This is a genomic window from Pediococcus sp. M21F004 (assembly GCF_051122535.1).
In the GTDB taxonomy this organism is placed as follows: domain Bacteria; phylum Bacillota; class Bacilli; order Lactobacillales; family Lactobacillaceae; genus Pediococcus; species Pediococcus inopinatus.
In genome coordinates, this window is the sequence record NZ_CP177314.1 from 1,957,171 (window position 1) to 2,072,513 (window position 115,343).

Genomic DNA, 115,343 nt, shown 5'->3' on the forward strand with positions numbered 1-115,343 from the left:
AGGCACATGGTGGTGAAATTGTAGTTGATAGTACATTTGGAAAGGGAACAACCTTTACGGTGACTTTACCGCCGCAAAAAACTGAATAATAAAAAAAACCATCATTCAAATTTGAATGATGGCTTTTAATTATATTAATAATTATTTAGCAGATGGAGTACCGAACCAGTCAATACGACTTGTAACGATATCTTCAATTGCTTTTGTACCAGGTGCAAGCATCTTACGAGGGTCATAACCTTTAATATCATTTTGGTCATGTCCTTCTTCAATGTACTTACGGGTTGCTTTAGCAAAAGCAATCTGGCATTCTGTGTTAACGTTAACCTTTGAAACACCCATTGAAATAGCTTTTTGGATTTGTTCCTTAGGAATTCCTGAACCACCATGTAAAACAAGTGGTGTAGAAATTACGTCAGCTAATTCTTGGAGACGTTCGAACTTCAAACCAGTCCAGTTGTCAGGGTATTCACCATGAATGTTACCAATTCCACAAGCAAGGTAATCAACGCCAGTTGCAGCGATTTGTTTAGCTTCATCAACATCAGCTAATTCACCTTCACCAATGACACCATCTTCTTCTCCACCAATTGAACCAACTTCGGCTTCAACAGAGATGCCCTTAGCATGAGCCAACTTAACGATTTCCTTAGTTTTTTCTAAGTTTTCTGCGAATGGTAAATCATGACCATCAAACATAACAGAGTTGTAACCAACTTCGATACATTCTTTAGCAGCTTCGTAGTTACCATGGTCTAAATGCATGATAACTGGAACTGTGATGTTCATTGACTTGATGGTTTGTTGAACTAAGTTTAAACAAAGTTCGTAACCGCCCATGTACTTAGCAGCTCCCATAGAAGTTTGGATCAAAACAGGTGTACCTTTTTCTTGAGCAGCGCCAAGAATAGCACGAGTCCATTCCAAGTTGTTAGTGTTAAAAGCACCAACTGCATAATGACCTTTGCGAGCTTCAGCAAAGATTTCGTTACCGTTAACTAATGACATAAATAAAATCCTCCCAAAATATATTACAACGATGTGTAAAAGGTTGCGTTAAACGAACATTTCTATTTTAACACATTTGATTATGAAAATGCAGACTCATTTTTATATGACTAATCTATGGAAGGAAAGTCTAGATGATAAGCCAAAGAAGTGAAACAAAAAATGGAATTTAATTTTTAAACACGAATAATGTGACTATTTTTGGACTAGTCCAATATTTTTATGAACGAAAAATAAGGACGCTGAATCCCTGAAATATCAAGCATTGCAGTATAATGAAATTGGTATATCAATTAAATTTAATAATTTACCACTTGTAAAAACGGTTACTTTACTGTTAAAATGTTTCTTTGTCTTGGTATGGACATTAATTTTAGAGAGAATAAGGAGAATTTTAAAATGGGTATTATAATTGCACTGATTCCAGCGATTGCTTGGGGTAGTATTGGGCTTGTGTCTGGACGTCTAGGTGGAACAGCCCCACAACAAACATTAGGGATGACCATGGGAGCCATTGTATTTGCTGTATTTACTTGGTTCCTATATCAACCAACACTAACATCTAAAGTATGGATCGCAGGAGTTGTGTCTGGTTTATTCTGGGCCGTTGGTCAAGGAATGCAGTTTACATCAATGAAAAAAATCGGTGTTTCAAAAACAGTCCCATTATCAACTGGCTTACAACTTGCCGGAAACGCTTTGGCTGGGGTTTTAATTTGGCATGAATGGGCAACTGGAAAAACCATTACAATGGGGACCATTGCCGTTATCGCATTGATCGTTGGTGCTACTTTCACATCCTTACGAGATAAGAATGACAAAGAACACAATAAAGATGAAGATATGGGAGCTGGAATTCGTGCGCTAATTATTTCTACAATTGGGTACATCGGCTATACAGTTATTGTGCGTTTTGCCAACGTGAATGCTAAAGCTGTTATTTTGCCGCAAGCGATTGGGATGTTTGCCGGTGCTGTTATTTTTGTTTTTATTTCTAAAGCGGCCGTGACAGCATTTAAGAATCGTCATACTTGGGCTAATATGATTACTGGAATTATCTGGGGAGTCGGAAATATCTTCATGTTCTTGGCAATTCCAAGTGTTGGCCTTGCGATCAGCTACTCACTTGCTCAAGCCGGAATTGTAATTTCGACATTCGGTAGCATTTGGCTATTGGGCGAACATAAAACTCATCGTGAAATGCAATATGTTATTTTTGGATCGATTTTAATTATTGTGGGTTCAACTTTATTAGGAATGATGCAATAATTTTTAAAATTTCACTAGAAGAAACCGATGGCATCTAGCTTTCGGTTTTTTGTTTACTTTCTATTCATTAAATGAACTTTTGGTCACGCTTCAAATTTTAGTAATCGGGTGTATAATAAGTTAGTGAAATAATAAAAATATTAAGTGAGGTAATTAAATAATGGCACATATTTCGTTTGATAGCTCAGCAGTTTCTGAGTTTGTTCATGATAATGAGCTTGCTGAAATGCAACCACTTGTTACTGCTGCAGACAAAGAATTACGTGAAGGAACCGGTGCTGGTAAAGATTTCCGTGGATTCATTGACTTGCCAGTTGACTACGACAAGAAAGAATTTGCACGTATCAAGGAATCAGCTAAGAAGATTCAGAATAACTCTGAAGTTTTCGTAGCAATCGGTATTGGTGGCTCATACTTGGGCGCTCGTGCAGCAATTGATTTTCTTGGCAATACTTTCTACAATTTGCTTCCTAAAGAACAACGTGGTGGTATCCCTCAAGTATTTTTTGCCGGAAATTCAATTAGCTCAACTTACTTGACTGACTTAGTAAACTTGATTGGCGATCGTGACTTTTCTATTAATGTCATTTCAAAATCAGGAACAACTACAGAACCTTCAATTGCATTCCGTGTTTTGAAGGAAAAATTAATTGCTAAATATGGTAAAGATGGTGCTAAAGAACGTATCTTCGCTACAACTGACAAAGCAAAGGGTGCCTTGAAGGTAGAATCTGATGCTGAAGGTTACGAAGAATTCGTTGTGCCTGATGACATTGGTGGCCGCTTCTCAGTTCTTTCTGCTGTTGGTTTGTTACCAATCGCTGTTGCTGGCGGTGACATTGACCAATTAATGAAGGGTGCTGCAGATGGCCGTGATGCATATGCAAATCCTGATGTAACAAAGAACGATGCTTATAAATATGCTGCTTTACGTAACATTTTATATCGTAAAGGTTACACAACTGAATTGTTAGAAAACTTCGAACCAACGTTACAATACTTTGGCGAATGGTGGAAACAATTGATGGGTGAATCAGAAGGAAAAGATCAGAAGGGTATCTATCCTTCATCAGCTAACTTCTCAACTGATTTACATTCACTTGGCCAATACATTCAAGAAGGTCGTCGTAACCTCATGGAAACAGTTGTCAATGTTGACAAACCTAACCATGATTTGAATGTACCAAAGGAAGAGAAAAACTTGGATGGTCTTAAGTACTTGGAAGGCCGGACAATGGATGAAGTTAACAAGAAGGCTCATCAAGGGGTTACCTTGGCTCATAACGATGGTGGTGTGCCAGTTATGAATGTTAACATTCCTCAACAGGATGCTTATACATTGGGTTACATGATTTACTTCTTTGAAGCTGCTGTTGGTATTTCTGGCTACTTGAACGGAATCAACCCATTCAACCAACCAGGTGTTGAAGCTTACAAAAATAATATGTTTGCCTTGCTTGGCCGTCCTGGCTATGAAGCACAAACAAAAGAACTCAACGAACGTCTTGGCAAATAAGACTTGTTAGGGTTTTAGTGAATAAAGAATAAGTCTAGTGAGAAGCGGTAAATGAAAATTTTCTGTTTTAAAACTAGGCTTATTTTTTTGTTTAAAATTATGTACTTGTAATCGGTTCATTTTTTTAGTAACGTGAAAGCACGAGTTATTTAAAAGTCGAAAGGAAAATTCAAATGGCAGATAGTGAAATGTTCGAGAAAAAACGCGCTGATTATTTAAAGTTTAACGGAAATTATGCAGCAGGGACTTTTTTAGACAATAATATTCAGAAATCAAATTATACGAAAATTGCTTTAGTACCAACGATCGATACAATTCAGAATTGGTCAGATTTATATCAAAAATTCAATCTTGGTGAGAACTACTCAAACAAGCAATTTTGGCAAGATGAATCAAAGTATTTAGTAGATGTGACTCAGGCCAAAGAATGGCTGGAACAATTATTTAAGCAGGAATTTAATATCACAGCAGTTGGTGCAGAATTCTTGGAAGGGGTCGGAAATCGTTCTTCAGAAAACTCTGTTCAATTGACGGAAGCTGTTGACGCAGAAAATAATTGTTATTATATTTTGCAAAGCGGTTTTACAGCACTTGAAGCTAAAAGTAACGCGCTCAAAAAATCAGCCAAGTATGCTTACGATAAAGATGTGTTTACTGTTGATCAGGAAAATTATGTGACCTATGATGAACGCAATTTAGATAGTTTAATTGTTACCATGGTTAAAGAATATTTTGATCGAGAGATAGCGGCCGGGGAGCTTAAACAGAATTTACCAGCATTTAGAGTGTGTGGGACATTTAATGATTATGGAAAACCTGCGGAAGATGGCAATCGGCTTTGTACGATCATTAAAACAAGTCACAAAAATGAACTTGAACAACTCTCTGATACTGAACTGCTAAAAATGCTTGAAAATGGCAAACCGTTGTCGCAAGGGGTAACACGCAGTCGTTCGTGGAAAGCCAACGAACAACAGCGCCTTGAATGGTTACAAGCAGGTAAAAAAATGGCTCAATTCGAAAACTAATAAAATTAGGATGGCCTGTTTCAGATTTTTATTTGGAATAGGCTTTTTTATATTGACTCTGGTACGTAAATCGCTTACAATGGGTTTGATATCAGAATGATATTGAGAAGAGGCGATCAGTTCATGGCGAATGATAAAAAGGACAAGCGGTTTTTATTGCGTTTGGACCAGGAGCTTTACGATCGATTGGCCGAGGAAGCCAATCGAGCAAATCAGAGTGTCAATATGTACATTGTGAGTTTGCTATCAGATAATCATGGGACAAAAAGTTTTGAGAATCGGCAAATTATTGGCCAGACCGTTTTAGGAAAGGACTTAAACGTTGACCATGGACTTGCCTTTGTTTCAGGGATTTATTACCGTTATTTAATTAATGATAACGGGGATGTCGATACAACTGCAAAGTATGCGGTTATTGAGGCAAATGGAAACATATTAACGTTACAAAAAATTTAGCCATTTTGGGGGAGATAAGGATGGCAAATCAGCAAAAACATCAAGCGGGATTTTGGGGCCAAATGCAGGCGGCAATGAATGGTGAGTACGCGAATCAGTATCAAAAAGCGCAATTAAAAGCTATTCAGAGTAGGCAGCATGCGATATCCAAACCAGATAAGCGAGATCGACGAGCTAATCATGATAAACCAGAAAGAACAGTTCATGCACGAGTACCAGAAAAACGGAGGGGTTTAAATATGCCATTTGGATTAAGAATTGTGCCACAAAATAATCGTGGTCTAGTAGAAACATTAGGAAAATACAAACGGAGCGTTGATCCTGGATTTCATTTTTATTTTCCATTTTTTCAAAAAATTAAAAATGTGAGTTTAGCGATGGAACCTTTAGCACTACCAAACTATTCAATTATTACAAAGGATAATGCGGACGTTTCAGCTAGTTTAACGTTGAACTTCCATATTACCGATCCAGTGAAGTATCAATATGAAAATACAGATTCCGTTGAATCGATGGCCCAACTTGTTCGTGGGCATTTACGAGATATCATCGGACGGATGGACTTGAATGAGGCCTTAGGGTCGACTGCCAAAATTAACCAGGAATTGACATTGGCAATTGGCGATTTGACGAACACATACGGAATTAATGTGGATCGAATTAATATTGATGAATTAACACCTTCTCGTGCCATTCAAGAAGCAATGGATAAACAATTGACGGCTGATCGTGAACGAGTGGCAACCATCGCTAAAGCAGAAGGGGAAGCCAAATCTATTGAATTGACTACTAAAGCTAAGAATGATGCGCTAATGGCGACTGCCAAAGCAGAAGCGGATGCAACTAAAACACGTGCCAATGCTGAGCGTTACCGGATTGATACCGTTCAAGCTGGATTAGCAGAAGCTACCGAAAAATATTTCCAAAATCAATCTATCAATGCTTTTTCTGATTTAGCAAAGTCTGATACAAATTTGGTGGTTGTGCCTTCAGATAGTGCGGAAGAATTTGGTAAACTGCCAGTGGTCGGAAAATTACTTGGTACGAAAGACGATAAAAATACGACGTTATAAAATTTCATAAGAATAGAGTTACTCTGAGGTGTATAAGGAGTAACTTTTTTTATTTACGGAATATTATTAAAAATAGTTAGAAAGCGGTATTATAGTACCGATGTATGAATAGGTTTGTCAAAATGGTAGGAGATCATTGTGCGCAAACAGGCTGTAGTTAATTTTATCGAAAGAGCCGTAGGGGTTATTTTGTTGATCCTGCTTTACATGAGAATTACCAATTACTATCAGCTTACACGAAGACGGGTAACTACGTATTCGATGGGGTTACATTTTTATATTGGTTCCTTGTGGATTTTATCTGTTTTAGTAGTTGTAATTATGGTTCTGTTTTTCTTTTATGGGGATCGTTCTTATTCTGCTAAACATATTGGGTTAGCAGGAGCCTTATTGATTGTGGGATTGGGCGTCGTTTTTCAATTTATCAATCAACCGGATTATACAAAGAATCATGTAACACCAATTCCGATCTCTGCAACCAAAGCCGTTCAAGAAATTCAGAAAAAAAGATATAGCTCTTATGACACGGAAATATATTTTTATAATTCGGACAGCAAACATTATCCCAAGGTACGTAAGGAAATTCGGCGTTATTCATTGAGTGCACAAGAGGACTTCTATAGCATTGATTTGAAAAATATTCGTACCAAATTAGGCTCAAAAAAATATCTTGCATTCATCAAGAAGACTGGAATTAAAAGTCAAAACGTCATGGTGATCACCTATCGGGAAGATGGACATAACAAGATTAAAACCTTCAATAAATTAGAAAATCGGCATGCTTTACTCCAGTTTGTAAACTATATTAGTGACAATGTCGAAATGACGTATTTTTAAAAAGAAAAATAAGCCTCAAAACACTGATTTAACAATGCTTTGAGGCTTATTTTTTGCTTAATTATAGCCCGCACGGGGATCGAACCCGTAGCTCCGCCTTGAGAGGGCGACGTCTTAAACCAATTTGACCAGCGGGCAATTAGTCAATTAGTACTTTTCTAATTTATCGTATTTGGGACTTAAAGTCAATACCTTAGCTGTTAATTCACTTTTTTCGTGCCAGAAAAGTCAGATAAATTAAGCTGATAAATAAGTACATCCAATAAACGAATATTGCGATAAGAATGTATGGAATGAACGAATAGGGCAATAAACTTTCGCTGACCAAGCAAAGAATCGCGATTACTGCCCAGATGACCAGTTTTTGTTTGGTGTCGGCGAGGGCTGCTTTAAGTTCCTTCTTACTCATAAGTCAACTCAAGCATATAGGCTTTTTGTTTTAGGATATGAGCAGTCGTTACCCAAACTTCGTGATAAGTTTTTGTTGGCCTAGTAGTATAGGTATTAAAATGATCAAGCAAAGTACGGTATTTAGCAACAAAATCATCAGATAGACGGTCGACAAGTAACGTTTCATCTGGAAAATAGATTTCTGGATTTGCTACATGCATTGTGTCGTTTATATTTAATTGCACCACATTTGTATATCCCAGCGTATTGACAGCGGCACGGTCTGGATGATTATAAACTTGTGATAAAACATTATAAATTGAATCAGAATTTGTAGCCATATTTTCACCTCGTAACATTACCTTTATTGTAGCAAAAACCAAGGTAGTTGTCAGATGTTCACAACTTTCAATGAAAATCGGCAAAATAAAAGAAGACTTATTGACAGTTTGGCGGAAAGACGGTAATATTATAGAGGTAATTTAGTGGGCATTCGCCAAATGGTAAGGCCTCGGACTCTGAATCCGTAATTTACTGGTTCGATCCCAGTATGCCCAATAATTTTAAATATTGAAGCTGTTATATGACGTTAAAATGTTGTATAGCAGCTTTTTTTGATTCATTAAATAAAAGTGCAACTTTTTCCAGTGTTTATACCACTAATAGGTGAAAGGGGGTAAGCCACGTGAACAAAGTCAAAATTAGAATTGTCAAACGAGCTATGCATGGAAATCAACAAGCATTTACTGAAATTATGATGGAGCAGGCAGATTAAAGGAGCAGTTCCTAAAAGAACGATTAATTTTCCGATTGTATTTACGAGCTTCAAGAGAAACTTTGGTCGCTGGGCATTTAACCTACATCTTTCCCCTAGCAAAGTTACTTCACGCAAATTGAACGGTAGGTTAACTTTGGCAAACGGTGATGTTAAATTAAGAGTTCTTGGGATTGATGAATACGTCGGTGGAACCGGTTTAATAAAGTTTCGGTTAGCACAAAGATACAGCAAAGATCAATTAGCAATATTTAAAATCTTGGTTAACAAAAGTAAAAAGGATTATCTACTGGATGCGAATGCAGTCTCTATTAGCGGGAACGGAAAAAATCAAATTGTTGGATATAAAATAAAAAAAATGCCTAAACAAATTAAGGATTTAACAATTGAGTCAAGCTTGGATAAGCCTGAGGTTACCTCAAGAACATCTCTTAAAAAGATTCCGATGACTGTTAAGGCAAAACGAAGTAATTCTGTATATAAATTTAAAAAAGCAGTTTTACAAAATGGTAAATTAACCGTCCGCTATGAGTTTACTGGTATGGATGGATCTGTTCATGATTTTTTGAAGAATAATAATGTTGTTTCAGGATTTGCAATTATGGCAAAGACTTACCAGGATAACGGTAATGACAGTGTTTTCGGTAAGGATTATCTTGATAAAAGTAAACACTGATTAATTAGTGCCAAAAATCATGAGTATGAAGCAACATTTAATTTAAATAAAAAATCAGGATTAAAAAAATTAAATCTAAGTCAACTTCAATTACAGGTCGATTTTGAATACTTGCACGCAACAACAGATTTAGGTAAAAAGACAATTCAAATTTACAAGTAAGTTTATTTACGGCACACCTGAACGATCTTAATAAAAGGTCATTCAGGTGGCTTTTTGATTTAGATAACAAAATTTAATCTTAGAAATTTAAACAGGAATGTTCATAAATTTCGTGTTGCAAAAGCATGGATTAAGCGTATAATCATCAATTATGACAGTGTGTCATTTTGAGGAGGAAGAGATGCCAAAAGCAACGTATTTCAATCTGAACAAAGAGAAAAAAGCACGATTGATGCAAGCTGCACAGCATGAATTTTCTCGTGCATCACTTGAAGAAGTATCAGTTAGTGCAATTGTTGAAGATGCGCAAATTCCGCGAGGCAGTTTTTATCAGTATTTTGAAAATAAAGAGGATCTTTATTTTTATTTTCTAGGAAACTTGATGACGGATATGGAGCAACATTTTTTCGATATGTTGGAAAAAACGCATGGCGACATATTTAAATCAATGAAGTATTTCTTTGATTTTGCGGTAGGAGAAATTACTGAAGGACCAAATGCGGATATTTTTAAGAATGTTGGATCAAACGATTTTCAGCGCGATCATCATTCGAAGCATTTTGGAAAGGATCATCATAAACATCCATTTTTCCAAAGTATGCAGGCAGTTGAGGACAAGATTAGCAAAATGGTTGATCGGTCTAAACTTCGCATTAATAACGATGCAGAGTTAAAGGCATTGCAACGATTAATCTTCACTGTTTTTGTTCACGCGATTGGTCATTATTTTCGTTCTCAAAAAGAAGAGTCACCCGAAACAATTGCCGATGCCAAAGCCGAATTTGCAACGACATTGGATTGGATTGCAAATGGCGCACTAAAATCAAAAAAGGAGCTTGGTTAAATGCTTAAATTATCACGAAAATACTTGGCCTGGTGGGCAGTAGTCATTGGGACCGTATTTTTAATTGTTCAGGTCATATGTGATTTGTGGTTACCGAATATCACTTCAGATATTATTAATAACGGAGTTGCCAAAAGTGATATCTCATATATTTGGAACTCAGGTTATAAAATGTTAGCAATCTCATTTTTAGGGGTATTAGCAGCGGCAGTAAACGTCTATTTTGCAGCAACGCAATCCCAGAAAATGGGTAGTAAAATTCGTGACGCTCTTTTTAAGAAAGTTTCATTTTTATCAAATCATGAATTTGAAAAATTTGGGGACGCATCTTTAATTACACGGACAACCAATGATGTTATTCAAATTCAAAATGTGATGGTTATGATCTTACGAATGATGCTTCAGTCACCAATAATGTTGGTTGGTGCCGGGATTATGGCGTACAACAAACAACCAGCATTAACTGCTGTTTTCTTGGTAGCTATCCCAGTGCTTGTCTTTTTTGTTGGAATTATTATGTATTTTGCAGTACCGCTTTTTCAAGGGATGCAAAAGAAGATTGACCGAATTAACCTGGTCTTCCGGGAAGGGTTAACAGGGGTTCGGGTTATTCGAGCCTTTAATCGGGACAAGTTCGAACAAGATCGTTTTGGGGATGCCAACAAAGATTATACGCATACCGCAATCAAAGTCTTTACGATTGTTTCCTTTATGTTCCCAATCATGACTTTAATTATGAGCGGAACTAATATGGGAATTATCTGGTATGGAGCCAAGTTAATCTCTAATCAAACTATGCAAGTGGGAAATTTGGTTGCATTCATGACTTACGCAGCTCAGATTTTAATGAGTTTTATGATGCTTTCCATGGTCTTTGTTTTGGTTCCTCGTGCTTCAGCATCCGCAAAACGAATTAATGAAGTTTTGGAAATGAAAAATAGTGTCAAGGATCCGGAGCAACCTGTTTCAACTAAAGACGAAACAAAGGCGGCTTCGTTAGAATTTCAGAATGTTGATTTTCGATATAAAGGTGCAGAAGATTTAGCAATTGATGGGGCAAACTTTAAAGCTACAGCTGGGCAAACAGTTGCTATTATCGGAGGTACTGGTTCTGGTAAATCAACCCTTGTGAGTTTAATTCCTCGTTTCTTTGATCCCGAAAAAGGGGAAATCTTAATTAACGGAACTGACGTTAAAACATTGAGTCAAAAAGATGTGCATGCTCAGGTTTCATTAGCACAGCAAAAATCCGTCCTTTTCCGAGGAACAATTAGAGAAAACATGCAATTTGGTAATCCTGATGCAACGGATGACGAAATTTGGCATGCAATGGAAATTGCTCAAGCAACTGAATTTATTCATAAAGATGAGGATGGTTTGGATGCTTGGGTAGAACAAGATGGAGATAACTTCTCTGGTGGTCAAAAACAACGGTTGACGATTGCTAGGACATTAGTTAAACAAGCTCCAGTATACGTCTTTGACGATTCATTCTCAGCGCTTGATTTCAAAACCGATGCTGAATTACGGCATTCTTTGCGTGAGGATAGTCAAATCCAAAAGAGTGTGGTTGTAATTGTTGCTCAACGAATCGCGACAGTGGCTGATGCTGATCTAATCTTGGTTATCGACAAGGGTAAGATTGTAGGCCAAGGGACGCATCAAGAACTAAAAGCCAATAATGATACTTATCGAGAGATTATTGACTCACAAATCAAGAAGGGAGATCAGGTAAATGGCTAAAAATAATGAACGAGCGCCACAACGTACTGGTGGTCACGGTGGCCATGGTCCAGGAATGGGTATGGCAGTTGAAAAGCCACAACATTTTTGGAAAACGACTGGTCGCTTACTTCGCTATCTCTCTCCTTGGATGGTAATGGTTGTGCTAGTTTTGATTATGGCTGGTGTTTCTGTTGTGCTTCAGATTAATGCCCCTAAGGTTTTAGGAAAAGCGACAACTGAGATATTTGCAGGTGTTATGAAGGGCCAGGCCCAAATGAAGGCCGGCATTGCGCTTCATACACTGCCAATCAACTTCACAAAAATTATCCATATTTTGGCCACAGTTGGTATTTTATATGGTTTATCAGCCCTGTTTAGTTTTGCACAACAGGCCATTATGACCCAAGTGTCACAACGAGCAGTTTATCAAATGCGGAAAGATTTCAAAGCTAAGTTACAACGTGTACCTGTTTCATATTATGATACCCATTCTAATGGGGATGTCATGAGTCGAATGTCTAATGATATGGATAACATCTCTGGAACTTTGCAGCAAAGTTTGACGCAGTTAGTTACGAGTGTTTTCCAATTTGTTGGTGTGCTCTACATGATGTTGACGATTAGTTGGAAACTAACGCTGATTGCCGTTTTGACGGTACCCCTAAGTTTAATTGTGGTCGCAGTTGTGGCACCGAAGTCACAAAAATTCTTTAGTGGTCAGCAAAAGCATCTTGGCTTGTTAAATGATCAAATTGAAGAAACTTATGCCGGACATACTGTGGTAAAGAGTTTTAATCATGAAGACAAGGCAATCCAAGATTTCAAAAAAGAAAATGATCAGTATTTAAACTATGCTTGGAAGGCACAATTTGTTTCTGGTTTAATTATGCCGTTAATGAACTTTATTAAAAACTTAGGGTATGTTTTCGTTGCGGTTGTTGGTGGTGTTGAGGTTGCTAATGGTCAGATCACATTAGGTAATGTACAGGCATTCTTACAGTACACACAACAGTTTTCACAACCAATAACCCAGATTGCCAACTTAACAAATACGATTCAGTTGACAATTGCTTCTGCGGAACGAATTTTTGCCGTGATTGATGAACCTGAAATGGAAGAAACCCACGTCGACATTGCCGATGTTAAGAATCCAAAGGCAGAAGTTGTCTTTGATCATGTTGATTTTCAATATGTTGAAGATACACCTTTAATTCAGGACTTTAATCTGGATGTCAATTCTGGAGAAATGGTGGCCATTGTTGGACCAACTGGAGCCGGAAAAACAACGATCATTAATTTACTTGAACGTTTTTATGATATTAAAGACGGTTCCATTAAATTAGACAGTGTGGATACTCGAAATTTGAGTCGTGCTCAGTTACGTTCTGAATTTGCAATGGTTCTTCAGGATACCTGGTTGTTCACAGGTACCATTCGTGAAAACATCAAGTATGGTCGCGAAGATGCAACTGATGACGATATGGTTGAGTCTGCGAAGGCAGCACATGCCGATTCCTTTATTCGTCAGTTACCAGATGGTTATGATACTGTGCTTAACGAATCTGCAACAAATATTTCCCAAGGACAGCGGCAATTATTAACAATTGCACGAGCATTCTTGGCAGACCCTAAAGTTCTTATCTTAGATGAAGCGACTAGTTCGGTTGATACCCGTACAGAAGTCTTGATTCAAAAAGCGATGAATAAATTGCTTAAGAACCGGACAAGTTTCGTGGTTGCCCATCGACTATCAACAATTCGGAATGCCCAAAATATCGTGGTTGTGAACCATGGTCAAATTGTGGAAACCGGAAATCATGATAGCTTAATGGAACAAAATGGTTTTTATGCGGATCTATATAACAGTCAGTTTTCTGGTAATGAAGTTATTTAAACCTTAATTTTAAAAATAAAAAATCCATTATTCAAAAGTTGTTTCATCCTTAAATATGAGACAATAATTGGGTAGTGGATTTTTTGTGCTTTTAAGTCAAGGAGAAAACAAATGGTAACTTATAAAAATACGGAAAAACAAATCGCAAAAATGGTTAAAGAGAGGATTGTTCCCGGAGTCTCTTATGCCATTATTGATCATGAGCAAATTATTCAACATGTTTTAGGACAGGCCGAATTGGTGCCGAAACAGCAAAAGTTACGGGTCGGGATGGTTTATGATATTGCTTCTTTAACGAAAGTTGTTGGAACAGAAATTGTAATTGCCCAATTAGTGGACGAAGGGTTGCTTTCATATGATGAGCCAGTTTGCACATATTTACCCAATTTCTTTGATTCTCGGGTTACCTTACGTCATTTGTTAACTCACACTTCCGGAATCACAGGCTATATTCCTCATCGCAACGAACTAAGCGAAGCAGCTCTTTTGAAGGCCTTATTCACATTAAAAATTGGATCTGGTTTTAATCGAGAAGTCGTTTATTCAGATCTAAATTATATTTTTCTAGGGCTAATTGTAGAAAAAATTTGTCATCGACCAATTCAAAATGCCATCACAGAGCGCATACTAAAACCGCTTGGGTTAAGCCAAACGACTTTTCAACCCGATCCTTTGGATTGTGTCCCAACGGAATGGACCGCACAGATGGGGCTGATTCGAGGAGTTGTGCATGATCCGAAAGCCAGAATTCTAGGAGCACATTGCGGCTCTGCGGGGCTTTTTTCGACGTTAACAGATCTAACTAAATTTGTTGGCTGGTTACTGGAACCAAAAAGAAATCCTGATGTCTTAAACTCGCAGACAATTGATCAATTGTTTGAAAATCAGACTGCAAACTCTCAGTTAGTTCGTTCTTTTGGTTGGGGACTGATCGCAAAAGAAGATGAATCACAAAAGCATTGGGTCTTAAAACACAGTGGGTTTACTGGCACAATGCTATTGGTAGATAGGGCAAGAAAGCGGGGATTAGTGTTTCTTTCTAATCGCGTGCATCCGACTTCAGATAACCAAATATATTTTAAATATCGCCAACTTGTAATTGAAGCTTTTTTGAAAGAAGGCCAAAAATAATCAAACGCTTACTGAAAGCGGTTTTGTTTTATGGTAAACTGTTAATGTAATAGCGAAAATAGCTTAAGAATAGTCGTTAAAGACAAAGGAGAGATCGTTTTGAGTGAACCATTATTTTTGAAACCTGTATTTCATGAAAAAATTTGGGGTGGCAAGAAATTAGCTACTGAGTTTGGATATAAAATCCCAAGTGACACAACCGGTGAGTGCTGGGCAATTTCGGCTCATCCTCATGGTCCAGCTATGGTCACTAATGGACCTTACAAAGGTTTAACATTGGATCAAGTTTGGGATCAGCATCGCGAGGCATTTGGAAATGCAAAGGGGGATGTTTTCCCATTGCTAACCAAAATTTTAGATGCCAATGATGATTTATCTGTGCAGGTTCATCCGGATGATGCATACGCTGCAGAGCATGAACATGAACTAGGAAAAACGGAATGCTGGTATATTATTTCGGCCGAGCCAGGGGCAGAACTTTATTATGGCCACAACGCTAAAACGCACGAAGAGTTAGCTGATTGGATTAACAACGGTAAGTGGGATAAATTGTTCCGCCGAGTTCCTGTTAAACCAGGTGAATTCTATTATGTCCCTAGTGGCACAATTCATGCGTTGGGTAAAGGAATTATGGTCTTAGAGACTCAACAGAGTAGTGATACAACATACCGTTTATACGATTTTGACCGGGTAGATAAAACAACTGGTGAGAAACGTGAACTTCATTTGCAACAATCAATCGATGTGACCACAGTGCCTCATGTTGATCCGCAATTAAATATTGAAAAGACAACGGTTGGTGATGCAGAAGTGACAACTTATGTTAAGCCACCAGTTTCACCACATTTCTCTGTTTATCAATGGTTGTTAAAGAATGGTACCGCAACTTTTAAACGTCAAGCTGCGCCTTATACCTTAGTTTCTGTATTGAAAGGTGAGGGTGAAATTACAGTTGACGGCCAAAGTTATGAAATTAAAAAAGGTGTGCATTTTGTTTTACCTTATCAAGTCAAAGAGTGGACGTTGACTGGTGATTTACAGATTATTGCCAGTGAGCCAGGAGAAGAATAAGGTCTACAATTAAAATAACGGTTAGCTATGAATTTAGAATTCGTAACTAACCGTTATTTTTATATATTTAGAATGTTGCCGGTATTTTCAAAGCTTTTTGCTGGCTAAAGTCGCTATCTGGATATTTGCGTTCTAAAGCTGTAATTAATAAATGCTTTGCTAAGCTTCCATTGCGGGTCAAAATTGGTCCATGAAAGTAAGAACCATAAACGTTTTTATAAATTACGCCTTCAGTTTTATCTTTACCATTATTACCATGGCCATTTTCAACCACTCCGAGAGGTTCTTCACCTTTACCTAAAAAGGTCATACCATTATGATTTTCAAAGCCGTGATATTCTTCTTGAGTTTGTTTATTTTTAATTAAAATGTTACCAATAAAACGATTATTATCTTGGCTAAGTGTGTAGTGGTCTAAGGCACCAATTCCCGGGATCTTTTCACCATTTGCACCAATATAATAGTGGCCTAAAAGTTGATAACCGCCACAAATGGCCAACAAAGGGCCACCATCATCAATATATTTAGTAAGTTCTTCTTTTTTGGAAGGAATATCTTTAGAAACAATTAATTGTTCATAATCTTGGCCGCCACCAAAGAAAACTAAATCAAAATTAGCAGCCTTAAAATCGTCATCTAGACTAATCACTTTGATGTTAAGATCTGTATCCATTTGTTTGGCGTAGTACTTAAGCGCCAGTAAGTTACCATTATCACCATAGGTATTCAAGAGGTTGCCATACAAATGGGCAACGTTTAAGGAATAATTCAATTAAATTCCCTCCTTAATGTAGCCGTCATCGGCCAGTTGTTTGCGTAATTGTAACATGGCTGTATAAGTTGCAAAAACGTAAACTCGTTTTGTAGGTAATTCTTTAAACTTATCAACCGCTGCGTGCAAATCAGGCTCAATCCATAATTTTTCATCGGGAACACCAGCCACTTTCAAACGGAAGGTGATATCTTTGTAGCGTTCGCCACCGGTCATGAATTGCTGAATGTTCATCTTGGGTAATTTTTCAAACTCGCCGTCCCAAATCCAACTTGTATCGATTCCGTCGGCATAGTTGGCATTTAATAGGCCAACTAACGAAAATGGCTGAGGTTCGGTCCCGACCATGTCAATAACTTGGTTTAAACCAACTGGATTTTTGACTAAAACAATGGTAATTTCTTTATCGCCAACTTGAATTTGTTCCTGCCGACCAAAAACACGTTCGTCAGGATCGTTTAAAGCTTTTGCGATGTCCTCATCAGAAACTCCCATGAATTTTCCGACTGAATAGGCTGCCAGAGCGTTGTAAACATTATAAAGGCCACCAATATGCAGATTGAACTGAGTGCCATCAATTTGAAAAGCTGAAGTCGCAGGCGTTAATTTGTCGACACTTGTTAGTTGATAATTAAGTTCAGGACGTTCAAATCCACAGTGAGGGCAATAATATTTACCAAGGTTACTGTAAATAATAAATTTATAGTGGAGGATATTTTGACAGACTGGACATAAAATTCCATCCGTATTAACATCGGCAAGCTTTTCGCCGTCCGTTTGATTATTAAATCCATAATATTGAATAGGATTGGGTAGCTCTTTTGAATGAAAAATAGAAGCATCACCATTAGCAATAATGGTTGCCTCCGGAGCCAGAGCCACACCATCTAAGATTTTTTGATAAGTGGTGTAAATTTCGCCATAGCGATCCATCTGATCCCGAAAAATATTTGTAAATACAAATGCAAGGGGCTTAATATACTTAGTCACTTTAATGACATTGGCTTCGTCAACTTCCAAAACAGCAATTTGACGGCCATTTTTTGATTTTTTCGCGGTTAAAAAGGTTGTCACGATTCCTTGTTCCATATTGGAACCACTTGGATTCGTTAAAACCTGATCGAATTTTTGGTTAAGGACTTTTACAGTCAGGGCCGTTGTTAAAGTTTTTCCGTTTGTACCGGTAATAACAATCACATCGTAATTTTTACCCAAAACTTTCAAAATATCAGGATCGATTTTTGTGGTTAGTTTTCCGGGGAGCGAACTTCCACCGTTACGAAATTTATGCAAGAACCAGTAAGCGGATTTTCCAGTGGCCATTGCAAATGAACTTTTGAGTGACATATGACTCCTCCATAAAATTGATAAAAGGGCGTGATACCCTCAATACTAAAAGTTAATTTTAAGCCCAATGGCGAAAAAAAGAAAGTTATCTAGAAAAAGAAAACTAAGAATTAAATCAGAGATGAATTTTTGGCTCTGATTGGAGATGAAATTTTCTTGGTTATCAGCTATACTGAATAGGAAGTCAATACAAAGGGAGAGACTGCTTTGGCACAGTTATTTTTTCACTACGGCGCAATGAATAGTGGTAAGTCGATCGAAATTTTGAAAGTTGCTCATAACTACGAAGAGCAGCATAAGTCAGTTGTTTTAATGACTAGTGGCATTGATACGCGAGAAAAAGTGGGTGAGATTGCAAGCCGGATTGGGTTGCATCGAACTGCGGAGCCTATCTTTGATGAGACCAATGTTTATCAACGAGTTTTAGAGTTAAATCCTGATGCAGCTTGTGTCTTAATTGATGAAGCGCAATTTTTAAAAAAACACCACATTGAGGAACTGGCCAAGGTTGTGGATGATCTAAATATTCCAGTCATGACATTTGGATTAAAAAATGATTTTCGAAATGAACTTTTTGAAGGCTCTAAATATTTATTAATCTATGCGGACAAAATTGAAGAAATGAAGACGATTTGCTGGTTTTGTAAACATAAGGCAATTATGAATTTACGTTTTGCAGATGGTAAACCAGTGTATGAAGGTGAACAGGTTTTGATTGGCGGCAATGAGGCATATTATCCAGTTTGTCGTCGTCATTACTTTAATCCACCTTTGGATGAAACGAGGGAAAGTAAGTAATGAATGATTTTATTGATAAGTTGCAGTCAGTTGAGGACCGATATGATGAGTTAAATGAACTTTTAGCTGATCCTGATGTGATTTCTGACTCACAAAAATTTACAGAATTATCTAAAGAAGAAGCAAGTATCCGCGAAACGGTGGCTAAGTTTCGGGAATACAAAAAAGTAATTAAACAGATTTCTGAAAATGAAGAGATGCAACGTGAAAAATTAGATCCTGAAATGGATGAACTTGTGAAATCTGAACTGAGTACCCAACGCGCTCAGAAAACCGATTTGGAAGACCAAATCAAAGTTTTGATGTTACCAACGGATCCAAATGATGATAAGAATATCATTATGGAAATTCACGGTGCTGCTGGTGGGGATGAAGCTAGTCTATTTGCGGCGGACCTTTTTAATATGTATTCTCGTTATGCAGAAAATCAAAATTGGAAAGTTCAAGTTGTGGATGAAAATGCCACCGAAGTTGGTGGCTTTAAGGAAATTGTTTTGATGATTTCTGGTGAGAGTGTTTATTCGAAACTTAAATACGAAAATGGCGCGCACCGAGTACAACGAATTCCTTCAACTGAATCAGCTGGACGAGTTCATACGTCAACGGCTACTGTTGGGGTGATGCCTGAAGCAGAGGATGTCAATATCGAGATTGATCCGAAAGATATTCGGACGGATGTTTATCGTTCTTCTGGTGCTGGTGGTCAGCATATCAATAAGACGTCTTCTGCTGTGCGAATGACTCATTTACCAACTGGAATTGTCGTTGCAATGCAAGATGAGCGTTCGCAGCAACAAAACCGAGTTAAGGCGATGACGATTTTAAAGGCTCGTGTTTATGACTATTACCAAACTCGTGAACAGGATGCTTACGATGCTGAGCGAAAGAGCGCGGTCGGGACTGGTGATCGTTCTGAACGAATCCGAACTTATAATTATCCCCAAAACCGAGTAACGGATCATCGCATTGGGTTAAGCTTAAACAAATTAGACCGAATTATGAACGGCGAATTAGATGAAATCATTGATGCCTTGATCTTGGATGATCAAGCAAAGAAAATGGAGAATCTTCGCAATGAATAATCCTACTTACCTAGAGGCCCTTAACTGGGCTTTTTTGTATTTAAAACCCCACAAACAAAATGGGATTGATAATGAGGGTGCTAGGTTATTATTGGCTAATATGATGCACTGGGATAATACTCAATTAATTTTGCATCATCGCGATCAATTAACGGAGAGCGTCTGGCAAGATTATCAAGAAAATATTCGCCAATATGCTGATGGCATTCCTGTGCAATATATTACTAAGCAGGCTACTTTTTATGGCAGCAAGTTGTTTGTCGATTCACGCGTCCTAATCCCACGTTTTGAAACCGAAGAATTGGTGGAGTGGGTTTTGAATGAGAATGATGAGGCGGCCCGCACAGTTCTAGATCTTGGAACAGGCTCGGGGGCCATTGCGATTGCGCTAAAAAAGCAACGACCAAATTGGCAAGTGATGGGATCAGATATTTCTGAAGAGGCCCTGCAAGTGGCTAAACAAAATGTGGATTCACAGAAAGCTGCAATTTCGCTGGTCAAAAGCGATTTGTTTCAAAACTTAAAAACGCATAAATTTGATATTATTGTATCCAACCCGCCATACATTGCAGAGTCTGAAAGAGCTGTTATGGATCCAAACGTGGTCGATCACGAACCAGGACAAGCCCTGTTTGCAAAACAGCAAGGGTTGGCCATTTATGATCAACTGAGCCAGCAAGTTGGAGTGCACCTAAATGGTGGAGGTAAACTGTACTGTGAATTCGGCTACCATCAAAAAAAGGCGCTTGAAGAATTATTTAAAACGGCTAAAACAAGCTATCAAGTAAAATTCAAAAAAGATATCACGAATCATGATCGGATGATGCGTGTGACGATCGCTAGTGAAGGGAAGTCACAAGATGAAAACTGAAATATATCATGCAGATACTATAAATGAGGCTGCAAAGCAAATTCAAGCCGGCCAGTTAATTGCGTTTCCAACTGAAACGGTTTACGGATTAGGTGCTGATGCCACCAACGAAGTGGCAGTTAAACAAGTTTATGTTGCAAAAGGGCGCCCAAGCGACAATCCGTTAATTGTTCATGTTGCAGATGTTGAGACGGTGGAGAAATATGCTCAGCCACTTTCTGAAAAGACACGTTTATTGATGAAGACATTTTGGCCTGGACCGTTAACCATTATCTTACAATTGAAACCAGATGCCTTGTCTAAAAGCGTCACTGGTGGATTAGCAACAGCGGCGTTTCGAAATCCGCGTAACCAAGCAACTCTTGATTTGATTCGGAAAGCGGGAGTACCAATTGTGGGACCTTCGGCGAATACATCCGGAAAACCTAGTCCAACAGAAGCAAAACATGTTTACCATGATTTACAAGGCAAAATTGCAGGAATTTTAGATGATGGCCCTACGCAAATTGGGGTGGAATCGACGGTCTTAGACATGTCTGGTGATGTACCAACGGTTTTACGGCCAGGTGGTGTAAGTGAGGAAAAGCTAGAAGCAGTCATTGGGACAGTCAGATCTGATCACCACAAAGTTGGCAAAGATGAAGTCCCTAAGGCGCCGGGAATGAAATATAAGCACTATGCACCAAATGCGCAAGTTTTGATTGTTTCTGATAAACTATGGCCAGAGGCGTTGCAATGGGCTGCTACACAAGCAACTCAAGTTGGCATTATGACCACTCAGCAAGTCAAAGCTGAAAATCAAATTCCTGAGAATGGAGAGTGGTTTTCTTTAGGAGACAATGTCCAATCAGCGAGTCACAACTTATTTGCAGGATTACGTCACTTTGATACAGAGAGTTCGGTTTCATACATTTTGGCTCAAGAATTCGATGAATTAGGGCTAGGCGAGGCTTATATGAATCGTCTAAAAAAATCAGCAGGACAGCAATACTTTCAAACACCTAAATAATAGGAGGCGTTTTAAATGAACTATCAAAAAGAAGATCCTGAATTATGGAATGCAATCGCTGGTGAACAAAATCGGCAGCAACACAACATTGAGTTGATCGCTTCGGAAAATATCGTTTCTCAGGCAGTTAGGGCGGCTCAAGGTTCCGTTTTAACAAATAAATATGCGGAAGGCTATCCAGGTAAGCGGTACTACGGTGGCTGTCAGTATATTGATCAAGTTGAACAATTAGCGATTGATCGGGCCAAAGAGTTATTCGGAGCTGAATATGCCAACGTACAACCACATTCTGGTTCGCAAGCCAACGAAGCTGCCTATGCGGCATTTATCAAACCCGGAGACAAGATTTTAGGAATGGATCTCAATGCGGGTGGACACCTTACGCATGGCGCTAAAGTAAGTTTTAGTGGAAAATTCTATCAATCAGCAAGCTATGGGATTGGTTTAGAAACGGAACGCTTAGATTATGAAGCAATTCGTAAGATAGCTCACAAAGAAAAGCCTCAGATTATTGTGGCCGGGGCATCTGCATACAGCCGGATTATTGACTGGCAGGCTTTTAGAGAGATTGCTGATGAAGTAGGTGCTTATTTAATGGTTGATATGGCCCACATCGCTGGATTAGTAGCGACAGGCTTGCATCCATCACCAGTTGGGATTGCCGATGTGGTTACGACCACAACGCATAAAACATTGCGAGGCCCTCGTGGAGGAATGATTCTTTCCCAAGAAAAATATGCAAAGAAAATTAATTCGGCTGTTTTTCCCACAACGCAAGGTGGTCCATTAGAACACGTAATTGCTGCTAAGGCAGTAGCGTTTGGGGAAGCTTTGAAACCAGAGTTTAAAACGTATATGCAACACGTTAAAAATAATGCGGCGAAAATGGCTACTACATTTAACGATTCACAGCTTGTTCGAGTCGTTTCCGGTGGTACAGATAATCATTTAATGACACTTGACTTAACGAAGACCGATATGAATGGTCAAGAAGTTCAAGATCTTCTGGATTCTATTTTTATCACAACTAATAAGGAAGCAATTCCAAATGAAAAGTTGAGTCCATTTAAAACTAGTGGTTTACGGATCGGGACACCCGCAATTACGACACGTGGATTTAATGAAGATGATTGTCAAACTGTCGCAGAAATTATTCTAGCGGCTCTGAAGAATCATAATTCTCCCGAAAAATTAGCTGAACTTAAAGCTCAAGTGTTTGGATTGACAGCAAAACATCCAATTGAGGTAAATTAATCAAATTACCCCTAGTTTTTTTGTGCTAAGTTAGCTACAATTGATAAAGATATTGAAGGGAGAGTGTAATTTATGGGTAAGTTCCAAGTTCTTGACCATCCATTGATTCAGCACAAGTTAACAATTATTAGAGATAAGAATTGTGGTACAAAAGTATTTAGAGAAGTTGTTAATGAAATCTCTGAGCTCATGGCTTATGAAGTTTCACGAGATATGCCATTAGAGGATGTTAAAGTCGAGACGCCAATTGGTTGGACAACCAAAAAGACACTTTCGGGTAAAAAAGTAGCTATTGTGCCAATTCTTCGAGCAGGACTAGGAATGGTTGACGGAATGTTGGAATTAATTCCAGCAGCTAAAGTTGGTCATATAGGTATGTACCGGGATGAAGAGACACTTAAGCCAGTTGAGTATTTTGTTAAATTACCAAGTGATATTAGTGAGCGACAAATTTTTGTTGTGGATCCAATGTTAGCCACTGGTGGTTCAGCAATTATGGCGATGGATGCTTTGAAAAAACGTGGTGCAAAAGATTTACGTTTAGTTTGTTTAGTTGCAGCTCCACAAGGGGTTAAGGCTTTACAAGAAGCACATCCAGATGTTGATATTTATACAGCAGCATTAGATGATGAACTAAATGAAGATGGATACATTGTTCCTGGCTTGGGCGATGCAGGTGATCGGTTGTTTGGAACTAAGTAGTTTAGTGCGCAACGACCGAGTTTTGAACAGATAAAAAGCAAAAAATAGGCATGCTATTTTCAAAAGAAAATTGATGTCGATTTTTTGCTTTTTTGGGTTTAAAATTCCATTTATTTGAAACAAATGAGAATTGGTATGATAATGCATTAAAATGGAAAGCGCTTTAACGAGATCCTTGATTTACCAAGGGATGAGGGAAGGTTTTTTAAAATAAAATAATTACCCGTTTTTTTGTGTTTTTCTTGAATTGGTGGTATTATTTCATTTGTATTTCGAATAGACATTACTGTCTGTTTATATATAATTGTTGATGTTTTAGGGCAGTTTACCTGGGAATTCTCAATAATTCATTAAGGCTATGAAAAGAGGTGATCTTCTGTGAGTGGAGACTCTGTTTCTACTTTCCAATTTTTGGGGTTAACTTTTAATACAACCAATATTATTTCTGGGTTGCTGGCGGCGATAGTCGTTTTTGTCGTAGTTTATGTACTTTCTAGAAAGCTGCAATTGAAGCCTACTGGAAAACAAAATGTTTTAGAGTGGATGATAGATTTCACAAATAATATTGTGCGTGGATCGGTTACAAATGGTGATGCGCCAAAATTTGGGTTGTATGCATTTACTTTGTTTCTGTTTATTTTCGTCTCTAACCAACTGGGAATGTTCTTACAGATTGGTTGGAACGGTGTAACCTATGTACGGAGTCCAACTTCAGATCCAGTTATAACTTTAACGCTGTCATTGATGACGTTGATGTTTGCACACTATTCTGGAGTTCAAAAGTTTGGATTTAAAGGGTACTTTAAGCATGTTTACTTAACTCCCTTTGTGTTCTGGTTACCGATTAGTGTTTTTACTGAATTAATTGACTTTCTTACGTTAGGTTTACGTATTTATGGAGTTATCTTTTCAGGAGAAATGTTATTGAAAATTATCGGAGGCATGGCGTTCTCTGGTGGACCTTTAATGGCTATTGCAGCCGTACCAATTTCATTAATTTGGCAAGGCTTCTCAGTATTCTTAGGCAGTATTCAAGCATATGTGTTCGTCACATTAACGTCGGTTTATATTTCTCAACAGGTACAGATTGAGGAATAACTAATATTTTAGGAGGATTTAAAATTATGGGAGCTATTGCAGCAGGAATCATTATGTTCGGAGCCGCTATTGGTGGTGGTATCGGTGATGCCATTGTTATTTCAAAAACACTTGAAGGAATGGCACGCCAACCAGAATTATCTGGTCAATTAAGAACGACTATGTTTATCGGTGTTGGTCTTGTTGAAGCTATGCCTATTATTGCTTTCGTTGTGGCATTGTTAGTAATGAACAAGTAGCCCAATGGAACGTAAGAACATAATTAATAGGGTAGAAGGAGGTGTCAATAGATGCTCTCACATTTAGTGTTGGGTTCTTCAAACTCGTTGTATCTTGGTGATATGTTATTTTATGCAATTGTATTCATCATTCTTATGTGGCTTATTAAGATCGTCGCATGGGGACCAGTTACTAAAATGATGAAAGAACGTGCAGATCGAATTGCTAATGATATTGATTCTGCAGAAAAATCACGTCAAGATGCAGCAAAACTAGCTGAACAACGAGAAGCAGCGTTGAAAAATTCTCATGCTGAAGCCTCTACGATTGTAAGTGACGCAAAGGATAATGGGAATAAACAACGTGAGCAGATCGTTTCAGGCGCTCAACAAGAGGTACAGACACTTAAGCAAAATGCTCAAAAGAGTATTGAACAAGAGCGAAAAGATGCACTTAAGGGTGCTCAAGATGATGTGGCTAGTCTATCTATTGAAATTGCTTCTAAGATCATTCAAAAAGAATTAAACGCGCAGGATCAAAAGCAGTTGATTGATTCTTATATTGAAGGGTTGGGGAAGCAAAATGAGTCTAGATAAGATGACAATTGCCAAACGATATTCAAAAGCCCTGTTTGATTTAGCTGTTGAAAAAGATCAGCTTGAGGCAATTCATGAAGAATTGCAACAGATTGATCAAGTTTTTACTGACATTCCAGATCTAAATCAGATCTTAGATGATGTTCGTTTAAATGGTGAACAGAAATCAGCCATCGTTAACAATTTAAAGAAGGATGCCTCTGTTTACGTCAAAAACTTGGTTCAAATGCTTTACGATTACGGACGCATCAGCAATATTGCTGATATTATTGAACAGTTTAACGGGCTTTACGCTGAATATAATCGGATTGTTTATGCAGATTTGTCTACTGCTGTTGAAATTGATGCAGATCAAAAGAAACGTTTAGCAGATAAGTTTGCCGAAAAAATAGGTGCCAAGCAAGTAATCATTAACAGTGAACTTGATCCAAGCATTATTGGCGGGGCTGTACTAAAATCAAACGGTTTAGTATATGATGGCAGTATCAGTTCGAAAATGGCGAAGATTAAAAAAATGCTACTTAAATAAGATTTTGTAAAGAGGTGAAACTTTTATGAGCATTAAATCTGAGGAAATCAGTGCTCTAATTAAACAACAATTAGAAGGCTATCAAGACGAGCTTAATGTCGAAGAAACAGGTACTGTTACATATGTTGGTGATGGTATTGCCCGTGCTCACGGCCTGGATAATGCATTGGCTGGTGAACTTCTAGAGTTTTCTAATGGTGTCTACGGAATGGTTCAGAACCTTGAATCAAATGACGTCGGAATTGTTATTCTTGGCGGTTACGATGATATTCGTGAAGGCGATACTGTTAAGAGAACTGGACGGATCATGGAAGTTCCAGTTGGTGACGCCTTAGTTGGTCGAGTTGTGAATACACTTGGACAACCGATTGATGGTAAAGGCGAAATTAAAACGGACCACACACGGCCAGTTGAACGAAAAGCACCTGGCGTCATGGAACGTCAATCAGTTAGCGAACCTTTACAAACTGGGATCAAGGCCATTGATGCCTTAGTTCCAATTGGTCGTGGTCAGCGTGAGTTGATCATTGGGGACCGTAAAACTGGTAAAACATCTTTAGCAATCGATACAATTTTGAATCAAAAAGATCAAAATATAATTTGTATCTATGTGGCGATCGGCCAAAAGGAATCAACTGTGCGTACGCAGGTTGATACCCTCGAAAAGTATGGTGCTATGGACTACACAATCGTTTTAAGTGCTGGCCCATCTGAACCAGCTCCAATGTTGTACTTGGCACCATATGCTGGTGCAGCAATGGGTGAGGAGTTCATGTTTAACGGCAAGCATGTTTTGATTGTGTATGATGATCTTTCAAAACAAGCAGATGCTTATCGTGAACTTTCCTTGATTTTGAGACGTCCGCCTGGTCGTGAAGCTTATCCTGGTGATATCTTCTATACTCATTCACGTTTACTAGAACGTGCAGCTAAATTAAATGACGAACTTGGGGCTGGTTCAATGACAGCTTTACCATTCGTTGAAACAAAGGCTGGAGATATTGCCGCTTATATTCCAACAAACGTAATTTCTATTACTGATGGACAGATTTTCTTGGATAGTGATCTATTCTATTCAGGAACACGTCCAGCGATTGATGCCGGATCTTCTGTATCCCGAGTTGGTGGGGATGCTCAGATCAAGGCTATGAAGCGTGTAGCTGGTACATTACGTTTGGATCTTGCTTCTTATCGTGAATTGGAATCATTTGCACAATTTGGTTCTGATTTGGATGATGCCACAAAAGCTAAATTAGCCCGTGGTAGTCGGACCGTAGAAGTTTTGAAACAACCATTACACAAACCACTTGCTGTTGAACATCAAGTTTTAGTTTTGTATGCGTTGACTCATGGATTCTTGGATAAGGTTGCTATTGATGATGTTTTGCGTTTCCAGGATGAATTATTTGATTACATCGATGGTTCACATGATGATTTGCTAGATGTTATTCGTAAAACTGGCGACTTACCAGATACTGACAAATTTGATGCTGCAATTCAAGAATTTGCAGATCAATTTCAACCTACAAAAGTAGAAGACGAAAGTGCTTCTAAATAAAACATATGCTTTAATTGACAGAAAGTGGTGAGTATAAATGGCAGCTTCAGAACAAGACGTTCTCAGACGAATTGATTCCACTAAGAAGACCAGTCAAATTACCACTGCGATGCAAATGGTTTCGACTGCAAAGTTGAATCAGATTCAAAAGCATACTTTCGGGTATCAGGTTTATGCAGAAAAGGTTGAGAGCATTGTTGCTCATCTTGCTAAGTCACACTTGATTAGTGCTAATGCAGCTGCTGGAGAGAAAAGTTCTGATTCTTCAGACAGTATATCGGCCACTGATTTGTTACAACAAAGACCAGTAAAAAAAGTTGGTTTTTTAGTAATTACATCAGATCGTGGTTTAGTTGGTAGTTATAATAGTTCAGTCCTTAAACAGACTGAAGATTTTATTAAAGCTACTGGTCATTCTGCTGAAGATAGTGTGATTTTAGCTGTGGGTGGTACTGGTGCTGATTTTTATAAAGGACGCGATATGAACGTTGTTTATGAATTCAGAGGTGTGAGCGATGTGCCGACTTTTAACGAAGTTCGTGAAATTGTTCAAACCGCTACTTCAATGTATTCAAACCAGGTTTTTGATGAGCTTTATGTTTGTTATAATCATTTTGTAAATCGCATAACAAATAGATTTCATTCAATTAAAATGTTGCCAATTAGTGATGCTTTGGTAAAAAGTCAGGACGAAAAAGAAGAGCAGGGTAAAAAAGAATTAATGCCAGAATACGAAACAGAACCTTCAGAGGCTGTTTTGTTGCAGGATATTTTACCTCAATATGCTGAAAGCTTAGTTTATGGTGCTATTCTTGATGCCAAAACTGCTGAACATGCTTCAAGTTCAACAGCGATGCAGACCGCTTCTGATAATGCTAAAGATTTAATATCTTCACTACAATTGCAATATAATCGTGCACGACAAAGTGCGATCACCACCGAAATTACTGAAATTACTGGTGGCCAAGCTGCACAAGAATAAATTTAGATGGGAGGAATTAACTAATAATGAGTACTGGTAAAGTTGTCCAAGTTATCGGACCTGTTATTGACGTTGAATTTCCTCTGGATGGTAATTTACCTGATATTAATAATGCTTTGAACATCAAAAAACTTGATGGTAGTATCCTAGTTGCCGAAGTTGCGCTTGAACTTGGTGATGGCGTTGTTCGGACAATTGCTATGGATGGTACTGATGGTTTACAGCGTGGGATGGAAGTTGAAGACACAGGTTCTTCAATTACAGTTCCCGTTGGTGATAAAACATTAGGTCGGGTTTTCAACGTCCTTGGAGAAACAATTGATAATGGTGAAAAATTTGGACCAGAAATAAAACGTAATCCTATTCATCGGGATCCACCTAGTTATGATGATTTGAACCCCAGCATGGAAATTTTGGAAACAGGAATCAAAGTTATTGATTTGCTTGCTCCTTATATCCGTGGTGGTAAAGTCGGATTGTTTGGTGGTGCCGGTGTTGGAAAAACTGTTCTAATTCAGGAACTAATTCATAATATTGCACAAGAACACAATGGTATTTCTGTATTTACGGGTGTCGGTGAACGAACTCGTGAAGGAAATGATTTGTACTTCGAAATGAAGGCATCGGGTGTTCTTGAAAAAACTGCCATGGTGTATGGTCAGATGAACGAGCCGCCTGGTGCTCGTATGCGGGTTGCTTTAACTGGTTTAACCATTGCGGAATACTTCCGCGATGTTGAGGGTCAAGATGTGTTGTTATTCATTGATAACATTTTCCGATTCACCCAAGCTGGTTCTGAAGTATCCGCGTTACTTGGCCGAATTCCATCAGCCGTTGGTTATCAACCAACTTTAGCTACTGAAATGGGTCAACTTCAGGAACGAATCACTTCAACGAAGAAGGGGTCAATTACCTCTATCCAAGCTGTATATGTTCCTGCCGATGATTATACTGATCCTGCTCCTGCAACAACATTCGCCCATTTGGATGCAACAACCAACTTGGAACGAAGCTTAACTCAACAAGGAATTTATCCTGCCGTTGATCCTTTAGCTTCAACTTCAAGTGCCTTGGATCCATCAGTTGTAGGCGAGGAACATTATAAAGTCGCTACTGATGTTCAGCATGTTTTACAACGCTATCGTGAGTTGCAAGATATCATTTCTATTTTAGGAATGGACGAATTGTCTGATGAAGAGAAGACAATTGTTGCTCGTGCACGTAGAATTCAATTCTTCTTATCACAGAACTTCTCTGTTGCTGAACAGTTTACTGGTCAACCTGGATCTTATGTTTCAGTTGAAGACACAGTAAAAGGTTTCAAAGAAATTCTTGAAGGAAAATATGATGATCTTCCAGAGGATGCCTTCCGTCAGGTTGGTAAAATCGAGGAAGTTGTTGAGAAGGCTAAGAAATTAACTAGTGCCGCTAGTAAATAAGGGGGAATTCTAATTGGCTGATAAAGCAGAATTAACCGTTAGTATCGTGACTCCTGATGGTCAAGTATATGATGGAACTTCCACCATGTTGGTTGTCAAAACTAAAGATGGTCAGCTAGGAATCATGCCTAACCATGTTCCCATTATTGCGTCGCTAGCAATTGATGAAGTCCGGATTCAACATGAGGATTCTACTAAAGAAGATGCAGTAGCTGTTAATGGTGGTTTTGTTGAGTTCTCGAACAATACTGCTACGATTGTGGCTGATACTGCTGAAAATGAGTCTGATATTGATGTTGCTCGAGCAGAAAGTGCGCGTCAAAGAGCTCAAGAAACCATTCGAAAAGCTCAAGATGCCCATGATAATTCACAGTTGCGGCGTGCGCAGATTTCCTTGCGACGGGCTGTTAACCGAATTAATGTTTCGAAACATTAACATTAGAAATTTAGAAGTCATACAACGATATGTTGTATGGCTTTTTTTATTGTTTATTAATTTATTAAAGTGAGAGTCTGACGCGAATTTTAAGCCTAGATATGATACTATTGTAATAAATCATAAGTTAAAGAGGCAATTATGAATTTATTTGGAATTCAATCATTACTAACGTTGATCTGCTATTTTTTCTTTACCTTTATTTCTTTTTGGGCAATTCAGGGAATTCACTTGGAAAGAATTTTACATGTTTCTAATCCAAGTCAGTATAAGGTTCTGATTGTCTTGTTTTCGATTGGACTAGGGTATTTAAGCAGTTCGTTTTTCTTAGAGTTAATTAATAACATCAGAAATTTAGGATACTTATTAAAATAGTGGAGGTTTCAGTCGTGGATAAAATTATTGTTAAGGGCGGCAATCGTCTTAAAGGTGTCGTTAAAATTGAGGGAGCTAAAAATGCTGTCCTCCCAATTTTGGCAGCCAGTATTTTGGCTAGTGAGGGACAACTAGAGCTAAGCAATGTGCCGATTCTTTCAGACGTTTATACAATGAACAATGTTTTACGTTTTCTAAATATTGATGTGGAATTTTTAGAGGACCAACATGAAATCAAAATGGATGCCACTAAAAAAATCTCTACAGAAGCTCCATTTGAATACGTTTCTAAGATGCGGGCGTCTGTAGTTGTTATGGGACCACTACTGGCAAGAACAGGTCATGCAAAAGTAGCGATGCCTGGAGGCTGTGCAATTGGTACGAGACCAATTGACCTTCATTTAAAGGGTCTCACTGCTTTAGGAGCGCATATCACTCAAAACGATGGATACATAGAAGCGAGTGCGTATAAATTAGTTGGTACTAACATCTATTTGGATTTTCCAAGTGTCGGCGCCACTCAAAATATAATGATGGCCGCAACCTTGGCAGAAGGCACAACAACAATTGAAAATGCTGCTTGTGAGCCTGAGATTGTTGATTTAGCGATGGTTCTAAACAAGATGGGGGCACATGTTACGGGTGCCGGAACAGAAACGATTCGAATTGTTGGTGTCGAACACCTTCATGGAACGACTCATGCTGTTGTTCAAGACCGAATTGAAGCCGGTACTTTCATGGTGGCCACTGCTGCAACACAAGGGGACGTGCTAATTCAGGATGCAATTTCTGAGCACAATAAACCATTGATTTCTAAAATGCGTGAGATGGGCGTGAAGGTGATTGATGGCGACGATGGAATTCGAGTTATCGGACCTAAAAAACTTAATCCTGTTTCAATAAAAACATTGCCACATCCTGGTTTTCCAACGGACATGCAACCACAAGTTTCTGTTCTTCAGTTGCTGGCACAGGGGACGAGTACACTGACAGAAACGGTTTTTGAAAATCGATTTATGCACTTAGAAGAACTTCGTCGAATGAATGCTCAATATAAGATTGAAGGATCGTCTGTGATTATGCATGGACCAACGAACTTTAGTGGTGCGGAAGTTGCAGCGACTGATTTACGGGCCGGTGCTGCTCTTGTGATTGCCGGTCTTGTGGCTAAGGGTTATACACAGGTTACAAATTTGAAGTACTTAGATCGTGGATATTATAATTTCCATGGTAAGTTGAGTGCATTAGGAGCCGAAGTTAAACGCGTTTCGGACACTAGTACAACTTTGACAGTTAAAAATTAAATTTGCGGTCGATTAAAAATGCGAAATTTGCATGGTTAATTGACCGTTAATTTTAGACAAAATAACGCTAATTGTGTTTTTGAGTGTGGCGGTAATATGCTATAATAGGCTTTTGGATTGGTCAAGGGGGACAGCAGAATGAAACATGTCTTTTTAATGGTAGTTCGATTATATCAAAAATTAATATCACCTTTGTTTCCACCGAGCTGTCGGTATTATCCAACTTGTTCTAATTACATGATTGTAGCTCTTCAAAAACAGGGAGCTATAAAAGGTAGCTTGATGGGGACAGCCAGAATTTTGCGTTGCAATCCTTTTGTAAAGGGTGGCTATGATCCGGTGCCGGATTATTTCACCTTAAAACGAAATCCGCATCCAGATGAGAAAATATTAAATTAATTATTGTGGAGGAAAACATGTCAAAAAAACAACAAAGTGTAAAAGTACAATTAGAAGAAAAAGAAGTTCAGGGACAAACTATCCAACAGGTTTTTATTGCTAAAAATTTGGTTGGGGAGATTACACCACAGCAAAATGAATTTGCCACCCATCTGATTGGTGGCGGAGATTTCGTGGCTAAGTCACTTGATGATGCAGTTGAATGGGTGTTACAGGAATATAATTTACATCAATAAATGGAAATTGGCCTAAGGAAGGATCTTTGTTTTGGAAAACGATTCACGAATTCGAAGACGGGAAGGCGATTCCCGAATTGATTACGGTATTATTTTTTCTGTTTTAATGCTAGCTTTAATTGGGTTAGCTTCTATCTACGTGGCGGCCACGCATGATACTAGTGGGGTAAGTGTCAGAAGCCAGGTAGTGTCCCAGTTGATTTGGTACGTTTTGGGGGTAACCCTGGTTGTTGTTATTATGCAGTTTGATTCAAAACAACTGTGGCGATTGGCACCTTATGCCTACTGGTTTGGAATTTTTCTCCTTGTGGCAGTGCTGTTTTTGTATAGTAGATCTTATGCGGCAAGTACCGGTGCCAAAAGTTGGTTTGCCATTGGATCATTTACATTTCAGCCTTCTGAGGTTATGAAGCCCGCATACATTTTAATGATGTCAAAGGTCATTACTGATTTTAATGCTGAACACAAAAAACATACGATGCGTTCAGATTGGCGTTTAATTGGTCAAATGATTTTATGGACTTTACCAGTGCCAATTTTGCTAATTTTGCAACATGATTTTGGAACGATGCTCGTGTTTATTGCAATTTTTGCCGGATTAGTAATTGTATCTGGCGTAACTTGGAGAATTCTTGTGCCAACGTTTGTGACGGCGACAATTGTGGCTAGCGGGACCTTAATGTTGGTGGTGAGTGACTGGGGCCGGAGTCTTCTGTCTCATGTCGGGTTTGAAAGTTATCAGTTTGACCGAATTGATACTTGGTTACATCCAGCAACAGATACAACTAATTCAGGATATCAATTATGGCAGAGCATTAAGGCCATTGGTTCTGGGCAATTTTTCGGTAAAGGATTTAATGTGTCTAATGTTTATGTTCCCGTTCGAGAATCAGATATGATTTTTTCCGTTATTGGTGAAAATTTTGGCTTCATTGGTAGTGTGGTTTTAATTCTGCTGTATATGCTTTTAATTTATCAAATGATTCGGGTAACCTTTGATACAAAAAATGCATTCTATGCCTATATTGCGTCTGGTACAATCATGATGATTCTTTTCCATGTTTTTGAAAACATTGGGATGAACATCGGTTTATTGCCACTAACTGGGATTCCACTTCCGTTTGTTAGCCAAGGGGGATCAGCATTGATCGGGAATATGATTGGAATTGGACTAATCATGTCCATGCGGTTCCACCATGATTCCTACAGCAGATTACAACGGACCGATTTTTAGTTTAAAAATTAAAATTAACAGTTGACAGATTAAAAATGAGTGAGTATACTTCATTTAACAGCAAAACATTAGAACAAGATGAGTAGATTGAATCCTTACTTTAAGAGAGTTCCTAAGGGTGAAACGGAACAGTAAGTTCAATTGAAGATGGTCTTGGTAAAACAGGTATTTACGAGCATTTTGTGAGTAAGTGCTGGGTGCGCCCCTTATAGCGTCAGAGTTGTTTGACTCGTTAAGGCTAGCTTTGTGAGAAGTTAGTAAATTTGGGTGGTAACACGGAAGAGAAGTCTTTCGTCCTGGTTGATTTATTTCAGCAGGGCGGAAGACTTTTTTGTTTTGTTAAAAGAAAGAGGAGGTTGATTTTTTGATAGAGTTTAAAGATGTTTCTAAAACCTTCACCACAGATAAAGGTACTGTTCCAGCAATTAAAGATGTGAATATGAAAATTGAAGATGGTGAAATTTTTGGGATCGTGGGTTATTCTGGTGCTGGTAAAACCACGTTAATCCGCATGCTCAATGGTTTGGAAACTCCGACAACTGGGGTAGTTACCGTAAATGGGACAGAAATTTCGAATCTTAAGCGAGGCGATTTACGTAAGAAACGTCATAAGATTGGTATGATTTTTCAGCATTTTAATTTACTTTGGTCACGCACAGTCCAGAAGAATATTGAGTTTCCATTGGAAATTGCAAAAATTTCAAAAGCTGAACGTCACAAAAAAGCTGAGGAACTCATTAAGCTAGTTGGTTTGGAGGGTAAGGAAGATGCATATCCTTCTGAGTTGTCAGGTGGCCAGAAGCAACGGGTTGGCGTCGCTCGCGCTTTAGCCAATGATCCAGAGATTTTGTTATCTGATGAAGCAACTAGTGCTTTGGATCCACAAACAACAGATGAAGTTTTGGACCTTTTACGAGATATTAATAAACGATTAGGAATCACCATCGTCTTAATCACTCACGAAATGCACGTAATTCGTAAAATTTGTGACCATGTAGCTGTTTTAGACGGTGGCGGTATTATTGAATCAGGTCAGGTTTTGGAAGTGTTTAAGCATCCACAACAAGCTATTACAAAACGATTTGTTTATTCTGAAGCAGCACCTTCACCAGAAGATACCAATGTGGTTGTGGAACAATCACTTAAAGAATATCCAAACGGTAAGATAATCCAATTAACCTTCCATGGTAATCAGGCCAATTTGCCGATTGTTTCCGAAATTATTCATAAGTTTCCTAAGTTACGAATCAGTATTATTGAAGGAAATATCCATCAAACCCAAGAAGGGGCGATTGGATCACTCTTCCTACAATTGATTGGAGATCAGCCTGATATCGAAGGGGCATTGGATTATCTGAAAACCATGCGTGTTGAAACCGAGGTGATTGAAAATGGACGGTAATACAGGATATTTCGACTTTAAAAACGTGGATTGGAACCAGATGGGTAGTGCTACTTGGGAAACCATTTGGATGACCGTGGTCTCCATCGTGGCGGTTGCCATTTTAGGTTACTTTATTGGATTGTTACTCTTTGAAACGAGTGGGAGTCAAAGTTTCATTGTCCGTGCAATCAATTGGTTGGTGGCTCTTTTTGTCAATGTCTTCCGATCAATTCCTTTCATCATTTTGATTGTTTTGTTGCTGCCTTTCACAAAACAAGTGGTGGGAACAATTATTGGACCGGTTGCCGCGTTACCTTCATTAATTATTTCTGCGGCGCCATTCTATGGCCGAATGGTAGAGCTTGCATTTCACGAAATCGATCGTGGAGTTTTAGAAGCCTCCGATGCGATGGGTGCAAGCCAGTGGCAAATCATTACAAAAGTTTTGTTACCAGAAAGCTTGCCGGCCCTAATTTCGGGAATTACAGTAACAGCTATTTCACTGATTGGTTATACCGCAATGGCCGGAGCAATTGGTGCTGGAGGCCTTGGAAACTTGGCTTATCAAGAAGGTTTCGAAAGTAGTAACAATACGGTCACACTGGTTTCCACAGTTATTATTGTTTTAATTGTTTTTGCATTCCAGTTTGTCGGCGATTTTGCAACAAAGAAAGTTGACAAACGGGTGCTTTAAACAAATTTGTATGGCAGGTAGATTTTACGAATGTAAAATAACCATTAATTTATAGGAGGAGTTTGATTATGAAAAAAGGAAAGATTTTTAGTTTGCTAGCAGTCGTCGCAACTGCGTTCTTATTGGTTTCTTGTGGTAAGAAATCAAGTACAGGTTCAAAAACAACCACAATTACTGTTGGGGCTTCTGCGGTGCCACATGCTCAGATTTTGAAGCATGTTCAACCTGAGTTGAAAAAAGAGGGCGTTAATTTAAAGATCAAAGTATTCCAAGATTACGTACTCCCTAACAAAGCGTTAGCAGGTGGCGATATTGATGCCAATTATTTCCAACACATTCCTTTCTTAAAACAATGGAATGCCAAGAATAAAGGTAACTTGATTAATGCTGGTGCTGTTCATTTGGAACCAATTTCAGTTTTTTCAAAGAAATATAAGAGTTTGAAAGATTTACCAAAGAACGCAACTGTCCTTGTAAGTAGTAACACACCTGACTACGGTCGAGTTTTGACAATCTTTAAGGATGCAGGCTTAATTACAATTAAGAAGGGCGTTGATATTACAAGTGCAACATTTAGTGATATTGCCTCTAACCCAAAGAATCTGCAGTTCAAGCATAGCTACGAACCAAAGTTGATGCCTCAATTGTACAAAAATGATCAAGGCGATGCCGTTGTGATTAACGCAAACTACGCTGTTCAAAGTGGCTTGAACCCAATCACAAAATCAATTGCGATTGAAAAATCATCATCACCATACAAGAATATTATTGCTATTCGTCCAAACGAAAAAAACAATAAGGCTATCAAGAAATTAGTTAAAGCTTTACAATCAAAGAGTACACAAGATTGGATTAAGAAACATTACAAGGGTGCTGTTTTACCAGCCAAATAAAACAGTATACAAGTGTTTAAAGGGACCAGCGAAGTTAATTATTTCGCGGTCCTTTTTTCATGTTGACCAAAAGCTGTAAAATGGTACGATAAACTTAATAAAGAGAAAAGGGTGTTAGTATGCGTAAATTTGGAATTATTGGCTTAGGAAACGTTGGACGAACGGTAGCATATACTTTGGTGACCAAAGGGATTGCTGATTCATTGGTTTTGATTGATAAAGATCAAAAAAAGGCTCGTGCGGAACAATTGGACTTACAAGATGCACAAGCAAGATTATCTACAACCACGCAAGTTTCAATTCAAAACTATGATGATTTGAAAGATGTTGAAATTTTGTATATTTCAGCGGGAGACATTTCAATTTCAACAAATGGTGGCGATCGTTTTGATGAGTTTAAATTTACAGCAGCAGTTGTGAAAGAAATTGCACCAAAGATTGTGGCTTCTGGGTTTAAGGGGATCATTATCGATATAATGAATCCATGTGATGCCGTGACAAGTTATTTACAAAAACTCACTGGTTTCTCCAAGCAACGTGTTTTTGGAACAGGAACCTTCCTCGATACCGCTCGGATGCAGCGGGTGGTTGGCGAAAAGTTAAATATTAATCCACGCAGCGTGGAAGGGTATGTGCTTGGCGAACATGGGAATACGCAGTTCGTTGCCTGGTCAAGTGTACGGGTTCAAGGAAAAGCTATTAAAGATTTACCTGAAGCCAAAGATTTTGATTTTGATGCCTTGGCTGATGCTGCTAAACAAGGTGCCTGGGAAGTTGCCTCTGGAAAAGGATTTACTTCCGATGCAATTGCCACTTGCGCTGTAAGCCTTGGACAGGCTGTGTTATCAGATGCGCGGATCGTTTGCCCTGTTTCTGGTTATAGTAGCTTATACGATACGTATGTGGGCATTCCTGCCATTGTGGGCAAGAATGGAATTGAATCAACAGTCACATTGCCTTTAAATACAGATGAACAGGCCAAGTTTGCTAATTCTGCTCAAATGATTCATAATAGTGTCGCAAAATTGAACTAAATTCTTGATAATTACTTTCTACTAGCCTTTAAACTGAAACCAAATCCCGATGGGACACGGTTCACGTTTAAAGGCTATTTTGATGCTTGACATAAAAGAGGCCTTCATATATAGTTAGTTACGTAAGTAATTAACCGATGGGGGAAACTAAATGAATCAGAAAACGGTAATTGATGTTCAGCATATCACTAAGGTGTATGGGGAAAAGAACGAAAAACAGTATAGGGCCTTAAAGGACGTTAATTTTAAAGTGCGACAAGGAGAATTTGTGGGGATTATGGGAGCCTCAGGTTCTGGGAAAACAACGTTACTTAATATTTTGGCAACGATGGATAAACCAACAGAAGGTCAAGTCTTGGTGAGTGGTCAAGATGTTACAAAATTAGATAGGAACCAGATTTCTGATTTTCGCGTCAAACAAATTGGTTTTATTTTTCAGGATTTCAATCTTCTAGAAAGTTTATCGAATGCGGAAAATATTGGGTTACCACTAACATTGCAAGGCGTGAAGAAGCGAAAGGCTAACGAACTGGTTCATCAAGTTGCCAGTCAATTAGGAATTAATGATCTTTTAGATAAATACCCGGTTGAAATTTCAGGTGGACAAAAACAGCGGGTAGCCGCAGCTCGTGGACTCATTTCACGGCCTCAAATTTTATTTGCTGATGAACCTACGGGAGCATTAGATTCAAAAAATGCCCGTGAATTATTGGAGACTCTAAAACAAGTAAATGATGAAGAACAAGTTTCGGTCTTAATGGTGACACATGATCCATTTTCAGCAAGTTATTGTGAACGAATTTTATTTATCAAAGATGGCAAAATCGGTGAAGAGATCGAAGTAGGAGATCAGAAACGAAGCGAATTTTATCAAACAATTTTGAATAAATTAGGTACCTTTGATGATCAAGAGGAGGGTACCGATGTTATTTAAGTTAGCATTTGTAAATGTACGTGATCGTTGGCGAGATTATCTCGTTTTATTTTCTGGTTTAATTATTTCAGCAGCTATCTTTTACATGTTTGAAGCAATCGCGACGAACAAAGCTTTAATCCAAGCAAATATTTCATTTAAACTAGCTGCGATTGTTTTTCAATTTGGTTCTGTCCTTTTAGGTATAATTACTCTGGTATATATTGTGTATGCTAACTCATTTCTAATGACAATGCGTGAGCATGATTACGGTTTATTCATGATGTTAGGTGGTAAAAAATCTCGCTTAGGGTTTTTGATTTTTACTGAGACTTTACTGATTGGACTGGTTTCAACAGGGATCGGAGTTTTGGTGGGAATTGGTTTGACACAAGGATTATCCAAACTGCTTATGTCACAACTTGGCGTTCAGATTACAAAATTTTCGGCAGTAAACATTACAGCCTGCCTAAGTACTATCCTATTTTTTGCCATCTTATTTTTAATGGCATCGTTGATTAATCAATATAAATTACTTCATCGGCCGGTTTTAAAACTATTAAGAGGAGATTCTAAAGCAGACAAGCCAATTAAAGTCACAGTGTGGCGTTATGCTGAGGGAGTAGTTGGAATTGGATTTTTAGCTGTTGGTTATTGGGCAATGGCAAAGCTCGAAGTATTACAAATCATGACCATTCCGATTGCACTGGTGACAATTGTTCTGGGAACTTATTTTTTGTTTAATGCGTTTTTTCAATTGTTAATTCAAGGGCTCAAGAAGATAAATATGGCATTCAAAGGGCTCAATGGCTTTACCCTTGGACAACTTAATTTCAGAATTCGAGATTACACTAAAATGCTATCTGTCGTGAGTATCTTGTTTGCACTAGCTTTGGGAGCAATCACGGTTGGTATGGGATATCATCGGATTATTCCAATGATGGCCAAAAGTAACACGGCCTATGATTTGGCTGTGTATAAACAAACGCCTCAAGCGACCAAACTGGTCAACCGGCTTGACCTGCAAAAAAAGCAGGCGTATCGGCAAAAAATTAAGGGATCGACAATTTATTTTGTAGCCGACGATTTTCAAAGACAGCCATTTGAAGTGGCAACATTGCATAAAGAAAAAGTTTCTAACCGAACATTAAGCCTAAATCAGTTGAAGCATAGTGAGCGTGGGCAACAGCAGTTGTTAACTTTGCAAATGAACTATTTTTCATTGCGGCAAGTGAAATTTGTTTCACCACAGGTGTTTCAAGCTGTTCAAGCTAAGTCTTCAAAGTTAGTACTAGTCCAAACGACTAGCCTTGCAAAAAATGCTGAAAATTTGAATCGAATCGCTGAAAATCAAGTTCAAGCAATAAAAGATCCGCAAATAACGGTTCAATCCTTAGGTGGTGCATATCCAATTTACCAAGCAGCAAACGTGTTGTTTGGGGGACTTGAATTTGTTGGATTCTTCCTTGGAATGGCATTTCTGACTATGTTAGCAAGTTGCTTGATGTTTAAGATTTTGTCTGGGGCTCAGCTAGATAAACGACGGTACCACATGTTAAATCGGTTAGGAACTAGACAAAGTCTCATTCGGAAATCTATTCGTCGAGAAATCGGAGCTTTATTTCTATTACCAGGGATTTTAGGAGTTGTGCATGTTTTATTTGGACTTCAAATGTTTGTCCCATTGATGGGGGATCCGTACATCAATTTAGCAACACCATTTACGATTTTTATCGGTTTATATTTGATATACTATTTGGTAACAGTTTTTATCTATGAAAAATTAGTGGTTCCAACTGTCAGAATGCAGTTTTGAGGTGGTGAATAATATGCAATTTGATTTTAGTGGGCAAGAACCCATCTATCTACAGGTAGCCAATCAAATTGAAGAAGGGATCTTTACGGGGGCCTTTAAAGAAGAAACCCAGGTGCCTTCAACAACCGAGATGTCACGAGAGTTTCACATTAATCCCGCGACGGTTTTAAAAGGAATAAATATTTTAGTGAATGAGAAACTAGTTGAAAAACGCCGAGGCCTTGGCATGTTTGTTTGTAAGGGTGCCTATGATTTAATTTTGGAAAAACGAAAAGGGGCTTTTTTTGAAGATTACGTCAGAAAAATTGTGTCGGAGGCAAAAAATTTAAAATTAACTGAAGTTGATCTTGTTCAACTGATTAAAAGGGGGTTTCAGGCAAATGAAGATTAAAGTTGATGGGATTTCAAAGCAATTTGGTAACAAACAAATTTTAAAGAGTATCAATTTAGAAATAGAGCCAAATCGAATTTATGGTTTGTTAGGAAGAAACGGTGCAGGGAAAAGTACGCTACTAAATATTTTGACTGATCGAATTTTTCCAAATGGGGGATCAGTGACTGTCGATGGGGAGACCATCCATGAAAGCGATGAATTACTCGGAAAAATGTATTTGATGAGTGAAGTTAACTTATATCAAAAGCGCTCACGCCTGCAAGATCTTTTTAAAGCTACGCGATTAATGTACGGCGGCTTTGACGATGTTTATGCAAAACATCTATGTGACGCTTTTGGGTTAAATCCTAAATTAAGGTTTGGCCAATTATCAACTGGTTATCGGACGATTTTTAAGTTGATTATTGCGCTTAGTTTACCTGTAGATTTCGTGTTTTTAGACGAACCTATTTTAGGCCTCGATGCTAACCACCGAGAGTTATTTTATAAAGAATTATTAGATAGTTATAGCCAGCATCCACGAACCTTCGTGATCTCGACTCACATGATTGAAGAAATTGCCAACATGATTGAGCATGTCTTTGTCCTTGAAAAGGGTGAAATTCTGGTAGATGATGACGTGGATCATATGTTGTCGCAGGCATATGTAATTACGGGTCCTGGAGAAACGGTGGATAGCTATACAGAAGGTTTGAATATCATTGGGTCTGAATCTTTAGGAAATCTCAAAGGTAATTATGTTTTTGGCAGTTTAAATGATGATCGTGAAATTCCTGATACGATTCAGATTTCTCGCATGGATTTACAAAAGTTGTTTATTCATTTAACAAGTGAGGGGAGCACAGTCGAATGAAAACTAAATCAATTTTTAAAAACAAATTTAAGTATTATTTGAAGGGAGTAGGTTATACCTATCTTCTGACCCTCGCGGTTATGTTTGTTTTGCCAGTTGTCTTTGCCTTATTATTTACAGGAAGTCTTAGGGGAGTTTCGATACATAATTTGTTGAAAAATAATTTATTACCCTTTATTTCCATTTTATTTTTACTTATTTCTTCTTACCGTGTGTATAAGCCTTTTAAATTTTATATTCAAAACGGTATTTCACGACGCACAGTCTGGAAGGCTACGATTGGCGTGGTTGGATTGTGTAGCCTTCTAATGAGTTTGATCAATTACGGTTATTATTATGCCATTGTCGTGCCCGTTACAGGAATCGTTAATAACACATTTTATAGCCAACTCTTTGGACAATTCTTAGGGTTCCACAATTTTTGGAATGGCCCAGCTCAAATTGTCTATGAATGGCTGTTATTATGGTCCTTTGCGGTTATTGCCATGTTCTTTGGCAGTTTGTCAGCTCTTTTTAAAAAGAGAACCCGTCTAATCATTTGGCTCACAATTTTTATTGGTGTTGTTGTGATCATCCGTTTCTTAATGCAATTTCATACCGGAATGAACTTAGATTGGATGGAAAGTGTTGTTAAATTTGTGGCTGGCTACACAAAAACAGATGGAGAAGGAATGTGGAATCCCTTTCACCCGATTGGCACAATGGCAGTCGGAATAATTATTGGTACTGGCATTAATTACTGGATTCAACAGAAAATAGTTTTAAAAAATCAGTAGAAAATAAAAAAGTGTGGCTCGAATTGCTTTATGAATATCAGGCAATTCAAGCTACACTTTTTTTAATTTCATATTAGGCTTCAACCAAATGTTTGTAAAAGGCACTGTAAACACCTTGAGAGTAAGGAACGTACCAGATAAAGCCAATTCCAAAACTGACCCAGCATAAGAGATACCAACCAATTAGGCTTAGTTTTAGAGTGAAAAGCTCAAATTTATGACCCATCATCAATTTTCGGCTCATTGTAATACAATCGATGTATTCAATGCGATCACCATTTCCAGAAGCTAACTGGTCCTTATAAATTAAATAGGATTGAGAGTAGGCAAAGTATTTAACGATTCCTGGAATGATAAATAATAAGGTCCACAGGAACTGAAAAATAAATTGTAAAATAAAAATGGCTAATGTTGGAATGAAATAACGCTTGGTAAATACTTGAAAGGCTCCTTTAATAGGGGAAAACTGTAGTTCAGGTTTCCTTAGCCAATCAAGAAACGTGTAGTTAATTCCAACGCCAATAAAGGTCAGCAATGCACCACGTAGAAAATTCCAAACTTCACTGTGGGTACCAGAGGAAGTCATTTCATCGTAGAATTTGGAACCAGCAGAATTATTGCCCCATGAACTCGGATTGAAAATATCAGGATGTTTACTTACTAAGTAGAGAAAAGTTAAAATAAAAATGGAAACGATAAATCCGGCAAGGGCTTGAAGAATTATAGGGACAAGGGCAGTCAAAGAGGCCTGACCCCAATGTCCTTTAAAAGTTTGTTTCACTTCGCGTTTTAATTGACGGCGAATTTGATGGTTTGACATGTTGTTTGCTCCTTCTCTTTTTATCTATTCTAACATTAATGGTTAGTTTGACAATAATTGTAAGATAGCTTTGTTAGGGATTCCATCTTAAGGCGTGGTAAAATGAGTTATTACTTACGAGGAGAATGGTGCTATGAAAGAAGTTGAATCAGTTCGTACGCAGCTTCAAGGGCTACGCGCAAAATTGCAAAGTGGTGAGATCTATCAGTCATTGATTTCTGAAGTGGATAATGTCATTAAATCCATTAAACCTACGGAACCGACTGAGGTCATTTTACCGGACGATCAAGATGGTATTCAAGATCTCATTGAATCACTAAGAGAGCAATTAAGTTCACACAAATTAGAAGAAATTAGTGATTCTGATTTAACCCAACTGTTTCAACATATTGGGTCACCAAATTTGTTTATTAGAGATAAGGGCATTTATTTTTTATTCAGTGATATTATCCAGCAACAAATTACATCTAAAAAACAACTTAAAATGATTTTTAAATACTTAATCAGGGATGAAAGTTTGTTTCCACACATTACAGAACCGCAAAATGATGCTGTTTTTCAGCGCTCATTTAGTGTGATGTTTTTGTCGACTTTACTTTATATCGATCGTGCGGGTTCTGATTTTATTGATGATGAGAGTAAAAATTCACTGGTTGATCAGTTGCTTACCTACATTGCAATGGAAACAGACACACGTGGTTATGTAGGTGAAAACGGCTGGGCACACGCCTACACGCACATTGGCAATGTTTTAGATGAATTAGCTGTCGATAAAAGCTTAGTCCGGGCAGATAAACTTTTAATGCTGACAGTCTTAATTGGCCGGTATAAACAACTGGGTACTCCTTTAATTTTTGGTGAGCCAGAACGCTTGGCGGGATATATTGCTGATTTAACAAAGCAAAATAAATTGTATAGTGATTTTCTTTTATTGATTTTAAAAAATTGGCGTCATGAACTAGTTTCGATTCAAACTAAAGAAGATGAACAAATGTGGACACGTTTATATAATCGCCAGCATTTGTTGCAATCATTGGTTTTGAATCCCGAAATGCCAAAAGAAATAACTACTTATTTAAACGAAGAAAATGATTTTCGATTCTAAAGGAGCAAAGAAACAATGAATGAACAGAGACAAGCAATTGGTTTTTACAAAGGATTACCGATTGAAGATTCAAATAGCTTAATTGATTTAAAAGTACCTCAACAGAAAGCAACTGGCCGTGATATATTGGTAAAAGTTGAAGCGGTCTCTGTTAATCCCGTTGATACAAAAACCCGCCAACATCATCCAGAAACAAAGGAACCCACAATCATTGGTTTTGATGCATATGGAACAATTGAAGAAGTTGGTGATCAAGTCACTGGATTTTCAGTTGGAGATTCCGTTTATTATGCCGGAACCAATCAACGTCCAGGAAGTAATCAAGCTTATCAGTTAGTGGATTCCCGTTTGGTTGCACATGCACCACAGAAAATTAGTGGAGAAGAAGCAGCGGCAATGCCGTTAACTAGTCTAACGGCATGGGAAGCCTTGTTTGAACGAATGCCGCTTATTGCCAAAAAGGATGCCAATCGTGGGCAAACGGTTTTGATTATTAATGGCGCTGGTGGAGTCGGATCGATTGCAATTCAGCTAGCAAAATGGGCTGGATTGACTGTTGTCACAACAGCATCTCGACCTGAAACAGTGGAATGGGTCAAGAAGATGGGCGCAGATATTGTGCTGGATTATCATCAATCACTTGAAGAGCAATTAAAAGCGCAAAACGTGCATACGATCAAATTTGGATTAATTTTGCAATCACCTGACGTGTATTTGCCCCAGCTTGCTAACTTAATTGCACCTGAGGGCTATATTACAGCGATTGTAGAAAATGAGAAGCCTTTACCAATGGGCGGATTATTGAAGGCAAAGAGCATTACATTTGTTTGGGAGTTTATGTTTACCAAAAGTATTTACCAAACTGATGATATGGATTCACAAGGTAAAATTTTACATCAAGTTGCGAAACTCCTGGATCAAAAAGAAGTGCGGTCAACACTCACCCTGACCTTAAAAGGAATCAATGCACAAACCTTAAGAAGAGCGCATGAGTTAGTAGAAAGTAACAAGATGATCGGAAAAATTGTGGTGACAGGCGGTTTTAATACGAAATAAATTGGGTATCAAAGTTTTTTTCTGTAGAAATCCATGGTACAATTTAGATTCAAGACAAAATCTATATGATAGGATGAGATTTTATGAGGACGGAAAAAAAGATTCACGTTGGCTTGCTATTTGGTGGTAATTCATCTGAACATGATGTTTCGAAACGATCTGCACATAACATTTATGATGCAATGGATAAAGATCGTTACGAGATCAGTTTGTTCATGTTTACCAAGGATGGCTATTTATTAAGTGATGCTTCATCAAGAAGAATTTTTGATGGCGAATCAGAAGAAAAGGTTGTCAAAGAGGCTATTCAAACGGTCGATGAAGGCAATCCGTTGTCACCTATTTTAAACTTAGGTGAACAACGCGATATTGACGTATATTTTCCAATTATTCATGGTAATTTGGGGGAAGACGGAACTATTCAAGGTCTTTTACGTTTGTTGAAGAAGCCTTACGTAGGAAGTGGTATTTTAGGGTCAGCAATCTCGTTTGATAAGGATACAACGAAACAGATTTTGACACATAATGGTATCCGGAACACAAAGTATGTGGTCATTACACCTGAAAACCGGACAGAATATTCCTATGAGGTGTGTCGTGACTTATTGGGCGAGCTTATGTTTCTAAAGCCTGCTAACCAAGGATCTTCAGTCGGAATTCACAAGGCTACTAATGCACAGGAATTTGAAGATGGCTTAGATGATGCTTTCCGATATGATTTTAAGGTTTTGGTCGAGCAATCTATTGAGCAACCAGAAGAAGTTGAGGTTTCAATTTTAGGAAATCGTGCGCCTAAGGCTTCTAAAGTGGGTCGAATTGTGGTTCCTAAGTCAGATACGTTCTATGATTATAACAATAAATTTGTGGATGCTAGTGGGGTTCATTTTGAATTACCAGCTAGCATTTCGCCAGAGCTTGCTCAAGAAGTTCAACAAATGGCGCTTGATGCCTTTCGAGTTCTTGGGTGTTGTGGATTGGCTCGAATTGATTTCCTAGTTGATCATGATCAAGTACCTTACTTGAGCGAAATTAATACGTTGCCAGGATTTACCAACATTAGTTTATATCCTCAGTTATGGGAAGTTTCAGGGATTAGTTATGAGAAACTAATTGATCAACTGATTGATTTAGCGTTCGAAGAATTTCAACGGCGTTCAAAGATTCATTATGATTTCACGCCACTTGATGCAGAATAATAAAAACCGCCTTTTTGGCGGCTTTTTATTTGGTAAAATTTTATTTGGACGTTTAGTTCACGTAACGGCGGTGGTAAAATTGAAATCGTAGGGGAGGGGCAAAAATGAAAAAGTTCTTTTTTCAAGATTATCGACGCATCAAACAATTAGTTACATACATAATTAACTCAGATGAAAATTTATATTACACAACTTTGACCGTGTTGGTCGGGGTAGTTGCTGGCATCTTACTTGAACATGCACTTTTTTTGTCAGAGAATTTTCTGTTGATTCCTTTAAAAATTCTTTTAGCGATTGCGATTATTTGGGGATTCTTCTCGGGACTATTGGCAGTTTTACTAATGATTATTGGTTTTCAATTAAATCGACCGGTTAGTTTTGAACATTTACGTCATTTATTAAAGCGGTTGTTTGAAAAAAATTGGTTTATGATGGTGGCCTATTTTTTGTTTTATGCAGTGATCACCATACCTTTGGGCGGATTTGGTTTTTCAACAGTGATTCTTGCGCATCTTCCAACAACGATGACTCTTCAAAACTTTATTTTTGCCAATCGATGGATAATGGGATCAATATTTGGGTTGCTTTATATAGGATTGTGTTGGGTAGCGTTACGTTTAATTTTGGCCTTGCCAGCCATGGTGAGTCGCAGATGTTCCTTAACACAAGGAATTCGCCTTAGTTGGCAGTTAACCAAACGAAAAGCAGTTAAAATGTTAGGCAAAATTCTGTTAATTGCCATTCGTGTTTCGATACCAATTGCTATTTTTGGTGGCATTGGATTGTGGGGATTATCTCAATTAAATCAACGGATACAATCGATTCCAATCGGGATAATGTTAATGGTTTTGGCAATTTCGTTTGCAGAACTTTTATTTGTCTGGTGGTTTTTGGTATTTTCAACCGGATTTTTGTCTGAGTTGAATAAGTGGGTGACAGATGCAAATTTGCCGCTTTCGAAAGTGCCTGTTTTTCAAAAAAAAGCCCATGTTTATCGAAAATGGGAGCTGAAACAAATCCAACAAATTGGATTATCGTTATTAGGGCTTTTATTACTAATCACGCCAACCTATGCTTACTTTTCAATTCATATAAATGATAGTCATCCTTTAAAGGTGCTTACGATTTCTCATCGGGGAGTAAGCGATCGAAATGGTGTGCAAAATACTGTGATGGCTTTGAGAAAAACCCATCGGTTGCATCCGGATTATGTTGAAATGGATATACGTGAAACAAAAGACAATCAGTTTGTGGCGATGCATGATTCGAATTTAAAACATTTAGCTGGCAGAAATGTGGCCGTAAGTGACCTTACTTTAAAAGAATTAACGCACACCACATTGCGCGAAAATGGGTATCAAACTAAGGTTAGTAGCTTTTCCGAGTATCTTAAAGTAGCTCATCGGATTCATCAACCACTAATTGTGGAAATTAAGCCAAGTCATGGAGATTCCGCGGATTTAGTGGAAAGATTTAACAAGGTTTATGGGAAAAGTTTGCAACAACACGGTGACAAGGTTCATTCGCTTGATGCCGATTTTATGATGCAGCTTAAAGATAAAAGTCCAAAATTAAAGACAGGAATTATTACACCATTCAACATTGCAAGGATTCCTAAGAATTCAGCTAATTTTTACTCATTGGAGTTTCACACGCTAAATCGACAGTTTGTTCAGCAGGCTTGGGCCAAACACAAACAAGTATTTGTTTGGCCAGCGGATGGGACGTCTTCAATAAAACGAATGCTGGCCCTTCGAGTAGATGGAATCATTACTAATCACCTAAGCCGGTTACAATATATTCTTAAAACTAAAAATTGGCAGCAACTCATGCAGTATGAAGTTCTAAATAATTTAATCGAGTTGTGGTAAAAAGGCGAATCTTATTTATACCAAGAAAGGGGACCAAATATGATTCGCTGTTTATGGAGTACCAAGAATGCCCAGTTAATGCAATATCACGATCTTGAGTGGGGCATTCCCGTTTTGGAGTCAAAGAAGTTATTTGAATGTTTTGCTTTAGAAATCTTTCAAGCTGGTTTAAATTGGTCGACTGTTCTAAAACGGCGAGAAGGTTTGCGGAATACTTTATCGAGTTTTGATCCATTTTGTCTTTGTGAGTATTCGGATACCGAAATTCAGCAGGTAATAGCGGATCCTGCGGTAATTCGTAATCCACGGAAGATTCATGCCGTTTTTCATAATGCGAATGTGGTAGCGCAATTGCCTACGACTTTTTCGGATTACATGTGGCATTTTGTGGATTTCGAGCCAATCCGTTGTCCAAGTACTTTTATGAATAGTGAAGAGGCTCAGATGTTGTTAGCCAAACGAGTTGTTCGCCAAATGAAACAGGACGGATTTGTTTTCGTAGGGCCTAAGAATATATATGCTTTTTTTGCAAGCAGCGGGGTTGATAAATGATCACGAAGTTTCTTGTTTTCGTTATCATGATCTGGCAATTTTATAAGTAAATAAAGAGTGATCAACCATTTTAGTGGCTGATCACTCTTTATTTACTTATAAAATTTTACTTGGTGAGCTTAACGGGTTGGTTTTCTAAATCGGATCGCACAACCAAGACGTCACAAATTGCAGTTCGGGTGACATACTCGGTTACTGAGCCAATTAGGAGACGTTCCACGGCATTCAGACCGGTTGCACCAATCATAATAAGATCGGTGTGCAACTGTTTAGGCATGTCGTTTGCGATCACAACTTTTGGTGCGCCGTATTCAATCGAATAGTCAACGTTTTGCAAACCCTTATCTTTTGCTTCTGAAATATATTTATCAAGGGTTGTCTTTGCTGTTTCTGTGACTTGTTCTACCATGGCTGTATCAAAGCTCGAAATGTTTTGAAAAGCACGGGTATCGACAACGTGCACCAAATGTAATTCGGCACCGTCGTTTCGTCTGGCCACAGCCACGGCTTTTTCAAAAGCCAATTCAGCTTCTTGTGATCCATCTACTGGAACCAAAATATGTTTATATTGTTGTGTCATATAAATCACCTCTCCAACTTTATAACTTCATTTTACGTTAAATTCACTAAAATAAAAAGAAAAAAGAGCGTTTTCTTTTTTGCTAAGGCATAAAATGGGTTAAACCCAGCAAAATACCAGTGGATGTAAAACAGCCAAGGAGTAAGATAATGCAGATTAAGATAATTACATGCGTCCAGGCTACGACAAAAGCAACAATTGCCATTAAGCAAAGAGCAATGCCGCCAATGCGTAAAAGCTCTTGAAGGGCAGGCTGGTTTGTTGGATCGAAGAGTAAAAACGGTCGTTGCTGATGCCGATAAAGGTAAACACCAATTGTGCCTAATAGGATTGCAAAAAGGACCATAAGGATTGAAATTATCATGAGCATTCCTCCTCTCAATAGAATGATTTTTATGGATTTATTTAAACTAAACAAAAAGGGATTAGCACGTAATGTCCTAATCCCGAAACCCTTTGTGGTGCCGTTAATCGTTTCTCAGTGAAAGCCCGCAAGTATATTAGCGGTGGGACCGATTGATCTGACTTTAAGTTTCCTAATTAAAGGCCTACATGCCATCAAATACCCTCAGTTCCTATACAAATTATTTGAACGGCAGTACATAAATGAAACAACGCGTACACCAAAGAAATTTCACTCTTATTCTAGCATGAGTGATTAAAGAATTCAATTTTTAAGTAATCAAATTAATCCCGTTGGGCATGAAGCAAACGCTCATACTGAGCGCCTAAAGCCTGTTCAAATTTACCATTTTGCTTAGGTTCATAGTAATTTGCAGATTTTATATTGTCTGGTAAATACTGTTGTTTGACCCAATCATTTGGGTAGGCATGCGCATATTTATAATTATTTCCATGTCCAAGCTTAGCAGCACCTTTGTAGTGCGCGTCTTTTAAATCAGCCGGAATGTCACCATAATTGCCAGTTTTTACCTCTTCCAAAGCGGCATCCATCGCGGAAATTCCGGAATTAGATTTTGGCGACAAACAAAGTTCGATAACGGCGTCAGCCAAAGGAATTCTGGCCTCTGGAAAGCCTAACTTTTCCGCAGCCTGCACAGCAGTAACGGTGCGCGCACAAGCAGAGGGATTGTCTAGTCCAATGTCTTCATAAGCGATAACCATTAGTCGGCGCGTGATACTTGGAAGATCACCAGCCTCGACCAGACGGGCCATGTAATGGAGAGCTGCATTAACATCACTACCTCGAATAGATTTTTGGAAGGCAGAAATGACATCATAATGAGCATCGCCGTTTTTATCTTGAGTAAGAGCCTTTTTTTGCAAACATTCTTCAATGATGGCAAGGGAGATTTTGATACTCCCATTTTTGTCGGCCGTTGTTGACTTAACAGCGAGTTCTAAACCATTTAGAGCGCTTCTCAAGTCACCATTAGTTGAATGAATCAAAAAATTCATTGCAGGTTTTGTAACCGTAACTTTTAATTTTCCAAGGCTATTTTCTGAATCAGTTAACGCACGATCAATGGCTTGTTTAATGTCATCAGCTGCTAAAGGATGGACTTCAAAGATTTGAGTTCGACTTCTAATGGCTGGATTAATTGAAATGTAAGGATTCTCAGTGGTTGCTCCAATTAAAATGATGCGACCACTTTCTAGATGAGGTAACAGGAAATCTTGCTTAGTTTTATCGAGACGGTGTATTTCATCAAGCAGTAAAATTACTGTACCGCTCATTTTTGCTTCTTCAGCCACAATTTGCAGGTCCTTTTTTGAATCTGTAGCCGCATTAAGTTTACGAAAAGCATACTGTGTAGAGCCAGCAATTGCGCTGGCAATACTAGTTTTCCCAGTGCCTGGTGGTCCATATAAGATCATCGAAGAAAGTAATTTTGCTTTGACCATTCGTGAGATTATTTTGCCCGAGCCAACTAATTGTTGTTGGCCCACGACATCTTCAATTTTTTTAGGACGCATTCGGTACGCTAAAGGTTGTTGCATGATAAACTCCTATTTAAGAAAACTATTTTTCAATTTATCTAACAAAGATTCTGATTTTTCTGGTTTGTCGTCTGCTGCTTTTGATGGTTGGAAACTAGCAACGTCTACATCCTGAATATTTATTGATTCTTTTGCGGCTAGAACCAAAGCTAATCCTTCGTCGGTAGTTGTGTATATATCATCAGTTTTTATCGTAAACTTTAAAGAAATCTGACTGGCCACCTTCATATAAGGGCCTATCAATTCCTGCGAGACATTACCGTTAATTAATAATTGGTAATCAGGATGTTTTTTAAGCTCCTGGATAAATGTATCTTGGTATTGGGTTGATTTAATTTGCCCAACTGACATGGTTATGGCGACACGCTCTCTAAAAGTTCCCAGATATTTGCGTTGCTCATCCGGATTGAGCTTGGGGGTGCCATGAGTAGCATCTTGTAGACGTGTATTAACGTCATTGGAATTATTAGTCATTGCGCTCACAATCCTTTCTAGATAGTATAATAAGTATAGCATTTTGGGGAGATTCAATCTTGTATTAAGTTTAAAGGAACACAAGGAAAGTGGGAGACTAGAAATGTTTAGTGATCAGTTATTTTCTGTTTTTGATGAGTCAGATGTAGAAAAACGCCTTGCATTAATTCGTGAACAGGTTGATCCGTATTTTGAAGAAATTGGGCAGCAAGTTATGCCTATTTTAAATCAAGATGGACATGAATATCGTGCCTTTATAGCCAAACACGCGCGGCGTCATATTAATCCGCCAATGAATACTTGGGTAGCGTTTGCCGAACGAAAGCGGGGTTATAAAATGATTCCGCATTATGAAGTGGGAGTTTGGGATGACCGGTTATTTGTGTGGCTGGCCTTTGAAACCAACATTAAAGAGCGTAAAGAGATAATTGGAAAGTTAAAACAAACGCAAAGTAGTTTTCTTCAATTAGGGCAAGTGTTTGTGTTATCAAATAATCACATGACCAAAAACCAGATGCAGTTAACCAGTACGAATTACAAGAATCTACTGTCTAGCTATGAGAATAAAAAACAATCTGAATTTTTGATTGGTCGGTGGATTTCAAAAGAAGAGTTACGTTTAATGAATAAGCAAGAAATTACAGATTTTATCAACAAAACTATTCAGTCTCTGACAGAAATCTGGGACAAATAAAAAAGCGTTCGGAAAAATTCCGAATGCTTTTTTTAAACAAACCATAATTGAAAAATTAAAGTTTGTTGTAGTATTCAACGATTAATGATTCGTCGATATCAGCTTCTAATTCGTCACGTTCTGGGAGACGAGTTAATGAACCTTCCAACTTATCAGCATCAAATTGAACGAATTGAGGACGACCAACAACAGCTTCAACAGCTTCGCCAATAATCTTCAAATCTTTTGATTTTTCACGAACACTAACAACTTGTCCAACTTCAACTTCATAAGAAGGGATGTCAACACGTTTGCCATCAACCGTGATATGACCATGGTTAACTAACTGACGTGCTTGACGACGAGTTGTAGCCAAACCTAAACGATAAACAACGTTATCAAGACGACGTTCGAGCATAATCATGAAGTTAACACCATGTTTACCTTCATTGATCTTACCAGCACGTTTGAATAAGTTTGAGAATTGACGTTCAGTTAAACCGTACATCATACGCAACTTTTGTTTTTCGTGAAGTTGTTGACCATACTCTGAAATGTTACGACGATTGTTTTGGCCGTGATCACCAGGTGCATATGGGCGACGAGCTAATTCTTTACCAGTACCACTTAAAGAAATACCTAAGCGGCGAGAAATTTTCCAACTTGGACCTGTATAACGAGACATAAAGTATATCCTCCAATATTTTTGTTGGAGTAAAATAATCCGATTGCGAGTTTAGTATTCGTGCAGACTGTTTTGCAATTCTCACCTTTGCAGCCGCAGGTTACTAATTGAACCAAATAAATGGCACCAGTCTGTTGACGAGCTTACCACTCGCCGCTGCATTATTTTACACAATGAACAGTTTACAACAAGTTAAGCAGGCATGTCAACGTGAGACAAGAAGACAGCAGCAAAACTTTCTAATTCTTCTTGATTATCAGCCGAAAAACGGTCCAAAGATTGGGAGTCAATATCTAAAACGCCAATTTTCTTACCATCTTTGATCAATGGAATGACAATTTCAGAGTTGCTAGCGCTGTCGCAGGCAATGTGACCAGCGAATTCATGGACGTTAGCTACGCGTTGAACTTCTTCAGTTGAGATGGCTGTCCCACATACACCACTACCATTGGCAATGTGCATGCAGGCTACGTTTCCTTGGAAGGGTCCGAGGACTAACTCATCAGCTGATTTATCATATTGATAAAATCCGGCCCAATTAATATCTGAGTAACTAGATTTTAAGAGGGCGGTCGCGTTGGACATGTTAGCGATTAAATTAGTTTCACCATATAAAAGAGCGTCTAACTGTTGATTCATTAACGAAAGTGTTTTTTGTGTCATGAGAAATTCCTCCATATTGAACTAGAAATATAAAAATCACATAGTGAAACAGCGAAATCCTATGCTATAATTTAACTTGGGTCTTATTTTATATTGAAAAAAACAAGAAAGCAACAAAATTCATTTTTAAATGAAAAATGACGTAAAAGGATGGGGTTCTCATGTTGGGTGTATTAATTGGTATAATCGTGGTCGCAATTCTTATATATGTAGGAATTGTTCTCTATCAGCGATATTTATTAAAACAAATCACGGATCTTTTAAATAAGAAAAATGATTTAATGGATTTACCCGTTGCAAGTGATCTTGATGAAGTTGGCAACTTAAATTTGGCGGGTTCTTCCTTAGAAGAATACCAAAATCTGCAAGATGATTATCGTAACGTCAAGAATAACAAGTTTCCTGAAATTGATGAGTTAGCTGAAACTGGACAACAAAATGTGAATGACATGAAGATCTTTGATGCGCGCTCTGATGTTGCGGGAGTTAAAGATGCTATTCAAGTTATTCAATCTGAATCAGATCGAATTCAGGCTGCTTTGGATCAAATCAAGCAGGAGAGTGAAGACCAACAAAATGAAGTGAAAGTCTTACGTCACAAGTATCAAGAATTAAGAAAGACACTTTTAGCCAAAAATATGACCTATGGACCAAGCATTGATATGTTAAATGATAACTTGCAACGTTTGGAAAGTGCTTTTGAAAATTTTGCGCAAACTGTTGAAAGTGGCGATCATAAAAAAGCTGAAGGACAGTTACAACAATTACAAAGTAATACAAAGAATTTAGAGAGTGAATTAACCGCAATTCCAGATCTATACATTCAATTAAATGAGAACTTTCCTGGTCAGTTGGACGAAATCAAAAATGCGTATACCCAGCTAATTAACCATAATTATGCGTTCTCTGATGAAAAAATCCCTGATGATATAGATGACATTTCTCAAAAGATTGCTGAAAACCTGGACACACTTGGCAATTTACGTTTGGATGCCGTAAAAGGCAATAACGAAACTATTTCCAATCGAATTGATAATCTTTATGATGTTATGCAGACTGAAATCGATGCACGTACCGATGTTGACAGTGGCTTTCAAAAAATTGCTGAATATATTGAACATGCTGAAAAGCAAAGTCATACCTTACTAATTGAAATCGATCGTCTAAGCCAAAGCTACGTTTTAAATGGTAGCGAAGATGATCAAGCACATGATCTCGAAACGCAGTTACAAGATATTCGTAACGAACATGATCAGGATGCGGAAGCAATTACGAATCAGCCTGTTATTTATTCAGAAATTCTTCAAAGAATGCATGAAGAAAATGATCAGTTAGATGATATTGAATCCAAACAAACAGCGATTAATGACAGTATTCAAAAATTAATCGAAGAAGAAAAAGATGCTAGAAGAACATTACGTCAGTTTGACCTAGAGATCCATGAAATAAAGCGACATATTGAAAACCTTAATTTGCCTGGAATTTCACCAAGCTACATGGATTACTTTTTTGTTGTTAGTGATGAAATTGAAAAGCTTTCGTCAAGTATGAATCAAGTTAAGATTGATATGAAACAAATTGATCAGCAACTAGGTATGATTGATAAGGATATGCAGTCATTAGCAAAGAAGACGACAGAACTTACAGACAATGCGGCCTTGAGCGAACAGATTATTCAGTACACGAATCGTTATCGTCACAGTAATGAAGCCGTTGATAATGCCAGTACGCGGGCCCAAAAGTTATTTGATGAGGATCATGATTATGCCCAGAGCTTGAGTGTGATTAGTCGGGCATTAGAAGCTGTTGAACCTGGCATGGTAGAAAAATTAACTGAGAGTTATCAAAATCAAAAGAGTACCCAGTTTTAGGAATAAATAAAAATAAAAACGGTAATGAGAATCAGATTTAATTCTCATTACCGTTTTTTTTGTTTTAAGTTGGTTATATACGAATTTTTTGTGTTTAAGCCAGTTATTGAGTATCATAGATAAGGTCGTTGTAATGATCTTGTTCAACACTGAATGGATTGTTATAATTAGAAATGGTTTTGACGGGCATCAAGCTCAATAATAGTGGGAGAAATAGAATGATTTATTTTGATAATAGTGCAACAACTAAAGTTGCTCCTGAAGTTTTACAGACTTACCAAACTGTGAGTGAAAAAATATGGGGGAACCCTTCAAGTTTACACAATATGGGTGAACTTGCATTTAATTTGCTAGAACAGTCACGAAAACAAATTGCTGATCTCTTAAATGTTAAACCGCACGAGATATTTTTTACAAGTGGCGGCACAGAAGGAGACAACTGGGTAGTGAAGGGAACTGCTATTGAAAAACGTGCTTTTGGTAAGCACCTGATTACGACGGCAGTTGAACATCCTGCAATTACTAACAGTATGGAACAGCTTAAACAGTTAGGCTACGAGATTACTTATTTACCCGTGGACAAAGAGGGCCGTATTTCTATTCAAGATTTAAAGGATGCCATTAGACCGGATACAATCCTGGTTTCAATCATGGCTGTGAATAACGAAATAGGAACTTTGCAACCAATTCAAGAAGCGGCGGAAGTCTTAAAAAAATATCCAAAGATTCATTTTCATATTGATGCTGTGCAAGGTATCGGAAAAGGGCTTCAATCTCAGATTTTTAATGATCGGGTTGATTTTATTACCTTTTCAGGACATAAATTTCATGCGCCACGGGGAATTGGTTTTATTTACGCACGTGAAGGCCGTCGCATAGCGCCATTAATGACCGGTGGTGGTCAGGAAAAGAATCAACGGAGTGGCACAGAAAACTTGCCTGCTATTGCTGGAATGGCAAAAGCATTGCGCCTCCTTCTCCAAGATGAGAAGAAAAATGTTCAACAGCAACAAACGGTTAAAGAAGCAATTTATGATCATGTGAGCAAATTTGAAAACGTCACAATGTTTAGTCATCGAAATGACGGTTTTGCACCTCATATTCTTTGTTTTGCAATTAAAGGAGTTCGGGGCGAAACAGTTGTGCATGCGTTCGAAAAAAACAATATTTTCATTTCAACAACGAGTGCTTGTTCTTCCAAAAAACAGGTTGAATCTAGCACACTCGCTGCAATGAAAACACCTGAAGATATTGCCACAAGTGCAATTCGAGTAAGTTTGGATGCTGATAATACGGTGGTAGAGGCTCAGGAATTTAATCGAGTATTTGATAAATTGTATGCAGAGTTTTCGAAGCTGAATAAGGGTTAATAGGAATGAAAAGGGCCAGTCCGACAAGCCATGGTAATGGCGTAGATCGGATGGACATCCGTGTTGAAAATAGGATTTTGCGAGAGCAAAATAGCCGTTGAAATTGAAAAGGAGCCAGTCCGACAAGCCATGATAATGGCGTAGATCGGATGGACATCCGTGTTGAAGATAGGATTTTGCGAGAGCAAAATAACCATTGATGAAATTGAAAAGGAGCTACTCACAATATGCAGTATTCAGAAATCATGGTTCGTTACGGCGAACTGTCCACAAAGGGGAAAAATCAAAAAGATTTTGTTAGCCGCTTGGGTGGAAATATCCGCAAGAGCCTTCATAACTTTCCGAATCTTGAAATTTATCCTAAGCGTGATCGTACGCACGTTACCTTAAATGGTGAAGATTCAGCAGCCGTTATTGAACGTTTAAAACAAGTTTTTGGAATTCAAAATTTTTCTCCAGCCCTCAAAGTAGAGCGAAACCTTGAGGCCATTCATAATGGCGTGTTGGAAATGATGAATGAACAGTTAAAACCTGGGATGACGTTTAAAATTAATACACGCCGTTCAGATCATAATTTCGAAATGGACACAAATACGCTTAATGATGATTTAGGAGGATTTGTGTTAGACCATTTTCCCAAAGCAATAGTTAAAATGCATCAACCAGACTTGATTTTACGAGTCGAAGTGAGAAATAACGGTGTGTTTCTTTCTAGTGAGACGATTCAAGGTGCTGGTGGATTGCCAGTTGGAACCGCAGGCAAAGGAATGATGATGCTGTCTGGCGGGATTGATTCTCCAGTTGCTAGCTATCTGGGGATGAAACGTGGTGTGGATATGGAAATGGTTCATTTCTTTAGTCCGCCATACACAAGTGAACAAGCACTGGCCAAGGCCAAGGAGTTAACCTCCAAATTAGCTGCTTATTCAGGAAGCTTACAATTCATTCAGGTACCATTTACAAAAATTCAAGAAGAAATTAAAGAAAAAGTGCCAGAGGGTTACTTGATGACCGTTCAACGCCGGATGATGTTGAGAATTGCTGTGGCAATTGCGAAGAAGCGTGGGGGAAAGGCAATTTTTAATGGGGAATCATTAGGCCAAGTTGCTTCCCAGACAATGGAGAGTATGGAAGCCATAAATGATGTGACCAATATGCCAATTTTGCGCCCAGTGGTCTCTTTAGACAAAACTGAAATTATTAAACAAGCAAAAGAGATTGGTACTTATGATTTATCGATTTTGCCATTTGAAGATTGTTGTACAATTTTTGCACCACCAGCACCAAAAACAAGACCAGATACTGAGCGGACTCGTTATTATGAAAAGCGAATTGATGTTGATGCCTTAATGCAAGAGGCTCTTGATGGAATTCAAGTAAGTGAAATTAAGCCAGATCAAAACTTCTTAAACAAGAATGAAGATGTTTTTGCAGAATTGCTTTAAAATTAGCTTTTTTTGATTGATTGTTTTTCTCGAATGGGTTATGTTTAACTTAATCTTTTGATAGTCAATTTACGAAATTTGAGGAGTGATGAGTGTGGATGTTTTAAATGGCGGAGAAAAGGTTGCCCTTGTTGGTAATCCTCCTGAAGTTGGTGAACCATTACCTAAGTTCAAATTATTTAACGGTGAAAATCAAAAAATTAAGACTAAAGATTTCATCGGTAAACCAACATTAATTAGTACAGTTCCGGATTTAAATACCCGCGTTTGCAAAATTGAAACAAAAAAATTCAATCAGCAAGCAGATCATTATCCATCCGTTCGTTTTGTGACGGTTTCAAATAATTCAATTGCTGAACAAAAAGCATGGTGTGCAGCTGAAGGCGTTCAAAATTTGGAAGTTTTATCGGATGAAGAGTTGTCTTTAGGCTATGAGATGAATCTTTATATTCCAAATGATGGCTTCTTAGCACGATCAATTTTCATAATTGATGCTGAAGGTAAAATTGTGTATCGTCAAATTGTGCCAGAAATTCATGACGAACCAAATTATATTGAAGCTTTAGAAGTTGTGAAAAAATATGCGACCGATGTTGACTAATTCGTAATTATTGGCTAAAATGCTTATACAGGCAAAGAACAATAGGGGAATCTTGAGTTAAAACAGAGAGAAAATGTAAGCTGAGAGTTTTCAACGAGAGACCTTGTAGATTGTGAGCTGCTATTCTGAAATAGTTAGTAAGAGTAGCCGGAAATTTTTTAATTCCGTTAAGAAAAAACTGAGTGGGGTTAAATACCCAAATTAGGTGGTACCGCGAAACATATTCGTCCTTTTGTTAAGGATGGGTATGTTTTTTTGTGTAGAAAGGACGATACAATGACAGAAAAAAAAGAAATGTCAACTAAGTATGATCCCAAGGCTGTTGAGCAGGGAAAGTACCAACAATGGTTAGACCAAGGACTGTTTAAGCCAAGCGGCGATAAAAAAGCTAAACCATATTCAATTGTTATTCCACCGCCAAATGTGACAGGAAAATTGCATCTGGGCCATGCTTGGGATACAACTTTACAAGACATGTTAATTCGGCAAAAACGGATGCAAGGATATGATACTTTATGGATGCCCGGAATGGATCACGCCGGAATTGCCACACAGGCTAAAGTTGAAGCTAAATTGCGAGAACAAGGGATTACTCGGTACGATTTAGGTCGTGAAAAGTTCATTAAACAAGTATGGGAATGGAAAGATGAATATGCTGATGTTATTCATAAGCAGTGGGCAAAAATGGGTCTGTCCCTAGACTATGCGCGTGAACGCTTTACCCTTGATGAAGGGCTCTCTAAAGCAGTTCGCAAAGTTTTTGTTACTTTGTATAATAAAGGCCTGATTTATCGTGGTGAGTATATTATCAACTGGGATCCACAAGCTAGAACAGCCCTTTCTGATATTGAGGTTATTCATAAGGATGACAAGGGTGCTTTTTATCATGTAAAATATCCATTTGTTAATCCTGATGATACATTCAATGGCAAACATTACATCGAAATTGCGACTACTCGGCCCGAAACCATGATGGGTGATACGGCTGTTGCGGTTCATCCGAGTGACGAACGTTATAAAGATCTTGTTGGTAAAGAGCTCGTTTTGCCTTTGCAAGGGCGTCATATTCCCATTATTGCTGACCAATATGTAGATCCAGAATTTGGGACTGGAATGGTAAAAATTACGCCTGCTCATGACCCTAACGATTTTAATGTCGGTAATCGTCATGACTTGGCACGAATTAATACAATGAATGAAGACGCTACAATGAATAGTAACGCCGGTAAGTACGAAGGGATGGATCGTTTTACTGCACGTAAAGCAATGGTGAAAGATTTAGATGATCAAGGTTATTTAATATCGATTGATCCAATTGTGCATAGTGTTGGCCATTCAGAACGGACTGGTGTGCAAGTTGAAGCTCGTTTATCTACGCAATGGTTCGTTAAAATGAAAGATTTATCCAAATTAGCTTTGGATAACCAAAAATCCGATCAAAAAATTAACTTTGTTCCAGAACGGTTTGAACATACCTTTACGCAGTGGATGGAAAATGCGCATGACTGGGTTATTTCTCGTCAGTTGTGGTGGGGTCATCAGATTCCAGCGTGGTATAACAAGGAGACTGGTGAAACTTACGTTGGTGAAACAGCTCCTAAAGATATCGAAAATTGGGAACAGGATTCCGATGTCTTGGATACTTGGTTCTCTAGTGCTCTTTGGCCATTTTCAACGATGGGTTGGCCAGATGAGGATGCACCGGATTATAAACGCTATTTCCCAACAAGTACACTAGTAACTGGTTATGATATTATTTTCTTCTGGGTTTCTAGAATGATTTTCCAAAGTCTTGAGTTTACCGGAAAAGCACCATTTAAGGACGTCTTATTGCATGGCCTGATTCGTGATGAACAAGGTCGTAAAATGAGTAAATCGGTGGGCAATGGAATTGATCCAATGGATGTGATTGATAAATACGGGGCAGACGCCTTACGTTGGTTCCTGTCACAGGGATCAACAGCTGGACAGGATATTCGGTTTAGTTACGATAAGATGGATGCTGCCTGGAACTTTATTAATAAAATTTGGAATGCCAGCCGTTACGTTATTATGAATCTGGGTGAAATGACTGAACCTGTCCTTCCTGATGAAAAAGAATGGAACCTAACTGACAGGTGGATTTTGAGTCGTTTGAATACTACAGTTCAACAAGTTACGCATTTCTTTGATACGTATGAATTCGGTGAAGCCGGTCGTGCCCTTTATACCTTTATTTGGGATGATTTCTGTGATTGGTATATCGAAATGAGTAAAGAGGTTTTGACGGGTGATGATGAAACGGCCAAAGCAAACACACGAAATATTTTGGCTTATATTTTAGATCAAACGTTACGACTTTTGCACCCAATTATGCCATTCGTAACCGAAGAACTTTGGCAAGCAATGCCACACAAAGGTAAATCAATTGTGACAGCTGCTTATCCAACTGTGCATGAGGAAATGAGTAATGCTAAAGCTGAAGACGATATGGGGCATTTGATTGATCTAATCAAAGCGGTCCGCAATATTCGCGCTGATGCAAATGCACCAATGTCTAGTTCTGTAGATCTGCTTGTAAAGACCGATAACGCTAATTTGAAGGCTTTATTTGAAAATAATCAGGACTATATTGAACGGTTCTGTCATCCAGCTAAGTTTGAAGTGGGTGCTAATTTAGACATTCCTAAGTTAGCAATGTCAGCTGTGATTACGGATGCTGAGGTTTATATTCCTTTAGCAGAATTAGTTGATCTAAAAGAAGAGGCCGCTCGTCTTCAAAAAGAAGTCGAAAAGTATATGAACGAAGTTAACCGCTCTGTCAAAAAACTAAGCAACGAACGCTTTGTTGCTAATGCTCCTGATGACGTTGTTGAAAGCGAACGTCAAAAACAAGCCGATTATCAATCTAAATTGGCAGCAACTCAGGAAAGACTGGAAACAGTCCAAAACGCAGAGTAGGGTTGTACTAAGAAATTTTTAAAAAAAGAGACGCGATCAAAACTTAACCGTTTGTTCGGTCTCTTTTTTATTTTTCAGGAGGTATTAAAATGGCAGAAATAAGTACTTATGAAGAAGCAGTGTCATTTATTCATGGAAGAACAAAATTTAAAAAAATTCCGACCTTAAAACGAATGCGTACCTTTATGAAAGTGCTTGGAAATCCGCAAGACAAAATCACAGCTATTCATATTGCTGGTACAAATGGTAAGGGTTCAACGCTGACTTTTTTGCGAGGAATACTTCAAGAAACCGGCTATAAAGTCGGCACGTTTACATCACCGTTTTTAGTACGTTTCAATGAACGCATTAGTGTGGATGGTCAGCCAATTGCCGATTCAGAAATCTTAAGACTAGTCCAGAAATTATATCCTGTAATTATGCAACTAGATGAGCAGTTACCCGAAGGTGGGCCTACTGAGTTTGAAATTATAACTGCCATGATGTTTACTTATTTTTCAGAAGGACATGCCGATATCGTGCTGGTGGAGGTTGGCATTGGTGGCTTATTTGATTCAACAAATGTGGTGATGCCAGCAGTCTCTGTGATTACGAATATTGGTTTTGATCACATGAAATTATTAGGTAATACGTTAACAGAAATTGCGACACAAAAAGCAGGAATTATCAAAAAAGGAATTCCAGCAGTGATTGGCAAAATGGATGAAGAAGCTTTAAACGCAATTGAGAAAGTCGCTTCAAGAGAGCACAGTCCTTTGTTATGTTTTGATCGTGATTACCAAGTTAGCAAACGACAATATCAGGATTTATGGTCTCAACGATTTAACTTCGCGACTGATACATTTCAATTTAAGGAATTACGAATCCGAATGCTAGGGGATTATCAGATTAACAACGCAGCGACGGCCGTCCAAGCGTACTTAATATTTATGGGACAAAAAAGCATTCCGGTTCTTGAAAAAAATGTTAAAAATGGTTTGGACAAGGCATTTTGGGCTGGCAGATTTGAACACGTAAATGACCGGCCTCTGGTTGTTCTGGACGGCGCTCATAATGAACCAGCTATGCAAGGACTGACAAATCTTTTGGCCACCCATTTTAAACAAATGGATATCTATGTTGTTATTGCCATCCTAGAGGATAAGCAATTTCATAAAATGATTCAAATTCTCGGAGAATTAAACAATGTCCACATCATTGCCACAACTTTTGAAGGGCCAGGAAAGCGGCACGCTGCAAGTTTGGTAGAGTTGAAAACTAGTGTTAAAACGGTGAACCCGATTCAAACAGAGGAGAATTGGCAACTGGCTATTGCGCACGCAACTCGTGAAATGTCGAGTGATGATCTTCTTTTAATTACTGGGTCGCTGTACTTCATTTCAGATGTTCGTAAATTATTCGTGGAATAATTCAATCTATGCGTACTTTCTTTTAGGGGAGAGTGAATAGGATGGAAAAGTTTAGACAGATTACAGAGTCTCGTAAAGAGTATGATGAAATGAATCAATTTACGAACGAGGAATTGCTACAAATTTTTTTGCAAAATCAGATTGGTGTAAATAAAATTGCTGATGAGATTGGCCAATTTTGGGATGCAGTGCCGGATTTGTCGTTATTTTCGTTATTATATAATTCAGAAAAAAAGACGATTTTTTCTGATTATCCAGAAGTTAATCGGCAGTTTTTGGCGGCAGTTGAACTGGGCCGAAGAATTGAATTAGCTCCGCAAAAGATAGTTGGTGAGATTTTTGGTAGTCGCCAAATTGGTGAAAAGCTTATCAGTATTCAGCGCAGATATCGGCAAGAGCAGCTTATATTGCTATGTTTAAATACCAAGAATAAGATTATTTTTGAAAAGGTAATTTTTAAAGGAAGCTTAAACTCTGCAACGGTTCACCCACGGGAAATCTTTTTTGAGGCTTTAAGAGTGGGAACCAATAAAATTATGGTTACGCACAACCATCCAAGTGGAGAAATTAGCCCCTCTAAACAGGATATTAAATTTACTAAACGTCTAAAGGAATGTGGCATCTTAATGGGCATTGAAGTGTTGGACCATATAATTACTGGTAGTGATAATTATTATAGTTTTGCGGAACAACATTTAATTTAAGCCTTGAAAAATCAGCGTAATTTAATTTCTTAAGGTGTGTTAAATGGTGCAGAACAATATTCTAAGGTGTTTTTTTCTGTGGTATAATACAGATTGTGTTTAAGCGTCATTATGTATCCAAATAATCTTCGGAGGGTCTATCCATGCAAAAGTTTTTTTCGAATCGAAAGTTAGTAATCGCTGTAATCTGTGTGATTATCGCGGTTGGTTTAGTGACCCTATCTGTAACGACTCGAAAAAAGTCTACGACACCAATTATCCAAAAAGTGGGTAATGATGCAGTTGCAGTGGTTGATCGAGTAGTTGCTTATCCAATGAATGCGATTAGTAACACTTCAAAAGCATTAAACTCGATGATTAATACTTATCAAGAAAATGAACGATTAAAAGGAAAAGTGGATCAGCTAGAAGCAGTGCGTTCACGAGATCAAGCTTTAAAACAAGAAAATAAACAGTTAAAGCAACAAGTAAGTTTGAAGAAAACAATGACTGACTATAAATTAGTTGCGGCTACTGTTATTTCACGTGCGCCTTCTTCTTGGCAGAACATTGTAGTGATCAATAAAGGAACTTTATCTGGCATTAAGAAAAACCAATCCGTAGTGGCAGGTGAAGGTCTGGTTGGACGAGTAATCGAAGCTAGCTATTCGACCAGTAAGGTTGAACTAATTAGTGATAGTAGTGACTCAGCAAACCGCTTCGCAATTCAAGTGCAAGATGAAACTGGAAATTCGGTTAATGGGATCGTTACAAGTTTTGATAAAGAAACAAATGAAATTGTGATGGGACAGGTCACGTCAAAAGCTAAGATTTCAAAAGGCACTTTAGTGACAACCTCAGGGTTAGGTGGCGTTACACCCAAGGGATTATATGTTGGTAAAGTTGTTGATACGAAGAAAAATAGCAGCGGTTTAGCTACTGAGGTGTACATCAAACCCGCTGCTGATATGAGTAGTATTAATGTGGTCTCAGTTGCGGAACTGAAGTAATCAATTGGGATGGAGGATACTGCAATGTTACAAAGTGCAAAATTAAAATATATTTTCCCAATTGGATTTTTTCTTTCATTATTTTTGGATGGTTCAATTAATTTAATTTTTTCAGGATCGCTTTTTGCTTATCCCTACTCAATGGTGAGCAATTTGACCATTTTATGGTTGGTGTTGGGCATCTTTTTTGAAGGAGAGACTAACCTCCCGATTGCCACATGGGCAGCTGGTGTAGGGCTTGTGTTTGATTGGTATTATACTGGTGTGTTTGGCGTGAACATGTTCATTCTGCCAGTGATGGTACTTCTTATTCAGTGGGTCAAAGTTTTCTATAAGCCCACGTTTCTTTCGATTCTGTTAACTTTCTTTTTAGCCTTGACCTTGTATGAAAGTGCTTTTTATATCGTTTTTGAAATGGTTCACTATACAACTATTACATCATCGGTTTTTGTGGCGTATAATCTTGCCCCCACATTGGCATTAAATTTATGCTTTTTTGTAATCTTGTATTTGCCAATCAAAAGTCTTTTCCGGCATACGCGGGGAGCTAATTTTAGAAGTATAGATTAAGATTTTAGAAAATTAATTTTGAAAAGCCCTTGACGAGAATAAAAAAAAGACTTATATTCAATACAATATTTAAAAACAATGAACGGAAGAGTAGAACAAAGAATCATTTCAGAGAGCTTTAAGTGGTGAGATTAAAGCATGTACTTTGTTCGAAACACATCTGCGAGTTTGTCTTCTGAGTTAATTAGGAAGGCACGGGTGATCGTTATCTCCTAAAGTTGAACTTATAACTTGTTGAGCTGGTAATTGTGAAATTATCAGAAACATGAGGTGGAACCACGTTGATGCGTCCTCTTGGGTATTTTATACCTGAGGGGATTTTTTTGTAGGTTCAACTTACTGAGGTAATTGTTGTGAAGCAATTACAAACAGGGGTGGAACCGCGCTAACTCGTCCTCTTGAATTATTATTTATAGTTCAAGAGGCTTTTTTTATACATAAAATTGGAGGGGATAAGCATGTTTTCGTTAAATTATATATCACAAATATTACCATCCTTATTATCAGGGACTACCATGACATTGAAGATCTTTTGTTGGACTTTAATCGGAGCATTACCAATCGGAATGATTTTTGGATTAGGGCTAGTTTCCAAAATTCGACCGATAAGATATATTTTGAACTTTTACGTTTGGTTGATGCGAGGGACCCCTTTATTATTGCAGTTAATTTTTGTTTTTTATGGATTACCAATCGTGGGGATTGTTTTTCAAAGATATGATGCAGCGCTATTTGCTTTTATTCTTAACTATTCAGCCTATTTTGCAGAAATCTTTCGTGGTGGTCTTCAGTCGGTTGATCGAGGGCAATACGAGGCAGCAAAGGTATTACGATTATCTTATTGGCAAACGATTCGGAAAATTGTTATTCCTCAAGTAGCCAAGATTGTCTTACCATCTATCGGAAACGAAGTTATTAATTTGGTTAAGGATTCTTCATTAGTCTACGTCATTGGTATTGGGGATCTATTGCGAGCCGGAAATGTCGCTTCATCTCGAGATGTAACCTTAGTTCCACTCCTGTTGGTTGGAATTATTTATCTACTGTTAACAGCCGTTTGTACTTATATCTTACGACGAGTCGAAAAACACTATGCTTATTGGCGCTAGGAGGTTTAAATATGTTGAAAATTAATGATTTAACCAAAACATTTAATGGACGAGTTATTATTGATAAGCTATCTTTTGAAGTTCCAGATAGTGAAATCCTAACCATCGTAGGGCCTTCTGGAGCTGGTAAAACAACTTTGCTCCGTTGTATAAGTGGACTAGAAAAGATCGATAGTGGGAGTTTTTATATCAATGACCAAAAGTTTGATCCTTATGAAAATAGCGGGAATGAGAGTGTGATCGGCGTCGTTTTTCAGGATTTTCAATTATTCCCTAATCTAACGGTTATGGATAATGTAACATTGGCGCCGCAAATGGTTTTGAAAAAAAACGTGGCAACTGCAAAAAAAGAAGCTGAAGCTAGTCTTGCGAGGTTGCAACTAGATGGTAAGGAAAATCTTTATCCTTATCAATTGTCTGGTGGTCAAAAGCAGCGGGTAGCAATTGCGAGAGCTTTAGCGATGCACCCTCAAATCCTTTGCTATGACGAGCCTACCTCCGCGTTGGATCCTGAATTACGTGGTGAAGTTAGTGAAATTATTAAAGGCTTAAAACGGGATGGCATGACCCAGATTGTGGTTACCCATGATATGGATTTTGCTAATGAAGTTGCTGATAAGCAGTTACACGTATCACCTATCAAATAAGGAAACGGAAGGTTAATAACATGAAAAAAAAGTTAAGATTAGTTTTTCTCATGATGGCAGTTTGCCTGGTTTTACTTCCTAGTTTGAGCGGCTGTGAAAATGCAACAAAACGCGCAAATACTACTGATTATTGGCAAACAATTAAAAAACGTGGGAAAGTTGTTGTCGGGCTGGATGACAGCTTTGTACCAATGGGCTTCCGTGAAAAGAATGGTAAGTTAACGGGCTATGATATTGATCTAGCTAAAGCAGTATTTAAGCTATACGGAATCAAAGTGGATTTTCAAAGTATTGATTGGTCTATGAACACGACTGAGTTACGCAATCGAACAATTGATTTGATTTGGAATGGGTTCACAGTCACCCCAGCACGCGCCAAAGTTGTTAGCTTTAGTCACACGTATTTAGCTAATCAACAAGTCCTAGTCAGCAAACGCAATCAAAATATTACGAGTTTTCAAAAAATGACTGGGAAGATCTTAGGGGTTCAAAGTGGTTCTTCAGGTGCAGAGGACGTAGAAAAAGAACCCCAGTTGCTTAAAAATAAGATTAAAAACAAAACGCCCATTTTATATGACTCGTTTAACGATGCGTTTATTGATTTAGGAGCGAACCGAATTCAAGGATTACTGATTGATGATGTTTATGCGGGTTATTATATCAAGAAAGAGAGTAATCCAAATAGTTATCGAGAAATTCAAGGTGATTTTCCAAAGGAACAATTTGCGGTGGGTATTCGCAAAGGGGATGTTACCTTACGGAAGAAAATTAATCATGGATTGTATGTGCTGTATAAAAATGGAACTTTGAAAAAAATTAACGAAAAATGGTTTGGTAATACTGCTCCAGTTGAAAAACAGCCAAAAAGTTAAATAGAGTTCAAAAAATATTGATTTGGATTAGTAATAAAAAAGCTAATCTAGATCAATATTTTTGTTTTATTTAAAATGTTTTTTAGGGATTCATAGTCATTGAAAATCGCGTATAATAAAAGATAGTAAATAATTTTTAAATGAGGTAATTTAGTGCGAATACAAATCAAACAAGGAATTGCGTTAACGGTTATTCCGGTATCTCAATTCAAGAATACCCAAATATCGGTTCATTTTTTAGAAAATGCAACAAAACAGCAAACTAGTTATCGTTCATTATTAGCCAATATTTTAGAGACTAGTTCCAAGAAATATGTGACACAGATCTTAGTATCCCAAGCATTATCAAAGCTTTATGGGGCTGGGTTTGGAACAACCGTGATGCGAAAACAAAATATTCATGATCTTACTTTTTCATTATCGCTGCCAAATGATCATTTTTTGAATTCATCGGAAGACCTGCTATCAGAAGGAATTCAATTTTTGCAGGAGATGATTTTTAATCCATTGGCAAAAGCTGGTAACTTTCATGATCAAACTTTTCAAAGACAGCAAGCTAATTTAATCGCGTATATTAAAGCGCTTCGAGATGATAAACAGTCATACGCTGCACTTCAGTTACAAAAATTAGTTTTTAATGAGGATGAAGTTCAACGGGTGCCTGCTTTTGGCGATGTTGAAAGCCTAGCAAAAATAGAAAATCATGAATTATATGACTATTATCAATCAGTCTTAGCACAAGATCGGGTTGAAATATATGTAGTCGGAAATGTGAATGCCGAGCAAGTTGCCGATCAAATTCGTCAATGGCCATTAGCAGAGCGAACATCTAATTTGGTTGGGTTAACAACGATTAAACAACCTATGAGAACTTTTCAAACGCGGAGTGAAAATCAAAACGTTGTTCAAGCAAAATTAGATTTAGCGTATCAATTTCCAACCGATTTTCGAAATAAAAATTATTACGCTGGAATCGTTTTTAATGCGTTGTTTGGTGGCTCCCCGTTATCAAAACTATTTATGAATGTCCGTGAAAAAGCTAGTTTGGCATATTATGCAAATAGTAGTGTGGATGTATTTAATGGCTTAATGGTGGTGCAAGCAGGAATTAATGCCAAAGACAAAGAACAGGTTCTGACGATTATTGCTGAACAATTAACCGACATGCAAAATGGTGAGTTTAGCGATGAACAACTTGGACAAATTAAAAAAGGTTTAGTTTCAAATTACGTTTCTTCGTTGGATTTAGAACGTGTTTATGCGAGTCGAGAACTTACCAACGATCTGGTCGGTAGTCAAGTTTCTGCTGAGGACTGGGAAGAACAAATCCAAAAAGTGTCACGGGAAGCGATTATGAAAGTTGCTAAGCAAGTTAGTTTACAGGCCGTTTATTTCTTGAGTTCGGGGGTAAAAATACATGCGTAAACAAACATATAAGCAATTTGGCGAAAATCTTTACACAGAAACTCTAAGCAATGGGTTAACAGTTAACCTCTTACCTAAAAAAGGATTTCATAAAACTTATGCTGTTTTTACCACCAATTTTGGCTCAATTGATCGAACCTTCATTCCCCAGGGTAAAACTGAGTATGTCACGCAGCCTGATGGGATTGCCCATTTTTTGGAACACAAAATGTTTGATAAAAAAGGATACGATGCTTTTGACCTGTTTGGAAAATATGGTGCGGATTCAAATGCATTCACAAGTTTTACAAGAACTAGTTATTTATTTTCTGCAACACAAAACATCAAGGAAAATTTAGAAATTTTGCTTAACTTTGTGCAAGAACCATACTTTACAGACAAGTCTGTTGAAAAAGAAAGGGGAATTATTGGACAAGAAATTCAAATGTATGATGATGATCCGGATTGGAAATTATACATGGGGATATTAAATAACCTTTATCCTAAGCATCCGGTTCATATTGATATTGCTGGAACTGTAGATTCAATTGCTAAAATCACGACTGAAGATCTGTATCTGGCGTACAAAACGTTTTATCATCCAGCAAACATGGATTTATTTATCGTCGGCAATATTGATCCTCAAGAGACACTTAACTGGGTTATTCAAAATCAAAACACGAAAACTTTCCCACAGTTTAAAACGCCTAATGCCAAGCTTCCGTTGGAGGATCCAAATGGTAAGGACATTATTAAGCATGCAGAAGTCCAAATGGCTGTTAATCGCCCAAAAAGTATTGTGGGTCTTAAAGGTTTGGATCCAGTCCCTGCAGGACGAGCTGGATTAGCATATAAATTGAAGGTAAATTTATTACTTTACTTATTATTTGGCGAATCTTCTCAACAATATTTAAAGTTATATGATTCAGGCGTCATTGATGATACTTTTTCATATGAATTTGATCTTGCCCGGTCATTTCACTATGTTAGCTTTAGTGGTGATACCGACCATCCAGATCAATTTAATGACCAGATTGAAAACATTTTGACGAACGCACAACAAATATTGCCAACATTAACGGATCAGTTTGAACTTGCAAAAAAGGAAATGATGGGACGTTTAGTGGCACGTATGGACTCAGTTGAAGCAATCGCAAATGGATATGAAGGACAATTGTTTGATCAGGCGACTGTGTTTGATCAAGAAACCATTTACGAGCAGATCACATTGACAGATCTAGAACAAGTCGCCAAAGATCTGTTTAATGCAAAAGGATTGAGTACCTTCCAAATTATGCCAATGGGAGTGAAACCATGAAACATGCTTTAATTGTAGGAGCTTCTGGCGATATTGGTATTGAGACTGCAAAACAGTTGGCTGCTCAAGGGTGGTCGTTATATTTACACTATAATCAGCAAAACGAAAAAATTACCGAATTGATTACAAAGTTACACGCCAAGTATCCAAAACAAGATTTTTTAAGTTTTTCTTTTGATATGAGTACGGCTACAAATCTGGACAAATTTTTGGAAAACATCTTTGAGTTGGATACAATTATTTTTGCGCAAGGGACCACGACTTACAAACTATTAGTCCAAACAACCAAGGAAGAAATTCAACATTTATGGAGTATGCAAGTTGCTGTACCAATCGAAATCATCAAAGCGTTACAAGAAAAACTGGCTAAATCGACCCATGGGAGAATCATATTTGTTGGTTCTGTTTATGGAGCTGTAGGGAGTGCGATGGAAGTTAGTTATAGTATGGTTAAAGGCGCACAAACTGCTTTTGCCAACGCTTATGCGAAAGAGGTGGCTTCTCTTGGTATTACAGTAAATGTGGTAGCACCTGGAGCGGTGGACACGCATATGAATCAATTTTTAGCGAAGAATGAACGCCAAGCAATTACGGATGATATACCAACTGGAAAATTCGCCACACCAGCTGATATTGCATTTTGGATTGTTCAATTAACAAATCAAGATGCTGGTTACATGACGGGTCAAACCATTTATGTAGATGGTGGCTGGTTAAAGTAAGAACAAAATTTTAGTGGATTTGGATATGCTATACTAGTAGCGGACTAATTTAATAGTGGGTGAAAAGTGATGAGTGAGAAACAAAATAAAGAGATCGGAAAAAGGCTTCAGGACGCAAGAATGGATCAAGGCTTAACAATTGATTATATTCAAGAGAAAACCAAGATTCAAAAGCGTTACTTGATGGCCATTGAGGCCGGTCAAATGAATGATCTGCCAGGAGATTATTACGTGCAATCGTTTGTTAGCCAATATGCAAATGTGGTTGGGCTTGATTCCCACCAATTGCTGGCTGGCGAGCTACAAGAAACTACTGGTGATGGCCAGCGAAGAAACCCAACGCCTATTGGACCTTTGCCTTCTAGGACAACCCAACACAAACAAGTTGTAAAAGAAAGCGAGTTTTCCAGACGGTACGGAAAGTACGCAGCCTATGTGCCGACTGTAGTAGTTATTGTCATTGTGGTTTTAGTTTTAGGAACTATCTGGGGGATGAGCCATTCAGGAAATACAGCTCAACCACATCTCACAAGTAGCAAGGTGAGTGTTACAAATGATGCAAGCAGTTCAAAAAAGAAAGAATCAAGTTCTAGTGAATCTTCCAATTCGTCATCTAAAGAAAAAGCTCAAAAAATCACTCAGGTTGGGACTTCAACAACAGAATATGATTTAAAAAATGCCCCTTCTGATGGATCAAGTTTGAGCATTACGGCGGGAACAAGTAATGCGTGGGTCTCGGTTTCAAGTGATGGCACACAGAGTTGGGCTGCTACTTTACCAACAGGGACTTCACACACTGTGAAGATTGCTAAGGGTATTTCTAAGGTTTCGATTAGCCTAGGAAACGCGCCACAAACCACCGTTAAAGTGAATGGCAAGAGTTTCAACTTTAATCCTCAAAATGATACTACCCAAACAAAAACAATCACCTTAAATATTAAGGATTAAGCAGGAGGACAACTTTTGAATTTACCAAATAAATTAACAGTATTTCGGATTATTTTAATTCCAATTTTTATTATTATTATGGTTATGCCATTTACCTGGGGGACAGTCACCTGGGTTGGGACATCGATTGCCATTACAAAGGTCGTTGGGGCAATTATATTTGCTGTGGCGTCTTTGACTGATTTGGCTGATGGAAAAATTGCCCGTAAGAGGCATTTAGTAACTAATTTCGGAAAATTTGCGGATCCATTGGCAGATAAAATGTTAGTTATGTCGGCTTTTATTATTTTAGTTTCGTTTGCTAAAGTACCAGCATGGGTAGCTGCTATTATTGTCTGCCGCGAGTTGGCAGTTACAGGTCTAAGGTTATTGATTGTCGAAAATGATGGCCAAGTGATGGCTGCTGCCATGCCTGGAAAAATAAAAACAACTTCGCAAATGATTGCCATTATTTTATTAATTTTAAATAATGTGTTGTTTGCCGCATTAAGCATTCCCATGGCTGCAATTATGCTTTACATTTGTTTATTTTTTACAATTTATTCAGGAATCGATTATTTCGTACAAAATCGGAATGTTTTTTCAGACGGATTTAACTAATAAATATAAATTGAGTTTTGGCAAAATTGTCAGGCTCTTTTTTTATTAAAAGAATTTTTGAGTACGAAAAGCGTATTTACTTATATAGGGGGATGAATTAAGGAAGCGGCAGTTTTTACTAAAGATGATGAAAAATTATGTTTTCAACGGCTTAATTTTCTTCGAGAAGGCAAATCATTGTGGGCGTATTAAGTGAATTAAGAAAGTTTTTAAATAATGCGAACTTTTGTTCGTTTTTACTTGCAATTTGAGTAGAAAATCAGTATTATTATGAATGTTAGGTATTCCCGTTAAGGAGGAAACAAATTGGCTGATGATCAAAGAAAAGTAGCGTTAGACGCTGCGTTAAAAAAAATTGAAAAGAATTTTGGTAAGGGCTCTATTATGCGAATGGGGGATTCTGCTCAAACTCAAATCTCTACCATTTCTACCGGTTCTTTAGCATTAGATGATGCACTGGGTGTTGGTGGCTATCCTCGTGGAAGAATCGTTGAAGTCTATGGACCAGAAAGTTCTGGTAAGACAACGGTTGCTCTGCATGCGGTTGCGCAGGTTCAAAAAGAGGGCGGAACAGCTGCCTATATTGATGCAGAAAATGCATTAGATCCAGTGTACGCAGAACACTTGGGTGTTAATATTGATGACTTGCTGTTGTCTCAGCCAGATACAGGTGAAGAAGGTCTAGAAATTACAGACGCCTTGGTATCAAGTGGGGCTGTTGATTTAGTTGTTGTGGACTCGGTTGCTGCCTTAGTTCCACGTGCAGAAATTGAAGGTGAAATGGGTGATGCCCATGTTGGCCTTCAAGCACGGCTTATGTCACAGGCACTTCGGAAACTTTCTGGTTCAATTAATAAAACTAAAACAATTGCCATTTTTATTAATCAGATTCGTGAAAAAGTCGGTGTTATGTTTGGTAATCCCGAAATCACACCTGGTGGTCGTGCTCTGAAGTTTTATGCAACCATCCGTTTAGAGGTTCGACGTGCAGAACAAATTAAAGACGGTACTGATATTATCGGAAACCGAGTTCGGATTAAAGTCGTTAAGAACAAGGTTGCACCTCCATTTAAGCGTGCCGAAGTTGACATCATGTACGGTCACGGAATTTCTCAAACTGGTGAGATTATTGATATGGCTGCTGAAAAGGACATTATCCAAAAGAGTGGTTCTTGGTATTCATATGCTGAGGAACGCATTGGACAAGGTCGAGAAAACGCTAAGCAGTATTTAGAAGACAATCCGGAAAAGCGAGAAGAAATTTATAAAAAAGTTCGTGTCGCGTTTGGAATGGATGAAACACCCGAAGAAAAAGATGCAGCACAAGAAAAATCAAAAGAAGAGAAAGATCCTTCTACACTAGATCTTAAAACATCTAAAAAGAAATAAAATATTTTGAAAGAATAATTTACTGTTTAAACGGGTCTCTGTCAAATCGTATTGGTGGAGATTTTGAACGGCACATTCACTTCGGTGAATGTGCTTTTTGTTTACTCATGAATTAAACTAATCCGGATAAAGAAGTTGTCAATATTTCGAAAACCAAAACAGTTACGCTTTAATGCCTTGATTTTACGATTAAGTCCTTCAATTGGACCGTTGGAAAATGGATAACGACAACTGTTTAGAAGGGCTGAACCATTTTTGATAAACGTGTTGATCGTTATGTCCATTTGATTACTAGTGGGTTGGTAGTTAGTAAGTAAGGATTGGAACGCATTAGCATCCTTTTGGTGTATGGCACTTAAGATACCTTGATAGGTTTGATACACAGATCTAAATCTGGGAAAAGCGTCTAGAGCTAAATCAATGGCGTTTTGTTGCGTCATGTACTCGTTAATTCCGCGTAAATAAACAGCCTTAGAATCATTAACTTTTATTTCATCAAGATGAAATAAACGCCATTGAGATTTTAAAATATGATAAATTCGTGAATGCTTATCTTGGATAGTACGAATGGTCTGCGTGCGTTCATTATCTAAGGCACGCCCAGCCAGTTGAATAATATGGAAACGATCGATAATCGTGGCCGCATTGGGAAATAAGCGATGAATGAAGCTGCCATATTCAGCATTCATGTCAATCGTCACTGATTGAACTTGGGCACGTTCTTGAACCGAAAAACGAGCTTCAAAGTAGTCAATGATATCTTTACTTAGCCGATCTTTTAAAGTAACAATTCGGCGATGACTAACGGCATCGCAACAATTAAAGGACATCCAGTGATTACAGGAACGAAATTCATCAAAGCAAAGATTCTCTGGGAGATGTTTAACACGATAGGCTAAGTGAATATTGGCATTTAGGATTCGTTGAACACTGCTTGGCGAAATTCCACAAAGTTTAGCAATTTCTTTACTCGTCAACATATCGCGTGCCAAAACGATCACTTGATGTTTGATATTATGTGTGAAAGTTTCGTTACGATTAACCAACTTAGTTTTAGCACCACAGGTTTTTGAACAATCTTTACATTGGTATCTTTGACGTTTTAAATGCATTTCGTAACGACCACCGGATAAGGTTCCTAAACGCAGGTGACTCATGTGAGTTCCGTTTTTAATTAAGCTTTTATGGCCACAATGTGGGCACTTTAAAAGTTGATAAGACAAAGTTGCATGGACGACATGAATACGTTGGTTTGTGGAACACCGTTCTTTAGAAATACCAGTGACAATTAAGTTTGGGTCTGTTATTTCGAATAAGCATAAGATAGAATTAGTTAGGGACATCTGAATTTCCTCTTTTCGATTTTTTTTTGGCGATTAAATCGTAGCACAAAGAGGACAGATGTCCTTTTTTATTTTTCTGATTTTCAAAACAGACAAAAAACCGGTATTAGTTATTCACCAATACCAGAAAGTGTAGACCCGTTTAAATGCAGTGAATTATTTTTTTAGAAAATTTTTAACATATTTTTATAAAAATTGTGTGATTGAACAAATATAAATAGTGAGATAGCTTGATTAAACTGCCTTCGGAATGCTAAACTAAGTATTGTGTGAATAATCAAAATAGCATCATAAAATTCGGTTAGAAAATTAACCAACTATTGATGATTCGGAGGTGGAAACATGATTGTTTTCAATATAATCCTCGCAATCATCGCTATTGTTGTTGGCTATATCATCGGTTATTATGTACACAAACTCATTCAAGAGAAAAATGTGCATGATGCGCAGGATACAGCTAGTGGTATTTTAGACAATGCTAAGAAACAGGCGGCAACTGAAAAAAAGGAAGCCCTTTTAGAAGCTAAAGACGAAAGTCACCGCTATCGAACTCGGGTAGAAAACGAACTTAAGCAACGACGTGCAGAAGCACAGAAGCAAGAGGAACGTTTGTTACAGCGAGAAGAGGTTTTGGATCATAAAGATAACACTTTTGAAAAACGTGAAGATAGTTTGGAACGTAAGGAAGAAAAACTAAGTTCTGAGCAAAAGCGGATTGACGAACAACAACAAGAAGCATCCTCATTAGTTACAAAACGTACAGAAGAGTTAGAACGGGTTGCGGCAATGTCACAAGAAGACGCGCAATCTTTGATTCTGAACGAGGTTCGTGATGGCTTGGCAGACGAACGTGCTAAAATGATTCGCGAAAGTGAAGAAAAGGCACAAACAGATGCTAAAAAAGTGGCAACCGATCTGATTGCCCAAGCTATTGAAAGAAGTGCAGCCGATGTGGCTACGGAATCAACTGTTACTGTTGTGAATCTCCCCAGTGATGACATGAAAGGTCGAATTATTGGTCGCGAAGGTCGAAACATTAGAACTTTAGAGACTTTGACTGGTATTGATTTAATCATTGACGATACACCAGAAGCAGTTGTGCTAAGTGGATTTGACCCAATTCGTCGTGAGATTGCCAAAATGGCACTTGAACGGTTAATTCAGGATGGTCGGATTCATCCAGCTCGAATTGAGGAAATGGTTGAAAAAGCTCGCAAAGACATGGATGATAAGATCCGTGAAGTTGGGGAACAAACCATTTTTGATCTTGGTATTCACTCGATGAATCCTGAGTTGATCAAGTTAGTTGGTCGCTTAAGGTTCCGCACTAGTTACGGACAAAATGTTTTGGACCATTCAATTGAAGTTGCTAAATTAACAGGTATTTTAGCAGCTGAATTAGGTGAGGATGTTACTTTAGCTAAACGCGCAGGATTATTACACGATATTGGAAAAGCGGTTGACCATGAGGTTGAAGGATCCCATGTGACAATCGGCGTAGAATTTGCAAAGAAGTATAAGGAAAGTCCAGTGGTAATTAACGCCATTGCTTCCCATGATGGAGATGTCGGTGCCGAATATGTGACTTCAGTATTGGTTGCAGCAGCAGATTCAATTTCAGCTGCTCGGCCAGGAGCCCGCAGTGATTCTCTAGAAAATTATATTCATAGACTCGAGAAGCTAGAAAATTTGGCTGATGGGTTTAAAGGCGTTAAGAAGAGTTATGCGATTCAAGCCGGTCGAGAGATACGGGTAATCGTAAAACCTTCAAAGATTTCTGACTTACAGGCAACCACATTGACTCATGATATTAGAACTGCAATTGAAAAACAGTTAGAGTATTCTGGAAAAGTTAAAGTTACCGTAATTCGTGAAGTTCGCGCTGTAAATTATGCTAAATAAATAGAATATTAAGAAGGTTTGGCAAGTATCTGTTGCCAGACTTTTTTATTTTTAAAATAGTTGAAATCATTTTTAATGACACTACCTTGGAAAAGCCAGCACAGTTAGTAGGCACTCTAAAGGTTAAATGTTAAAATAGGACAGATAGTTTTAAATGTTCGAATTAGATAAAAAGTAGAAAGCAGGAGAGAATTTGCCACAAAAAACGAGTGATACGCCAATGATGCAGCAATATATGGCGATTAAAAAAGATTATCCAGATGCTTTTTTATTTTATCGAATTGGTGATTTTTATGAACTTTTCTACGATGATGCGATCAAGGGTGCTCAAATTCTTGAACTAACACTAACTTCTCGTAGTCATAACGCGACAGATCCCATTCCGATGTGTGGAATGCCTCATCATGCTGTTCAAAATTACGTTGATATTTTAATTGAAAAGGGATATAAAGTAGCTATTTGTGAACAAATGGAAGACCCTCGTTTGGCTAAAGGCATGGTCAAACGTGAAGTTATTCAATTGATAACACCTGGAACAGTTACGGATTCTAACGTCAATGAAGCCAAATCCAATAATTATTTAACTGCTTTGACCACGACCGAGGACAACAAGTTTGGTTTTGCCTATGCAGATTTATCGACTGGTGAACTGAAAACTAGTAATTTGGAGTCTTTTGAAGCTGTAATTAACGAGGTTGTTAATCTACAGTCGAAGGAAATCGTGGTAGATGCATCTGTTACAGATGATATGCAAGAACAGTTTAAAAAATTGAATATTATGGTTTCACACCAAAATAAAATTGAAGTGAAGGCCGAATTAAGTTATTTAACGCAAGCCCTAACTGAAAATTTGGAAAAGACCGTTGTTGAAACATTACTGACGTACATCACGGTAACGCAAAAACGAAGCCTCGCACATTTGCAAAAAGCGGTGGCCTATGAGCCTTCTTACTATTTACGGATGGACCATTATTCTAAATATAATTTGGAATTGACAAGATCTATCCGCTCAGGCAAGAAACAGGGTACACTTTTGTGGTTATTAGACGAAACTCGAACCGCAATGGGTGGTCGATTACTGAAACAATGGTTAGATCGGCCACTAATTCGGCAAGTGGAAATTGAAGATCGGCAAACAAAAGTGGCCGAGTTACTGGATCATTATTTTGAACGCAGTAGTTTACAAGAGGAATTAGTAAAAGTTTATGATTTGGAGCGTTTAGCTGGTCGTGTGGCATTTGGCAATGTTAACGGTAGGGATCTTATCCAGTTAAAGACATCACTACGTCAAATTCCTAAAATTAAGTATGTTTTGGGAGAACTGGACAACAAAGTTTTTGGCGCTATGCTGGCTAAACTTGATCCAGTTGATGATATTGCGGATCTTATTGACCGGGCAATTGTGGATGAGCCACCCATTTCAGTCACTGAAGGTAATGTAATTAAAGATGGTTATGATACTCAACTTGATAAGTATCGAGATGCAATGACGAATGGAAAAAAGTGGATGGCTGAACTGCAGGCCTCCGAACGCCAAGCGACCGGTATCAAGAATTTAAAAGTTGGTTACAATAAAGTTTTTGGATATTACATCGAAATCACAAAATCGAATTTGAGTACGGTTCCAGAAGGGCGTTACGAACGCAAGCAAACTTTAACAAATGCTGAGCGCTTTATCACGCCAGCCTTAAAAGAGAAAGAAAGCTTGATTCTAGAGGCCGAAGAAAAATCTACTACACTTGAATATGAGCTGTTCAGTAAAATCCGTGAGCAAATCAAACAAGTTATTGAACGACTGCAAAAACTGGCTAAACAGGTTGCTACGCTTGATGTTTTACAGAGCTTTGCAGTTGTTAGTGAGAACTATCATTTTGTAAAACCTACTCTGAAAAAAAATCATAGCATTGATATTGTCGGTGGCCGTCATCCGGTTGTCGAAAAAGTTATGGGACGCCAAAGTTATGTGCCAAATGATGTCAAAATGTCAAAGGATGTTGATATTTTGCTGATTACGGGGCCTAATATGTCTGGTAAAAGTACGTACATGCGTCAATTAGCTTTAACGGTTGTTCTGGCACAAATGGGGTGTTCTGTTCCTGCTGAGTCGGCTACTTTGCCAATTTTTGATCAAATTTTCACTCGAATTGGCGCGGCTGATGATTTAATTGCTGGACAAAGTACCTTTATGGTGGAGATGCAAGAAGCTAATCGGGCCATTCAGAATGCGACCCCCCAGAGCTTGATTTTGTTTGATGAAATTGGTCGAGGAACGGCTACCTATGATGGCATGGCTCTTGCGCAAGCAATTATTGAATTTGTGCATAATCATGTTCACGCCAAAACGTTGTTCTCTACTCATTACCATGAGCTTACGGCTTTAGATAAAACATTAACTAAATTAAAAAACGTCCATGTTGGGGCAGTTGAAAAAGATGGTGATCTGGTCTTTTTGCACAAAATGGAGGATGGTCCTGCTGATAAGTCTTATGGGATTCACGTGGCTAAACTGGCGGGGATGCCAACTGAATTGTTGGGCAGAGCCGACAAAATTTTAAAACGACTTGAAATTCAGAATAAAGATACAGATCAGGTGATTACGGACGAAGTGGCGCATCCATCTAAAACGGTGCCTACTGAACAAGACAGTGAGTTAACTCAGTCCGTTGAGAAGAGCGAAGTTGATGAACAACTAGCTTTGTTTAAAACGGAACCGGTAGATCCTGAAAATGCAGAAGTCGTTTCCCAAATTCGGAACCTTAATCTGATGTCTATGACCCCCATGGATGTCATGAATCAACTGTATAAGTGGCAGAAAAAACTAACAAATAAATAGAAGGTTGAGATAATATGGCAAAAATTCATGAACTTTCTGATGTTCTTGCCGATCAAATTGCGGCTGGAGAAGTCGTTGAACGACCAGCTTCAGTGGTAAAAGAATTAGTCGAAAATGCAATCGACGCCCATAGTACGCAAATTGATATTTTGGTTGAAGAAGCAGGATTGAAATCTATCGAAATTGTGGATAACGGGGATGGCATTGCAACTGAAGATGTGCCACTGGCTTTTGAGCGGCATGCAACAAGCAAGATTACCACTCGTGAAGATCTGTTTAAAGTACGTTCTCTTGGTTTTCGTGGTGAGGCCTTACCAAGTATTGCCTCGGTGGCAGATGTGGTTCTAGAGACCTCTACTGGCGATGAGACGGGAACCCAGATCCATATTAAAGGTGGACAAGTAGTAGACCACTCATTGGCAGCTGTTAGGAAGGGAACAGATATCAGCGTCAAAGACCTCTTCTTTAACACACCGGCCCGTTTGAAATATATGAAATCTCCACAAACTGAATTGGCAAATATCAGTGATATTGTGAATCGGTTGGCTTTAAGCTACCCTGAGATTGCCTTTACATTAAGTCATGAAGGACGAGAACTGATCCGAACTTCGGGACGAGGCGATTTACTGCAAGTAATTGCGGGAATTTATGGTGTGCAAAATGCTCGAAAGATGGTGCAATTTAAAGGTGAAAATGTTGATTTTGAAATCTCGGGATATACGAGTTTGCCTGAATTTACGAGGGCTTCACGACAATATATTTCTGTGTTAATCAATGGGCGATATGTCAAGAATTTTCAAGTAACTAAGGCGATTATTGAAGGATACGGCTCAAAATTAATGGTTGGACGCTATCCTGTCGCAGTTTTAAATATAAAAATGGATCCTTTGCTAGTTGATGTTAATGTACACCCGGCTAAACAAGAGGTCCGAATTAGTCAGGAACCACAATTACAAGAGCTCATTACAAAGGTGATTTATAAAGAACTTGCTAAAGAAAATTTAATTCCATCTGCAGTTAAAAATCTTAGTACTAATCGTAAGGTCAATACGGACCAGCTACAATTTAATTTAAATGAGGCTTCAGCGAAGTATTCGGAATTTACAAAGCCCGCAAGCGGAGTAGCAAATGTAACAGAGCAACAGACGGCTTCATTAGCTGAGTTGTTTCAAGCATTACCAAGCAATGGAACCCAACCAATTGTTATAAAGCATGAAACTGATTTAAAGAGTGCAGCACTAACTAGTTTTCAACAGAAGTATACTGAAGAAGCACAGGTAGCTCCTTTTGATGAAGATAGACAGGTGGAGACAGCTGAGGTTTCAGAAGGCCAGATTGAACAAGAGGCCGAAACAAAGCGTTTTCCAATTTTACAGTATGTTGGCCAAATGCATGGGACTTTTCTATTCGCAGAATCTGAAGAGGGGTTATATATTTTAGATCAGCATGCTGCACAAGAACGGATTAATTATGAGTACTATCGGGAAGAAATTGGAAAAGTTTCAACGGATTCGCAAAGCCTACTCGTGCCAATCGTGCTTGATTACGCCACAAGTGATGTGTTGAAAATTCAGGAAAAAGAAGATGTTTTGGCCAGTTGCGGCATTCAACTGGAATCTTTTGGTCCCAATAGTTTTGTGGTTCGTCAGCATCCCACTTGGTTTAAAGCGGGACAAGAAGAGGATACTGTTCGTGAGATGATCGACTATGTTTTGAATGATTCACGCATGACGGTAGCCAAATTCCGTGAAAAAACTGCCATTATGATGAGTTGTAAACGGGCAATAAAAGCTAATCATCATTTGGATGATCAGCAAGCCCGTCAGCTGATTCAAGATTTAGCTAAAACGGAAAATCCCTTTAATTGTCCTCATGGACGGCCTGTGTTAGTGCATTTCTCTAACTCAGACATGAAAAAAATGTTTAAACGTATTCAAGATCCTCACCGTCCGTTGGAAGAACAAGAATAAAAAAGAGATATGGTACAATGGATAAAAGCAAACGTATGTTTATTTTAAGATGATGGAGAGAATTTGAATGTATGAATATTTAATTGGTTATGTGACCCAAATCACACCGGAGTTTTTGGTGCTGGAAGTGCAAGGTGTAGGATACAAACTCTTTGTGGGAAATCCATATCGGTATGAAATTGATAAAAATAAACTAGTGAAAATCTTTGTGCACGAGGCTGTTTCGGAAACAGAAATTAGTCTTTATGGGTTGTATGATGCTGAAGATAAAGAACTATTTGAAAAATTAATTTTGGTTAAGGGGATTGGACCTAAGAGTGCCTTAGCAATTCTTGCAAACGAAGATCATTCTGGTCTAGTTAATGCAATTAATCAAGATGATGTAGCTTACTTAAAGAAGTTTCCAAAAATTGGGCCCAAGGCCGCTCAACAGATTATTTTGGACTTAAAAGGAAAAATGACCTTACTTTCTAGTAGTTCCACAGAACCCGTAGTCCAACCAATAGCTAATCGTAATTTAGCAGATGCTTTGGATGCGTTGTCTGCTTTAGGATATTCCTCAAAAGTTATTGCAAAAATCAAACCAGAGCTAGAAGATCAAGAATCAATGACTACAGATCATTATTTGAGTTTTGGACTTAAGCTATTAATGAAAAAATAGGGAAGAAGGTGAAATGAATGGACGATTCTGATGAAGATCGACTTGTTTCAAATGAAGCAACAGATAACGAGGAAGCCTCAATTGAAAAATCTTTGCGTCCGGCGACATTAGATCAATATATTGGTCAGGACCGGGTCAAACATGAGTTATCAGTTTATATCCAGGCGACTAAACAACGTGAGGAATCGCTCGATCACGTGTTACTTTATGGACCACCTGGCTTAGGTAAAACAACCTTGGCGATGGTGATTGCCAATGAAATGGCTGTACACATTCGCACAACAAGTGGACCGGCAATAGAAAAGCCCGGTGATTTGGTGGCTTTACTAAACGAGTTACAACCAGGTGATATCTTATTTATCGATGAAATTCATCGATTGCCCAAAATTGTTGAAGAAATGCTTTACTCGGCGATGGAAGATTTCTTTGTTGATATCGTGGTCGGCCAAGGCCCTACTGCGCATCCTATTCATTTTCCGCTTCCACCTTTCACATTAATTGGCGCAACAACGCGAGCCGGTTTGTTATCCGCACCATTAAGAGACCGTTTCGGAATTGTGTCACACATGAGTTATTACACGATTGAGGATCTTACAGAAATTGTGAAACGATCCGCTGACATATTTAACACGAAAATTACTGATCAAGGGGCCCACGAACTGGCAAGAAGGTCGCGAGGAACGCCTAGAATTGCCAATCGATTACTTAAACGAGTGCGTGATTTTATGGAAGTTTCTGATAAACAAGCAATTGATGATGAGATTGTGGCGAAGTCACTACGTTTCTTGCGTGTTGATGAAGAAGGTTTAGATGAAATCGATAATAAAATTTTAAAAACAATGGTTGAATACTATCACGGGGGACCAGTTGGTTTGGGAACCATTGCCGCGAATATTGGGGAAGAGTCTGATACAATTGCCGAAATGTACGAACCTTATTTGATGCAAATTGGTTATTTGAACCGGACCCCTCGTGGGCGAGTAGTTACTGAGAAGGGCTATGAACATCTTGGTTTGTCAGCACCACAACAAAATTAGGCACAAGAGGCTAATTTTTGAAACTATATATTTAACAAAAATAAACAAGTAAGCATTAAGAATGGAGAATTTGCGTGGAACCTGCAATCAAATATCATTTAATTAAAAAAGAAAAACATACGGGGGCTCGTTTAGGCGAGATTGAAACTCCCCACGGTACGTTTCCAACGCCAATTTTTATGCCAGTCGGAACCCAAGCAACCGTTAAGTCAATGTCTCCTGAAGAGCTTGAAGATATTGGGGCTGATATTATTCTTTCTAACACGTATCATCTGTGGGTTCGTCCCGGAGAAGATATCGTTAAAGAAGCTGGTGGACTGCATAAGTTTATGAATTGGAAGAGAGGAATCCTGACTGATTCAGGTGGATTTCAAGTTTTTTCACTTGCTAATTTGAGAGATATTTCTGAAGAAGGTGTTCATTTTCGGAATGAGATTAGCGGTGCTAAAATGTTTTTGAGCCCAGAAAAGGCAATTCAGATTGAAAACGATCTGGGACCGGATATCATGATGAGTTTTGACGAGTGTCCACCGTTCTTCGAAAGTTATGAATATGTAAAACATTCGGTAGAACGAACTAGTCGCTGGGCAGAACGGGGCTTAAAAGCCCATCAAAATCCTGATTGGCAGGCCTTGTTTGGAATTGTTCAAGGAGCCGGTTTTAAAGCCTTACGTGAGCAAAGTGCCAAAGATCTTGTCAGTATGGATTTTCCGGGATATTCCATTGGTGGTTTATCAGTTGGGGAATCCAAAGATGAAATGAATCGAGTTTTAAATTTTACAACCCCCATGCTGCCTGAAAATAAACCTCGTTATCTAATGGGTGTTGGTTCTCCTGACGCCTTAATTGACGGAGTAATGCGTGGCATTGACATGTTTGATTGCGTCCTTCCTACAAGGATTGCCCGCAATGGCACCTGTATGACCTCGCATGGGCGACTAGTTGTCAAAAATGCAATATATGCTCGTGATTTCACACCGCTAGATGATAACTGTCAGTGTTATACTTGCAAAAATTATACGCGTGCTTACGTCCGTCATTTGATAAAAACAAATGAATCATTTGGAATTCGGTTGACAAGTATTCATAATACTTACTTTTTGGTGCACCTTATGAAACAGGTTCGCCAAGCGATTATGGATGATAACTTGCTTGAATTCAGAGAAAACTTTTTTGAAGAATATGGGTACAATAAAGAAGATGCAAAGAATTTTTAAATATACTGGAAGTAAACGCTAATATTTGATACAGTTAAGATAAAGAAAATGAGGTGTTTATATTGTTATTAGCAGCAAATGCAGGTTTAGGTGGAGGCGCAGGTACAATTGTCTTCATTATTTTGATTTTTGGATTAATGTATTTCATGATGATTCGTCCACAAAAGAAACAACAACAAAAACATCAAGATATGATGAGCAAACTTCAAGTTGGTGACAAAATTGTCACAATCGGTCGTTTACATGGCGTTGTTGATTCAATTGATGAAGATGCAAAAACAGTTACTTTAGACTGTGATGGCATTTACTTGGTTTTTGACCGTAGCGCTATTATGCGTGTAGATCATGTTGAAGCTGTGCAACCAGCAGCCAAGGAAGCTACTTCTACTTCAGAAGCTGAAGCAACACCAGATGTTAAAGAAGCTCCAGACGCTGATGATGCTCAGAAGTCAACTGATGAAGCAGCAAATAAAGAATAATTAGTTAATTTAAAAGGGATTGAGACATATTTGTTTCAAATCTTTTTTTTTAGGTGTAAAAAGTTGTGTATTTAAAACGAAAGTTTCATAATTAAAGCGGAATCATATTGTGAAAGAGAGGCAAATGAAATGACACAGCAAGCGTTGTTTATAATTTTTGGAGGAACGGGTGATTTAGCCTATCGTAAATTATATCCTTCATTATTTCGTTTGTATGAAAAAGGCTATTTAAAAGATAATTTTGCTGTGATCGGGACGGCACGTCGTCCTTGGACCAATGATCATTATCATGAAGTTGTTATGAATGCCATCGCAGATGATGGGCATGAGTCTGAACGGACAAACAGTGAGATTGCCCGAAAATTTGCCAGCCACTTTTATTATCAATCTCATAATGTCAATGATACAGAACATTATGTGGCCCTACGAAAATTGGCTGACAAATTAGATGAGAAGTACGATCTCAATGGAAATCGAATTTATTACTTAGCAATGGCTCCTAGATTTTTTGGAACAATTGCAGGTCATTTAAAGTCTGAAAAGTTAATTACGGATCATGGCTATAATCGCTTGATCATTGAAAAACCATTTGGTCGTGATTTTAAAACGGCTAAAGAACTTAATGACGACATCTCATCTGCATTTTCTGAAGATCAAATTTATCGAATTGATCATTATTTGGGTAAAGAGGCTGTTCAAAGTATTGCAGCACTGAGATTTGGAAATTCAATTATTGAATCGCTTTGGAATAAGGAACATATTGATAATATTCAGATAACATTGGCAGAATCGTTAGGTGTTGAGGAACGGGCTGGATATTATGAAACGGCTGGTGCACTGCGAGATATGGTACAAAATCATATTCTGCAAATCATTTCATTACTTACTATGCAAAAGCCTAGTGAATACACAGCTAAAGAGTTACGAGATCGAAAGGTGGAAGCTTTGGAAAATATCAAGGTTTATTCACCAGAAGAGGCTTCAAAAAACTTTGTTCGTGGTCAGTATGATGAAGATGCCGATCATGAACAATCAGATTACCGACATGAAGAAGGAACCGATGAACAATCACAGATTGAAACATTTGTGGCTGGGAAGTTGGAAACTACTAATGGCGATTTATCTGGGGTTCCAATTTACATCAGAACTGGGAAACGTCTTGCACGAAAATTAACACAAATTAATATTGTTTTCAAAGACACTACTGACAATATTTTTAAGGCTGTGGGGGATCAAGATACAAATCTTGTCCAAAACGTTCTTACGCTTTATGTTGAACCGGACCAAGGCTATCAACTTGATCTCAATGTCAAAAATGGTAATCAAGGTTATGGGATAATGCCAATTCATTTGGAATATCATAAGACAGCTGCTGAGAAAGCAAAGGTACCGGAAGCATATGAAAAACTCATTCACGATGCTTTAGATGGTAATCGCACTAATTTTGCTCATTGGCATGAAGTTGCCCAAGCTTGGCGAATTGTTGATGTCGTTCGTCAAAATTGGGATAGTCAAAAAGCTGATTTTCCTAATTACATTAGTGGCACAATGGGACCAAAGGCTTCGCAAGAATTATTGGCACGAGATCATCGAACCTGGATTTTTGGTGCAACCAAACATTAAAAAATTGGAACGATTAATCAACAAGCAGTTGATTGATCGTTTTTTGTTTTGTTTAGCTTGTTTTCAAACGTACGTTCGATTAAACTAAATAAGAAACCAAATTTATTGTTTAAGGAAAAAGCAAAGTGTTAAGACTTAAAATTAGGTGATGAAATGGCTCAAAACGACGCAATTCTTCCCATTAATATTAATACTTCTCGCAAAGTCATTCATGTTGATATGGATGCTTTTTATGCTTCAATAGAAGAACGGGAACAACCAGAACTTCGAAAAAAGCCACTTATCATAGCTCGAGATCCTCGTAAAACTGGGGGTAAAGGGGTAGTTGCAACGGCAAATTATTTAGCGCGGCAATCAGGTGTTCATTCCGCAATGAGTGCTCAAAAAGCGTTGGAATTATGTCCAAAAGCAGTTTTTCAAACTCCCAATTTCACATTATATCGGGCCGTCTCTGATCAAATCCATGAAATCTTTCATGAATATACTGACAAGATTGAACCGATTGCCTTCGATGAAGCTTATCTAGACGTAACGGATAATAAGAAGGATATTGAGAGTGCAGTGGAAGTTGCTCATCAGATTCAAAGCGAAATTTTTGCCAAGACTAAACTGACTTGCTCAACGGGAATTTCGTACAACAAGTTTCTTGCTAAGCTGGCTTCTGAATATCAGAAACCGGTCGGCGTTGCAGTCGTCTTACCAGAAGATGTCCGAGAGTTTCTAGATAAGTTACCAATTGAAAAGTTCCGTGGGGTTGGTAAAAAAACGGTCCCCAAAATGCATGAATTGAAAATCTTCAACGGTAAAGACCTGTATCAAAAAAGTGAATTATATTTGATTCATAATTTTGGAAGATTCGGGGATGCGTTATATCACCACGTGCGAGGTTCTGATGACCGCCCAATTGAATATTTACGGGAACGAAAATCGATCGGTAAGGAAAGTACCTATAATCCGAATTTAACAACGGATAATGAGGTAGAAAATGAACTTAGTAATTTGGCAAGAAACGTCGCCATTGCAATGAAAAAAAGGCAAAAGCACGGTAAAACCTTAGTTCTCAAGTTGCGCTATGCGGATTTTGAGACCATCACTAAGCGACAGACTTTGACGGAATTTATTGAGAATAGTGAGGAAGCGTATCTATTTTACGCACGTCAGCTTTTTGAGGAGTTTGGTGACAGTCAGCGAGGAATCAGATTGTTGGGTATAACAATGACAAATTTGGCTAGTATAAATTTTGAAAACATTACTTTACCGTTATTTAAATCAGATTGATTTTCGGCTTTGTGTTTAACCGCAAAAGCTAGTATACTGGGAAGAAGTGAAAACTTGGCAAATCTCAAAAAACTAGTCAAGGATAGAAAGAAGAAATTATGACTCTGCAACAGGAAATATTTGAACAAATAAAAAAACATCAACGCATTATTATTCATCGCCATCAACGGCCAGATCCAGATGCAATTGGTTCTCAAATTGGTTTGGCAGAAATTATTCATGCTTCTTTTCCAATGAAGACTGTTTTAGCAGTTGGAAAACAAGTAGGTGGCTTATCATGGATTGGTGAGATGGATACGGCCGACGATGATGATTATGATGATGCTTTAGTAATCGTCACAGATACTGCTAATCCACCACGGGTTGATGATAATCGGTATACCAATGGGCAGGAATTAATTAAAATTGACCATCATCCCAATGATGATCCATATGGTGATTTGGCTTGGGTGGTTCCAAGTGCTTCAAGCAGTTCAGAAATGATTTTTGATCTTTACCATCAATTTAAACATGAGCTGACTTTAAATGCGAAGGCTGCTCAGGCACTTTACACCGGAATTATTGGTGATACGGGTAGATTCTTATATTCAGATACTACACCGCATACGCTACGAGTGGCTGCTTCTTTGATGGCAACAGGCTTTGATGTCACTGCTGTCAATCAAAAATTAGATAGTATGCCATTATCTGTTGCGCATCTTTCTGCCTACGTTTACCAAAATTTACAGATCACAGAAGATGGCGCTGCCTCAGTTTGTTTAACAGGGGAAGTATTAGACCAATTTGATTTAAAAGATGCTGGTACAGCAGGTGTTGTGCCCCTACCCGGAAAAATTGACTCTGTTGTTTGTTGGGCAATTTTTGTAATCCAAAGAGATGGTAGTTATCGAGTTCGCCTGCGTTCTAAAGGGCCAACAATTAATGAATTAGCTAAGAAACATGATGGTGGGGGACATGCCCTTGCTAGCGGTGCAAAAGCTAAGGATCTTGATGAAGTTCAAACGATTCAAACTGAATTAGCAGCAATCGCAACAGCTTATAAGAAGAGCGAGAAGGAGTAATTAATGAAAAACGGTTTTTTAGAATTTAATTTACAACCATTTTTGATGAGCGCCTTAGATGAGATTAATTTCACTCAGCCAACACCAGTTCAAGAAAAACTAATTCCAGTTATTCTGGCTGGCAGAAGTGTGATTGGTCAGTCACAAACAGGTAGTGGAAAAACACATACCTTTTTGTTACCACTGATCAATCAAATCAATCCGTCCAAAAAACAAGTTCAGGTTGTCATTACAACCCCTAGTCGAGAACTTGCTTATCAGATTAATGCAGCTGCCCGTCAATTAGTGGGCTCTGATGAAATTAACATTGAAATTGGTAATTACGTTGGGGGAACTGATAAAAAACGGCAGATGGACAAGTTAAAGCATCGACAGCCACAAATTGTTATTGGAACACCAGGAAGAATTTGGGACTTAATTCATAGTCAAGCTTTAGATGTGCATCTGGCTTCACAATTTGTCGTTGATGAAGCTGATATGACCTTGGATATGGGATTTTTGAATGAGGTAGACAAGATTGCCGCAAGTTTACCAAAAGATTTGCAAATGATGGTCTTTTCGGCCACTATTCCTAAGTCATTGAACATCTTTTTAAAGAAGTATATGTCAAATCCAGTGATTGAAGAGATTCCTGTTCAGAGTATCATTAGTCCCACAATTGATAACTGGTTAATTTCTACAAAAAGTAAAGGTAAGAATAATGTCATTCATCAGTTGTTAACAATTGGTGAACCTTATTTAGTGTTGATTTTCTGTAACACAAAAGAGCGTGCTGATGAGTTAACAGATTACTTGAAACAACAAGGGTTGAAAGTTGCCAAAGTTCATGGTGGCGTTAAACCGCGTGAACGTAAACGAATTATGAAAGAAATTCATAATCTTGATTTTCAATTTGTCGTTGCCACTGATTTAGCATCACGTGGGATTGATATTGAAGGTGTTTCAATGGTCATCAATGACGGGATTCCTGATGATCTCGACTTCTTTATTCATCGAGTTGGGCGAACTGGGCGTAACGGGATGTCAGGAACAGCCATTACGCTCTACGAACCAGGTGAAGAAGAAAAAGTTTCTGAAATTGAAAAATTAGGGGTTAAATTTCAGCCTAAAGCAATCAAGAATGGCGAAGTCGTTGATTCATATGATCGTAACCGCCGGACAACGCGCGTTAGAGATCACCATAAGTTGGATCCAACGATGGTGGGAATGGTTAAGAAGAAGAAACGTAAGGTTAAACCTGGCTATAAACGTCAAATTAGAAAAGCGATCGAAATCAAAGATCAAAGTGATCGTCGTAAAGCACAACACACAGAGTTCTTGAGAACGAAACGGCAAAGAATTAAGCAACATAGAGCAAAAAGAGATCATGGCGAGGATTGACAAGTCGATATTTTTTGCAATATAATAATTTTTGATTGAGGACATATTAAAACGAATAAACTTTCAGAAACGTTTTGGATGCTGTGAAAAACGAGTTTAGAGTTTTGATGCTACCCCGGAAGTGTTTCGCGACTCTGCGTTAAAGAGGTCAAGAGGTTAACGAGTAAGATCGTTGCAAGTAAAGTGGTACCGCGCAGAAGCGTCTTTACTAGCAACGGTCTTTTTGTGCAATTAGAAGGGAAGAAAATCATGGAGAGAAAATCAAGTAGTGAAGTTAGAAAAATGTTTTTGGACTTTTTTAAGTCTAAAGGTCATATTGTAGAACCAAGTGCACCATTAGTACCACACGATGATCCAACGTTATTGTGGATTAATTCTGGGGTAGCCACAATGAAAAAGTATTTTGATGGCAGTGTGGTGCCAGATGTGCCACGGCTAACTAGTTCACAAAAAAGTATTCGAACAAATGATATTGAAAACGTTGGTCATACTGCGCGTCATCATACGTTATTTGAGATGTTAGGAAATTTTTCGGTAGGAGATTATTTTAAGGAAGAAGCAATTACATGGGCTTGGGAATTATTGACTAGTCCAGACTGGTTTGCAATGGATCCAGAGAAACTCTTTATTACGGTTTATCCAAAAGATACGGATGCTAAACATGATTGGGAATCAGTTGGTGTGCCAGCAGACCATATTATTCCCGTGGAAGATAACTTTTGGGATATTGGCGAGGGCCCAAGTGGTCCAGATTCAGAAATTTTCTATGATCGTGGCGAATCGTTTAATAATTTAGCTGATGACGATCCGGAAAATTATCCTGGTGGCGAAAATGAACGTTACTTAGAGATTTGGAATATTGTTTTCTCACAATTTAATCATCAACCGGATGGTTCATATGAGCCATTACCTAACAAGAACATTGATACGGGGATGGGGCTTGAACGAGTAGTTTCCATTTTCCAAAATGCGCCTACAAACTTTGAAACTGATTTATTCTTGCCATTGATCCATGAGACTGAAAAATTTAGTGGTAAAAAATATAATGAGGATAAAGAACAAGATGTTGCCTTTAAGGTAATTGCAGATCATGCACGGGCAATTACATTTGCAATTGGGGATGGCGCTCTTCCTTCGAATGAAGGTCGGGGCTACGTGATTCGCCGTTTGATTCGGCGAGCTGTGATGTATGGTCAAAAGCTTGGTATTGAAGAAAGCTTTTTATTTAAATTGGTCCCAGTTGTTGGGAAGATTATGCAATCTTATTATCCAGAAGTGCTTGAACAAAGTGATTATATCGCTGAAGTCGTTTCATCAGAAGAGAGTCGTTTTAATGAAACTTTAAACGATGGTGTTCAATTGCTTGATCAAATCATCAAAAAGAATAAAGAAAATAACGTTAAAGAAATTAATGGATCAGATGCCTTCAAACTTTTCGATACTTATGGCTTTCCTTTAGATTTGACTACTGAGTATGCTCATGATGAAGGGCTAGAAGTAGATCAAAAAGGCTTCGAAGCTGAAATGCAGCAACAAAAACAACGTGCTCGTGCAGCACGTGGTAATCAAGTTTCCATGGGTGTGCAATCAGGATTACTCACAGGAATTCAAACCCCAAGTCGTTACGTTGGGTATACTGAATTAACTGTAGATCATGCGGTTCTCAAAGATATCATTCAAGATGACCAACTTGTGTCAGATGCAAAAAAAGGTGAAGCCCAATTAATTTTTGATGTCACACCATTTTATGCAGAAATGGGGGGCCAGGTTGCTGACAAAGGGACGATTACTGATGTTGATGGTAATGTGGTCGCGGAAGTAAAAGATGTGCAGCATGCACCAAATGGTCAGAATTTGCATACCGTTAAAGTACTACGACCTTTGCAAACGGAACAAGCATACGTATTAAGTGTAGACCGTCATTTCCACAGTAAGGTTGAAAAAAATCATACAGGAACTCATTTGTTGGACCAGGCTTTACGAGACGTTTTCGGTGAACATACTAAACAGGCGGGCTCTTTAGTTGAACCGGATTATCTGCGTTTTGACTTCACTCATTTTGGTCAAGTCACGCAGGCTGATTTGCAAAAAGTAGAAAGCATTGTTAACGAAAAGATATTTGCTGAAATTCCAGTTAAAACAGTGGAGACTGACATTGAATCTGCTAAAAAGCTTGGAGCAATCGCCTTATTCAGTGAAAAATATGGCAAAAAAGTCCGCGTGGTGAGTGTCGGTGATTATTCAGTTGAATTTTGTGGTGGCGATCACGTTAAAAATACAAACGAGTTAGGTTTGTTTAAAATTGTTTCGGAGTCAGGAGTCGGAGCTGGTGTACGTCGAATTGAGGCCGTTACTTCAGCTGAAGCCTACGAATATTTATTGAGCCATGATGAACTTTTAACCCAAACAGCTCAAAAAGTGAAAGCTGTTCAGGTCAAAGATACACCGCAAAAAGTAGCTCAATTGCAAGAAACTGTTAAAGCACTTACACAAAAAGTAACGAATCTAGAAAACAAGATGGCTAAAGAAGAAGCGGCCGGAATTTTTGATGATGTGAAACACGCCGGGCAATATTCCGTAGTGGCAAGTGTCGTGAATGTTACCGGGATGGCTCAATTAAGAGATCTAGCTGACGACTGGAAACAACGCAAAGCTTCAGATGTTTTAATTCTGGGTGCTGCTGTCGGTGAAAAAGCTAATTTATTAGTTGCTGTTTCAGATGCACAGGTTAAGGCTGGTCTAAAAGCTGGCGACCTAATCAAAGCAATTTCTAAGGAAATAAATGGTGGCGGCGGTGGTCGACCTAACCTAGCACAAGCTGGGGGTAGTAACCCATCAGGACTGAAACAAGCATTGGCCAACGGAATTTCATGGTTAGCAGAAAAGTAATAAAATGTTTCGGCTTGACTAATAGCGTGTTACGAGTTGATTACAATGGACTGCATTGTTTGTACTTTTGTGGGGTATCAGGTAAAATTATCTTGATAAACAATACAGGAGGTGCTTTCGATGAGTAAATTAGATAAGACAATGTTTTTTGATTTCAGTAACGATGCACCTAATGACTTACATGAAACTTTGAAAACAGTTTATGATGCTTTGGAAGAAAAGGGATATAATCCGATTGATCAAATTGTTGGCTATTTACTCTCGGGAGACCCAGCTTATATTCCGAGATTAAACGATGCGCGAAATTTAATTCGTAAACATCAACGTGATGAAATTATCGAAGAATTGGTTCGTAATTATCTTTCTAAAGATCGTGATGACTTAAATAAGTCTGGTCAGTCAGCTGGTCCTGTCAAATGAGATTAATGGGATTAGATGTTGGCTCAAAAACGGTCGGAATCGCGGTCAGTGATGCCTTGGGATGGACTGCACAGGGCGTGGAGATCGTACCAATCAATGAAGCACAAAAAGAATTTGGTTTAGACCGCATGAAAGAATTAGTTGCTCAATACGAAGTGGCTGGAATTGTGGTTGGACTGCCTAAAAATATGAATAATACGTCTGGCCCTCGGGTTGATGCTGCAAAAGCATATGGCCAACTGATGATTGATACATTTGATTTACCAGTTGATTATGAAGATGAGCGATTAACAACCGTTGAGGCGCAACGAATGTTAATCGAGCAGGCTGATACTTCTCGAAAAAAGCGAAAAAAAGTTATTGATAAATTAGCAGCTAGCTTGATTCTTGAAAACTATTTAAATCGCCAAGGTAAACTACTAAATAAATTGAAGTGAGGATTTCTAATGAGCGAAGAAGCAGATAAAGAACAACAAATTACACTCGTTGACGAACACGGAAATGAAGAACTTTACAACGTTTTATTTACATTCGATTCTGAAGATTATGGTAAGTCATATATGTTTTTGTATCCATCTGACGCAGAGGACGATGCAGAAGTAGATATTCAGGCATACTCATACATTCCTGATGCGGATGGTAATGCAGACGAGGGTCAGTTAAACGAAATTGAATCAGACGATGAATGGAAGATGGCTGAAGAAGTTTTGAACACCTTTTTAGGTGACAATGACGAAGATTAATCTACAGTTACAGAATAAGTAAACGATCGAATCTGAGAAGACTCAATATTCAGATCTGATCGTTTTTTGTTTGATAAACTTGTTGTTTGGGTTAAGATAAAATTAGGTAATAAACACGTCAAGTACGATTAGATGAACAAAGGACTATAAGTGATGAATAAAAAAATTTTTGAAACACTAGAATATCAAAAAGTTAAAGACAAACTGAAACCATATTTGACTTCTGATAATGGAAAACAAGAACTAGCTAATCTAGAACCAATGGTAAACCAAGATCAAATTCAACGAGCACTTACCGAGACATTAGATGGAGCGGATGCCTACCGATTAAAGGGTGGAATTCCAATTGCAAGGCTTGCTAATATTTCTCCACAGATGAAACGCCTTGAAATAGGCGCAACTTTAAGTGGGCTTGAATTATCACAAGTGACAAAGATGTTACGAACTACGCAAGATGTGCTTAATTTTTTTAAGAAACTCCAAGAAGAAAAAATTGAATTTCGGACCTTATATACGACTGTCGATAAATTACAGGCGCTACCAGAAATATCGAAACGGTTAATGAAATCTATTGAGGGCGATGGCCATATCACCAACGAAGCTTCCGATAAGTTATTTGGAATTCGTAATCGAATTTCATCTACCGAATCAGAAATTAGAGCGAAGATGGACGGCTATACCCGTGGAAAAGATGCCAAGTATTTAAGTGACTCGATTATTACAATGCGAGATGGTCGGTATGTTATTCCGGTCATGGCCCAGTACCGAAGCCATTTTGGTGGGGTAGTGCACGATCAAAGTGCTTCTGGTCAAACGATGTACATTGAGCCCCAAGCGGTGATGGAACTTAATAATCGTTTACGGCAAAATCAAGTTGAAGAAAAAACTGAGGAAGAACGAATCTTAACTGAATTATCAGAATCGCTAATTCCTTATCGAGAAGACTTGTTAAATAATGCAAAAATTTTAGGACATTTGGATTTTATCAATGCCAAGGCTCGTTATGCGGCTGAAATTAAGGCTACGGAACCAACTATTTCAGAGCAAAATCAAGTGCATTTTCGACAAGCTCGACATCCTCTAGTTGATCCAAAAAAGATTGTGCCAAATGACATTGATCTTGGAGAAGATTATAAAGCTTTAATTATCACCGGACCAAATACCGGTGGAAAAACAATTACTTTAAAAACTTTTGGATTATTGCAACTAATGGCGCAATCAGGTTTATTTATTCCAGTTTCGGAAAATAGTCAGATGGGAATCTTTACTGAAATATTTGCCGACATTGGTGACGAACAATCAATTGAACAAAATTTGAGTACTTTTTCTTCACACATGGATAATATTGTGAAAATTTTAGATCAAATTGATGAACGTAGCTTGGTTTTGTTTGATGAACTTGGCGGGGGTACCGATCCAAAAGAAGGGGCTGCTCTCGCGATTGCTATTTTAGATCGGGTTGGTAGTTCTGGTAGTTACGTGATGGCGACAACGCATTATCCAGAGTTAAAGGCGTACGGTTATAATCGTCCAGAGACAATGAACGCCAGTATGGAATTTGATACAGAATCTTTAGAACCAACATATAAGTTGTTAGTTGGTATTCCTGGGAGTAGTAATGCGTTTGATATTGCGACTCGTTTGGGGATCGAACCTGGTGTGATTATGCAGGCAAGATCTTTAATTGATCAGGACAGTCAGGATTTGAGTGCGATGATAGCTGATCTATCTGCGCGCCAAAAAGAAGCCGCCGATCGAGCTGCAAAATTAAAGGTGGAAGTAGCGGAAGCAGAATCACTGCACAAAGATCTAGCTAATGAGTATCAGAAATTACGTAATTCCAAAGATCAGTATCTAGAAAAGGCAAAATTAGAAGCTAACAAGTTAGTTGAAGATACCGAAGAAAAAACGGATGTTATTATCAAACGACTAAGAAAAATGGAAATGCAAGGTGGAGCAGCGATTAAGGAAAATCAACTCATTGATTCTAAAAGTGAGTTAAATGCGCTCCACCAAGCACCAAATTTGAAAAAGAATCGGGTTTTGCAACGGGCTAAAGCAAAACAGGCCCTAAAACCTAATGATGATGTCATGGTGACTAGTTACGGACAACGTGGGTCGCTCTTACGGCAAACAGATAAAAAGCATTGGGAAGTCCAAATGGGCATTATTAAGATGAAAGTGCCAACGGATGAGATTGAAAAACTCGCGCCTGAAAAAGAACAACCGCAAAAGAATCATACAACTATTCGGCGTTCCAGTTCATCTGTTAAACCAACGCTGGATTTGCGTGGTAAACGTTATGAAGAAGCGATGACGGAAGTTGATCGTTATGTTGATTCAGCGTTATTGGCAGGTTATCCAATGGTCACGATTGTGCATGGTAAAGGAACTGGGGCTTTGCGAAAGGGAATTACGGAATATTTGCAAAGAAATCGTCAAGTTAAACATTTTGAATATGCTGCTCCAAATGCCGGTGGTAATGGGGCAACAGTGGTTCAATTTAAATAACTAATTTTTTGTAAGCAAAATTTTTGGTAATTAGATAATTCTTTGATAAACTAGTAACAGATATTGAGAAAGAGGGCTATCAAGATGGTAGAAACAATTACAGATGATGATTTCAAAGAAAAAACTGGTCAGGGTGTAACATTGACTGACTTTTGGGCAACATGGTGTGGACCTTGTCGGATGCAATCTCCAGTTGTTGAACAGCTTGAGAGTGAAATGAACGATAAAGTTAAGTTTACAAAGATGGATGTAGATGCCAATCCTGAAACTGCTCAAAGCTTTGGGATTATGAGTATTCCTACATTGATGGTTAAAAAAGATGGCGCTGTTGTGGATACATTGGTGGGCTATCACTCAAAAGAACAGATCGAAAAAGTTTTAGAGCAGTACGCTTAATTAGAGTTAAATAATAGAAACCACGGTATAAATCTGGCTTGTTTTAAAGTGAACCCCCAAGGTTGGACAGAAAAATCCAATTTTGGGGGTTTCATTTATGAGTAAATTTAATTGGCTCTTTGTCAAATCCTGTTGATAGATGAATTTGGGACACTGTTAGAAGTTATGCAACTTCTAACAGTGTCTTTTTGTTTGGTTTGGTTCTCATTTGTTGTAATTTAACTCTTGAAACTAAGTGGTGATAATTTCGGAAACCGAAGGCAGTTCTTTGAATTTGCTTAATCATTCTATTGATCCCTTCAATTGGACCATTAGAATACTTTGATTCACTGGCATTGAGGACTATTTCAAGATTCTTTTTAAATGTGGTTAAAACATCTTTCATTTGCGAGCTAAGCTTATCGTTGTTATATAAATATTGAACAAGACCATCTTTGTCGTGATTTTTAAGACATATCATAATGCCTTGCATGGCGTTATAAGTATTTAACAGTCTTTCATCAACATCTAGACCTAACTGAACTCTTTCGAGTTGAGTTACTTGTTTCCTAAGGTGTCGATCGAAAAATGTTTTTTTAATCTCAAGCTCATCGAAGTGTTTTAAATAAAGTTTCCAGGAGAATTTAAGCATCCGATATTCCTTGGATTGTTTCTTGTATTCTTTCATAATTTGAACGCGACTTTGGTTAAAAGATCTAGTCATCATCGCAACAATATGAAAACGATCGACAATTATTTTGGCATTTGGAAATACCAATCTGGCGATATCTTGATAGTAACTATTAAGGCCCAGAGAAACTGTCTTTACTTGCTTTCTAGCGGTGCTGTCAAACTTATTAAAGTAATCAATAATAGTTTGTTTAAAGCGATCCGGTAGGATCTGTTGAATTTCATGATCACCATCACCGTTAATACAAAGAAAGTGGAAATCGCCGCCAACACCACGAAATTCATCCATAGATAAGTGCTCAGGTAAAGAATGATAATTTCTCCGAAATAGATCATCATAGTTGTCTAAATAGCGACAAACGGTACTGGGAGAAACACTATTGTCTAAAGCAATACTAGTCTGAGTACGATCATCCTGAAGATGCATGAATATTTTTTGTCTGGTAGCTTTGGAAATATTACAATACTTATTGACGAGGTCTGTTGTTGCCATTACCGAGTTTCCACAATTTTTACAGATTAATCGTTCTTTATGAAGTTCAAGATAGACGGGCTCACTAGCGTTGGCCGACGGATATGAAACGCGTGACACATAGTGTCCGTTATGACTAAAGTTTTCAAAACCACATTGAGGACACCTTGTATAAGTGGCTTTTACATTGGCAACATAGACTTTAGCAGGTTTTGATTTTATGAATTGATGCTTATAACTGAAAAAAATAACATTTGGGTCTTTAATACTGAGTGAAAATTTTATATTATTATCTATAGGGTTCATGGTTTCTCACATCCTTTGATGATGCTGTAGTGGGTGGATTTTTTTGTGTGTGGGGACCTGTGGGCCTCTTTTTTTTTCAAAAAAATCCTGTTAATAGATTACCACATTGGTAGTTCATCAACAGGAAAAAGTATAGAGCCATTTAATTTCGATTTTAAAGTTAAGATTGTCACCGAGTATTTAAGTGGTCAGGCAGCTTATTCACTAGCGAGAAAGTATGGGATTGGCAGCAAGGCTACCGTTTCAATTTGGATTCAGCGATTTGAAAGATTTGGTATTAAAGGACTTCAGCCAAAAGCCATGGACTTAGAATACACTAGTCAGTTTAAAGTTGATGTATTAAACTGGAGGAAACAAAATCAGGCCTCACTTTCAGTAACCGCCTTACACTTTAATTTATCCTCGCCAAGTACAATTTGGCAATGGGAAAAGCGATTTGAGACATTAGGAATTGAAGGGCTTGAGCGAAAGCGAGGCAACTCGAAAAATATGGCAAAACACAAGAATGAGAACGCTAAACCAGTTGTCCAAAAGGACAACTCAACAACAAAAGATACTTTAAAGCAACTCCAAAAAGAGAATCAAATGTTGAAGATTGAGAATGAATACTTAAAAAAATTAGAAGCCTTAGCTCGGAAAAAATCAGCACAAAGGAAATCTCGAAAATAGCGACTGTGTTGAGGCAAATATTCCAAGTATCAATTAAATTGATTCTCAAAGTAATTAAAATACCGCGTAGCACGTATTACTACACTCGAAATCATGAAGGTCGAAAATTCAATGACGATCAAGTTATTCAAGCAATTGATGAAATTCGACAACAAGATTTAAAATACACAAAGAAGTACGGGTACCGTCGAATTACAAGTGCTCTGCATGATTTAGGATTTCAGATAAATCACAAGCGGGTTTTACGTATTATGCAAGAACATGCCTGGATATGTCATGCCTTTAATCGCCAAACTCGTAAATATAACTCGTATAAAGGATTAGTTGGTAGGATTGCCCCTAATCGGTTAAAGCGTCGCTTTAAGACCGACAGACCCTATCAAAAACTTGTAGCAGACGTCAGTGAATTTCGATATGGATCTATGGGAACAAATGAACGCGTTTATTTGGAACCGGTACTAGATTTATTCTCTGGAGAAATTTTAGCATTTAATATAAGTGAACATCCAACAGTTGAATTCGCCATTAAACCGCTCAAAGAAGCTTTAGAAGGACTTCCGGCACTAAATTATCGGACAACAGTTCATACTGACCAAGGCTTTCAGTATCAACATCGCCAATGGCGAACGCTCTTGAAAGAACATCATGCATTCCAAAGTATGTCTCGTAAAGCGACTTGCCTTGATAATGCAGTAATGGAGTCATTCTTTCATATTATGAAAGCAGAAATGATGGATGAACATTTTGAAGATAAAACTAGCCTAATTCAAGCAATGAAAGATTGGATAGACTTCTATAACAACCGTCGTATCAAAACAAAATTAAACGGCAAGCCCCCGGTAAAATACCGAGAACTCGCTGTTCAAAAAGCAGCTTAATAATTTGTCCAATTTTAAGGGTTCACTTCATTTTAGCCATATTTATACCGTGGTTTTTTATTGTTTCTTAAAGTATATAAAGAATTAGTTAACAGTTATGTTAATGGATTGTTACGAGAAGATTAAGTGATTATACTGAAACATATTTACACGTCAATTAATTCATGAGATACTGTGAAAGGTGCAGACGTGCATTCGAGGGGGGCGAAACATGAAAAATCAGTTAAAAACATTATGGCAGCGGGAATGGGTGAAGTTTCTGGGGCGTATGTTTTTTTATTTTGTTGTTTTTTTAATTTTGGTATATTTATATGGTTACAGCGGAATTAGCGGTGGCACATTTATCTACAATGAGTTTTAAGTGATTTGAAAAGTATTAGGGGGGAAACAATGCAAATTACGAACGTGATTAATGCAATTGATAAAAATAGTGAGCTTACACCAAATCGTATTGCTTATGATTATTTGGGTGAGACGCATACCTATCATGAATTGAAATGTTATTCAGACGCATTGGCTAGTAAAATTTGCCAAATGAAGTTAACCGTTGGAGCTCCAATTATGGTGTTTGGTGAACAAAGTTTTGAAATGGTGGCGACATTTTTAGGAATTGTAAAAAGTGGACATGCTTACATTCCAATTGATCAACATTCACCAAACGATCGAATAGAAATGATTCAAGAAATTGCCGACCCTGCTGCTTGCATTGCGGTGGAACCACTGCCAGTTTCAATCAAAGAAATTCCGGTAATTGGGCCTGATAAGTTGGCGCAAATTTTCAAAACAACTGGGAATTATGATCCAAGTCTGGCAGTTTCAGATGATCAAAATTATTATATTATCTTTACATCTGGTACAACTGGAAAACCAAAAGGGGTTCAAATTAGCCATCAGAATTTAACAAGTTTCGTCAATTGGATGTTAACAGATTTTGATTTACCAAAAGCCCCAGTAAGTTTAGCTCAAGCACCATATTCCTTTGATCTATCAGTGATGAGCCTTTACCCAACGTTGGTGAGTGGCGGAACTTTACGAGTTTTACCTAAAAAAATTACAGATAACTTTAAACAACTTTTTGAATATTTACCACATATGAAACTGAATGTATGGGTGTCAACGCCGTCATTTGTTGATATTTGTTTGTTACAGCCAGAGTTTGATGCGACACATTACCCAATCTTGAGCCGATTTCTGTTTTGTGGTGAAGAGTTAACGCACCGCACAGCTACTCAATTGAAAGAACGATTCCCGCAAGCTAAAATCTATAATACTTATGGTCCAACTGAGGCTACGGTTGCGGTAACGTCAATTGAAATTACACAAGAAGTCTTAAAGGATTACCAGCGGTTACCAATTGGTAAGATTAAATCAGATATGGAAATTGAAGTGGTTGATCAAGTTGGGCAGCGTGTTACACCTGGTGAAACAGGCGAACTAGTTATTTCTGGTCCTAGTGTTTCTAAAGGGTACTTGAATAATCCAACTAAAACAGCTCAAGCCTTCAAGCAGACTGATAATCACCGTGTTTATCATTCAGGTGATTTAGGTACAAAGGATAAAAATAATATTTTGCACTACTTAGGTCGGCTGGATTTTCAAATAAAATTACATGGATATCGAATAGAATTAGAAGAAGTCAATCATTTTTTGAATGCACAAAGATTTATTAAACAAGCAGTGGCAGTTCCAAAATACGACGCCAATCATAAAGTGGCCCAATTAATTGCGTATGTGATTGCAGAAGACAACGATTTTGAATCGAAAATGGCCTTAACAATGGCTATAAAAAAAGACTTGCAGGCTACCATGATGGCATATATGGTCCCAAATCGACTTGTTTTCAAAACGAGCCTGCCGCTGACTGCTAATGGCAAAATAGATTTGAAATCAATTATGAGTGAGGTTAATTCGTAATGTTAACATTTACACCGTATGAAAACCCCACCTACTTCGCTATATTAGCGCTTGGACTCTTACCAATTGTAATTGGCCTGCTTTGCGGCAGAAGATTTCACTGGTATGAAACTTTAATTTCGTTCTTCTTTTTAGTTCTCATTTTTGGTGGCTCCAAGTTGTCACAAGGAATTGCTTTAATTGCGTATCTAGTCTATGAAGTGCTGTTGGTTTGGGGATATATCGAGTATCGAAAAAAGAAAAATCAGACCGGTATCTTCGTGGGAGTTGTGATTCTGGCAATTTTGCCATTGGTAGTTGTTAAAATTACCCCGGCTATTCAAAATGGTACGCAATCCATTATTGGGTTCTTAGGGATTAGTTATTTAACGTTCAAAGTTGTTCAGACCATCATGGAATCTCGTGACGGGGTTTTAAAAAAATTTGATCCGTGGTTCTTTCTACAGTTTCTAGTTTTCTTTCCAACCATTTCTTCGGGACCAATTGATCGCTATCGACGGTTCAAACGTGATTACGACAATGTTCCTAAACAAGATAAATACTTGAAACTTTTACAAAAAGGGCTGCACAATATTTTTATGGGATTTATTTATAAATATATGTTGGCCTACATTTTTGGGACGCTGTTACTACCTAAATTGCAGCATCAAGCTTTAATGGCTCATGGCCTTTCTTGGTCGCTTGTCGGTGTGATGTATGTTTACAGTATGTATCTATTCTTTGATTTCGCGGGTTACAGTTTGTTTGCGATTGGTACAAGTTATTTTATGGGTGTTGAAACACCGATTAACTTTAATGCACCGTTTAAATCCCATAATATCAAAGAGTTCTGGAATCGTTGGCACATGACTTTATCATTTTGGTTCCGTGATTTCATTTATATGCGGTTAGTTTTCTTTTTAATGAAACATAAAGTTTTTAAGAGCCCAAAAACAACGGCTAACGTCACCTATATTATCAATATGACAATTATGGGTTTCTGGCATGGGGTGACTTGGTATTATATTACTTATGGTATTTTACACGGGGTCGCACTCGTTGTGAATGATTGGTGGCTAAGATACAAGAAAAAACACCAAGCCCAATTACCACACAATAAGTTTACAGAAGTTTTTGCAACATTTATAACTTTCAACTTTGTTTGTTTTACATTTTTACTATTTTCAGGCTTTTTAAACACAATGTTTTTCGTGAAGTAAGTTAATTTTTGAAGGGAGTAAATATAATGGACACAAAAGAAACAGTTTTAAATATTTTAGAGGATCTAACGGGTAATGACGTAAGTACAGATATGGATAGCAACCTTTTTGATGCTGGATTGTTGGACTCAATGGGGACTGTTCAACTCCTTTTGCAACTCCAAAGTGAGCTTGGAATTGCTGTACCAGTATCTGAATTTGAGCGCAGTGAATGGGATACGCCTAATAAAATTATTGCTCAAGTTAAGGAACTACAAGACTAGTGGCTAAGAAACTTTTTCTAATCTTTGGACCAGTGGTTTTAGCCGGGGTACTGTTACTGGCAATTCTGTTTTCCCCATTTAAGTTGAGTCATATCAATTCCAAAACGGAACGCCAGGCGGCAGTATCGTTATCGCCAAATGTTCTCAAGGGTCAAGTGATCAAGGAATCAGCCCTTTCACACAAGAAATTTGTCCCATTTTTTGGCTCTTCAGAGTTTTCAAGATTTAGCTTTTCTCATCCATCAGTACTGGCGACAAAATATAAGCGGCCTTATACCCCGTTTCTGATGGGTGCACCGGGGACCCAATCTTTGACTCATTATTTTCAAATGCAGCTTGTGGATCCCCAATTGAAGAATCGGAAGGCCGTTTTTGTGATCTCTCCTCAGTGGTTTGTACACAAGGGAGCACGTAAGGATGCATTTTCATTCTATTACTCACCACTGCAGTCAATCGTGTGGCTTTTAAATCAGCGCGAAGATCAAAAGATGGACCGTTATGCGGCGAAACGTTTACTTGAGATGCCTTCTGGAAAGGCCAATCATGTAATTGCGAGTGCTTTGAAAAGAGTTGCTGCTGGTAAAAGCATTACGACAGGGCAAAGGACCTACCTAACCTATGAAAAAAGGCTTTTGCAGCATGAAGATCAACTTTTTTCATCGCTTAAACTAAAAAATAATCAAAAACGAATTGATCATTTTGCTAAGCAATTGCCAGCCAACTATCAAATAAAAACGTTAGATAAGTTGGCAGTGGAGCAAGGAAAATTGCATACAACTAATAATAAATTTGGGATTGATAATCATTTTTATCAACGGCGGTTAGAGAAAAAGAAAAATAAATTCAAAAATTTCGAGCGCAATTGGAACTATACGCAATCCCCAGAATTTAGTGATTTTGAACTGGTTTTAAACCAATTTGCAAGTTTGCATACTAATGTTGAATTTGTTATTCCACCAGTTAATCAAAAGTGGAGTGAGTATACGGGATTATCACCAAAGATGCTGAAAGAATTTGATCAAAAAATTCGGTATCAATTAACATCGCAAGGTTTTACCAACATTTGCGACTTGAGTGATAAAGGTAACGTACCGTACTTTATGCAAGACACGATCCATTTAGGTTGGCGTGGTTGGTTGGCGGTTGATCAGGCAGTTGATCCATTTTTGACTACCAAACAAAAAACACCCCATTATCAGATTAATTCGAGGTTCTATTCAAAGGATTGGCAGAATTTGAAGACTGTTCCTAAAATGGCTGCTAATTAAAAATTTTCTACACTTAATAAAACAACAGGTTAGCTGTTGTTTTATTTTTTATCCAGAGGTCATGCTTGATTTTATTTTTTTTAAAAGAGATAATGGAGTTTCAGATCACGTGAAAAGGATGAATAAAATGGATAACCGTGCAATTGGATTTATGGATTCAGGAGTAGGTGGTTTGACGGTCGTGCGAGAGGCTTTACGGCAATTACCGCTTGAATCTGTTTACTTTATTGGGGACCAAGCTAGATTGCCTTATGGGCCTCGTTCTAGTGATGAGGTTCGTCATTTCTCTGAACAAATGGCCTCTTTTTTAATGCAGCGGGATATTAAAATGTTAGTCATTGCTTGCAATACTGCAACAGCGGCTGCGTTAGAAGATCTCCAAGAAAAGCTGCCGATTCCAGTAATTGGGGTGATTTCTCCAGGAAGCAGAGCCGCATTAAAAGCCACTCGTAATCGTCGAATTGGCGTTATTGGAACGGAAGGCACAATTAAGAGTCAGGCCTATGAAAGGGCAATTCTGTCTAAAGACAATTCTGTTGAGGTCTTTAGTTTAGCGTGTCCCAAGTTTGTGCCCCTCGTTGAGAGCAATGAGTATGATTCACCAATTGCTAAAAAGGTCGTTGCCGAGACGTTACAGTTTTTCGAGAATAAAGATGTGGATACATTGATTTTGGGATGTACACACTATCCGCTTTTAAGACCAATTATACAAGATGTGATGGGTGAACAAGTTAAGCTAATCGATTCGGGTGCTGAAACTGTGGGAACCGTTTCTGCGTTGTTGGATTATTTTGAGATTGCCAAAGATGCAGCAGGTGATCAAACTAAGAATGCATACTTTACAACAGCTTCCCCCTTAAGCTTTAATCAGATTGCTAGCCAATGGTTAGAGATTGATATTCAATCAAAAAAAGCGCAAATTGATGAACTAGAATTGAGGATAGAAAAATGACTGCAAATAATCATATCGTCATCGCTACCAATAATTTAGGCAAACTTGCGGAATTTAAGAAGTTATTTGCCCCCAAACATATTGAGGTTTCCTCGTTAAAAGATTATCCACAAATTGGAGAAATTAAAGAGACAGGTCTCACGTTTGAAGAAAATGCCACTTTAAAAGCTAGGGCAGTTGCCAAACAAACTAAGTTGCCAGTTTTAGCAGATGATTCGGGTCTCGAAATAGATGAACTAAATGGGCGTCCGGGAATCTTCTCTGCTCGGTATGCAGGTGATCATGATGATGCCGCCAATAATGCAAAAATATTGAGTGAGCTTGCAGGAGTGCCATTGGAGAAAAGAACGGCCACTTTCCATACAACATTGGTGTTGATGAAACCTAATGAAGATAAGCTGGTAGTCGATGGTGAATTACGAGGCCTAATCCTGTTAGTACCTAGGGGAAACAATGGATTTGGTTATGATCCTTTGTTTTGGGTACCAGAAAAAGAAAAATCTTTAGCAGAGATGTCAGCGGCTGAGAAGAATCAAATTAGTCATCGCGGAAGAGCCAGTGAAAAGCTTCTTAAGCTTTTCGATCAGTGGTGGTAATAACGAATAAATTATCTAAAAATGTCCTTGAGATGCAAATTTTAGTTTTGCATTTCAAGGACATTTTTTATTTGTTGGTTTTGAGCAATTGATTGTTGATAACATGAATCTTATTAGCAGAAAGCTCTGTTAGGTATTTTTGTAAATAAATTGTTTGAATTGTATCTACTGTTCCGTTAGCCACGTACATTTTAACCCGCAATCCGATATTTCCTTGATGATCCTGAACGGGGCCTGTTAATACAGGATCAGTTGTGACATCATTAAGGGTTGCGGTTAAGGTAGGATTTATTTTTTCAATAATTTTTTTTCCGTTTTCTAATTCAGACAAATCTGTGAAAGCAAGAAAAATAGTCACAACTTGATCGTTACGTGAATGATTAGCAATTGCTGTAATTGATCGATTAGGAATGAAATTTGTGGTACCATCATCAGAAAGAATCTGAGTAGAACGTAAACCAATTTCGGTTACTTTTCCATTAATGTTTTGGATAGTAACTTGATCACCAACATCCAATTGACCATCCAACAAAATGAATAAGCCATTTACAATATCGCTGACTAAGCCCTGCGCACCAAGGCCAACTGCGATACTAATAATACCGGCCCCAGCAACGAGCGTGCCAATCGGAACACCAATAATGGAAAGCAAGGCATAAAGATAGAAGAATAAAACAACATAGTGAAAAATATTAATGACTAGAGCTAATAACGTCATTGCTCGGCTAGGCATAGCGTCATTTAAGTGGTGGTATTTATGTAATCCACGAGTTAATAAACGTTTACCAATTGAATTTAGCAACCAAAAAAATATAGAGATCAGAATAATTTCAAATAGATGATTAATTAAACCTGTCGCGATCTTTTCCCAGTCAAAGGAAGTAAAATACTTTTGAAAGGCTTTGATTAGTGAAAGAGGGGAGCTTGTGGCACCGATAAAAAAGTTAATATTGACCATCTCCTTATATATTGATTTTAACAGACTAAAAAAAATTTGTAATCAGTTTCATAAAAAAAGGATTTTACTTCTTTTTTAATTGCAGTGGGTAATTTGTAATGATATGCTTAAGATATTCAAGTTAACGAGGAGGTTGAATTATGACAGGTGGCGGAATTGCAGCGATTATCGCAGCAGTAGCTTTATTAGTATTAGTATTATTTATTGGAGTTGTTTTGATCCGTGCTTCAAAGATTCTAGTGGAAATTAACCGAAGTTTAGCGGTAGTTACAAAAGATGTGGATTTACTTTCTAAAGAAGCCGAAGACATTATGGCTAATGCAAATGATTTATTGGCTGATGTGAATGGTAAGGTAGCAACGATTGATCCAGTATTTCAAGCAATGGCTGATCTAGGTCAGAGCACTTCTGATTTAAATGAGGCAACTCGTAATTTGACAACAAAATTGACAAATCCAGGTAAGAAATCTGGCAAAGTTTCGACAGCTTTCAAAGTTGGCAAGAGTGCTGTAAATATGTATAGAGAACATAAAAACAAATAAAAAGTTGGAGGTTTTAGAAATGGGAAAAGCTAAATTTTTATTAGGAGCTTTATTAGGTGGCTCTGCTGCAGTTTATGCAACCTTGAAATTAACTGGTACAACAAAAGAGGATTTGATTGAAGGCGCGCAGGAAAAAGTTAACCAATTCAGAGCAGATAATAATCTTGAGGGCGACGATTGGGAAAGCGAATTAAAAGACCGTATTTTTGATTCTGCCGCGGATCTTAAGGAAAAGGTTCTTGAGGGTAAAAGCGATCTTTTTGAATCCGCGTCTGATAGCTTTCAGGCATCAACCGATGAACTTCGAGATGAATTAGATCAAGAGGACGATATCTTTGTTGATGGCGATGGTGCGTACGAAGCACCAACGGAAGTCTTTATGCCGCACGCTGATTCAAAGTAAATGGCAACTCTAAACAAACAAAAAGGCTCTTTCGCATAAAAACGAAAGGGTCTTTTAATTTATCGAAAATATGAAATTAACCAACATATGTGAGTTCTTTTGAAGTATGTGTGAAAGGTTCACAACCATTTTTGGTAATGTGTACGCAGTCTTCAATCCGAACACCGGCAACTCCGGGAATGTAAATCCCAGGTTCAATTGAGAAACACATGCCTTCTTCAAGAGCCATTTTATTTCCTTCCATGATAGACGGAAATTCATGTTCGCCCATGCCCATCCCGTGGCCAAGACGATGAATAAAGTATTCACCGTAACCAGCTTTTGTGATGATATCACGAGCAATTTTATCTAAATCCTCTGCAATCATACCTGGTTTAGCTTGTGCTTGTGCGGTTAATTGTGCTTCTAAACATACTTTATAAATATCCATGGATTTTTCGTTTGGTTTCCCAACGGCAACTGTTCGAGACGCATCACTAATATATCCTTGGTGAATGGTTCCTAAATCGAATAAGACTAATTCATTGTTTTGGATCTTATTCATTGCAGTCGCGCCATGAGGCTCAGCAGCGTGGGCACCAGCCTGAATTAAAGTGTCAAAACTCATTTGCATGACACCTTTTTTCTTAAGGACATATTCTAATTCTGCTGAAATTTCTGCTTCGGGACGGCCAGTTTGAACCGCTTCAAAGCCAATTTTAAATGCTAGGTCCGCTTCACGACCGGCCGCGTCTAATTTTTCAATTTCGTCTGCTGTTTTAATTAAACGGAGTTTTTCAATCGAAGGGGTTAAATCTAGATCAAAATTGGCCGTTGGGAATTGAGCTTTCATCGCATTGAAATGAGCAATTGTAAGATTGTTTTTTTCAATGGCCCAATGAGTAGGGGCGGCTGCGCGTTTTTTAATTTGGGTAGCGATCATTTCAAACGGCTGCTCATGATCTAGGTAACCATAAACTGGAAATTTCCAACCAGTGTCGCGAATGGCTTCCACTTCAAGCGCTGGCGCGAACAGGAATGGATCAGCATTTGGAAAAACAAACAAGCCAAGAATGCGTTCCACTGGATCACTTGCGAATCCGGTTAGGTACTCAATTGACTTAGGATCGCTAATATAAGCAATATCTATCTTATGATCATTGACCCACGTACGAACTTTATCTAGCTGTGTCATGTAATCGTCTTCTTTCTTTTTGTGTTATTAATATTATATCATACAGGTTTCCCTTGAAATAAAACTAAAAAAGAGGTATATTTTTCATGAAAGCGTTTCCTACACTTGCAGAGACTTACTTTTTTTGGTAACGTTGACAAGGCAATGAAAACATGTGAAAACGTATAATAACGCACAAAGGAGACTTTATTCAAATGGAAAAACAAACTGTAACGATTTATGATGTGGCACGAGAGGCTGGAGTTTCAATGGCCACGGTTTCACGAGTGGTGAATGGTAATCAAAATGTAAAACCAGCTACTAGACAACGAGTTAACGATGTTATTGATAAACTTGATTACCGTCCTAACGCTGTAGCACGAGGATTAGCAAGCAAGAAGTCGACAACCATTGGGGTCATTATCCCAGATGTAACTAACGGGTATTTTGCTTCGTTAGCACGAGGAATTGATGATGTTGCTTCAATGTATAAGTACAACATTATTATGGAAAATTCTGACGAAAACGATCAAAAAGAAATGATGGTTTTAAATACACTACTTGCAAAACAAGTTGATGGTATTATTTTTATGGGTAATCGGGTTAATGATAAATTACGTGAAGAGTTTTCACATTCAAGAACTCCGATTGTTTTTGCCGGTTCTGTGGATGACCAAGAAAGTGTACCATCTGTAAGTATTGATTATGTTAAATCAACTGAAGAAGCGGTTTCTAAACTAATTGCTGAGGGAAACAAAAAGGTTGCATTTATTAGTGGTTCATTGAGTGAACCAATTAATGGTCAGTATCGATTAGCAGGTTATAAAGAAGCTCTCAAAAAAGCTGGATACAAATTCGATGAAAAGCTAATTTTTGAAACTGATTACAGTTATGAAGCTGGAATAAAGTTAGCAAGCCAGCTTAAGGGGACAGATATCAGTGCGGCATTTGTTGGTGATGATCGATTGGCCGCAGGAGTTTTAAATGGTTTAACCGATCAGGGTGTTAAGGTACCTGATGAATTTGCTTTAATCACAAGCAACGATACACAAGTTGCCCAACTTGTTCGTCCACAATTAACATCAATTACTCAGCCACTTTATGATATTGGGGCAGTTTCAATGCGTTTATTGACTAAGTTGATGAACAAAGAAGAGATCGAAGAACCAACGATTACATTACCTTATGGTTTGGACAGTCGTCAGACAACCAAAAAATAAGTTAGCTAGTGAATAGAATCATGCAAAGCAGTCTTGAGTGTCATCAAGGCTGCTTTTTTATGAAAAAGATTAATGTGAGATGAAAAAAAGATTAAAAAACGGTTGACTTTTTTAATTTAGAGATGAATAATAACTTTAATAAATAAAAAATGTATAGATGAGTAAACAAGCAATTATTTACAGAGAGTCGTTATCTGGTGGAAAACGATAATAAAAACTGGTTGAAGATGGTCTAATTGCAATTTCTTTGGTCGAGCATTCAGGTGTAAGACTAAAAGCGGGAACTCCCGTTATAGGGTTAGGGTATCTGAGTAAATAAAATTTGAATCACGTACCTGAAGAGGAATAATCTGTGAAGGTTATTTGAATTAAGGTGGTACCGCGGAAAAGCATGTTTCCGTCCTTGTCTAGAAATAGGCGGGGATGAGAACGTGCTTTTTTTATTTGGAGGTAATAATAATGACGGGATTTAATACAGAATTAGTACACGGTCAAAATATTCATGATAATCAAACTGGTGCAATAAATATTCCTATCTATAATTCATCTACATATGCATATCCTAGTGCGACAAGTAAAGTGAGATGGGATTATGAACGGTCAGGCAATCCGACTCGTGAATATTTAGAAAAACAAATAACTTTGTTGGAAAATGGTAAAAATGGATTTGCATTCGCTTCTGGAATGGCGGCTATTCATGCTGTTTTTGCAATTTTTAAACCGGGCGATCATATTTTGGTTGGTAATCAAATCTACGGGGGCACATTTCGAATTTTAAACCAGTATTTTAAAGAACGTGGAATTGAGTTTGCAGTGGTTGATACGACTAACTTAGCCACGATCGAGCCTGCTATTAAAGAAAATACGAAAGCAATTTATTTTGAGCCGGTTACGAATCCGTTATTACGTGTTTCTAGCGTGACAGAAGTTGCAAAAATTGCTAAACAACATCATTTGCTAACAATCGTAGATAATACTTTTTTAACTCCCTATTTGCAAAAGCCGCTTAACTTAGGTGCAGATATTGTGTTGCATTCGGCAACAAAGTACCTTAGCGGTCATTCTGATGTGGTCGCCGGGTTGGTGGTTACAAACAGTGAAGAATTAGGAAAAAAGATTTATTTTGTTCAAAATGCTTTGGGTGGCGTATTATCACCAGAAAGTGCCAGTTTGGTAAGACGTGGGATTCAAACCCTTTCAGTCCGGATGGATCGGCAACAGCAAAACGCCTTTGAAATTATTCATTTTTTAGAGAAACAATCTGAAATCTCGAAAATTTATTATCCTGGCATAAAGGGAACAAAAGATTATTTGATTGCATCTACAGAGTGCCACGGATTTGGCGGAGTCCTTTCTTTTGAATTGGCGCCACAAATCAATGCAGCGGCTTTTGTTAATCAATTGCAGTTAATTTGTTTAGCGGTTAGTTTGGGAGCAGTTGAAAGTTTGGCAGAATTACCTTATGAGATGAGCCACGCTGAGTTACCACCAGCCGAAAGATTAAAGGCAGGTATTAGCACTCAATTAATTCGGTTAGCAGTGGGTATTGAAGATAGCACAGATTTAATTGCAGATTTGAAGCAGGCCATTGCTTTTGCGGTAGCTCACCCAGTCGAAAAACAGAAAATATAAAAGGACGGTTTAATGATAATGACGAAAAATAAATTTGATACTCTAAGAATTCATGCAGGGTATGACCCAAAAGATCATCAATTTGCTTCCTCTGTGCCAATTTATCAAACTGCAGCGTTTGGACTTGAAAATACTAAAGTTGCTGATCAAATTGTGGCAGGCAAGTTACCTAATCGATATGATTATTCCAGAGATGGTAATCCTACTGTTCGCGTGTTTGAAAAACGAATGGCTGAATTAGATGGAGGAGTGGATGCGGTAGCGGTTGGATCTGGAATGGCTGCCATTTCATATACAATTCTTAACGTGGCTGAAAACGGTGGCCGAATTATCGCGCCAAGTAATATATACGGATCCAGTCTCGATGAGTTTCGAACTTTCTTCCCTAAATTTGGCATCGATTTTGATTTTGTAGATGATATTAATGATTTTGACGCTGTGCGCCATTTGATCGGCTCAGAAACTAAAGCTATCTATGTTGAGAGTGTCGCAAATCCAAGTACAGAAATTGCTGACCTGGATAAACTGGCAGAAATTGCGCACGCTGCTGGAATTCCTTTGATTGTAGACAATACTTTTCCGACGCCATATTTATTGAGACCGTTTGAGCATGGTGCAGATATTGATGTTTATTCTTCAACAAAGGGAATCAATGGGCATGGAAATGTAGTTTCTGGTGTGGTTGTGGATCATGGGAGTTTTGATTGGGACAGCCCAAAATTTCCACAGTTTTCTGAAATTGAGTTTACTTTAGGTAATGAGGAAACCGGCGACCAAGAGAGTTTTGTCAGCAAGTTTGGTGATCAGGCATTTATTAATCGAGTTCGCATTAAATATTTACGTTTGCTGGGAGCTGTTTTAGAGCCTGTGGATGCCTATCTAATTTTATTAGGACTCGAAACAATTTCTGAACGTTTGGATCGTGAAGTTGCCAGTGCAACAAAAATTGCGAAATTCTTAGTAGCTAATCCGCATGTTGAAAAGGTTTTTTATTCAGGAATTGAGTCAGACAATCCTTTGGTAGAAAAATACTTTCCTAAGGGAGTGGGGGGGATCTTATCTTTTGAATTGAAAGGTGATACAAACAATGTCGCTAAATTAATTGACCA

Annotated in this window: 111 protein-coding genes, 2 tRNA genes and 3 other annotated features (2 of these 116 only partly in view); of the genes, 97 read left to right on the forward strand and 16 right to left on the reverse strand. The window is 38.1% G+C overall.

Going from position 1 to position 115,343, the window contains the following annotated elements:
• Positions 1-89, forward strand: the final stretch of a protein-coding gene (locus ACLHK8_RS09735) for a sensor histidine kinase (protein ID WP_063697971.1). 1,357 nt of this gene lie to the left of the window's left edge; the window shows 89 of its 1,446 coding nt (coding positions 1,358-1,446); its start codon lies beyond the left edge, outside the window; its stop codon occupies positions 87-89.
• Positions 90-141: 52 nt separating this feature from the next.
• On the opposite strand, the gene ACLHK8_RS09740 is transcribed toward ACLHK8_RS09735, so the two are convergent.
• Positions 142-1,008, reverse strand: a complete 867-nt coding sequence (locus ACLHK8_RS09740; RefSeq protein ID WP_057772286.1) for a class II fructose-bisphosphate aldolase — start codon at positions 1,006-1,008, stop codon at positions 142-144.
• A gap of 399 nt (positions 1,009-1,407) precedes the next feature.
• Here ACLHK8_RS09740 and ACLHK8_RS09745 point away from each other — a divergent pair, with 399 nt between their 5' ends.
• From ACLHK8_RS09745 to ACLHK8_RS09770, 6 genes are all read left to right on the forward strand, one after another.
• Entirely contained in the window at positions 1,408-2,277 is an 870-nt protein-coding gene (locus ACLHK8_RS09745) for a GRP family sugar transporter (RefSeq protein ID WP_057772288.1), read from the forward strand.
• A gap of 160 nt (positions 2,278-2,437) precedes the next feature.
• Complete coding sequence (locus ACLHK8_RS09750; protein WP_057772290.1) at positions 2,438-3,793, forward strand: glucose-6-phosphate isomerase; 1,356 nt, start codon at positions 2,438-2,440, stop codon at positions 3,791-3,793.
• 173 nt (positions 3,794-3,966) lie between these two features.
• Positions 3,967-4,821, forward strand: coding sequence for a hypothetical protein (locus ACLHK8_RS09755; protein ID WP_057772292.1), 855 nt, complete (start codon positions 3,967-3,969; stop codon positions 4,819-4,821).
• 123 nt (positions 4,822-4,944) lie between these two features.
• Entirely contained in the window at positions 4,945-5,277 is a 333-nt protein-coding gene (locus ACLHK8_RS09760) for a toxin-antitoxin system HicB family antitoxin (RefSeq protein ID WP_057772294.1), read from the forward strand.
• 239 nt (positions 5,278-5,516) lie between these two features.
• Positions 5,517-6,350: an SPFH domain-containing protein gene (locus ACLHK8_RS09765; protein WP_057772425.1), complete on the forward strand. Its 834-nt coding sequence runs from the start codon at positions 5,517-5,519 to the stop codon at positions 6,348-6,350.
• 138 nt (positions 6,351-6,488) lie between these two features.
• Positions 6,489-7,187 (forward strand): hypothetical protein, encoded by a 699-nt coding sequence (locus ACLHK8_RS09770; RefSeq protein ID WP_057772296.1) that lies wholly within the window; start codon positions 6,489-6,491, stop codon positions 7,185-7,187.
• 64 nt (positions 7,188-7,251) lie between these two features.
• On the opposite strand, the gene ACLHK8_RS09775 is transcribed toward ACLHK8_RS09770, so the two are convergent.
• Positions 7,252-7,324: transfer RNA gene (locus ACLHK8_RS09775), tRNA-Glu, on the reverse strand.
• A gap of 264 nt (positions 7,325-7,588) precedes the next feature.
• Complete coding sequence (locus tag ACLHK8_RS09780) at positions 7,589-7,918, reverse strand: hypothetical protein (RefSeq protein WP_057772301.1); 330 nt, start codon at positions 7,916-7,918, stop codon at positions 7,589-7,591.
• A 145-nt stretch (positions 7,919-8,063) separates the two neighbouring features.
• Here ACLHK8_RS09780 and ACLHK8_RS09785 point away from each other — a divergent pair.
• The 7 genes from ACLHK8_RS09785 to manA all read left to right on the forward strand — a co-directional run bounded on the left by ACLHK8_RS09785 (position 8,064) and on the right by manA (position 15,855).
• Positions 8,064-8,135, forward strand: a tRNA-Gln gene (locus tag ACLHK8_RS09785).
• 353 nt (positions 8,136-8,488) lie between these two features.
• Entirely contained in the window at positions 8,489-9,028 is a 540-nt protein-coding gene (locus ACLHK8_RS09790; protein WP_057772303.1) for a hypothetical protein, read from the forward strand.
• 343 nt (positions 9,029-9,371) lie between these two features.
• Positions 9,372-10,034 carry a TetR/AcrR family transcriptional regulator gene (locus ACLHK8_RS09795; RefSeq protein ID WP_057772305.1) on the forward strand — a complete coding sequence of 221 codons (663 nt, stop codon included), beginning with the start codon at positions 9,372-9,374 and terminating at the stop codon, positions 10,032-10,034.
• Complete coding sequence (locus ACLHK8_RS09800) at positions 10,035-11,777, forward strand: ABC transporter ATP-binding protein (protein ID WP_057772307.1); 1,743 nt, start codon at positions 10,035-10,037, stop codon at positions 11,775-11,777. It begins immediately after the preceding gene.
• Positions 11,770-13,653 carry an ABC transporter ATP-binding protein gene (locus tag ACLHK8_RS09805; RefSeq protein ID WP_063697950.1) on the forward strand — a complete coding sequence of 628 codons (1,884 nt, stop codon included), beginning with the start codon at positions 11,770-11,772 and terminating at the stop codon, positions 13,651-13,653. The genes ACLHK8_RS09800 and ACLHK8_RS09805 overlap by 8 nt, the downstream gene beginning before the upstream one ends.
• 111 nt (positions 13,654-13,764) lie before the next feature.
• On the forward strand, positions 13,765-14,784 hold the full coding sequence (locus ACLHK8_RS09810) for a serine hydrolase domain-containing protein (protein ID WP_057772311.1): 1,020 nt from the start codon (positions 13,765-13,767) through the stop codon (positions 14,782-14,784).
• A gap of 99 nt (positions 14,785-14,883) precedes the next feature.
• Positions 14,884-15,855, forward strand: coding sequence for a mannose-6-phosphate isomerase, class I (gene manA / locus ACLHK8_RS09815; protein ID WP_057772313.1), 972 nt, complete (start codon positions 14,884-14,886; stop codon positions 15,853-15,855).
• A gap of 67 nt (positions 15,856-15,922) precedes the next feature.
• Here the strand turns inward: manA and ACLHK8_RS09820 are convergent, their stop codons facing one another.
• The gene (locus ACLHK8_RS09820; protein WP_057772315.1) at positions 15,923-16,627 is read right to left on the reverse strand and encodes a type 1 glutamine amidotransferase; all 705 of its coding nucleotides are present in this window, start codon (positions 16,625-16,627) and stop codon (positions 15,923-15,925) included.
• A complete protein-coding gene (locus tag ACLHK8_RS09825; protein ID WP_057772317.1) occupies positions 16,628-17,974 on the reverse strand; it encodes a Mur ligase family protein in 1,347 nt (448 codons plus the stop codon).
• 207 nt (positions 17,975-18,181) lie between these two features.
• On the opposite strand from ACLHK8_RS09825, the gene ACLHK8_RS09830 reads away from it, so the two are divergent.
• The 28 genes from ACLHK8_RS09830 to ACLHK8_RS09965 all read left to right on the forward strand — a co-directional run bounded on the left by ACLHK8_RS09830 (position 18,182) and on the right by ACLHK8_RS09965 (position 42,852).
• A complete protein-coding gene (locus ACLHK8_RS09830) occupies positions 18,182-18,772 on the forward strand; it encodes a thymidine kinase (RefSeq protein WP_057772319.1) in 591 nt (196 codons plus the stop codon).
• The gene (gene prfA / locus ACLHK8_RS09835; protein WP_057772321.1) at positions 18,772-19,854 is read left to right on the forward strand and encodes a peptide chain release factor 1; all 1,083 of its coding nucleotides are present in this window, start codon (positions 18,772-18,774) and stop codon (positions 19,852-19,854) included. Before ACLHK8_RS09830 ends, prfA begins: the two co-directional genes overlap by 1 nt.
• Positions 19,847-20,725, forward strand: coding sequence for a peptide chain release factor N(5)-glutamine methyltransferase (prmC, locus tag ACLHK8_RS09840; RefSeq protein WP_057772323.1), 879 nt, complete (start codon positions 19,847-19,849; stop codon positions 20,723-20,725). The genes prfA and prmC overlap by 8 nt, the downstream gene beginning before the upstream one ends.
• Positions 20,715-21,734, forward strand: a complete 1,020-nt coding sequence (locus ACLHK8_RS09845; protein WP_063697948.1) for an L-threonylcarbamoyladenylate synthase — start codon at positions 20,715-20,717, stop codon at positions 21,732-21,734. The genes prmC and ACLHK8_RS09845 overlap by 11 nt, the downstream gene beginning before the upstream one ends.
• A 15-nt stretch (positions 21,735-21,749) precedes the next feature.
• Complete coding sequence (gene glyA, locus ACLHK8_RS09850; RefSeq protein ID WP_063697945.1) at positions 21,750-22,988, forward strand: serine hydroxymethyltransferase; 1,239 nt, start codon at positions 21,750-21,752, stop codon at positions 22,986-22,988.
• A 72-nt stretch (positions 22,989-23,060) separates the two neighbouring features.
• Complete coding sequence (gene upp, locus ACLHK8_RS09855; RefSeq protein ID WP_057772329.1) at positions 23,061-23,690, forward strand: uracil phosphoribosyltransferase; 630 nt, start codon at positions 23,061-23,063, stop codon at positions 23,688-23,690.
• Between the two features lie 378 nt (positions 23,691-24,068).
• A complete protein-coding gene (atpB, locus tag ACLHK8_RS09860) occupies positions 24,069-24,788 on the forward strand; it encodes a F0F1 ATP synthase subunit A (protein ID WP_063697943.1) in 720 nt (239 codons plus the stop codon).
• A gap of 26 nt (positions 24,789-24,814) precedes the next feature.
• Entirely contained in the window at positions 24,815-25,027 is a 213-nt protein-coding gene (gene atpE / locus ACLHK8_RS09865) for a F0F1 ATP synthase subunit C (RefSeq protein ID WP_046872489.1), read from the forward strand.
• 51 nt (positions 25,028-25,078) lie between these two features.
• Positions 25,079-25,603, forward strand: coding sequence for a F0F1 ATP synthase subunit B (gene atpF / locus ACLHK8_RS09870; RefSeq protein ID WP_057772333.1), 525 nt, complete (start codon positions 25,079-25,081; stop codon positions 25,601-25,603).
• Positions 25,590-26,132, forward strand: a complete 543-nt coding sequence (gene atpH, locus ACLHK8_RS09875; RefSeq protein ID WP_057772335.1) for an ATP synthase F1 subunit delta — start codon at positions 25,590-25,592, stop codon at positions 26,130-26,132. Before atpF ends, atpH begins: the two co-directional genes overlap by 14 nt.
• A 25-nt stretch (positions 26,133-26,157) precedes the next feature.
• Complete coding sequence (atpA, locus tag ACLHK8_RS09880; protein WP_057772337.1) at positions 26,158-27,690, forward strand: F0F1 ATP synthase subunit alpha; 1,533 nt, start codon at positions 26,158-26,160, stop codon at positions 27,688-27,690.
• Between the two features lie 37 nt (positions 27,691-27,727).
• The gene (locus ACLHK8_RS09885; RefSeq protein WP_057772338.1) at positions 27,728-28,672 is read left to right on the forward strand and encodes a F0F1 ATP synthase subunit gamma; all 945 of its coding nucleotides are present in this window, start codon (positions 27,728-27,730) and stop codon (positions 28,670-28,672) included.
• A gap of 26 nt (positions 28,673-28,698) precedes the next feature.
• The gene (gene atpD, locus ACLHK8_RS09890; protein WP_057772340.1) at positions 28,699-30,111 is read left to right on the forward strand and encodes a F0F1 ATP synthase subunit beta; all 1,413 of its coding nucleotides are present in this window, start codon (positions 28,699-28,701) and stop codon (positions 30,109-30,111) included.
• Positions 30,112-30,124: 13 nt separating this feature from the next.
• Positions 30,125-30,547, forward strand: coding sequence for a F0F1 ATP synthase subunit epsilon (locus tag ACLHK8_RS09895; protein ID WP_057772342.1), 423 nt, complete (start codon positions 30,125-30,127; stop codon positions 30,545-30,547).
• A gap of 141 nt (positions 30,548-30,688) precedes the next feature.
• Complete coding sequence (locus ACLHK8_RS09900) at positions 30,689-30,922, forward strand: DUF1146 family protein (RefSeq protein WP_057772344.1); 234 nt, start codon at positions 30,689-30,691, stop codon at positions 30,920-30,922.
• A 14-nt stretch (positions 30,923-30,936) separates the two neighbouring features.
• A complete protein-coding gene (gene murA / locus ACLHK8_RS09905) occupies positions 30,937-32,226 on the forward strand; it encodes a UDP-N-acetylglucosamine 1-carboxyvinyltransferase (protein ID WP_057772346.1) in 1,290 nt (429 codons plus the stop codon).
• A gap of 138 nt (positions 32,227-32,364) precedes the next feature.
• Positions 32,365-32,625 carry a membrane protein insertion efficiency factor YidD gene (yidD, locus tag ACLHK8_RS09910; protein ID WP_057772349.1) on the forward strand — a complete coding sequence of 87 codons (261 nt, stop codon included), beginning with the start codon at positions 32,365-32,367 and terminating at the stop codon, positions 32,623-32,625.
• Positions 32,626-32,642: 17 nt separating this feature from the next.
• A complete protein-coding gene (locus ACLHK8_RS09915) occupies positions 32,643-32,861 on the forward strand; it encodes a DUF2969 domain-containing protein (RefSeq protein WP_057772351.1) in 219 nt (72 codons plus the stop codon).
• A 31-nt stretch (positions 32,862-32,892) separates the two neighbouring features.
• Positions 32,893-34,095, forward strand: coding sequence for an FtsW/RodA/SpoVE family cell cycle protein (locus ACLHK8_RS09920; protein ID WP_057772353.1), 1,203 nt, complete (start codon positions 32,893-32,895; stop codon positions 34,093-34,095).
• A 364-nt stretch (positions 34,096-34,459) separates the two neighbouring features.
• Complete coding sequence (locus tag ACLHK8_RS09925; RefSeq protein WP_063697941.1) at positions 34,460-35,497, forward strand: methionine ABC transporter ATP-binding protein; 1,038 nt, start codon at positions 34,460-34,462, stop codon at positions 35,495-35,497.
• Positions 35,487-36,173: a methionine ABC transporter permease gene (locus ACLHK8_RS09930; protein WP_057772356.1), complete on the forward strand. Its 687-nt coding sequence runs from the start codon at positions 35,487-35,489 to the stop codon at positions 36,171-36,173. The genes ACLHK8_RS09925 and ACLHK8_RS09930 overlap by 11 nt, the downstream gene beginning before the upstream one ends.
• Positions 36,174-36,241: 68 nt before the next feature.
• Positions 36,242-37,066, forward strand: a complete 825-nt coding sequence (locus ACLHK8_RS09935; RefSeq protein ID WP_057772358.1) for a MetQ/NlpA family ABC transporter substrate-binding protein — start codon at positions 36,242-36,244, stop codon at positions 37,064-37,066.
• Between the two features lie 119 nt (positions 37,067-37,185).
• Positions 37,186-38,100: an L-lactate dehydrogenase gene (locus ACLHK8_RS09940; protein ID WP_057772359.1), complete on the forward strand. Its 915-nt coding sequence runs from the start codon at positions 37,186-37,188 to the stop codon at positions 38,098-38,100.
• A gap of 151 nt (positions 38,101-38,251) precedes the next feature.
• Entirely contained in the window at positions 38,252-39,034 is a 783-nt protein-coding gene (locus ACLHK8_RS09945; RefSeq protein WP_057772360.1) for an ABC transporter ATP-binding protein, read from the forward strand.
• Entirely contained in the window at positions 39,024-40,829 is a 1,806-nt protein-coding gene (locus tag ACLHK8_RS09950; protein WP_063697938.1) for an FtsX-like permease family protein, read from the forward strand. The genes ACLHK8_RS09945 and ACLHK8_RS09950 overlap by 11 nt, the downstream gene beginning before the upstream one ends.
• A 13-nt stretch (positions 40,830-40,842) precedes the next feature.
• Positions 40,843-41,220, forward strand: a complete 378-nt coding sequence (locus ACLHK8_RS09955; RefSeq protein ID WP_057772364.1) for a GntR family transcriptional regulator — start codon at positions 40,843-40,845, stop codon at positions 41,218-41,220.
• On the forward strand, positions 41,210-42,076 hold the full coding sequence (locus ACLHK8_RS09960) for an ATP-binding cassette domain-containing protein (protein ID WP_057772366.1): 867 nt from the start codon (positions 41,210-41,212) through the stop codon (positions 42,074-42,076). Before ACLHK8_RS09955 ends, ACLHK8_RS09960 begins: the two co-directional genes overlap by 11 nt.
• Positions 42,073-42,852 carry a hypothetical protein gene (locus ACLHK8_RS09965; RefSeq protein WP_057772368.1) on the forward strand — a complete coding sequence of 260 codons (780 nt, stop codon included), beginning with the start codon at positions 42,073-42,075 and terminating at the stop codon, positions 42,850-42,852. The genes ACLHK8_RS09960 and ACLHK8_RS09965 overlap by 4 nt, the downstream gene beginning before the upstream one ends.
• Before the next feature lie 73 nt (positions 42,853-42,925).
• On the opposite strand, the gene ACLHK8_RS09970 is transcribed toward ACLHK8_RS09965, so the two are convergent.
• Positions 42,926-43,672: a DUF975 family protein gene (locus ACLHK8_RS09970; protein ID WP_057772370.1), complete on the reverse strand. Its 747-nt coding sequence runs from the start codon at positions 43,670-43,672 to the stop codon at positions 42,926-42,928.
• Positions 43,673-43,805: 133 nt separating this feature from the next.
• On the opposite strand from ACLHK8_RS09970, the gene ACLHK8_RS09975 reads away from it, so the two are divergent.
• The 5 genes from ACLHK8_RS09975 (at position 43,806) to ACLHK8_RS09995 (ending at position 49,452) form a co-directional block, all read left to right on the forward strand.
• Complete coding sequence (locus ACLHK8_RS09975; RefSeq protein WP_057772371.1) at positions 43,806-44,777, forward strand: DUF2785 domain-containing protein; 972 nt, start codon at positions 43,806-43,808, stop codon at positions 44,775-44,777.
• Positions 44,778-44,792: 15 nt separating this feature from the next.
• Positions 44,793-45,833, forward strand: coding sequence for a zinc-binding alcohol dehydrogenase family protein (locus tag ACLHK8_RS09980; RefSeq protein WP_057772373.1), 1,041 nt, complete (start codon positions 44,793-44,795; stop codon positions 45,831-45,833).
• 83 nt (positions 45,834-45,916) lie between these two features.
• On the forward strand, positions 45,917-47,029 hold the full coding sequence (locus tag ACLHK8_RS09985) for a D-alanine--D-alanine ligase family protein (RefSeq protein WP_057772375.1): 1,113 nt from the start codon (positions 45,917-45,919) through the stop codon (positions 47,027-47,029).
• 104 nt (positions 47,030-47,133) lie between these two features.
• The gene (locus ACLHK8_RS09990) at positions 47,134-48,900 is read left to right on the forward strand and encodes a glycerophosphodiester phosphodiesterase (protein WP_063697935.1); all 1,767 of its coding nucleotides are present in this window, start codon (positions 47,134-47,136) and stop codon (positions 48,898-48,900) included.
• Between the two features lie 39 nt (positions 48,901-48,939).
• Positions 48,940-49,452 carry a DNA-3-methyladenine glycosylase I gene (locus ACLHK8_RS09995; protein WP_082854865.1) on the forward strand — a complete coding sequence of 171 codons (513 nt, stop codon included), beginning with the start codon at positions 48,940-48,942 and terminating at the stop codon, positions 49,450-49,452.
• Positions 49,453-49,558: 106 nt separating this feature from the next.
• Here the strand turns inward: ACLHK8_RS09995 and ACLHK8_RS10000 are convergent, their stop codons facing one another.
• From ACLHK8_RS10000 to ACLHK8_RS10015, 4 genes are all read right to left on the reverse strand, one after another.
• Positions 49,559-50,032, reverse strand: coding sequence for a universal stress protein (locus ACLHK8_RS10000; RefSeq protein ID WP_057772381.1), 474 nt, complete (start codon positions 50,030-50,032; stop codon positions 49,559-49,561).
• A gap of 82 nt (positions 50,033-50,114) precedes the next feature.
• Complete coding sequence (locus ACLHK8_RS10005) at positions 50,115-50,396, reverse strand: hypothetical protein (RefSeq protein ID WP_063697933.1); 282 nt, start codon at positions 50,394-50,396, stop codon at positions 50,115-50,117.
• Positions 50,397-50,719: 323 nt separating this feature from the next.
• Positions 50,720-51,994: a replication-associated recombination protein A gene (locus ACLHK8_RS10010; RefSeq protein WP_434520326.1), complete on the reverse strand. Its 1,275-nt coding sequence runs from the start codon at positions 51,992-51,994 to the stop codon at positions 50,720-50,722.
• A gap of 9 nt (positions 51,995-52,003) precedes the next feature.
• Positions 52,004-52,468 (reverse strand): YueI family protein, encoded by a 465-nt coding sequence (locus ACLHK8_RS10015; protein WP_057772387.1) that lies wholly within the window; start codon positions 52,466-52,468, stop codon positions 52,004-52,006.
• Positions 52,469-52,571: 103 nt separating this feature from the next.
• Here ACLHK8_RS10015 and ACLHK8_RS10020 point away from each other — a divergent pair, with 103 nt between their 5' ends.
• Positions 52,572-53,162 (forward strand): DUF1054 family protein, encoded by a 591-nt coding sequence (locus tag ACLHK8_RS10020; RefSeq protein ID WP_057772389.1) that lies wholly within the window; start codon positions 52,572-52,574, stop codon positions 53,160-53,162.
• Between the two features lie 55 nt (positions 53,163-53,217).
• Here ACLHK8_RS10020 and rpsD read toward each other — a convergent pair whose 3' ends face one another.
• Together rpsD and ACLHK8_RS10030 are read right to left on the reverse strand one after the other, a co-directional pair.
• Positions 53,218-53,826 carry a 30S ribosomal protein S4 gene (gene rpsD / locus ACLHK8_RS10025; RefSeq protein WP_057772391.1) on the reverse strand — a complete coding sequence of 203 codons (609 nt, stop codon included), beginning with the start codon at positions 53,824-53,826 and terminating at the stop codon, positions 53,218-53,220.
• Positions 53,827-54,018: 192 nt separating this feature from the next.
• Positions 54,019-54,489, reverse strand: a complete 471-nt coding sequence (locus ACLHK8_RS10030) for a GAF domain-containing protein (RefSeq protein ID WP_057772392.1) — start codon at positions 54,487-54,489, stop codon at positions 54,019-54,021.
• Between the two features lie 161 nt (positions 54,490-54,650).
• Here ACLHK8_RS10030 and ezrA point away from each other — a divergent pair, with 161 nt between their 5' ends.
• The 18 genes from ezrA to recA all read left to right on the forward strand — a co-directional run bounded on the left by ezrA (position 54,651) and on the right by recA (position 75,397).
• On the forward strand, positions 54,651-56,360 hold the full coding sequence (gene ezrA, locus ACLHK8_RS10035) for a septation ring formation regulator EzrA (protein ID WP_057772394.1): 1,710 nt from the start codon (positions 54,651-54,653) through the stop codon (positions 56,358-56,360).
• 218 nt (positions 56,361-56,578) lie between these two features.
• Complete coding sequence (locus tag ACLHK8_RS10040) at positions 56,579-57,730, forward strand: cysteine desulfurase family protein (protein WP_057772396.1); 1,152 nt, start codon at positions 56,579-56,581, stop codon at positions 57,728-57,730.
• A gap of 227 nt (positions 57,731-57,957) precedes the next feature.
• The gene (gene thiI / locus ACLHK8_RS10045) at positions 57,958-59,175 is read left to right on the forward strand and encodes a tRNA uracil 4-sulfurtransferase ThiI (RefSeq protein ID WP_063697931.1); all 1,218 of its coding nucleotides are present in this window, start codon (positions 57,958-57,960) and stop codon (positions 59,173-59,175) included.
• Positions 59,176-59,269: 94 nt separating this feature from the next.
• Positions 59,270-59,776 (forward strand): peroxiredoxin, encoded by a 507-nt coding sequence (locus tag ACLHK8_RS10050; RefSeq protein WP_057772400.1) that lies wholly within the window; start codon positions 59,270-59,272, stop codon positions 59,774-59,776.
• A gap of 25 nt (positions 59,777-59,801) precedes the next feature.
• Positions 59,802-60,011, forward strand: a binding site (T-box leader).
• Positions 60,012-60,052: 41 nt separating this feature from the next.
• Positions 60,053-62,716: a valine--tRNA ligase gene (locus ACLHK8_RS10055; RefSeq protein ID WP_057772401.1), complete on the forward strand. Its 2,664-nt coding sequence runs from the start codon at positions 60,053-60,055 to the stop codon at positions 62,714-62,716.
• An 89-nt stretch (positions 62,717-62,805) separates the two neighbouring features.
• Positions 62,806-64,125, forward strand: a complete 1,320-nt coding sequence (locus tag ACLHK8_RS10060) for a bifunctional folylpolyglutamate synthase/dihydrofolate synthase (protein WP_057772404.1) — start codon at positions 62,806-62,808, stop codon at positions 64,123-64,125.
• A 41-nt stretch (positions 64,126-64,166) separates the two neighbouring features.
• Positions 64,167-64,829: a RadC family protein gene (gene radC / locus ACLHK8_RS10065; RefSeq protein ID WP_063697926.1), complete on the forward strand. Its 663-nt coding sequence runs from the start codon at positions 64,167-64,169 to the stop codon at positions 64,827-64,829.
• A gap of 143 nt (positions 64,830-64,972) precedes the next feature.
• Positions 64,973-65,818: a rod shape-determining protein MreC gene (gene mreC / locus ACLHK8_RS10070; protein ID WP_057772408.1), complete on the forward strand. Its 846-nt coding sequence runs from the start codon at positions 64,973-64,975 to the stop codon at positions 65,816-65,818.
• Between the two features lie 24 nt (positions 65,819-65,842).
• Positions 65,843-66,388, forward strand: a complete 546-nt coding sequence (gene mreD / locus ACLHK8_RS10075; protein ID WP_057772409.1) for a rod shape-determining protein MreD — start codon at positions 65,843-65,845, stop codon at positions 66,386-66,388.
• Positions 66,389-66,457: 69 nt separating this feature from the next.
• Positions 66,458-66,685 (forward strand) — a binding site (T-box leader).
• A 161-nt stretch (positions 66,686-66,846) separates the two neighbouring features.
• Positions 66,847-67,497: an amino acid ABC transporter permease gene (locus ACLHK8_RS10080; protein ID WP_057774655.1), complete on the forward strand. Its 651-nt coding sequence runs from the start codon at positions 66,847-66,849 to the stop codon at positions 67,495-67,497.
• Positions 67,498-67,508: 11 nt separating this feature from the next.
• A complete protein-coding gene (locus ACLHK8_RS10085) occupies positions 67,509-68,144 on the forward strand; it encodes an amino acid ABC transporter ATP-binding protein (protein ID WP_063697923.1) in 636 nt (211 codons plus the stop codon).
• 20 nt (positions 68,145-68,164) lie between these two features.
• A complete protein-coding gene (locus ACLHK8_RS10090) occupies positions 68,165-69,016 on the forward strand; it encodes an amino acid ABC transporter substrate-binding protein (protein ID WP_057774660.1) in 852 nt (283 codons plus the stop codon).
• Between the two features lie 153 nt (positions 69,017-69,169).
• Entirely contained in the window at positions 69,170-70,441 is a 1,272-nt protein-coding gene (gene yfmF, locus ACLHK8_RS10095; RefSeq protein WP_057774663.1) for an EF-P 5-aminopentanol modification-associated protein YfmF, read from the forward strand.
• Positions 70,434-71,738 (forward strand): EF-P 5-aminopentanol modification-associated protein YfmH, encoded by a 1,305-nt coding sequence (yfmH, locus tag ACLHK8_RS10100; RefSeq protein ID WP_063697920.1) that lies wholly within the window; start codon positions 70,434-70,436, stop codon positions 71,736-71,738. Before yfmF ends, yfmH begins: the two co-directional genes overlap by 8 nt.
• Positions 71,735-72,460, forward strand: coding sequence for an elongation factor P 5-aminopentanone reductase (gene ymfI / locus ACLHK8_RS10105; RefSeq protein ID WP_057774671.1), 726 nt, complete (start codon positions 71,735-71,737; stop codon positions 72,458-72,460). Before yfmH ends, ymfI begins: the two co-directional genes overlap by 4 nt.
• Before the next feature lie 69 nt (positions 72,461-72,529).
• Positions 72,530-73,408, forward strand: coding sequence for a helix-turn-helix domain-containing protein (locus ACLHK8_RS10110; protein ID WP_057774674.1), 879 nt, complete (start codon positions 72,530-72,532; stop codon positions 73,406-73,408).
• Between the two features lie 15 nt (positions 73,409-73,423).
• Entirely contained in the window at positions 73,424-74,008 is a 585-nt protein-coding gene (pgsA, locus tag ACLHK8_RS10115; RefSeq protein ID WP_057774676.1) for a CDP-diacylglycerol--glycerol-3-phosphate 3-phosphatidyltransferase, read from the forward strand.
• Between the two features lie 306 nt (positions 74,009-74,314).
• Complete coding sequence (gene recA / locus ACLHK8_RS10120; RefSeq protein ID WP_057774679.1) at positions 74,315-75,397, forward strand: recombinase RecA; 1,083 nt, start codon at positions 74,315-74,317, stop codon at positions 75,395-75,397.
• Between the two features lie 101 nt (positions 75,398-75,498).
• On the opposite strand, the gene ACLHK8_RS10125 is transcribed toward recA, so the two are convergent.
• Entirely contained in the window at positions 75,499-76,740 is a 1,242-nt protein-coding gene (locus tag ACLHK8_RS10125; protein ID WP_063697918.1) for an ISL3 family transposase, read from the reverse strand.
• Positions 76,741-77,082: 342 nt separating this feature from the next.
• Here ACLHK8_RS10125 and rny point away from each other — a divergent pair, with 342 nt between their 5' ends.
• The 17 genes from rny to trxA all read left to right on the forward strand — a co-directional run bounded on the left by rny (position 77,083) and on the right by trxA (position 99,140).
• Positions 77,083-78,642 (forward strand): ribonuclease Y, encoded by a 1,560-nt coding sequence (rny, locus tag ACLHK8_RS10130; protein ID WP_057774682.1) that lies wholly within the window; start codon positions 77,083-77,085, stop codon positions 78,640-78,642.
• Positions 78,643-78,835: 193 nt separating this feature from the next.
• Entirely contained in the window at positions 78,836-81,475 is a 2,640-nt protein-coding gene (gene mutS, locus ACLHK8_RS10135; RefSeq protein ID WP_057774684.1) for a DNA mismatch repair protein MutS, read from the forward strand.
• Between the two features lie 14 nt (positions 81,476-81,489).
• Positions 81,490-83,445 carry a DNA mismatch repair endonuclease MutL gene (gene mutL / locus ACLHK8_RS10140; RefSeq protein WP_057774687.1) on the forward strand — a complete coding sequence of 652 codons (1,956 nt, stop codon included), beginning with the start codon at positions 81,490-81,492 and terminating at the stop codon, positions 83,443-83,445.
• A gap of 67 nt (positions 83,446-83,512) precedes the next feature.
• Entirely contained in the window at positions 83,513-84,106 is a 594-nt protein-coding gene (ruvA, locus tag ACLHK8_RS10145; protein ID WP_057774690.1) for a Holliday junction branch migration protein RuvA, read from the forward strand.
• Positions 84,107-84,123: 17 nt separating this feature from the next.
• Positions 84,124-85,143 carry a Holliday junction branch migration DNA helicase RuvB gene (gene ruvB / locus ACLHK8_RS10150; RefSeq protein WP_057774693.1) on the forward strand — a complete coding sequence of 340 codons (1,020 nt, stop codon included), beginning with the start codon at positions 84,124-84,126 and terminating at the stop codon, positions 85,141-85,143.
• 74 nt (positions 85,144-85,217) lie between these two features.
• Positions 85,218-86,360, forward strand: a complete 1,143-nt coding sequence (gene tgt / locus ACLHK8_RS10155) for a tRNA guanosine(34) transglycosylase Tgt (RefSeq protein WP_057774697.1) — start codon at positions 85,218-85,220, stop codon at positions 86,358-86,360.
• 59 nt (positions 86,361-86,419) lie between these two features.
• Entirely contained in the window at positions 86,420-86,839 is a 420-nt protein-coding gene (gene yajC / locus ACLHK8_RS10160; protein ID WP_057774700.1) for a preprotein translocase subunit YajC, read from the forward strand.
• Between the two features lie 129 nt (positions 86,840-86,968).
• Positions 86,969-88,462 (forward strand): glucose-6-phosphate dehydrogenase, encoded by a 1,494-nt coding sequence (gene zwf, locus ACLHK8_RS10165; RefSeq protein ID WP_057775110.1) that lies wholly within the window; start codon positions 86,969-86,971, stop codon positions 88,460-88,462.
• 153 nt (positions 88,463-88,615) lie between these two features.
• Positions 88,616-89,740: a DNA polymerase IV gene (gene dinB / locus ACLHK8_RS10170; protein WP_063697908.1), complete on the forward strand. Its 1,125-nt coding sequence runs from the start codon at positions 88,616-88,618 to the stop codon at positions 89,738-89,740.
• Positions 89,741-89,838: 98 nt separating this feature from the next.
• The gene (locus ACLHK8_RS10175; RefSeq protein ID WP_057775102.1) at positions 89,839-90,801 is read left to right on the forward strand and encodes a DHH family phosphoesterase; all 963 of its coding nucleotides are present in this window, start codon (positions 89,839-89,841) and stop codon (positions 90,799-90,801) included.
• Between the two features lie 3 nt (positions 90,802-90,804).
• Positions 90,805-92,181 (forward strand): DEAD/DEAH box helicase, encoded by a 1,377-nt coding sequence (locus ACLHK8_RS10180; protein ID WP_057775099.1) that lies wholly within the window; start codon positions 90,805-90,807, stop codon positions 92,179-92,181.
• A 249-nt stretch (positions 92,182-92,430) separates the two neighbouring features.
• Entirely contained in the window at positions 92,431-95,070 is a 2,640-nt protein-coding gene (alaS, locus tag ACLHK8_RS10185) for an alanine--tRNA ligase (RefSeq protein WP_057775097.1), read from the forward strand.
• Between the two features lie 120 nt (positions 95,071-95,190).
• Entirely contained in the window at positions 95,191-95,490 is a 300-nt protein-coding gene (locus tag ACLHK8_RS10190; RefSeq protein ID WP_057775094.1) for an IreB family regulatory phosphoprotein, read from the forward strand.
• Entirely contained in the window at positions 95,487-95,927 is a 441-nt protein-coding gene (gene ruvX, locus ACLHK8_RS10195; protein ID WP_057775090.1) for a Holliday junction resolvase RuvX, read from the forward strand. Before ACLHK8_RS10190 ends, ruvX begins: the two co-directional genes overlap by 4 nt.
• 9 nt (positions 95,928-95,936) lie before the next feature.
• Positions 95,937-96,233 (forward strand): DUF1292 domain-containing protein, encoded by a 297-nt coding sequence (locus ACLHK8_RS10200; RefSeq protein ID WP_057775087.1) that lies wholly within the window; start codon positions 95,937-95,939, stop codon positions 96,231-96,233.
• Between the two features lie 153 nt (positions 96,234-96,386).
• Positions 96,387-98,744: an endonuclease MutS2 gene (locus tag ACLHK8_RS10205; protein WP_063697905.1), complete on the forward strand. Its 2,358-nt coding sequence runs from the start codon at positions 96,387-96,389 to the stop codon at positions 98,742-98,744.
• A gap of 84 nt (positions 98,745-98,828) precedes the next feature.
• Positions 98,829-99,140 (forward strand): thioredoxin, encoded by a 312-nt coding sequence (gene trxA / locus ACLHK8_RS10210; RefSeq protein WP_057775081.1) that lies wholly within the window; start codon positions 98,829-98,831, stop codon positions 99,138-99,140.
• 163 nt (positions 99,141-99,303) lie between these two features.
• On the opposite strand, the gene ACLHK8_RS10215 is transcribed toward trxA, so the two are convergent.
• Positions 99,304-100,587, reverse strand: coding sequence for an ISL3 family transposase (locus tag ACLHK8_RS10215; protein WP_434520327.1), 1,284 nt, complete (start codon positions 100,585-100,587; stop codon positions 99,304-99,306).
• A gap of 33 nt (positions 100,588-100,620) precedes the next feature.
• On the opposite strand from ACLHK8_RS10215, the gene ACLHK8_RS10220 reads away from it, so the two are divergent.
• From ACLHK8_RS10220 to ACLHK8_RS10260, 9 genes are all read left to right on the forward strand, one after another.
• Positions 100,621-101,256 carry a helix-turn-helix domain-containing protein gene (locus ACLHK8_RS10220; protein WP_320532042.1) on the forward strand — a complete coding sequence of 212 codons (636 nt, stop codon included), beginning with the start codon at positions 100,621-100,623 and terminating at the stop codon, positions 101,254-101,256.
• A complete protein-coding gene (locus ACLHK8_RS10225) occupies positions 101,253-102,134 on the forward strand; it encodes an IS3 family transposase (RefSeq protein ID WP_231908604.1) in 882 nt (293 codons plus the stop codon). Before ACLHK8_RS10220 ends, ACLHK8_RS10225 begins: the two co-directional genes overlap by 4 nt.
• A 211-nt stretch (positions 102,135-102,345) precedes the next feature.
• Entirely contained in the window at positions 102,346-102,495 is a 150-nt protein-coding gene (locus ACLHK8_RS10230; protein WP_063697898.1) for a teichoic acid D-Ala incorporation-associated protein DltX, read from the forward strand.
• A gap of 29 nt (positions 102,496-102,524) precedes the next feature.
• A complete protein-coding gene (gene dltA, locus ACLHK8_RS10235) occupies positions 102,525-104,048 on the forward strand; it encodes a D-alanine--poly(phosphoribitol) ligase subunit DltA (protein WP_057774911.1) in 1,524 nt (507 codons plus the stop codon).
• Positions 104,048-105,247: a D-alanyl-lipoteichoic acid biosynthesis protein DltB gene (gene dltB / locus ACLHK8_RS10240; RefSeq protein ID WP_057774909.1), complete on the forward strand. Its 1,200-nt coding sequence runs from the start codon at positions 104,048-104,050 to the stop codon at positions 105,245-105,247. Before dltA ends, dltB begins: the two co-directional genes overlap by 1 nt.
• Before the next feature lie 26 nt (positions 105,248-105,273).
• Positions 105,274-105,510, forward strand: coding sequence for a D-alanine--poly(phosphoribitol) ligase subunit DltC (dltC, locus tag ACLHK8_RS10245; RefSeq protein ID WP_057774905.1), 237 nt, complete (start codon positions 105,274-105,276; stop codon positions 105,508-105,510).
• Positions 105,510-106,778: a D-alanyl-lipoteichoic acid biosynthesis protein DltD gene (dltD, locus tag ACLHK8_RS10250; protein WP_057774902.1), complete on the forward strand. Its 1,269-nt coding sequence runs from the start codon at positions 105,510-105,512 to the stop codon at positions 106,776-106,778. The genes dltC and dltD overlap by 1 nt, the downstream gene beginning before the upstream one ends.
• Before the next feature lie 127 nt (positions 106,779-106,905).
• Positions 106,906-107,730 (forward strand): glutamate racemase, encoded by an 825-nt coding sequence (gene racE / locus ACLHK8_RS10255; protein ID WP_057774918.1) that lies wholly within the window; start codon positions 106,906-106,908, stop codon positions 107,728-107,730.
• On the forward strand, positions 107,727-108,326 hold the full coding sequence (locus ACLHK8_RS10260) for an XTP/dITP diphosphatase (RefSeq protein ID WP_057774899.1): 600 nt from the start codon (positions 107,727-107,729) through the stop codon (positions 108,324-108,326). Before racE ends, ACLHK8_RS10260 begins: the two co-directional genes overlap by 4 nt.
• A gap of 67 nt (positions 108,327-108,393) precedes the next feature.
• On the opposite strand, the gene ACLHK8_RS10265 is transcribed toward ACLHK8_RS10260, so the two are convergent.
• Positions 108,394-109,128 (reverse strand): mechanosensitive ion channel family protein, encoded by a 735-nt coding sequence (locus ACLHK8_RS10265; RefSeq protein ID WP_158694978.1) that lies wholly within the window; start codon positions 109,126-109,128, stop codon positions 108,394-108,396.
• Between the two features lie 296 nt (positions 109,129-109,424).
• Between ACLHK8_RS10265 and ACLHK8_RS10270 the strand changes: the two genes are divergently transcribed.
• Positions 109,425-109,826, forward strand: a complete 402-nt coding sequence (locus tag ACLHK8_RS10270) for a DUF948 domain-containing protein (RefSeq protein WP_057774893.1) — start codon at positions 109,425-109,427, stop codon at positions 109,824-109,826.
• A gap of 19 nt (positions 109,827-109,845) precedes the next feature.
• The gene (locus tag ACLHK8_RS10275) at positions 109,846-110,229 is read left to right on the forward strand and encodes a hypothetical protein (protein ID WP_057774891.1); all 384 of its coding nucleotides are present in this window, start codon (positions 109,846-109,848) and stop codon (positions 110,227-110,229) included.
• A 76-nt stretch (positions 110,230-110,305) separates the two neighbouring features.
• Here the strand turns inward: ACLHK8_RS10275 and ACLHK8_RS10280 are convergent, their stop codons facing one another.
• Positions 110,306-111,403 carry a M24 family metallopeptidase gene (locus ACLHK8_RS10280; protein ID WP_057774888.1) on the reverse strand — a complete coding sequence of 366 codons (1,098 nt, stop codon included), beginning with the start codon at positions 111,401-111,403 and terminating at the stop codon, positions 110,306-110,308.
• Between the two features lie 194 nt (positions 111,404-111,597).
• On the opposite strand from ACLHK8_RS10280, the gene ccpA reads away from it, so the two are divergent.
• From ccpA to ACLHK8_RS10295, 3 genes are all read left to right on the forward strand, one after another.
• Positions 111,598-112,602: a catabolite control protein A gene (gene ccpA / locus ACLHK8_RS10285; protein WP_057774885.1), complete on the forward strand. Its 1,005-nt coding sequence runs from the start codon at positions 111,598-111,600 to the stop codon at positions 112,600-112,602.
• Between the two features lie 145 nt (positions 112,603-112,747).
• Positions 112,748-113,010: a binding site (T-box leader), on the forward strand.
• A gap of 51 nt (positions 113,011-113,061) precedes the next feature.
• A complete protein-coding gene (locus tag ACLHK8_RS10290) occupies positions 113,062-114,234 on the forward strand; it encodes a trans-sulfuration enzyme family protein (RefSeq protein WP_063697896.1) in 1,173 nt (390 codons plus the stop codon).
• 18 nt (positions 114,235-114,252) lie between these two features.
• Positions 114,253-115,343, forward strand: partial view of an O-acetylhomoserine aminocarboxypropyltransferase/cysteine synthase family protein gene (locus tag ACLHK8_RS10295; protein WP_063697900.1) — the 5' portion only. Its footprint extends 208 nt past the window's final position; 1,091 of the gene's 1,299 nt are visible here — the first part of the coding sequence; the start codon lies at positions 114,253-114,255; its stop codon lies beyond the right edge, outside the window.

Excerpts from the sequence above, each read along its gene's own strand:
- yfmH (WP_063697920.1), top strand. The coding sequence starts at position 70,434 with ATGCGTAAACAAACATATAAGCAATTTGGCGAAAATCTTTACACAGAA.
- mreD (WP_057772409.1), top strand. The coding sequence starts at position 65,843 with ATGTTACAAAGTGCAAAATTAAAATATATTTTCCCAATTGGATTTTTT.
- ccpA (WP_057774885.1), top strand. The coding sequence starts at position 111,598 with ATGGAAAAACAAACTGTAACGATTTATGATGTGGCACGAGAGGCTGGA.
- dltB (WP_057774909.1), top strand. The coding sequence starts at position 104,048 with ATGTTAACATTTACACCGTATGAAAACCCCACCTACTTCGCTATATTA.
- ACLHK8_RS09940 (WP_057772359.1), top strand. The coding sequence starts at position 37,186 with ATGCGTAAATTTGGAATTATTGGCTTAGGAAACGTTGGACGAACGGTA.
- ACLHK8_RS09970 (WP_057772370.1), bottom strand. The coding sequence starts at position 43,672 with ATGTCAAACCATCAAATTCGCCGTCAATTAAAACGCGAAGTGAAACAA.
- ACLHK8_RS10260 (WP_057774899.1), top strand. The coding sequence starts at position 107,727 with ATGACTGCAAATAATCATATCGTCATCGCTACCAATAATTTAGGCAAA.
- ymfI (WP_057774671.1), top strand. The coding sequence starts at position 71,735 with ATGAAACATGCTTTAATTGTAGGAGCTTCTGGCGATATTGGTATTGAG.
- ezrA (WP_057772394.1), top strand. The coding sequence starts at position 54,651 with ATGTTGGGTGTATTAATTGGTATAATCGTGGTCGCAATTCTTATATAT.
- ACLHK8_RS09955 (WP_057772364.1), top strand. The coding sequence starts at position 40,843 with ATGCAATTTGATTTTAGTGGGCAAGAACCCATCTATCTACAGGTAGCC.
- ACLHK8_RS10280 (WP_057774888.1), bottom strand. The coding sequence starts at position 111,403 with ATGACACAGCTAGATAAAGTTCGTACGTGGGTCAATGATCATAAGATA.
- dltC (WP_057774905.1), top strand. The coding sequence starts at position 105,274 with ATGGACACAAAAGAAACAGTTTTAAATATTTTAGAGGATCTAACGGGT.
- ACLHK8_RS09975 (WP_057772371.1), top strand. The coding sequence starts at position 43,806 with ATGAAAGAAGTTGAATCAGTTCGTACGCAGCTTCAAGGGCTACGCGCA.
- radC (WP_063697926.1), top strand. The coding sequence starts at position 64,167 with ATGGAAAAGTTTAGACAGATTACAGAGTCTCGTAAAGAGTATGATGAA.
- ACLHK8_RS10085 (WP_063697923.1), top strand. The coding sequence starts at position 67,509 with ATGTTGAAAATTAATGATTTAACCAAAACATTTAATGGACGAGTTATT.
- yidD (WP_057772349.1), top strand. The coding sequence starts at position 32,365 with ATGAAACATGTCTTTTTAATGGTAGTTCGATTATATCAAAAATTAATA.
- mreC (WP_057772408.1), top strand. The coding sequence starts at position 64,973 with ATGCAAAAGTTTTTTTCGAATCGAAAGTTAGTAATCGCTGTAATCTGT.
- ACLHK8_RS10040 (WP_057772396.1), top strand. The coding sequence starts at position 56,579 with ATGATTTATTTTGATAATAGTGCAACAACTAAAGTTGCTCCTGAAGTT.
- ACLHK8_RS09950 (WP_063697938.1), top strand. The coding sequence starts at position 39,024 with ATGTTATTTAAGTTAGCATTTGTAAATGTACGTGATCGTTGGCGAGAT.
- rny (WP_057774682.1), top strand. The coding sequence starts at position 77,083 with ATGATTGTTTTCAATATAATCCTCGCAATCATCGCTATTGTTGTTGGC.
- ACLHK8_RS10005 (WP_063697933.1), bottom strand. The coding sequence starts at position 50,396 with ATGATAATTTCAATCCTTATGGTCCTTTTTGCAATCCTATTAGGCACA.
- ACLHK8_RS09965 (WP_057772368.1), top strand. The coding sequence starts at position 42,073 with ATGAAAACTAAATCAATTTTTAAAAACAAATTTAAGTATTATTTGAAG.
- ACLHK8_RS09740 (WP_057772286.1), bottom strand. The coding sequence starts at position 1,008 with ATGTCATTAGTTAACGGTAACGAAATCTTTGCTGAAGCTCGCAAAGGT.
- ACLHK8_RS10180 (WP_057775099.1), top strand. The coding sequence starts at position 90,805 with ATGAAAAACGGTTTTTTAGAATTTAATTTACAACCATTTTTGATGAGC.
- rpsD (WP_057772391.1), bottom strand. The coding sequence starts at position 53,826 with ATGTCTCGTTATACAGGTCCAAGTTGGAAAATTTCTCGCCGCTTAGGT.
- ruvX (WP_057775090.1), top strand. The coding sequence starts at position 95,487 with ATGAGATTAATGGGATTAGATGTTGGCTCAAAAACGGTCGGAATCGCG.
- ACLHK8_RS10175 (WP_057775102.1), top strand. The coding sequence starts at position 89,839 with ATGACTCTGCAACAGGAAATATTTGAACAAATAAAAAAACATCAACGC.
- alaS (WP_057775097.1), top strand. The coding sequence starts at position 92,431 with ATGGAGAGAAAATCAAGTAGTGAAGTTAGAAAAATGTTTTTGGACTTT.
- ACLHK8_RS09795 (WP_057772305.1), top strand. The coding sequence starts at position 9,372 with ATGCCAAAAGCAACGTATTTCAATCTGAACAAAGAGAAAAAAGCACGA.
- ACLHK8_RS10205 (WP_063697905.1), top strand. The coding sequence starts at position 96,387 with ATGAATAAAAAAATTTTTGAAACACTAGAATATCAAAAAGTTAAAGAC.
- ACLHK8_RS09945 (WP_057772360.1), top strand. The coding sequence starts at position 38,252 with ATGAATCAGAAAACGGTAATTGATGTTCAGCATATCACTAAGGTGTAT.
- ACLHK8_RS10080 (WP_057774655.1), top strand. The coding sequence starts at position 66,847 with ATGTTTTCGTTAAATTATATATCACAAATATTACCATCCTTATTATCA.
- prmC (WP_057772323.1), top strand. The coding sequence starts at position 19,847 with ATGAATAATCCTACTTACCTAGAGGCCCTTAACTGGGCTTTTTTGTAT.
- ACLHK8_RS09750 (WP_057772290.1), top strand. The coding sequence starts at position 2,438 with ATGGCACATATTTCGTTTGATAGCTCAGCAGTTTCTGAGTTTGTTCAT.
- ACLHK8_RS10290 (WP_063697896.1), top strand. The coding sequence starts at position 113,062 with ATGACGGGATTTAATACAGAATTAGTACACGGTCAAAATATTCATGAT.
- ACLHK8_RS10055 (WP_057772401.1), top strand. The coding sequence starts at position 60,053 with ATGACAGAAAAAAAAGAAATGTCAACTAAGTATGATCCCAAGGCTGTT.
- ACLHK8_RS10000 (WP_057772381.1), bottom strand. The coding sequence starts at position 50,032 with ATGACACAACAATATAAACATATTTTGGTTCCAGTAGATGGATCACAA.
- ACLHK8_RS09765 (WP_057772425.1), top strand. The coding sequence starts at position 5,517 with ATGCCATTTGGATTAAGAATTGTGCCACAAAATAATCGTGGTCTAGTA.
- ACLHK8_RS09985 (WP_057772375.1), top strand. The coding sequence starts at position 45,917 with ATGAGGACGGAAAAAAAGATTCACGTTGGCTTGCTATTTGGTGGTAAT.
- ACLHK8_RS10010 (WP_434520326.1), bottom strand. The coding sequence starts at position 51,994 with ATGCAACAACCTTTAGCGTACCGAATGCGTCCTAAAAAAATTGAAGAT.
- trxA (WP_057775081.1), top strand. The coding sequence starts at position 98,829 with ATGGTAGAAACAATTACAGATGATGATTTCAAAGAAAAAACTGGTCAG.
- ACLHK8_RS09980 (WP_057772373.1), top strand. The coding sequence starts at position 44,793 with ATGAATGAACAGAGACAAGCAATTGGTTTTTACAAAGGATTACCGATT.
- ACLHK8_RS09760 (WP_057772294.1), top strand. The coding sequence starts at position 4,945 with ATGGCGAATGATAAAAAGGACAAGCGGTTTTTATTGCGTTTGGACCAG.
- ACLHK8_RS10015 (WP_057772387.1), bottom strand. The coding sequence starts at position 52,468 with ATGACTAATAATTCCAATGACGTTAATACACGTCTACAAGATGCTACT.
- thiI (WP_063697931.1), top strand. The coding sequence starts at position 57,958 with ATGCAGTATTCAGAAATCATGGTTCGTTACGGCGAACTGTCCACAAAG.
- ACLHK8_RS10110 (WP_057774674.1), top strand. The coding sequence starts at position 72,530 with ATGAGTGAGAAACAAAATAAAGAGATCGGAAAAAGGCTTCAGGACGCA.
- ACLHK8_RS09810 (WP_057772311.1), top strand. The coding sequence starts at position 13,765 with ATGGTAACTTATAAAAATACGGAAAAACAAATCGCAAAAATGGTTAAA.
- dinB (WP_063697908.1), top strand. The coding sequence starts at position 88,616 with ATGGCTCAAAACGACGCAATTCTTCCCATTAATATTAATACTTCTCGC.
- ACLHK8_RS09800 (WP_057772307.1), top strand. The coding sequence starts at position 10,035 with ATGCTTAAATTATCACGAAAATACTTGGCCTGGTGGGCAGTAGTCATT.
- glyA (WP_063697945.1), top strand. The coding sequence starts at position 21,750 with ATGAACTATCAAAAAGAAGATCCTGAATTATGGAATGCAATCGCTGGT.
- atpE (WP_046872489.1), top strand. The coding sequence starts at position 24,815 with ATGGGAGCTATTGCAGCAGGAATCATTATGTTCGGAGCCGCTATTGGT.
- ACLHK8_RS10230 (WP_063697898.1), top strand. The coding sequence starts at position 102,346 with ATGAAAAATCAGTTAAAAACATTATGGCAGCGGGAATGGGTGAAGTTT.
- prfA (WP_057772321.1), top strand. The coding sequence starts at position 18,772 with ATGAATGATTTTATTGATAAGTTGCAGTCAGTTGAGGACCGATATGAT.
- atpF (WP_057772333.1), top strand. The coding sequence starts at position 25,079 with ATGCTCTCACATTTAGTGTTGGGTTCTTCAAACTCGTTGTATCTTGGT.
- atpH (WP_057772335.1), top strand. The coding sequence starts at position 25,590 with ATGAGTCTAGATAAGATGACAATTGCCAAACGATATTCAAAAGCCCTG.
- ACLHK8_RS10270 (WP_057774893.1), top strand. The coding sequence starts at position 109,425 with ATGACAGGTGGCGGAATTGCAGCGATTATCGCAGCAGTAGCTTTATTA.
- ACLHK8_RS09995 (WP_082854865.1), top strand. The coding sequence starts at position 48,940 with ATGATTCGCTGTTTATGGAGTACCAAGAATGCCCAGTTAATGCAATAT.
- upp (WP_057772329.1), top strand. The coding sequence starts at position 23,061 with ATGGGTAAGTTCCAAGTTCTTGACCATCCATTGATTCAGCACAAGTTA.
- ACLHK8_RS09915 (WP_057772351.1), top strand. The coding sequence starts at position 32,643 with ATGTCAAAAAAACAACAAAGTGTAAAAGTACAATTAGAAGAAAAAGAA.
- ruvB (WP_057774693.1), top strand. The coding sequence starts at position 84,124 with ATGGACGATTCTGATGAAGATCGACTTGTTTCAAATGAAGCAACAGAT.
- ACLHK8_RS09825 (WP_057772317.1), bottom strand. The coding sequence starts at position 17,974 with ATGTCACTCAAAAGTTCATTTGCAATGGCCACTGGAAAATCCGCTTAC.
- ACLHK8_RS10020 (WP_057772389.1), top strand. The coding sequence starts at position 52,572 with ATGTTTAGTGATCAGTTATTTTCTGTTTTTGATGAGTCAGATGTAGAA.
- ACLHK8_RS10275 (WP_057774891.1), top strand. The coding sequence starts at position 109,846 with ATGGGAAAAGCTAAATTTTTATTAGGAGCTTTATTAGGTGGCTCTGCT.
- ACLHK8_RS09845 (WP_063697948.1), top strand. The coding sequence starts at position 20,715 with ATGAAAACTGAAATATATCATGCAGATACTATAAATGAGGCTGCAAAG.
- ACLHK8_RS09755 (WP_057772292.1), top strand. The coding sequence starts at position 3,967 with ATGGCAGATAGTGAAATGTTCGAGAAAAAACGCGCTGATTATTTAAAG.
- dltA (WP_057774911.1), top strand. The coding sequence starts at position 102,525 with ATGCAAATTACGAACGTGATTAATGCAATTGATAAAAATAGTGAGCTT.
- ACLHK8_RS09780 (WP_057772301.1), bottom strand. The coding sequence starts at position 7,918 with ATGGCTACAAATTCTGATTCAATTTATAATGTTTTATCACAAGTTTAT.
- ACLHK8_RS09930 (WP_057772356.1), top strand. The coding sequence starts at position 35,487 with ATGGACGGTAATACAGGATATTTCGACTTTAAAAACGTGGATTGGAAC.
- ACLHK8_RS09900 (WP_057772344.1), top strand. The coding sequence starts at position 30,689 with ATGAATTTATTTGGAATTCAATCATTACTAACGTTGATCTGCTATTTT.
- ACLHK8_RS10200 (WP_057775087.1), top strand. The coding sequence starts at position 95,937 with ATGAGCGAAGAAGCAGATAAAGAACAACAAATTACACTCGTTGACGAA.
- ACLHK8_RS09990 (WP_063697935.1), top strand. The coding sequence starts at position 47,134 with ATGAAAAAGTTCTTTTTTCAAGATTATCGACGCATCAAACAATTAGTT.
- ACLHK8_RS10215 (WP_434520327.1), bottom strand. The coding sequence starts at position 100,587 with ATGAACCCTATAGATAATAATATAAAATTTTCACTCAGTATTAAAGAC.
- atpA (WP_057772337.1), top strand. The coding sequence starts at position 26,158 with ATGAGCATTAAATCTGAGGAAATCAGTGCTCTAATTAAACAACAATTA.
- ACLHK8_RS10090 (WP_057774660.1), top strand. The coding sequence starts at position 68,165 with ATGAAAAAAAAGTTAAGATTAGTTTTTCTCATGATGGCAGTTTGCCTG.
- ACLHK8_RS09745 (WP_057772288.1), top strand. The coding sequence starts at position 1,408 with ATGGGTATTATAATTGCACTGATTCCAGCGATTGCTTGGGGTAGTATT.
- ACLHK8_RS09935 (WP_057772358.1), top strand. The coding sequence starts at position 36,242 with ATGAAAAAAGGAAAGATTTTTAGTTTGCTAGCAGTCGTCGCAACTGCG.
- mutL (WP_057774687.1), top strand. The coding sequence starts at position 81,490 with ATGGCAAAAATTCATGAACTTTCTGATGTTCTTGCCGATCAAATTGCG.
- racE (WP_057774918.1), top strand. The coding sequence starts at position 106,906 with ATGGATAACCGTGCAATTGGATTTATGGATTCAGGAGTAGGTGGTTTG.
- ACLHK8_RS09805 (WP_063697950.1), top strand. The coding sequence starts at position 11,770 with ATGGCTAAAAATAATGAACGAGCGCCACAACGTACTGGTGGTCACGGT.
- zwf (WP_057775110.1), top strand. The coding sequence starts at position 86,969 with ATGACACAGCAAGCGTTGTTTATAATTTTTGGAGGAACGGGTGATTTA.
- ACLHK8_RS10190 (WP_057775094.1), top strand. The coding sequence starts at position 95,191 with ATGAGTAAATTAGATAAGACAATGTTTTTTGATTTCAGTAACGATGCA.
- ACLHK8_RS10060 (WP_057772404.1), top strand. The coding sequence starts at position 62,806 with ATGGCAGAAATAAGTACTTATGAAGAAGCAGTGTCATTTATTCATGGA.
- ACLHK8_RS09960 (WP_057772366.1), top strand. The coding sequence starts at position 41,210 with ATGAAGATTAAAGTTGATGGGATTTCAAAGCAATTTGGTAACAAACAA.
- ACLHK8_RS10030 (WP_057772392.1), bottom strand. The coding sequence starts at position 54,489 with ATGACACAAAAAACACTTTCGTTAATGAATCAACAGTTAGACGCTCTT.
- ACLHK8_RS10125 (WP_063697918.1), bottom strand. The coding sequence starts at position 76,740 with ATGTCCCTAACTAATTCTATCTTATGCTTATTCGAAATAACAGACCCA.
- atpD (WP_057772340.1), top strand. The coding sequence starts at position 28,699 with ATGAGTACTGGTAAAGTTGTCCAAGTTATCGGACCTGTTATTGACGTT.
- ACLHK8_RS09885 (WP_057772338.1), top strand. The coding sequence starts at position 27,728 with ATGGCAGCTTCAGAACAAGACGTTCTCAGACGAATTGATTCCACTAAG.
- ruvA (WP_057774690.1), top strand. The coding sequence starts at position 83,513 with ATGTATGAATATTTAATTGGTTATGTGACCCAAATCACACCGGAGTTT.